We start from the raw sequence: 115343 nt of genomic DNA on the forward strand, positions 1-115343 counted from the left end.
AGGCTGGTGCTCGACGGCCAGTGTTCGGTAATGCGCCGCCATCTCGCGGTAGTGCGCCCGCGAGATCGGATCCTTCGCCTCCTCGGCGCGCCGCTCGAACATTTCCGCTCGTTTCCGCAGTTCCATAGCGTCGGCCATCGATCCTCCGCCATTCCGCTCATTGGACCTGATCAAGATATGGTCGCGACGTGCGGCCAACACCAGAGAGACAAGGATTACAGTCGGTTCACAATTAGCGCGGCTTGCTTGCCTGAGGCTGCGGCGTGCTGCCGCGAGCTGCGTCCGGAACGGCACGGCCCGAGCGATCTGAAGCCGCCGTCACCAGGTGATGCGGAAGCCGCCGGTGCCCTTGTAGCTGTGGTTCTCGCCGGCGTCTTCGAGGCTCGCGCGATAGGTGATTTCGCCGAACACGGCGTAGCGGCCGCTCGCCCAGCTATAAGTGCCGCCGCCGATGCTGCCCCACAGCCGGTCGTTCGCATTGGCGAAGCCTGCGCCGGCGACATCGATCCTGGTGCCCTTGAGGAACTCGCAGTGCAAATTGCCGATCGCGTAGACGTCGGAGCGCACGATGCCCGAGCCGTCGTTCCAGATATTTTGATGATTGAGTAATAGCCCGGCGCGGCCGAGCAGGCTGTCTGCATTGGCGAGCGAGACGAGCGCGCCGAAGCGATCGGCGAAGGCATCGAAGTCGACCTTCTCATTCTCTCCGTGCGGTCCGATTGCGGTCGAACCAGCATAGCCCCAATGCATTCGCGCATCGTCCCTCAGCCCCTACGACGCGCTCTGCCAACGGAAAGGTTGCAGTCCCGCCCGTGTTCGCGGATTGCGAAATGTTATCGACTGTTACGCTAAGTGACTCTCATTTATCCGGCAACAACGCTGCGTGTTGTTCGAAGCGAACAACGCGCGGTGTGCTTTCGATGCAACGTGAGCGCGATGAAAATTAACGGATCGAAAACGAACTGCAGCGCGCAATGCGCATGTGTGCATCACACCCGGATTAGCGACTGGCGACGCGCGATCCGTCAGGCCGCTCTGCGGTCTCCTGCGGCTTGATGCAGCCTTTGCAGATCACGAGCTTGCTGGCGAGCTTACGATCGGCATCTTCGTCAGAAACCTGCTCGCGCTCATCCGCCGCTGGCTCGATCGCCTGAGCCACGCTGGCTGAATGCCTGGGCGCTCGCCGCGGCGCGTTCGGATCCTCGCCCGCCCCATCCCAGGCGAACGTTCTCGGTCCGGTCGAAGCCGTATTCGTCACGCCATATTGCGCGCAGGCACCAAGCGCGAGCGGAAGAAGCAGGATGGCGATCCGGCAGGCCGGGTTCCGAACATGACGCATGGCGATACTCTGATACAACTGATGCTGCGAGCTAAGTGCAGAATGGCTAACAAATCGTTTTAGCTAGATGCCCATTGATCAGAGCGAAAAGATGGCCGAAGCGGCGATCGACATCGCTGAGGGCGATGGAGATCGCTAAAGCGATGGAGATCGCTGAGAAGAAAGAATGCGCAAGCCAGTGAGGAGCAGCGTTTAAGCTCCCTGCTCTTCCTACCGACGGCGCGCGATCTCCGCGGTTGATACGACGAACTCGGTGAGCACACCATCCCGGCTCATCGGCATCAAGCGCGCCTCGACATCGCGCAGCATCGGCTCGACCTTCGCGCCCAAGACGGCCGGCGAGGACGACGAGAAGGTCAACATGCGTTGCGCCAGGTCAGCCACGCTGGTCTCCTTCACGCTCTCGACCCGGATCTCTTCAGTGGCCTGAAATGTGGTGCCTTGCAGCAGCGAGGAAAGCTCGCGATGCACGCGCTGCCCCGAACGCGACTCGGACCATAGTTCTTTGTCCGACCAGTGACGCCGCGCAGCAGTGTATTCCTCGAGCCACACATTGCGCCCGTCCCTCACAGAGGAGGACGCGCATATGGCGACGACGCCACCCGGCGCCACCAGCCGTTCGAACAACGGGCCCAAAGTGCTCTCGTCCAGCCAGTGGAGCGCTCGACCGATGGTGACGAGATCGAAGCGCCCGATGCTCTCCGGCAAGTCCTCCGCCCTGCCCTCGACCAGCGTCACGTCCCGTCTGGCCTGCTTGGCCGCCTGCCGCGCGGCCGCCAGCATGTTCGGCTCGGGATCGACGGCGACAATGCGTCCGACATAGTCCGCAAAGCCGAGCGCGAGCAGGCCCGGCCCGGTGCCGATATCGATCAGCGCATGTTGCTTGGTGAGCGCCAGGCGCTGGGCGACCTCACGGAAGAACGCGGGCGGATAAGGCGGCCGGAATTGCTCATAGAGGTCAACCGTCGTTGCAAAACGTCCCATTCCGCGGGCCCAATCATCGAGGTCATCGAACGGCGTACAGCGAAACTAACCCGCTGCAGCGGCGCGTCACCTTAAATTTGGATTACATTTCCACGCACCCCCCGCTTCTGACCGAAGCGCTCTGGCGTGGCTGCACACGTGCGATCTTTGAGCAATCGGCTGATCAGCCGCAATTCCAGACAGGCCCGATCGGCGTCCGCGTCCAGCAAGGGCCGAAGCTGCCGCCATTGTAGCGGCCGCCGTAGAATCCGGGCCGACCGAAATAGTGCCACTCGCCATCCCACCCATAATAGCGTGGCACCGGATCGATGTACCAATGGCGCCGGTCACGGCGCGCCATGCGCGAAGCCAAAGCTTTCTGCTTGAAAAGCGGAAGGCTGTTGTTCGGTGGCTGCTGATAGCCCGGAAGGAAACCGTAGCCGTGCCAGCGTGGCGGCGTTCGTTTATGAACCGGCGCAGCCGGCGCTACGACCGGCAGCAGCGACAGGACGATGGCAATCGACAGACACATCAGGCGCGACATGAGCGTAACATAGACGTCCGGCTGCTCGGAAGCGACTCAAATCCGAGTGCATGGTTGCTCCCGACTTTCTCGCATCGATTCGATACGGTAAATCGACCCGTCATGTTGTCAGGGCTTCAAATTCCGAGGACCGGTGAGCCATGGGAATACCAGCAGATAGATTACCAACTGGCGGCTTTGCTCGCCTCGTCCCGGAGCTGGACGTGCTTGACCTGGAACAGAGCAAGACATTTTGGTGCAAGATACTCGGTTTCCAGATTGCGTATCAGCGCCTCGAAAATCGCTTCATGTATCTTGAGCTGCAAGGCGCTCAGGTGATGCTGAAGCAACAAAATGGTAACTGGAAGACTGGAGCTCTCGAACGACCGCTGGGACGCGGGATCAACTTTCAGATCTTCGTCGATTCCGTGGCCCCTCTTCTCGATGCACTGAAGCGAGAGAAATGGCCTCTCTTCAGAGAGTGTCATGACGCCTGGTATCGGGTCGCAGGAGAAGAGCGCGGCAACAGGCAATTCCTGGTGCAAGACCCTGACGGCTACCTCCTGCGTTTCGCACAGGATTTGGGAAGCAGGTAATCACCTCTCGAACGGCACCAGTTGGACCGGCCATGTTGAAGGAATTCGATCGCGAGATCTGGACTGCAGATGGACCCGACGTATCCGTAGCCGGATTTCATTATCCCACCCGGATGGCTGTCATCAGACTGTCAGACGGAGGTCTCTTCATCTGGTCGCCGATAGAGCTCAGCGATAGCCTGCGGGCGGATGTCGATGCCATCGGTCAGGTGCGGCACATCGTTGCTCCCAATTCACTTCATCACCTGTTTCTTCCAGAGTGGAAGCGCGCCTACCCTGACGCCAAGGTCTACGCCCCGCCAGGATTGCGAAAGAAGCGCGAGGACATCGTCTTTGATGCTGACCTCGAAAGTGTGCCGAGCCCGGATTGGATCGAGGAGATCGACCAGGTCCTGATGCACGGCAACCTGATCACGACGGAGGTGGTGTTTTTTCACATCAAGAGCGGGACCGTGCTGTTTACCGATCTGCTCCAGCAGATTCCGGCCGACCGCAATTCCGGCTGGCGGGCCATGGTCGCGAAGCTGGACCTCATGGTGGGGCCCGAGCCGTCGGTGCCGCGCAAGTTTCGTGTCGCCTTTACCAACCGCCGCGCTGCGCGAAAGTCTCTGGATTACATTCTGGCATGGCCAGCCGAAAAGGTGCTGATGGCCCACGGGACACCGGTGGAAAAGGACGCGAGAGCGTACCTGCGCCGTGCGTTTGGGTGGCTGACGGCGTGATTTGCAGTGTCGGAGCCACGAAGACGTTCACGTTCAAATTCAGAAAGGTTCGCAAATTCAGAAAGGTTCGCAAATTCAGGAAGGTTCGCGTGTTAGCTGCGCGATAGGTCGCGTCTGACGACCCCTGCAACACGATTCAAAACAGAAGAAAGGTCCCGATCAGGATGCCTGCAGCAAAGGACCAAAGTCCCAAGGTGCAGGCTGAAACAACGCGGACTAGGTTGCGGAGCTGCTCCTCGTGCTCCTCCTCTGCTGTCTTGGGGAGATGAGCCGTCATTGGCGCTGTCTTGCCCATGCTTTGCCCGGCATTCCCGGGATTTACGCCCCCAAATCATGGTGAAGGCGGGGCAATTGCGCGCCGCTGCGATGCCGTTTTTGTGATCAGGCGTGGGGCCGAGCCGCAGCGGAAGCGGCGGCGAAGTCTTGCTTCAGCGGACCAAGAAGGTCCGCTTGGGGTCGTGGTAACCGCCCAATAGATCGTCCGGCACGTTGCCGAACGCGCGCAGCACGGTCGTCGTCGATTCCGGATAGCCGACGCGGACGAACGCGACGGCTCCGGCATGGCCCAGGATCTGCCAAAACCCTTTCGCGCGCTCGATCGCCGCCGCAGGGCTCGCGCATTTGAAAGGCTCGCCGGCGACGAGACCATCGTCGGTCAGGTCGAATGGCATGGCGACAAAGAGAGTGATCTCGCCCATGGCCGCCTCCCCGATTATTTCGCTGCCCGTCTGATGGGGCTGATCGCGCATTGAAAGCAAGTTTTGGTCTTCCTGGCTTGCGCCAAATCAAAATGGCCTCGCCACTCCGTCATTTATGCCGTTTGGTCCGCGCAGACCAGAGGTCGGCCCTATCGCCTGTCCGACGGGAGACACGCCCCCGGCAGCGCCGGCTTTCCCTGGCGCGCGGCGTATGCGAGCCTGCGTGGAAAGAAACCATCAACGGGTGCATCCGCCATGCCCGATCCAGACCTGCCCGTCGACGGCGCGCGCGTTCTTGCCGATCTCAATGCGCTCCGCGCCATCGGCGCCTACAAGACCGGCGTGCACAAGCCGACCTTTTCGGAGCCGCATATGCGCTCGATCGCGTGGCTTGCCGCAAAGCTCCCGGAAGCCGGCCTCGCTCCCACGATCGACGGCATCGGCAACGTTCTCGGCACCAGCGCAAAACCTGGCTTGAGGCTCCTGGCCGGCTCGCATCTCGAAAGTCAGAATTTCGCCGGCTGGCTCGATGGACCGCTCGGCGTCGTCTATGCGCTCGAAGCCGCCCGCGTCCTCAATCCCGACGCGAGCCTCCAAGGTGCCGTCGAGGTTGCCGCCTGGTGCGACGAGGAAGGACATTTCGGCCATTTCCTCGGCAGCCGCTCCTATGTTGGCGCCGTCACGGACGCCGAGATCGACGCCGCCTGCGACCGCAGCAATGGCCGTCCCATGCGTGATGCGCTGGCGAACGTCGGGCTTGGCGGGCGCCCGCGCGTCACCGCCGAGCGCGGACGGCACGTCGGATATCTCGAAGCCCATATCGAGCAAGGCAGGACACTCGAAGACAGCGGCCTCAAGATCGGCGTCGTCACCTCCATCGTCGGCATCTGGCAATATCGCATCACCTTCACCGGCGAGCAGAACCATGCCGGCACCACGCGGATGTCGATCCGCCGCGATGCTGGCCTTGCGCTCGCCAAGTTCTGCGTCGCGATCGACGATAGCTTCCCTGCCCTGTGCGGACGGCGCACGGTATGGACCACCGGCCGCATCACGCTCGATCCCGGCGCGCCCAGCATCATTCCCGGCCGCGCCGAAATGCTGTTCCAGATGCGCGACGACGATCCGAGCATGATCGAACGTCTGGAAGCGCATTTGCGCCGCATGGCCGCCGAGGTCACGGCGGCAGGCCGCTGCAGCGTCGAGGTCGAGCGCATCCGCACCGGCGCGCCGGCGACGATGGATGCCGCGTTCCAGGACGCGATCGAAGCCGCGAGCGCACGCTTTGCCGATGGCAAGTCGATCCGGATGCCGAGCGGCGCCGGCCATGACGCCCAGGTCCTCGCCACCATCATGCCATCAGCCATGCTGTTCGTGCCCTCGATCGGCGGCATCAGCCATCACTGGAGCGAGAACACCGACGACGCCGACATCGTCACGGGGGCAAAGGTGTTTGTCGATGCGTGCCGGCGCTTGCTCGTGCGGTGAGCGCGCGCCACAGGCTTCCCACTCTCCGTGATTCCGGGGCGCGCGCAGCGCGAACTATGATGTGCAATTGCACATCAGAGAATCCATTCGTCCATTTGCGCAAGCAGCAAAATGGATTCCGGGCTCGATGCTTCGCATCGCCCCCGAATGACAGCCCCAGCCATTGCGAGCAGAGCGAAGCAATCCATGCTTCTGCTTGCGGTGCTATGGATTGCTGCGCTCCGCTCGCAATGACGATGTGGTTGGCTTGAGTGCGACATAACAACCCGACGGGCAAATCACCGAAAGTCTGTCCAGCCCTCGCGGAAAAAACATTCCGCTTCCGTCGTCGGGCAAATCAGTGATTTAACTCCGCGCGTCTCACGGCCAATGAGGGGCGGCTCGCGATCGTCACGAACGTTGCGGTGAGATGCGGTGGACGTGAAGTGTGTGACTGACGAGCACGCGCAGCACGGACGGCGAAGTCGTGTGGTCCTGGCGCCCCGACGCTGGCGCTAAGTGCGCGAGCAGCAAGAGCTGCCGCGGACGACGGTGGCAAGAAAGCCCGGTCACCGAGGAGAGCACGAAGGAAACCGTAACACCATCGCGCAGGGAAAGCCGGAATGCTTCGGTTGAACCTGTGGTCCTACCCCCGTGCTTTTTGTTGCACGGGACCCACGGGTGCAGCCGGCACCCGGCTTTCCCTGCGCCCTCTGTGTTTCGAGGAGGGTGGAAAGTAAAGCAAAGCTCGGACGCATGGCGCCGCGAGAATGCGAACTCACATCCTCTCACCAAACTCTACCGTCATGCCCCGCCACCGGGTCTCGCCTTTGGCGAGCCCGATGACAGGCTCCGGCGGGGCATCCAGTATCCGGCGTCCTGTCAACCGCTCTACCCATCCTACGGACTGCCGGATCCCGGGCTCGACACCGGAAACGACCGACCGTGCCATGCGACAAAAAGCCGTGAATGTGGCGCGCCGAACCCATCGCAAAGCGGTTACGTTGCCTTGCCAAGCGCTGGCTTTGTGGCCATTTTCCTTACTCGTACCCGGTTTTGATTACCCGCAGATGCTATTGCTCGAGTCTCTCCCAACCGTCATCGGTGCCGCCGCTATTGCGCCGGCGCTTCTGATGCTCTGGCTCGTCATCGCCGCCGACGAGCGCCCGGGCCCGCCGGGACAGGTCTGGCTCGCTTTCGTGCTCGGCGCGGCCAGCATCTCGCTGCTTGGGCTGGTGCGGGCGCCATTCAACGCATTGCTGGCGATACCGGAAAACCCCTGGATGACGTTGGTGGTGCGCTCGCTGTTCGGCGTCGCCCTCCCTGAAGAGATCGTGAAGATCGCGGTGATCATCGCCGTGTCGTCCCGGCGGCGGCGCGCCTCCGCCGACCCGATGGACCCGGTGGTCTACGGCGCCGCCGTAGGGCTCGGTTTCGCCGCCTATGAGAACCTCGCCTACCTCGTCCAGCACGCCGAGATGTGGCGCGCACTCGCCGTGCTGCGCAGCGTGCTCACGGTGCCGTTTCACGGCGCGCTCGGCATCATCGCCGGCGCCTATGTCGCGATCGCACGCTCCGGCACCGCGCTCGGCGCGCACCGCAAGAATCGCGCCTGGGCGCGCTTGTCGAGCTGGGGCATGGTGCTGCTCGCCCCGGTCTTGCTGCATGCCGCGTTCGACTTCCCGCTCCTGACCCTGCAGCGGGGCGGCGATCTCGGCTCCACGCTGCGGATGGTCCTGGGCTCGGCGAGCGTCCTGATCGGGTTCAGCTCGATCGGCTTCGCCATCCGCCTGATCTACCGGGTCGGCCGCCATCATGCCCCGCGCACCGCGCTCGCGCGTGAACGGCTGAGCCAGTTGCGGCGGATGTGGGCCGTGCTCGTCCTCGGCAGCGGCGCCGGCTTTCTCGGGCTGGCCTTCGTGCTGACGTCGATCCGTCGCTGGCTGATCAATCCCGAGCACAATGCGGCGGCGATCCTGGTCCCGGTCGCGGCGATCTCCATTGTGATCGGTATAGCGCTGCTGATCGCGACCACCGCGATTTACATCTTCGGGCGAAATCGAATTCGCACGACATCGGAGGGCTTTTCGTCGGCGCCGGGGCCGGGCTAATCTGATATAATCAGAACCGGACACGCTCTAGGATCGCGTGCAATCAGGCACCCGCCGGGAGAGCTGCGATGACCCTTCCAGATAACCTCGACAAGCTGCAGTCCGAAGTGAACGCCACGGTGAAGGCGCATTGGAAGGCCTTCCTGTTCGAAGGCATCCTGCTCGTGGTTCTTGGCCTCGCCGCGTTGATCGTGCCGGCCTTCGCGAGCCTCGCCGTGACCATCTTCCTCGGCTGGCTGTTCCTGATCTCCGGGATCGGCGGATTGATCGTCACCTACTGGGCGCGCGAGATGCCGGGCTTCTGGTGGTCGCTGATCTCGGCGGCGCTCGCCGTGCTCGCCGGCCTGATCCTGCTGGCGCGGCCGATGCAGGGCGTGCTGACGCTGACCATCGTGGTCGGAGCCTATTTCGTCGCCGAGGGCGTCGCCACCATCATGTATGCGCTGGAGCACCGGCGCGAATTGACCGGGCGCTGGTCGTGGCTCCTGATCGCAGGGCTGATGGACATCCTGATCGCCTTCATCATCGTCGCCGGCCTGCCCGGCTCGGCGGAATGGGCGCTTGGGCTCCTGGTCGGCCTCAATCTGTTATTCGGCGGCGCCAGCCTGATCGGCATGGCGCTCGCCGCCCACAGCACCGACCCGTGATTTAGAGCGTTTTCGAGCGAAGTGGATACCGGTTCGCGTGAAGAAAACGCGTCAAAATAAGAAACTGAAGATCGGTTCTGATTGAATCAGAACCGATCTTTGGAGGTGACAAGGCGGAATCCTTCCGCTATAGACCCAGCCATGATCAACGCCGCCACCAGCTATTTTTGGTACTTTAGCTACGACAGCTCGCTGGCGGCGGGAGGATCGCGCTCAATTTAGTGAAATTGCAGCAAGACGTCCGAACAGCCGCCAGACCTGGCGGCTTTTTTGTTGGCCGGCAGGTTCAAAAAATCAAAAGGAGCCCGCCGTGTTGAGTACCACTGACGATCTTCGCATTAGAGAACTGAAAGAGCTGAGTACGCCCGAAGAGGTGATGCGCGAGATCCCGCGCACCTTGACGGCGACGCGGGTGGTGATGGCGGCGCGCAACGCCATCCACGCCATCCTGAACGGCAAGGACGACCGCCTCCTGGTTGTCGTCGGCCCCTGCTCCGTCCACGATCCCGAAGCGGCCATCGACTACGCCGAGCGCCTCGCCACCTTGCGCGAGACGCTGTCTGACCGGCTCGAGATCGTGATGCGGGTCTATTTCGAGAAGCCGCGCACGATTGTCGGATGGAAGGGGCTGATCAACGATCCCAACCTCGACGGCAGTTTCGACATCAACAAAGGCCTGCGGCTCGCCCGCAGCGTGCTCTCCGCCGTCAACAATCTCGGCCTGCCCGCCGGCGCCGAATTCCTTGACATGACGACGCCGCAATATATCGCCGATCTCGTGAGCTGGGCCGCGATCGGCGCGCGCACCACCGAGAGCCAGATCCATCGCGAGCTTGCCTCCGGGCTCTCCTGCCCCGTCGGCTTCAAGAACGGTACCGACGGCAATGTGCGCATCGCCGCCGACGCCGTGAAATCGGCCTCCCACCCGCACCATTTCATGGCGGTGACGAAGGGCGGACGCTCGGCGATCGCAGCGACCAGCGGCAATGAGGACTGCCACATCATCCTGCGCGGTGGCCGCGCGCCGAACTATGATGCGGCAAGCGTCGATGCCGCAGCAACCGAGCTGGCACGCTCAGGCGTCAACCAGCGCATGATGATCGACGCCAGCCACGCCAACAGCAGCAAGAAGCCGGAGAACCAGCCGCTGGTCGTTGCCGACATAGCCAGTCAGGTTTCCGGCGGCGAGACGCGCATCATGGGCGCGATGATCGAAAGCAACCTGGTCGCCGGGCGACAGGACGTGGTGCCGGGGATCGCGCTCACCTACGGCCAGAGCATCACCGACGGCTGCATCGATTGGGAGACGACGGTTTCCTCGCTCAACGTGCTTGCCGATGCGGTCGAGGCACGCCGCAAGGCAGAGCGCCGCGATGTCCGGGAACGGTTGGCCTAGACGCTTGTGGCTACGGGCCGCTGGGCGACGCAACGCCCGGCGGCTCGCCTCAGCAACCCCTGCAGATGCTCTTGATCTTGCGATCAAGGGCAGCATCTTCCTTGTTCACCGGATTGTTCGGGTCGTTGATATTGCTCTCGCCCGGCACATCGCCGCGGCGCGGCTGACGGTGGCCGACCGGCGCTTCCGGAATCGGCCTGGTCTCGGGAGTGCTTTTCGGCACTGTCGTGGTTCCACCCTGCGCAAAGGCAGGCGCACCGATCAGGGTCACAAGTGCCATCGACAAGATTGTTTTCCGCATCCTGATTCTCCTGCCTCTCGACACACTTTATCGCGCCCGTTCAGGCGCGTCGATATTACTGCATCTGCGCTCACACCTTAGGTGGATAGAGATGCACGTCACCGCAATAATCGACGACACGGTAGCGTGTTTCATTAACTCCTTCACGCTGCGAGAGATTGTCCTGCGTCAAATAGCCCGGCCCGATCGGCGCTTTGCCGTGGCCGCCGGGAATGTCGAGCACGTAGTCGGGCTGGCACAGGCCCGAGACGCGGCCCCGCAACGATCGCATCAGTTCCTGCCCCTCCTCGATGGTCGTACGCAGATGCGCGGTGCCGGGCGCGAGATCGCCGTGGTGCAGGTAGTAGGGCTTGATCCGGCATTCGACGAAGGCCCGCATCAAGCCTTCCAATGTGGCGGCATCATCGTTGACGCCCTTGAGCAGCACGGTCTGGCTCACCAGGGGAATGCCGGCATCCGCCAGCCGCGCGCAGGCGGCGCGCGCCTCGGGCGTCAGTTCGCGCGGATGATTGGCGTGGATCGCAACCCAGGTCGTCGCGCCCTCCACACGCAGCGCGCGGACCATCTCTGGATTGAGACGGGCCGGATCAGCCACCGGCACGCGCGTGTGCAGGCGGATGATCTTGACGTGATCGATGGCAGCGAGATCGGCCATGATCTCCGCGAGCCGCCGCGGCGACAGCATCAACGGATCGCCGCCGGTCAGGATCACCTCCCAGATCTCCGGCTGCGAGCGGATGTAGGAGAGCGCATCGCGGTAGGCGTCCTCCGACAGCGCCGTCGCCTTCCCCGGCCCGACCATCTCGCGGCGGAAGCAGAACCGGCAATAGACCGCGCAGACGTGCACGAGCTTGAATAACACCCGGTCCGGATAACGGTGCACGATGCCGGGAACAGGCGCATGCGCATCATCGCCGATCGGATCGGCGTTCTCGCCGGGATGCGTCACGAGTTCATCCGCGGCGGGGATGAATTGCCGCGCGATCGGATCGTTCGTATCATTCGGGTCGATCAGCGCCGCAATGTCAGGCGTCACCGCGATCGCGTAGCGCGCGGCGACCTGCTCCAGATCGGCAAGCGCCTCCTGCCGCGCAAGGCCGCGCTCGATCAGTTCGGCGGGCTGGCGCAGGGTTGCGGCCAGCTTTCGGTCGATCCGGTTCATGTCTCTCCTGCCGGCGGCGTCCACACCACCTGGTCGATCCTTAGCGCGCCGCTTGCCAGCATCACCAGCCGGTCGAAGCCGAGCGCGACGCCGCTCGCCTCAGGCATCTCGCCGACGGCGGCAATAAAATCCTCATCCAGCGGATAACGCTCGCCGTAGCGACGCTCTTTCTCGTCCATGGCCGCAGCGAAGCGGCGGCGCTGCTCGGCGGCATCGGTCAGTTCGCCAAACCCGTTGGCGAGTTCGACGCCGCAGGCATAGACCTCGAAGCGCTCGGCGACGCGCGGATCGGACGGTTCCGCGCGCGCCAGCGCAGCTTCTGGAATCGGATAGTCGGACAGCACGGTCAGACGCCCCTGGCCGAGATGCGGCTCGACGTGTTCGACCAGGACCTTGCTGAAAATATCCGACCAAGTGTCATCCTCGGCAATCCGTACCCGTTCCCGCGCCGCATCCGCTAGCGCCGCGCGGTCACCCTCGCCGTCAACGACGGTCGCCAGGAGATCGATCCCGGCAAAGCACTCGAAGGCGGACGAGACCGTCAGCAGTTCAGGCACCCCGCCGATCTCTGCGGTCTTGCCACGAAACGAGAATTGTTTGATGCCCGTCGCGTGCGCGGCCTCGGCGATGATCAAGAGGGTGTCGGTCACCACGGCGTCGATATCATCATTGGCGCGGTACCATTCCAGCATGGTGAACTCGGGCAAATGGAGGTCACCGCGTTCACGGTCGCGGAACACGCGCGCGAACTCGAAGATCTTTGTTTCACCCGCCGCGAGTAGCTTCTTGCAGGCGAATTCGGGTGACGTGCGCAAGTAGCGGGGCACGCGGCTGCAATCGGCCCGCGTCAACTCCGTGCGCGGCGCATGCAGATGGGTCTCGTTGCCAGGCGAAATCTGCAGGATGCCGGTCTCGACTTCCAAGAATCCCCGCCCCTCAAACCAAGCCCGCACCGCCTTCGTCACAGCGCTCCGCGCCTCGAGAAACGGTTTTCTGTCGGCGTGCCGGGCTGGATTCCACCAGGGGGACGGGCGGTCGACGCCGCTCATGGCTGCGCTCCTGCCAAAGGACGCTTCACGCGATGCGTCGGGTTATCCATTAATAAGTTGAGAAAATCGGTAAATCTCATTGAAATCGCTCGATTTCCTCGACGTCCGGCGACCCCTTGATGCCTGACGGTGAATGTGTTGTCCATAGAGCGGGGCGGCACCACGTTCCGGCCCGCCGTTCGCGCGGTTGACACCTCGTAGAGGACGCCACACCTGTCAGCAACCTGCCGAAACCGGCCGCAAAAGGCTGGCATCTCGGGGGCAAATCAGTATGTTGCAGCCCGAAACTGCCGCCAGGCCGCCGAGCGCATCAGCCGAGCCGAGCCGGCGGCCGAACCATTCAGGAAAACCACTTTGAGAGTCATCGCCAGTTCCATCCGCAAGGGCAACATCATCGAGCAGGATGGCAAGCTTTACGTTGTCCTTTCCGCCGAAAACATCCATCCCGGTAAGGGAACCCCGGTCAGTCAGATCGAAATGCGTCGCATCGGCGACGGCGTGAAAGTCTCCGAACGCTACAAGACCACCGACCAGGTGGAGAAGGCGACCGTCGAGGATCGCAACTTCAACTACCTCTATGAGGACGCCGACGGCTTCCATTTCATGAATGGCGAGACCTACGACCAGGTCCAGGTGTCGAAGGACATCGTCGGGTCATCCGCGCCGTATCTGCAGGAAAACATGACCGTGAAGCTCTCGATGCATGAGGGCAATCCGGTCGCGATCCAATTGCCGCAGCGCGCCACCCTGGAGGTCGTCGAGACCGAGCCGGTGACGAAGGGCCAGACCGCCTCCTCCTCCTACAAGCCGGCCGTGCTGTCGAACGGCATTCGCACCGCTGTGCCGCCGCATATCTCGACCGGCACGCGCATTGTGGTGATGACCGAAGACGGCTCATACGTCGAACGCGCGAAGGATTAGCCGATCGAGCTAAGGGGGGACCGCGCCGGGGGACGACGCGTTGAAAGTGAAAGCTGTCTGCTTTGTGGCACCTTGGCTGGCAGCTTTCGCGTCGCTTCTCGCCAACCCCCTCGCCGCTTCTGCCGACGAATTCCGTACCCCTTCGATCTCGGCCGTGCGCGTCGAATGGCGCGCGGTGCTCGATCAGCTCCGCGCCGAGATCAATAGCCAGCCTTCGATCGCTGCGAACTTCACATTTGCGAGCCAGCGCCGCGTACCTTCATACGATCCGCGCGCACGGCCCGCGCTGGTGCAATTGAACGCGATCACCTCGCAGCTATTCCCCGGCATCGGCCGCAGCCCGATCCCGGTGCTCTTGCCGTTCGATACCGCAACCTATCTCGAAGCGCGGCGGAGCGGCACGCCGGATAGCTTGTCGATGTCGCGCTATCAGGCGGACTTCCGTCCGGTGGATCTCTTCACTGCAGGAGCCGCCGGTTATGATGCGATGTTCGCACTCGAGCCGGGCGCAGGCAACGGAATGCCGGAGCGGACTTACGCAAGACCGATCGAGGTGCATATCACCGGTTCGCTGCTGCTCTATGATCTCAACGATCGGCCCGGCGGCAAAGGCGAACCGGTCAAATCGCTTTCGGCACAATATCCTGATATCCGACGCTTCATCCGCGAAGGCTATGTGCGCTATGCCTTCACCCGCTTCGGCGTACCCTATGTGGTTTCGATCCACTGCCTCGATAGCACGCCGCGGCTGCGACGGCTGGCCTGCCGCGAGGCCTATCCGGTCGCCGAACGCTTCCTGAAGGCGCTGCGCATCGCCGGCGGCCAACCCTCGCGGCTGCGGCGGGACATCGCCTCCGTCAGCGCCGAGCGGCCGGCCGCCATTTCACCTGAGTTCACCTATCGCACAAGCGGCGACATCGTCGCCAACAGCGGTTACCACAAGCAGGGTGGCCGCACCGACCTGACCGTCTATTCGCAGATCCGCTTCCCATTGGCGAAAGCGCCGGCCTTCATCCATTCGCAATCGTTCGGCAGGCGCGCCGACCAATATCCCTGGCAGGACAGCTTTTGCGAGGCGCGCAGTTTCGAAGTCGGCCAGTGCGCCAACGGCTTTGGCCACCAGGGGCAGGATATCCGCCCGGGCCCCTGCCCGCGCGACAACGAAAGCGGAGAACCCTGCGATCCCAAGCGACAGGCGATCGTTGCCGTGCGCGATGGTGTCGTGATCCGTTCACGGGGCCAACAGGGGGCGACGCTGCAGGTCAACACCCAGACCGAGCATATTCGCTTCCGATATATGCATATGACCCCGTCGGCGATGGATGCGGACAGCCTTCTCAACGGACGCCGCGTCATGGAAGGCGAAAAGATCGGCGCGGTCTCGAATTATCTCGATCATCCCAACGGCACCACGCGCCACCTGCATTTCGACGTGCAGGTGTTCACGCGCGACGGTTGGCTCTGGGTCAATCCCTACACCACGCTGGTCTCAGCCTATGAACGCCTGATCCGCGGCCGCGGCCGTGAGATCGGCCCAGAACCGCCGGCAGCGGCCGCGGTGGCGCATGCGCAGCCGGAAGACGTGATCCAACGTCTCGATCCGCAGGAAGGCGGCGGCAACTAGACTCGAATCGTAGGCGGACAAGGGCGCTGGAAGATTTCGCGTGCGGGGCACGCTCTTTCCACGTCATTGCGAGCGAAGCGAAGCAATCCATTTCGCCACTTGTGGAGGCGTGGATTGCTTCGCTTCGCTCGCAATGACGGCGTTAGGCCTCCGTTACTCAATGAGTGTCGTAAGCTGCGCGCCCTCGTCGGCTACGAATACGGCAATCAACTCCGCCGGCTCCGTGTTGCTTGCATTGGCTGAGACCAGGTGCGTCGAACCCGGCGGCTCGAAGAAGGACTGGCCGACCTTGAACGTCTCAAGCGGTCCGCCGCCGAGCTGCGAGCGGATTTCGCCCTTTGTGATATAGGCCGTCACCGAGCCGGCATGCCGATGCGGGCGCGTGAAACCGCCGGGGCCGTAGAACACGCGCACGATGGTGACACGCTTGCCCGGCACGTTTGGCAGCGCGTACGAGCCGATTGGCTCAACCTTGTCGAGCGGCGATCCCTCGGCGGCGTTCGCGCAAAGCGGCGCGATGGCGCCGGATACCGTGTCCATCATCGCCGGCAATGTCCTTGCGGTGACCAAGGCGCAGGCAAGACCCGCAATAACCGCGAGCGAAATGGGCCGTGTCGATGCGAAAGGAGTTGTCGCGAGCATCGATGCCATGTTGTTCTCCTTTGGAGAAAGACGTTATTCGCCCCTTTGCCTTCTCTATTCACGACGCGGCTGCGCCGACCGAGGACGGCTTTCGCGCCGGCGGCGTCCAGCGATGGGCGACGCCATACCTGTTCCAGACGTTGATCGCCGCGATCGCCGAGGTGAGATAGCTCAGTTCCGGCTCGGAGAATTCCGCGCGCGCTTCAGCATAAACCTCGTCGCTCACGCCGTCGCCGAGTTTCGTCAGCGCTTCGGTCCATGCCAGCGCAGCGCGTTCTCGCGCGGAAAATTGCGGGGCCTCGCGCCAGACCACGACGAGGTTGAGCTTGTCGGCCGATATGCCGAGGCTCTCGGCCTGCAGGATATGAAACTGCACGCAGAAGGCACAGCCGTTGATCTGCGAGGCGCGCAGCTTGACCAGTTCGAGCAACTGCTTGTCGAGCCCTGCCTTGGCCGCCATCTGACCCAGCGCCCGCACCGCATCGTAGACATCGGGTGCAAGCTTCTGAAAGTCAGCGTATTCGGCTCTCGCGTGTGACATCAGTTTCGCCTCATGTTATCAGTATGCTGATAGATTATAAGAGCACTGATATGGCGCGCAAGACTGCACGGTCCACCGGCACGGTTCGTAAGACATCAAAAATCGAAAAATCGAAAAATCCCACTCGGAGCCGGAAAGCGCCCGCCGAGACAGATCCGGCACTTGCAATCATCCGCCCACCACGACCCGGCCAGGGCAAGCGCGGCGAGCAAGGCTATCTCGCTTATCTCCTGCGGCAGGCCCAGGCGGCGACGCGGCTGACGATGGAGCGGGCGCTGGGAAAGCTCGGCGTTACCCCGCCACAGTTCGTCGTGCTGACGATGCTGCGCGCCTATCCCGGGCTGTCCGGCGCCGATCTCGCGCGGGTGGCGTTGCTGACGCCGCAGACCGTCGGCGTCATCATCCGCAATCTCGAGCGCGACGGCGCGATCCGGAAGACACCGCATCCGGTTCACGGCCGCGTCCTGCAATGGACGCTGACCAGGCGCGGAACCGCGCTCCTGGAAAAATGCCGGCGTCACGCCCATGCCGTGGACCGGCGGCTGGCCAAGGGGCTCAACCCCAGGGCAGAACTGATCGTGCGGCGCTGGCTGTCCAAAATCGCCACAGAGCTGCAGGATAGCTAGGTTCCCGCGGCGATGTGACTTTTTGTGTCCTTGGATGGCGCCGCTAGATTGGCAGCATGAAGCAACTTGATTCTTTGAAATCCCCCGCCCGCCGAGCTTTCCTGCAAGGCAGCATCGCGGCCGGCACCCTACTTGCCGGCCCGTTCACTGCGCTTGCCGCGCCACCCGGCTTTGACCAATGGCGCGACAATTTCCGCGCGCGCGCGCTCGCCAAGGGAATCTCGGCGGCGACCTGGACCCGCGTGATGGGCCGCATCGAGCCTGACATGAGCGTGTTCCGGCAGATGCAGAAGCAGCCGGAATTCAACGAACAAATCTGGCAATACATCAACCGTCGCGTCTCCGACTGGCGCATCATCAATGGCCGTGAGGCGCTCAAGAAGAACGAGGCGCTGTTCGCGCGAATCGAGAAGGATTTTGGCGTCGAGCGCGGCACGCTGTTGGCACTGTGGGGCGTTGAATCCGCTTACGGCGATCCGCTGGTGCAGCAGAACCACATGAAGCCGGTATTCCCTGCACTTGCCGCGCTCGCCTGGAACGAACCGCGTCGCAAGGCCTATTGGGAGACCGAGTTGATCAACGCGCTCAGGATCGTGGACCGCGGCTGGAGCACGCCCGAGGAGATGCGCGGCTCCTGGGCCGGCGCCATGGGGCATTCGCAATGGATGCCGGAAGTGTGGCTCAATGTCGGCTTCGACTATGACGGCGATGGCAAGGTCTCGCCATTCGGCCGGCCGGACGATGCACTCGGATCAACCGCGAAATACCTCGTCAACCGCGGCAAATATCACCGCGGGCAACATTGGGGCTATGAAGTGCGGGCCAATGGCAACATGAGCGGCAGCCGCACCTACGCGGCCTGGGCCAGCGCCGGCGTGACCCGGGCCGACGGCCAGCCGTTCCCGCAGCCGAATGCATCGGCGCAGCTATGGATTCCGGTCGTGGGCGGCCCCGCCTTCCTGCTGGGTCCGAATTTCTATGCCGTGCGCAGCTACAACCCCTCGATGAACTATGCGCTGGCGATCTGCCATCTCGGCGACCGCATCCTCGGCGCGCCGCCCTTCATCCATCCCTTCCCTGGCTCCGAGCGCGCGCTGACGCTGGCCGAGGTGCAGGAAATGCAGACCCGGCTCAGCAAGGCCGGCTTCGACACCGGCGGCACCGACGGCCGGGTCGGCAACGACACGATGAAGGCGATCCGGGATTATCAGACCAAGATGAGCCTGTTGCCGGCCGACGGTTATGGCGGGCTGAAGGTGCTGGCGCGGTTGCGGCAGGGGAATTAGCGCAACCGTTATTGCGAGCACAGCGAAGCAATCCACGTCGCCGCGAGTTGAGAGATGGATTGCTTCGCTGCGCTCGCAATGACGCAGGTGTCATGGTCGCCGTACAACAGCACCCGCGTTCATGCCGCCGTCGATGACAAGCTCAGTCCCGGTCACGTAGCGCGACGCATCGGAGGCCAGATACAGCACGCCGCTGGCGATCTCCGCCGCCTGACCGGCGCGGCCGAGCGGGGTTGCAATCTTCGCACGTTCTTCGGGATCGATCGGCGCGTTCGCACGGTTCCCCGTCGCCTCCGTCGGGATCTTGCTCCAGATCGGAGTGTCGATGATGCCGGGATGGACCGAGTTGACGCGGATGCCGTCTTCCGCAGCGGCGCATTCCATCGCGACAGACTTCGCAAGCAGCCGCACGCCGCCTTTGGTCGCGGAGTATCCGGCAAGGCCCGCCGCGCCGCGCAGGCCCGCGAGCGAGGACATCATGATGACGGATCCGCCACCGCTCCTGCGCATCAGCGGCAGAGAATATTTCACCGAGAGGAAAACGCCGTCGAGATTGATCGCGGTCTGCCGGCGCCAGTCGGCGAGCGTCATGTCGGTGATCGACGGCACGGAGATGCCGATACCCGCATTGGAGACCAGCACATCGAGCCGGCCAAACCGTTTCTCGATCTCCGAGATAATCTCCGCCCAGCGTGCCTCGCTGGTGACGTCCTGTTGCAGAAACACCGCTTTGCCGCCGGCCTTGTTGACGCCGGTAACGAGCTCCGGTCCCCTGAGCTCGTCGATATCGGTCGCTACGACCGTGGCGCCCTCCTGCGCCAGCAATTCCGCGACCGCCGCGCCAATGCCCGAGGCGCCGCCGGTGACCAGCGCCACCTTGCCTTCCACCTGTCCTGCCATGTGCTCTCCCCGACTGTTTTCTTATCTGATCACCGCGGGCCCCTGATCGGGGACCGCGACGTCGAGCACACGCAATTGCACACGTTCGCTGCCTTGCCAACGGTCGATCGCAAGGGAGCCCGCGACATGGAGCGGCTGGCCGCGATTTTGAATCAGCGCATTGCCGAGCTTTTGGCCGACGGAACGGAACGCCATGCCGTTCACGATCGCGCCGTCGCCCGATTTGAAGCGCAGTCGCAGATGCGCCTGTCCGACTTCATCGGCATAGACGAGCTGGTGCGACGGCAGCGCGATCACCGGCTCTGGATTGCCGCTGCCGAACGGGCCGGCGCGGTTCAGCATCGCGGCAAATTCCACCGCTACGGCGCGAGCGCTCACCGCGCCGTCGATGAACAATTCATTCTCGTGACGCGAATTGGCGACGTCGGCGGCGAGCACGCTTTCCAGATAGGCGCGGAACTCGGCGAGCTTCTCCTTTCGCAGCGTTACGCCTGCAGCCATCGCATGGCCGCCGCCCTTGAGCAGCAGGCCGTCCGCCACCGCCTGCCGCACCGCCTTGCCGAGATCGACGCCGCCGATCGAGCGACCCGAGCCGGTGCCGATGCCGCCCGGCTCGAGCGCGATGGCGAAGGCCGGCCTGCCAAATTTCTCCTTCAGGCGCGAGGCCACGAGGCCGACGACGCCGGGATGCCAGCCCTCGGCGGCCGTGACGATGACAGCGCCCTTGTCCTCCAATCCGAGCGAGGCCAGCGCCTCCGCCTCGGCCTGCGCTTCGGCCGCCTGCTCAATGACGCGCCGCTCGCTGTTGAGGCGGTCGAGTTCGGCCGCGATCCGTGCCGCCTCCGAGGGGTCGGATTCCAGAAGTAGCCGCACGCCGAGGTCGGCGCGCCCGATCCGCCCGCCCGCATTGATGCGCGGTCCCAGCATGAAGCCGAGGTGCCAGGCCTCCGGCGGGCCGTTGAGCCGGGCCACATCCATCAGCGCGGTGTGCCCGACATGGTCGCGCCGGCGCAGCGCGATCAGCCCCTTGGCGACCAGAGCGCGGTTGAGCCCAATCAGCGGCGCGACGTCAGCCACCGTTCCAAGCGCGACGTGATGCAGCATGCCCAAGAGATCCGGCTCCGGCATTTCCGAAGTCCAGAAATCGCGCTGGCGCAATTCCCGGTTCACCGCGACCAGCGTTACCAGCACGAGGCCGACGGCCGCGAGATGACCAAGGCCGGACAGATCGTCGAGCCGGTTGGGATTCACCAGTGCGTCCACCTCGGGCAGCACCTCGCCGCATTGATGGTGATCGATCACGACCACGGACATGCCGAGCCGCCGCGCCTCCGCCAGCGGCTCCAGGCTCGTGGTGCCGCAATCGACGGTGACCAGCAACGTCGCGCCCTTGGCGGCGAGCGCGCGCACGGCCTCCGTGTTCGGGCCGTAGCCCTCGAACAGGCGGTCGGGAATGTGGATCAGCGGATCGAGCCCGCAATGCCGCAAGTGCCAGGTGAGCAGCGCCGCCGAGGTTGCTCCGTCGACGTCGTAGTCGCCGAAGACCGCGACCTTCTCATTACGCATCGCCGCATCCGCGATCCGCCTTGCCGCGGCCTCCATCTCGGTCACGGTGAAGGGATCCGGCATCAATTTGCGGATGGTGGGATCGAGGAAATCCGGCACATCATCGATCGCGACGTCGCGACCCGCGAGCACCCGCGCCAGCATTTCCGGCAATTGGTGGCGCTGCGCGATCGCGAGCGCGCGCGCCGCTCCCCGCGCGTCCAAACGGTCGCGCCAGAATTTGCCCGTGAGCGAGCGCGCCACGCCGAGAAAGGCCGGCGGCATCTCCACGGGCAGGATGGCGGTGTGCAGCGTCATAACGATCCCGACGACGAGTGGCGCTCGCATGAGAGCGAATCAGAGCTGCCATCCTCGACCCTGAGCGGGCGATCGCGAAGCGCTGCCAGGCGGTTTTGCCCGCTTTTCGCAGGAGACGGACGTTGCGGAATTGGCTTGCGGGGGTGTCGAGGCCTTCGTCGGGCGGTGTCAGGAGAGGGATTCACAACGGGAAACGGCGGAGTGCCCAAATAAAGTGCAGTCCCACATAGGTGGCAATTTCGGAAAATTAAGCCGATGTTAGCCGAAATCGCCGAAAAAGGACGCGTGTTTGATGTGCGATTTTTTGGTTCCGTTCCGTCCGCAGGAAGCGGTCAAAGGCTTAATGCAAGGGAAGTCCGGCTATGTCCATCGCGCTCCCGCGCGCGAAATCAATCGCGAGCGAATCGGCGGTCTCGCCTGACATCGACGATGAATCCGACATTTCGGCGCTGATCGCGCGGCTGACCGCGGAGGTCAATCAGATCGCCTGCGAGAAGACCAGGTCGATCCAGAAGATCACCAACCAGATGAAGATGCTGGCGCTGAATGCGCTGATCGAAAGCTCGCGCGCCGGCGCGCAAGGCGCGGGCTTTGCCGTGGTGGCGCAGGAAGTGCGCGGCGTCGGCCAGCAGGTCGAGACCATCGCGCGCGAGCTCGAGACGCAACTAACGCGGCGCACCGGCAGTCTCATGAGCTCGATCGAGCGCATGACCGACCGCTCGCGCGGCGAGCGCATGGTGGACCTGTCGCTGAACGCGATCGAGCTGATCGACCGCAACCTCTATGAACGCACCTGCGATGTGCGCTGGTGGGCGACCGATTCTGCCGTCGTCGACTGCGCTGCGTCACCGCAACCGGCGGTGGTCGCGCACACGTCCGAGCGGCTGGGCGTGATCCTTTCCGCGTACACCGTCTACCTCGATCTCTGGCTTTGCGATCTCGAAGGCAACGTGCTCGCCAACGGGCGCGCCGATCGCTTCAAGGTGATCGGCCAGAACGTCGCGGCCACAAAATGGTTTCGCCAGGCGCGCGACCTGCGCTCGGGCGACGACTATGTCGCTGGCGACGTCGAGTGCCAGCCGCTGCTCGGCAACGCGCAAGTCGCGACCTATTGCGCCAGCGTCCGCGAAGGCGGCAAGGCCCATGGCAAGCCGACCGGCGTGCTCGCGATCCATTTCGACTGGGAGCCGCAGGCACGCGCCATCGTGCAGGGCGTGCGCGTCGGCGCCGCCGATAAAGCGCGCGTGCTGCTGGTCGATTCCCATTTCCGGGTGATCGCGGCATCCGACGGCAAGGGCCTTCTGACCGAGCACGTCTCGCTGTCACTCGGCGGCCAGCGCAGCGGCTTCTACCACGACCGCTCCGGCGCGTTGGTCGCCTTCCACGCCACGCCGGGCTACGAGACCTACAAGGGTCTCGGCTGGTACGGCGTCATTCTCTGCGGGGCGGCTTCCTAGGCCTAGATCGGTGTGGTGTCCCCTCATGGTGAGGAGCGCCAGCGCGTCTCGAACCATGAGGCCCCGATCTCGCCCGCGGCCCATCCCTCGAGAGGGCCGCTGCGCGGCCTCCTCAGGCTGAGGGCTTTCTGCGTGGCGCTCTTCTTGGCTTTTCGCGACGAGCTGCTCAGCTAGCAACCCATCCGATCGGCGATCGCGCCGAAATCCTTGGCGACGATATCCCAGTCGCCGGTTGCTTCGAAGTCGACCTTCTGCAGCGGGCCGTATTCGGTCGGACGCGCCACAAAGGCGGTCTTCAGGCCGTTCTGCTGCGCATGCTTGAGATCGCCGTTGTGCGCGGCCACCATCATCACCTGCTCCGGCGGCAGGCACAGCAATTTCGCGGCGCCAAGATATGTCTCGGGATCAGGCTTGTAGTGCTCGAACAGTTCGGCCGACATAACGAGGTCCCAGGGCAGCCCTGCGAACTTCGCCATGTTGGTCAGCAGTGCGACATTGCCGTTCGAGAGCGGCGAGATGATGTATTTCGCCTTCAGCCGCGCCAGCCCCGCTACGCTATCGGGCCAGGGATGCAGGCGGTGCCATCCCGTGGTGAGGTAATGCAGGTCGACGTCCGTCAATCCCTTGATGCCCTGCTGCTCGACCAGCTTCTCCAGTGAGCGGCGGTGCAGCATGTCGAGGATGACATAGCCGCGTTCGGGATGTTTGCGCACCTCGTCCATCGAGGCGGCATAGACCGCGCGCCAGCCGTCAACGAGGGCGGTCCAGTCGGCTTCGATGCCGCGCGTCTTCGACCATTTCGTGAAGTCGTTGATCAGGCTGGTGCGCCAGTCGACGACGGTGCCGAACACGTCGAACACCAGCGCCTTCACCGCCGAAAGATCGGCCATGCTCGCCTCCCGTTTGTTTCTGACGCCGTCATTCCGGGTCCGATGCTTCGCATCGCCCCGGAATGACGAAGGAGTATCCTCAATCGAGATGGAACTTCTCGAGCTGGCGGTGCTCCGCCTTGATGTAGCGCACGGTGCCGGTGACCGAGCGCATCACCACCGTCTCGGTCTCGATCGTGTCCTTCTTGAACTTGACGCCCGTCAGCAGCGAGCCCGTGGTGACGCCGGTGGCGGCGAACAAGCAGTCGCCGCGCGCCATGTCCTCGATGCCGTAAATCATCTTCGGATCGGTGATGCCCATCTTGTGCGCGCGCTCGCGCTTCTCCTCGCTGTCGAGGATCAGGCGGCACTGCATCTGGCCGCCGATGCAGCGCAGCGCTGCCGCGGCCAGCACGCCCTCGGGCGCACCGCCGGTGCCCATATAGATGTCAACGCCGGTCTCGTCCGGGTTGGTGGTGTGGATCACGCCGGCCACGTCGCCGTCGGTGATCAGGCGCACGGCGGCGCCAGTCGAGCGGATGCTCGTGATGATGTCGGCATGGCGCGGACGGTCGAGCACCAGCGCTGTGATCGCCGATGCCGGCACGCCCTTGGCCCTGGCGAGCCGCTGGATGTTATCAGCCGGCGACGCGTCGAGCTCGATCACGTTCTTGTCGTAGCCCGGACCAATCGCGATCTTCTCCATGTAGACGTCGGGCGCGTGCAGCAGCGTGCCGCCATCGGCCATCGCCATCGTGGCGATCGCGCCCGGCATGTTCTTCGCGCAGAGCGTGGTGCCTTCCAGCGGATCGACGGCGATATCGACCTTCGGCCCGGCATTGAGCCCGACCTTTTCTCCGATGAACAGCATCGGCGCCTCATCGCGCTCGCCCTCGCCGATCACGATGGTGCCCTCGATCGGCAACTTGTTGAGTTCGCGGCGCATCGCGTCGACCGCGGCCTGGTCGGCCGCCTTCTCCTGGCCGTGGCCGCGCAGCCGCGCGGCCGACACCGCCGCCCGCTCCGTCACCCGCACGATTTCGAGCGTGAGAATGCGCTCGAGCAAAAGTTGCGGCGGGACGGAAATATGGGTCGACATCTCTGCACTCCTTCAGCCTTCGGGCCCCTCGCCCGCATTCAATCATCTAACGTAGAAGGCGTTCGCTATCGCACACTAATTTTTCTCAATTCGGATCACCTGCGGGCGACCGCTGATGACCCTGTCGCGCTGCACGGCCTTGAGCGCCCGGTGAACCGCATCTTCACTGGTCGCATAGGTAATCAGAATGACAGGAACCGGTGAAGCTTTTTTGGCCGAACCGTTAACATCACCGTCATTGCGGTGGCGCTGCACGATCGATTCCAGCGAAATCTTCTGTTCCGCAAGCCGCGTTGCGATGGTCGCGGCGGTGCCGGCGTGGTCGCGGGCCAGAAGACGGATATAATACCCGCCCTCATGGCGCTCCATCGGCGCCTTTGTCGTCGCGCGCAGGCTGTCGACCGGCCGGCCAAACGGCGTTGCGCGGATGCCGCGCGCGACGTCGGCGATATCGGCAACGACGGCGGACGCGGTCGCCGCCCCGCCAGCGCCCGGCCCGACCAGTGTGATCGGCGGAATGCCCTCACCGTCGATCGTCACCGCATTGGTGACGCCCATCACTTGGGCAATCGACGAAGATTTCGGCACCATGGTGGGATGCACGCGCTGCTCGATGCCCTTTGCAGTTCGCACCGCAACGCCGAGCAGCTTGACGCGATATCCGAGTTCCTCCGCCGCACGCAGGTCTTCGGGCGTGATCGAGGAAATGCCTTCGACATAGACAGCGGTTTGCGCGACCTTGGTCCCGAAGGCGAGGCTCGCCAGGATCGCGAGCTTTTGCGCGGTGTCGTGTCCGTCGACGTCGAAGGACGGATTGGCTTCGGCATAACCGAGCCGCTGCGCGTCCTTCAAACATTCCTCAAACGACAGTCCCTCATGCTCCATCCGCGTCAGGATGTAATTGCAGGTGCCGTTGAGAATGCCGTAGACGCGATTGACGCTGGTGCCGGAGAGCCCCTCGCGCAGCGTCTTGATCACGGGAATGGCCGCGCCGACGGCAGCTTCGTAATTCAGTGCGCCACCATTCTGCTCGGCGGCCTTGGCAAGCTTCAGCCCGTGCTTGGCGATCAGCGCCTTATTGGCTGTCACCACCGACTTGCCGGCCCTCAGCGCAGTCTCGATGGCCGAGAAGGCGGGATCATCGGCGCCCCCCATCAATTCGACGAAGCAATCGACATTGGAATCCTCGGCCAGCGCCTGCGGGCTTTCGGCCCAGTCGATGCCGCGCAAATCGAGGCCGCGCTTCTTCTTCGAACGCGCGGTGACCGCGACGACGCGCACGCCGCGGCCGCTGCGCGCCGCCAAGGCGGCACCCTGCTGCTCAATAAGGCGGACGACTTCGGCGCCAACGGTGCCGAGCCCCGCTATGCCCACTTTCAGCGGTGCGACCATTGCAAACAGACCTGCCGGAGGAGATTAACGCCGGTTGGCGAGAGGAACCACGTTGTGCAACGTTTCGATGCCGCTTTCAAGGAAGCGGCGCACACCGCGCGCGGCCTGGCGAATACGTTGCTCGTTTTCCACCATCGCGATGCGGACAAAGCCCTCGCCGTGCTCGCCGAAGGCAACGCCGGGCGACACCACCACGCCGGATTTTTCCACAAGCAGGGTCGCGAACTGCATGCTGCCGACATCCTCGAACGCTTTCGGCAGCGGCGCCCAGGCGAACATCGAGGCTTGCGGCGGCGGGATGTCCCAGCCGGCGCGGCCGAAGGCTTCCACCAGCGTGTCGCGTCGCCGGCGATAGGTCTCGCGCATCTCGCGGATGCAGTCGTCCGGCCCGTTCAGCGCCGCAGTCGCGGCCACCTGGATCGGCGTGAAGGCGCCGTAATCGAGATAGGATTTCACCCGCGCCAGAGCCGCGATGATGCGCTCGTTGCCGACCGCAAAGCCCATGCGCCAGCCGGCCATCGAATAGGTCTTCGACATCGAGGTGAATTCGACGGTGACATCCATCGCGCCCGGCACCTGCAGCACCGAAGGCGGCGGATTGTTGTCGTCGAAATAAACTTCGGCGTAAGCGAGATCCGACAGGATGAAGATCTCGTGCTTCTTCGCAAAGGCGACGAGGTCTTTGTAGAAGTCGAGATCGGCGACATAGGCCGTCGGGTTGGAGGGATAGCAGACCACGAGCGCGAGCGGTTTCGGGATCGAATGGATGATCGCGCGCTCCACCGCCTCGAAGAATTGCGGCGTCGGCTCCGACGGCACCGAGCGGATCACCCCGCCCGCCATCAGGAAGCCGAAGGCATGGATCGGATAGCTCGGATTCGGGCACAGGATGACGTCGCCGGGCGCGGTGATCGCCTGCGCCACATTGGCAAAGCCCTCCTTCGAGCCTAGCGTCGCCACCACCTGGGTGTCCGGATTGAGCTTCACGCCGAATCGCCGCGCGTAATACGCAGCCTGCGCCTTGCGAAGGCCGTTGATGCCCCGCGAGGCCGAATAGCGGTCGGTCCGCGGCTTGCCGAGGGTTTCCTTCAACTTCTCGAGCACATGGGGCGGCGTCGACAGGTCCGGGTTGCCCATGCCCATGTCGATGATGTCGGCCCCGGCATTACGCGCCGCTGCCTTGGCCTGGTTGACCTTCTCGAACACGTAAGGCGGCAGACGGCGAATGCGATAGAACTCTTCCATGGGACCTTTGCTCCGACGACCGGCACGGCAGAATCGCGCGCCTTTACGCGGTTTGCCGAGACCAAGCCCGGTTTGGCCCGGAAATTACGCCCAATCAATGACTTAGAGCGTTTCCAGACGCAAAATCTGGGCTCGGCGACCGGATATGCGGTTGAATTGAGGTTCTTTTAGCATGTAGCGGTGGCAGCGCCAGCGATTAGCTTGCTGCCGCTTCACTTGCCGGCGTTTTGTGCGGCCGTGGCTTGGCGGTCGCGCGCGGCCTTCAGCTCGGCCTCGATCTTGGCCTGCTCCGCCGGCTTCATCGGCGCCTCCTCACGATCCGGCGGCATATCGTGCACCGGAAGATAGCCGCTGGCCTCCTTCGGACGCGCCGGGGCATCGGCTGGCACCCCGACGCCGGGAAGATCCGCGATCGACGTGGAGCAGCCGCCAAGCGCAACCGCGCACCCGAGCAGCGCGCCGACCGCGAGCAGCCTTTTCATTCGATCGATACGCATACGTCCGGAAGTCCCCACTTGCCGGTAACCAATCACTGGTACGAGCTTTGCAGCGACAAATCGTCTAATCGCTTCGGCTCTGCCCTAACCGTTCAAACCATTGTCGCCCGAAACGATTAAGTCGTGAACAACAAATCCGATTGATGCGGCTTCAATGTGTCGGAACTGGGAGGAATTTGTCGCAGTGCAACAATGCGAAAACCTAGAGAAATCCTACATCTTGCTTGCCGCACCGCGCGATGACGCGGCTCAATTGAAGCGATAGTGTCCACTGCATGAGCGACGTTACCCTCGAAACCCAGGCCACAAAGAAGTTCGACGGCGAAGCCTTCGCAATGAACATTGCGCGTGCGCTGGAGAGCTCCGGCCAAGCGCTTGCGGCCTATCTGAAGCCGCGCGAAAACGCTGACATCAAGGACAAGGCGGGAGGCGAGTTTGCGGAGGTGATCAAGACCTTCACCGCGGTCGCCGAATACTGGCTCTCGGACCAGGATCGGGCCGCTGACCTGCAGACCAAGCTCGGCAAGGCCTATCTCGACCTGTTCGGCTCAGCCGCCCGCCGCCTGGCCGGCCAGGAAGCCAAGGCCGCGATTGACCCCGCACCGCGCGACAAGCGCTTCGCCGACCCGGAATGGCGATCGAACCAGTTCTTCGACTTCATCCTGCAGCTCTATCTGCTCACCACGCAATGGGCGCAGGAGCTGGTGCGCAACGCCGAGGGCATCGACCCACACACCCGCAAAAAGGCCGAGTTCTACGTCCAGCAGATCACCAACGCGCTGGCGCCGTCGAATTTCGTTTTGACCAATCCGGAAGTGCTGCGCACCACGATGGAGACCAACGGCGACAACCTCGTTCGCGGCATGAAGATGCTGGCGGAGGACATCGAGGCCGGCCACGGCACGCTGCGGATCCGCCAGTCCGACCCGACCAACCTCGCGGTCGGCGTCAACATGGCGACCACGCCGGGCAAGGTGATCTATCAAAACGAGTTGATGCAGTTGATCCAGTACTCGCCGACCACGGAGGCGGTGCTGCGCACGCCGCTCCTGATCGTGCCGCCATGGATCAACAAGTACTACATCCTCGATCTCAGGCCCGAGAAGTCCTTCATCAAATGGTGCGTCGACCAGGGACTGACCGTGTTCGTGATCTCCTGGGTCAATCCCGATCGCGATCTCGGCAAGAAGACCTTTTCCGACTACATGACCGAAGGACCGCTGACCGCGATGGACGTCATCGAGAAGGTGACTGGCGAGATGAAGGTTCACACCGTCGGCTATTGCGTCGGCGGCACCCTCCTTGCCGCGACGCTCGCCTGGCTCGCCGAGAAGCGCCGGGTGCGCGTCACCTCGGCCACGTTCTTCGCCTCGCAGGTCGACTTCACCCATGCCGGCGACCTCCTGGTGTTCGTCGACGAGGACCAGATTTCCGCGCTCGAGCGCGACATGGAGCAGCGTGGCGTGCTCGAGGGCAGCAAGATGGCGATGGCCTTCAACATGCTGCGCTCGAACGACCTGATCTGGAATTATGTCGTCAGCAACTACCTGAAGGGGCAGCCGCCCTCCTCGTTCGACCTGCTGCACTGGAACTCCGACGCGACGCGGATGCCGGCGGCGAACCATTCCTATTACCTGCGCAACTGCTATCTGGAGAACCGGCTTTCCTCCGGCACCATGGTGCTGGACAACACGCTGCTCGATCTCTCCAAGGTGAAGGTGCCGGTCTACAACCTCGCGACCCGCGAGGATCACATCGCGCCGGCCGAGTCGGTGCTGTACGGATCGCAATTCTTCGGCGGGCCGGTGAAATATGTGCTGTCCGGCTCCGGCCATATCGCCGGCGTGGTCAACCCGCCTGCGGCCAACAAGTACCAGTACTGGACCAACGACAACATCAAGGACGCCAAGCTTTCCGACTGGCTGAAGAGCGCCAAGGAGCACAAGGGATCGTGGTGGCCCGATTGGCGCGAATGGCTGGAAAGCATCGATGCCGAGACAGTGCCTGCGCGCGCGGTCGGCTCGGAGGCACTGCCACCGATCGAAGAAGCTCCCGGCAGCTATGTCCGGGTTCGCGCATAGCGCGAGGCGCGCCGCTTCGGTATAATCAAGCGTCCATCGGAGCAGAAAAACCATCACGCTCCAGACGGGACGCAGCTCAACCGAGGGGAAACCAATGACGCGCGAACTGTTCTGGCTGACGCTGACGGTAATTCTGACCGGAATATTGTGGATTCCCTACGCCATCAACCGCTGCCAGGTCCGCGGCCTCGCCGGCGCGATGGCCAATCCGTCGCGCAACGACAAGCCTCACGCCGACTGGGCGAACCGGCTGATGTTCGCGCATGACAACGCGGTCGAGAACCTCATCATTTTCGCGCCGCTGGTCTTGATCCTCAACGCAATCGACTACTCGACCAAATGGACCGTGCTCGCTTGCGCCGTCTATTTCTGGTCCCGCGTCGCGCACCTGATCGTCTATACGCTCGGCCTGCCGGTGTTCCGCACCCTCGCCTTCGTCGTCGGCTTCCTGGCGCAGGCCGTACTCGCGGTGGCGATCTTCAGGGTGTTCTGATTACAGTGCTTCACGGCTGTGGCCTGGCCTCGGGCTTCACGCCCAAATCCATGGATGCCGTCAGCTTGGCGCGAATGTAGTCGCCAGCCAACACGGGCTCGTACAGCGCGGGATGCTCCGCATCGACGCAAGTCGGGAGGCAGGCGACTTCGGCCGACTCGTTCGGTCCCGTGAAGGCCACCATGGAGAGGCGCGCGGTCGAGCCTGTGAGGCTGCGATCGGGGTTGGATACCCGATGCAGCGTCGAGCGCCAGCGGCCATTGGTCCATCGCGACATCAGATCGCCGACATTGATCACGAAGGAATTCGGGACGACGCCAACCTCGCTCCATGTCCCGTCGCGATCACAGACCTCGAGACCGCCCGGCGCCTCGTCCTGCCGCAGGATGGTCAGGCCACCGTAGTCATGATGGGCGCCATAGCGCAATTGACCCGGCGCAGGCGGTTGCGGCTGATCGGGATAATGCACAAAGCGCAGCGTGATCGATGGATCGGCATACGAAGACGCGAAATAGTCTTCTGGCAGATCGAGGGCCAACGCCGAAAGACGCGTGAGATGGGCGGCGAGCGTCATAATCTCGGCCGACCAGGCTTCAACCAAGTCTCGAAGCCCGACCGGACTGGCGGGCCATATATTCGGCCGGCCGCTGTGGGCTTCCCGGTGCGGAGCCGCAAACACCAGGGCCTCGCACAGGTCAGGCGGCGTTTCGCCCGACAGGGTCTTGGCGACACTCTCGATTCCGATCGGCAGATAGCCGCGCCCCTTGGTCTTCTCGGGTGCCGCATTCTGCAGCTTCGTCGCCATGGACTGCGCGAAATAATCCTTCACAGCGCCATAGGTGTCGCTCGCGAGCTGTTCCGGCACCCCGTGCCCGACCACAACGGCGAAACCGATACTTTCGAACGCATGACCAAACGCCAGTCCGACCTTCTGGCGGGCCGCACCGTCACCTTGGACGAAGGGGGCTATATCGACGATGGGAAGGGTCATCTGAGGCATCGAAATCTCTCGGCAAACACATCAGGTGGTCGAGCGGTCATTTGATGTTGCTGAATCGCAGCGTGTAGGCGGATCTCACGTCGAGCGTTCTCGGATAGACTCCTGCCGTGGCGAGCGTGTCGAAGAAGCGGGTCCAGCGTTCGTCGGTCATGGCGCCAATCCCCAGCCTGTCGGCATCGCCCCCAAGGACAAGCTCGCGCTTGCGCATCTGATCGAGCTTGAAGCGGAACAGTTCCTCTCCCCCGGTTGGATTGACGGCGAGGATAGCTTTCATGGCCGGTGTGGCGTCACCCGTCATACATTCTTCGAACCCCTTTCGGGTTGCATCGACGAAGGCCTGAACGGTGTTGGAATGACCTTCAATATAGGCGTCAGTGGCGAAGATCGTGGTCGCATAATTGTCGTAGCCATAGTCGGCAAGCAGGATCGATACGGGCGGTGCAGGCAAGGCCTTGCCGAGCAGCAAGGCGTCTTCGGTGATATAGCCTTGCTGCACGGCCTTGGGATCGGCAAGAAACGGCGCAGCCGAATAGCTGTAGGCCGCCAGTTGATCATCCGAGAAGCCGAACTTGGCTTTCAGGAATTGCCAGAATTCGTTTCGTGAGAACTGGCCGATCATGATCCGCCGGTCCTTCACGTCCTGCAGGGTGGAAACGCCCTGGCCCGCATGAGCCACCAGCGTCTGCGGGTCCTTCTGGAAAAATGCCGCGACCGTACGGGCCTTAACGCCCCGATTGACCAGATTGAGCGTTGTGAAACTCGACCCCATGCCCATGTCGATTTCGCCGGCAGCGACCATGAGGGGCATATTGACGTTTGGATTGCCGGGACGAAGTTCGACGTCGAGGCCTGCGTCCTTGTAGTAGCCCTTGGCCTGGGCCTGGAAGAACCCGCAGTGCTCCCCTTGTGGCACCCAGTTTAGGCCGTAAACAACCTTATCGAGCGCCTGGGCTGGCGAACCCATGACCGACAAGGCCATCGCACAGATAGCAAGGCACTGTTTCATGAGTGTAGCGGTCCGCATGCCTGCCCCTTTGGACTGGAAATGATTCAGCCGACCGTCGGGTAGCCATCGTCGTCACCACAACGGCAAGCTGAGCCTGCGAGCCAGCTTCATCTCCGTGTTTGCGGAGCGCTCGCGACCACTGGATTGCAAGGCAATAGGAAGTCTTGCACTGCAAAGCGTTGCGTACGAGCATCATTTTTTGCGCATTGTGTTCGCAAAAAGCGTACGCAGACAGGATGCGCCCTGTGCGCGCCAGCCATCGGATCGCGGGCGCGCGCCCTCATCTGCGGCAACTGACCTCATCCAGTTTTCTGGTGAGCCTTTGAGCGCGTCCCTATTGTGCCGATCGTCCAATGTCGCTCCGGCAGAATCGTGACCGCATCGCTGTGCGCAACGCAGTCACGCTGACGGGAACAGTGTCGCCCACTTCAGGCTTAGGCCTCAGCGAGCCCCAGCATCAGCCGCATGTTCTGCACCGCCGCGCCCGAGGCACCTTTGCCCAGGTTGTCGAGCCGCGCGACCAGCACCGCCTGATGGTGCTTGTCGCTGGCAAAGACATACAGTTCGAGCCTATTGGTCTCATTCAGCGCCTCGGGCTCGATCCGCCCGCTCTTGGCAGCCTCATTCTCAAGCGGTATGACCGAGACATAGCGGCTTCCGGCGTAGCGTCTCGCCAGCGCGTCGTGAAGGTCGGCCGCGCCGGGGTTGCCCGGCAGCGTCTCGAGCTGCAACGGCACTGACACCAGCATACCCTGCCGGTAGTTGCCCACCGACGGCACAAAGATCGGCCGGCGCGTCAGCCGCGAGTAGAGCTGCATCTCCGGCACGTGCTTGTGCTCGAAGCCGAGACCATAAAGTTCGAAGGCTGGCGCGGTGCCATCCTCGAAGCTTGCGATCATCGACTTTCCGCCGCCGGAATAGCCGCTGACGGCGTTGACGGTGATCGGATAGTCCGCCGGCAGGACGCCAGCATCCACCAGCGGGCGGAGCAGCGCGATCGCGCCAGTCGGATAGCAGCCGGGGTTGGAGACCTTCCGGGCGGTGCGGATCTTGTCCGCCTGATCCGGGGCGAGCTCCGGAAAGCCGTACGCCCAGTCGCTGGCGACGCGGAACGCCGTCGACGCGTCGAGCACGCGGGGGGCCGCTGTGCCCATACTGTCGATCAGCGCTACGGTCTCCTTCGCGGCATCGTCCGGCAGGCAGAGGATCACCAGATCCACCTCCTCCATCAGCGCGCGCTTGGCACCTGCGTCCTTGCGCTTTTCTTCGGCAATGCTCTTCACCACCACGTCGTTCTGCAGCCGAAGCCGCTCATTGATGCCGAGGCCCGTTGTTCCGCTGGCACCGTCGACGAAGACGGCGGCCTTTGCGGAGCTGCCGACGGTCGGGGATGGCTTGACGTCAGAGAGGCTCATGGCTCGCTCCTTTCGAGCGTGTTCGGTTCATTTGCAAAGGCTTGCGGCCGCGCTTCCCGCATCAGATGCGCAATCTGCTGCGCGCCGGCATCGGTCTGCGAGGCGAGCGCGCCCGCCACCGCCGCGTAGTCGGTTTCGGATTTGTGCTGGTTGAGCTTGAAGCTGCCCTCGACCTCTTCAACCGTCATCTCAAGGCCCACGATTGCCTTCTTCATCGCCTCCAGCCGCGCGGCGGTCATCTTCGCCGACGTCCACGGCTTCTTCGGCAACAGCCTGTTCTCGAACTTGGCGTTGAGCGTATCGATCTGCACCGCAAGCTCATCATCCGATAGCGGCCGCACCGGACCGCTCAGGTGCACAGCCTGATAGAGCCAGGTCGGCACCTGATCCCGCGAGACGTACCAATCCGCCGACACATAGGCATCCGATCCAGTGACGGCCAGCAGCCAGGACGAAGTCCCCGCAAGCTTTATCAGCGGATTGTGACGGGCAAGATGAAACACCGCGCGCGGCGTCCCGTCGGCAGCATAGGACAGATAGAACGGCAGCGGCGAAGCGATCGGCTTGGCGCCGTCCCAGGCGCAGACAAGGCAGAACCCGCGCGCTTCCGCAAAGGCGAGACTTGCGGCGCGGTCGGGCTTGAACGGCGGTGGCGTATACATGTCGAACTCCGGAGGTGGCTAGGAGCCGCCAGATCGACCGCGTTGCTTTTCTTGGGAAAGATGCCGCGGGAGATGATCCGGCGGCAGAGGCGATGATCTTAAACGCAGACGACCGCCCATACCGCGCAAGCGCGGCGGCGACGGGCGATGGAATTGGTCGCAACGTGGATCATGCGTGAGCCTATAGGGGTGCGGAGCCTGATCGTCAAGGCGCAACGCCGTCATTCCGGGGCGACGCGGTAGCGTCCAACCCGGAATCGCGCGCCACAACCTCCAGCTTCCAGGTTCGCGCGCTAAAGGCGCGCGCCCCGGAATGACGAGCGTGGGACCAATTCAGATCACCGGATTCCACGGCGCCGGGATCACCCGGTAGCCATTGCCGTCCTTCTCGATATTGGCGAGGCCGGGGAACGGATAGTGGAAGCCCTGCAATTGCAGCTTCTCGGCGGCCACCATGTCGTAGACCCGGCGACGGGTCTTCTCGGCCATGTCGGCGTCCTGATCGAAGAAGGCGTGCCAGCCCGGATTGGTCGCGAACGGATTCGGATTGTTGGTGACGTCGGACTGGATGAACACCTTCCCCGAGCCGGACGACAACACGTAGGAGGTGTGGCCCGGAGTGTGGCCAGCTGTCGACCGCGAGCAGTCCCGGCGCGACCTCCTTGCCCCATTCGTAGGGCGTCACCTTCTTCTGAAGGCTCGCCTCGAAGGTGCTGCGGTTGTTCTTGAAAAGACCCTGCATGCGACCGGCCGGAGCGCGGCTCATCTCGCCATCGTCCATCCAGAACTTCCATTCCACCGCAGGCACCAGCACCTCGGCGTTCGGAAACGCCGGCGTGCCGTCCGCCGTCAAGAGGCCATTCACATGATCGCCGTGGAAGTGGGAGATCACGACCATATCCACCGCCTTGGGATCGAATCCCGCAGCCGTCATGTTGTCGATGAACAATCCGTTGGCGCCCTTGCTGTTGACCTTGGCAGTGGGGCCGTTGCCGGTGTCGAGAACGATGAGCTTGCCGCCGCTGTTGATCACGAGCGGGGCGAAATGGATCGTGAAGACGTCACGCGGCAGGAACGCCTTCTCCAGCGCCGCGTTCACTTCCTCCTTCTTCGCATTGGTGATGAAGGAGTCTTCCAGCTTGAAGACGTTCTTGCCGTCGGACACCACGGTGATCTGGATGTCACCGACCTTGTAGCGGTAGAAGCTCGGCGCCTGTTTGTCCGCGAGCGGCGCCGCGGCCTGTGCGGAAACGTTCGGCAACAGTGGCGCAGCAGCAATAGCGGCTGCGCCCGCGAGGGCATGACGACGTGTGATTTCCATGATGCTCTCCCACTGAAACGATGATCGCGGTATTTCCGCGTTGGCTTCCTGCAAGGACCCAATCTACCGGAAAATGGAGCGCCCAGTATCGACGGAGCTAACCCCCGCCTGAGGCGCTTATTCCACGTCTCACACCGTTCGCCACAACCACTCGGCGATGCGCGCCATCACGTCCCCGAACAGCAGCAGCACCGCCGACCACACCAGCGCGGAGATGAAATTGGCGATCTGGAATGGCCAATATGACATCTCGAAGATACCGGCCGCGAGCGGAACCGAGGCACGCAAGGGTCCAAAGAAGCGGCCAATGAAGATGCTGGGCACGCCCCATTTGCGTACGAAGGCTTCGCCGCGCGGCAGGATCTCCGGGTAGCGCGATAGCGGCCACATCTGCGCGACCTTTTCCTTGTAGCGGTAGCCGAACCAATAGGAGACCCAGTCGCCGAGCGCCGCGCCGATGCCGCCGGCGATCCAGACCGGCCAGAAACTAATACCGCTCACCCCGATCAGCGCACCGATCGCGACAAGCGCACCCCAGGCTGGGATCAGCAACGAAACAAAGGCGAGCGACTCGCCGAACGCCAGCACGAGCACGATTGGCGCGGCCCAAGCCTGGTGGTCGCGCACGAAATCGGCCACGGCACGCGCAAATTCTTCCATATAATGAACGCCTTCCCCGCCCCGCTCAGGTGGCTTGAACCTTTCTGCGGGCTCATAGCCTAAGGACAGGTAAGCCAGCCCCTTGCGTGACAATCAAGTCACAAAGCCGAAGGAAGGGGCGTGATTTCAGTTCCCGGCCCCATGGCCGCGGCGTTTTCCCACAAGATGAGGTTTTTGATGATTGGATCGTTGATGATGTGCGTGAGTGCTGTCGTTCTGCTGCTCGGAATGCTGGGCGGCATCGCTATGGGTATCCAGCAAAACTTCACTTTGGCGCCGGCGCATGCCCATCTCAATCTCGTCGGCGGCGTGCTTTTGTTCCTGTTTGGGCTCTATTACCACCTGATTCCGGCCGCGGGGGCGACGATGCTGGCCCGGATCCAGGGCTGGATGCACATTCTCGGCGCGATCCTGTTCCCCGCGGGCGTGGCCATCGTGCTCCTTAAGGGATCCTCTTTCGAGATCGCTCCGGTCGTGGGCTCATTGCTGGTGGTCGGCTCCATGGCCCTGTTTGCCCTGATCGTGTTCCGCACCTCGCGCGCCTGATCGAGAGTCCCTATCTATTCTGTGACCGCCGGGCGAGGCATCGATTGCCGCTGCCCGGCGGTCACTTTTTAAGCCTATCCGTGTCATAGTCAGAGTGACTGATTCGCTGCGCGCTGTTTGCGCAATCTATGAAGAGCCATGTCCAAATCACTGAAACCCGCCGCAAAAACCAAATCCAATGACGACCTGTTCGCCGGTGCCGAACCCAACAAGGGCCGGGCGCAGCTGAAGGTCGCTGCGCGGTCGGGTTCCGCTGAGGCTGACTATACCGCCGCTGATATCGAGGTGCTCGAAGGGCTGGAACCGGTCCGCCGGCGGCCCGGCATGTATATCGGCGGCACCGACGAAAAGGCGCTCCACCATCTGTTCGCCGAAATCATCGACAACTCCATGGACGAGGCGCTGGCGGGGCACGCCACCTTCATCGAGGTGGAGTTGACCGCGGACGGTTTCCTGACAGTCACCGACAACGGCCGCGGCATTCCGGTCGATCCGCACCCGAAATTCCCGAAGAAATCCGCGCTCGAAGTCATCATGTGCACGCTGCATTCGGGCGGCAAGTTCGACTCCAAGGTCTACGAGACCTCGGGCGGCCTGCACGGCGTCGGCGTTTCCGTGGTCAACGCCCTCTCCTCGCGGCTTGAGGTCGAGGTGGCGCGCGGCCAGAAGCTCCACCGCATGACGTTTGAGCGCGGCCATCCGAAGGGCAAACTCGAAGACCTCGGCAAGGTCAGCAACCGCCGCGGCACGCGCATCCGCTTCAAGCCCGATACCGACATCTTTGGCGCCAAGGCCACATTCAAACCGCAGCGCCTGTTCAAGATGACGCGCTCCAAAGCGTATCTGTTCGGCGGCGTCGAGATCCGTTGGCATTGCGACCAGGAACTCCTGAAGGGCGTCGAGGATGTGCCGGCGGAGGCAACCTTCCACTTCCCCGGCGGCCTGAAGGATTACCTCGCCGCCGCGATCCATGCCGACACGCTGGTGCATCCGGACATCTTCTCCGGCAAATCGGGCCGCAACGGCGCCCACGGCGCCTGCGAATGGGCGGTGGCCTGGACGGCGGACGCCGACGGCTTCCTGTCCTCCTACTGCAACACCGTTCCGACCCCCGATGGCGGCACCCATGAATCCGGCATGCGGAGCGCGCTGCTGCGCGGCCTGAAGGATCACGCCGAGCGCGTCGGCCAGGGCAAGCGGGCTGCATCGGTCACCTCGGAAGACGTCATGGTCGGCGCCGCGGTGATGCTCAGCGTGTTCGTGCGCGAGCCGGAGTTCCAGGGCCAGACCAAGGACCGGCTGGCCACGGCGGAGGCCCAGCGCATCGTTGAGCAGGCCATCAAGGATCCGTTCGATCACTGGCTGTCGGGCAATCCGGTGCAGGCCAACAGGCTGCTCGATTTCGTGGTCGAACGCGCCGAGGAACGGCTGCGCCGCCGCCAGGAGAAAGAGGTTGCACGCAAGACCGCCGGCAAAAAGGCTCGCCTGCCCGGCAAGCTCGCCGATTGTACCGACGCCGGACTTGCAGGTTCCGAACTCTTCATCGTCGAGGGCGACTCAGCCGGCGGCAGCGCCAAGCAGGCGCGCGATCGCAAGACGCAGGCCGTGCTGCCGCTGCGCGGCAAGATCCTCAACGTCGCTTCTGCCGGCAAGGACAAGCTGATGGGCAATGTCCAGCTCAGCGACCTTGTGCAGGCGATCGGCTGTGGCACCGGTGCGCATTATCGCGAAGAGGACCTGCGGTATCAGCGCATCGTCATCATGACCGACGCCGACGTCGACGGCGCCCATATCGCGTCGCTGCTGATCACCTTCTTTTACCGCCAGATGCCGCGGCTGATCGACGAAGGGCACCTCTATCTGGCGGTACCGCCGCTCTACAAGCTCACTCACGGCTCCAAATCGGTCTATGCCCGCGATGACGCGCACAAGGATGCGCTGATCAAGAGCGAGTTCAATGCCAACGCCAAGGTCGAGGTCAACCGCTTCAAAGGCCTGGGCGAGATGATGCCGGCGCAGCTCAAGGAAACCACGATGGACCCGGCCAAGCGCACCCTGCTGCGGGTCGTTCTGCTTGCCGATGACCGCGAGGGCACCGCCGATTCGGTTGAGCGATTGATGGGCACCAAGGCCGAGGCGCGGTTCGCCTTCATTTCGGACAAGGCTGAATTTGCCAGCGACGACCTGCTTGACGTCTAACCATCGCTTTCCAGAATAACCCTCTGTACGCGCGGTAGATTTTTAACCTGCCGCGGCACGCCCACCGCTCCGGGCCGAAGACGAACCGAAGCGTTTTCAGGCAAGTGTGCCTGTCCCGCAACAGCATTCCTGGTTGAAATAGCTATAGTTTGTGCAGCTACGGAATGGAATCGACGCAGCCGTCAGGCGCTCGTCTTGCAAGTTGGGGATTTGAACATGAAGAAATTGGCACTCGCTGTGGCGGCGGTTGCAGCACTGACGGGGTCGGCCTCGGCGGCTGATCTTGGCGCTCGGCCGTATACGAAGGCGCCGCCGCCGGTGGCGCCCGTCTATAACTGGACCGGCTTCTATGTCTTCGGCGGTGGCGGCGGCGGTCTGTGGGATGCTGACAGCAACGTTCAAACCACCGTTGGCGCGATTCCGCTGTCGCGCGACACGCGGCTCGGCGGCGACGGCTGGTTCGGTACCGTTGGTATCGGCTACGATTGGCAGTTCAACGGCCGGTGGGTTGCCGGCGTGTTCGCCGACGGCCAGTTCGGCAGCCTTCGTGGTTCGTTGACCGACCCGATCGACCAGGTCGAGGGGCGTGTGAAGCTTCGGACTAGCTATGCGGCCGGTGTGCGCCTCGGCTATCTGGTTGCGCCGAATGTCTACTCCTATGTCAACGGCGGCTATTCGGGTTCGGAATGGTCGGGCACGACCCTTTCCGATCTCGCCGGAAACCCGGTCGGTGCGACCACTCCTTCGTTCCGTCGTGACGGCTGGTTCGTCGGTGGCGGCGTTGAGAACAACCTCGATATCTTCGGCATCAGCGCACCTGGTTGGTTCATGAAGACCGAATATCGCTCCGCGTTCTACGACCGCATCTCTCTGCCCTCATCGTTCCTTGATGGCACACCGACGGGAATTTCGACGACCTTCAAGCCTTGGGTGCAGACGATCAGCACCTCGATCGTCTACCGTTTCAACTGGGGTACCCCGGTCGTCGGCAGGTACTGATCTCTGCTGAACTGGCAGGCAGAAGCCCCGGCATCGCCCGGGGCTTTTTTTGCGTTTGCGCCTGGGGTTCGTTGCAAGACTGGCACGTCTGCGACATCCGGGGCTGGCAAAGCCTCGCCCCAGTCGGCATCTTCCCTCAATCTCGACAACAGAAGCGGAAAACAACAATGGGAACGCCCCTCTTCGACCTTACTGGCAAGGTTGCGATCGTCACCGGCGGCAATGGTGGAATCGGGCTTGGGATGGCGCGCGGGCTGGCGGATGCCGGCGCTGCGATTGCCGTCGTCGGCCGCAACGAAGAGAAGTCGGCGGCCGCGGTCGCCGAACTTAAGCAGCGCGGCGGCAAGGCCGTTGCGATCGCCGCCGATGTCACCGACAGCAAAGCCGTCGCCGACATGGTGGCGCGCGTCAAAGCCGAGTTCGGGCGAATCGATATCCTCGTCAACAACGCCGGCATCAATATCCGCAAGCCGCCGCATGAGCTCGATATCGGCGAATGGGACAGCGTGATCGCGACCAACCTCACCAGCGCCTTCCTATGCTCGCAGGCGGTCCATCCGGCGATGAAAGAAGCCGGCGGCGGCAAGATCATCAATATTGGCTCGATGATGTCGATCTTCGGCGCCAGCTTCACGCCGGCCTATGCCGCGAGCAAAGGCGGCATCGTGCAGTTCACGCGCTCCTGTGCCTGCGCCTGGGCGGCCGATAACATCCAGATCAACGCGATCCTGCCCGGCTGGATCGACACCGACCTGACCCGGCGCGGCCGCAGCGAGATCGCCGGGCTGCATGAGCGGGTGCTGGCGCGCACGCCGGCGGCGCGCTGGGGCGATATCGACGATCTCTCGGGGATCGCGGTGTTCCTCGCGTCGCCGGCTTCCGATTTCATCACCGGCAGCGCCATCCCCGTCGACGGCGGCTATTCGATCATGGGCTGATTCAGGAGAGCGCGGGCGACTGCACATGTTCGGGACGCACGCCGATCCCGACGAAGCGCGCGGTGATGCCCTGCAACCAGGGCATCGCCGTGACCAGCCGCACCGCCAGCGGAACCTTGACTGGCTGATTGGCGGGTCCGAGCGCCGTGCTGATGATCCTGTTCTGCACGATGGTCTGCATCGTCTGCGTCATCTTCATCGGAAATTCGCGCCGCTTGCGTACCGCGTCGAGTTCATCCTCGGTCGGGCAGCCGCCCGCAAGCTTTGCCGCCAGCAGATTGGCGGTCGCGACCGCATCCTGCACCGCCAGGTTGACGCCGACGCCGCCGACCGGCGACATCGCATGCGCGGCGTCGCCGATGCACAGCAGCCCCGGCAGTGTCCAGCGCTTTAGCCTGTTAATCGCAACCGTCAGGAGCTTCACGTCGTCCCAGCTTTTGACATCGGAAATGCCGGACTTCAGGACCGGCGCCAGCCGCACCACGTCATCCAGCAGCGCCGGAAGTCCCCTCGCCTTCACCGCGTCGTATTGTCCCTTGGCGATCACATAGGCGCATTGCCAGTAATCGCCTCGGTTGAACGTGACCATCATCTTGCCGGGCTCGACCCGCGCGAACAGGTTCTCGTTTTCGTCCGGCCGCCGCCCGACGCGAAACCACAACACGTCCATGGGCGCGCCGATCTCCTCGACCGCAAGTCCGGCGCGCTCGCGCACAGTCGAGTGACGGCCGTCGCAAGCAATCGTCAGATCGGCCTCGATGTCGAGCGCGCCCTCCGGCGTCTTGGCCCTCACGCCGGCAAGCGCTTCGCCATTGCGGATCAGATCGGTCGCCTCCGTGCTCATCAGCACTTGCAGTGAAGCGAAACGCTTGCCGCTCTCGCGCAGGAAGTTGAGAAAGTCCCATTGCGGCATGAAAGCAATGAACGGGTATTTTGCGTCCGTGCGGGAGAGATCGGCGATCCGGACCTTGGTGCCGCCGAACATCCCTTCGAGCTTCTGCAATTCCTGGTGCGGTAGCTTGAGGAAGCCGTCGATCAGCCCGAGTTCGTCCATCACCTGCAAGGTCGAGGGATGCACGGTGTCGCCGCGAAAGTCGCGAAAGAAGTCAGCATGCTTCTCCAGCACCACCACATCGACGCCGGCGCGGCCCAGGAGGTAGCCAAGCATCATGCCCGCCGGCCCGCCGCCGACGATGCAGCAGCGCACTTTCATCCTGCGCACCGACGGATGCTGCGATACGCTTGCGCTCATGATGCCCTCGTCGAGACCCGGCTTGAACTATAGCGCCAATCAGACGACTAGCGTCGGAACATCTTGATCTCCGATACGCTGCCGTCGCGATAGGTCAGCTCCACCGAGACCGACTTGGTCTGCGGCGCAAGCTTCAGATAGGGCTGCGCCTCGTGCGGGATCACGCTGGGGTCGCGCGGATCGCAGGGCGGCATCTTCAGCACCTTGTCCGGCACTGCGCTGTCGATACCGATACGCGCCTCGCGGATCGCGCAGCGGTAGGACATCAGATGGGTGTAATAGACCAGGAGCCCGTTGAACTCGCGGAACGACAGCCAGCTCGTCGCAGTCATGTCGAGGATCTTGCGCTGGTCGCGGATCAATGCCGCTTCGGGGTCGAACCGGATCGGAAATGGCCCTTGCATCTCCCCGGCCGCATCGACATAGCGGACCTGGATGGTGCCGGCCGGCGCATCGGCTGCCAGTTCGATCGACGGATTGGGCATCCGTTTGCGCGTGCGCGGATCAAGCGCGTCGATGAATCCGGTCTCGCGGAAATCGCCGCCGTCGCCCATCCGCCAGGAGATTCCGAGCGCAGGGTCCGCGATCGAGAACACCACCGTCCAGCCGCCATTATGGCGGGAGAAACTTGCGATCGGCGCGTTGACGGAATCGTCCTTCGGAATACGCGGCACCGAGACCGGCGGCAATGCTGCAAGCTTCTGCGGTGCCTCGGCAGCTCCCGCCACATCCTGCGCTTTCGTCATGCCGTTCAGGAACACGTCATCCACCATCTGGTCGAAATAAACAGGGATCTGCTTGTGCCTGATGGTCTCGGCCGCCTCGCTGACCAGGCGCCGTGTCTGCTGGGCGACCTGGACCAGATTCTTTCCGGGCTGCAGCAACTGCTTGGCGAAGGTACGGGTGAACACCGAATTGGGATTGGTATCGTCGTTCGACAGCCGATCGAGGGCGGTCTGGCGCGGGCCGGCCGAGAACACCGAGAATACGCCCTCCGGCAACTGCGTCAGCGGCGCCAGCCCGCCACCGCCGGCGACCGCGCGCGTTCCCGGCCGCTCGAACGGATTGTTGCGGCAAGCATCGAACACCAGGATCGAGGTGCGCGCCTTCTTGTTCTGCAGGCGCTCGACGATGCGGTCGGCGAGAACAGATGCGTCGCGCACCAATTCTTCCTGGCCCTCGGTCGCCGCCGGCACGTCGGTCGGCAGCAGGAAGTTCTGGCCGGCGATCTCGAAGCCATGGCCGGCGTAAAAGAAGAACGCGGTGTCGCCAGGCTCGATCGCCTTGTCGAAGGCGAGCAGCGTCTCGGAGAATTGCTGCCGGTTCTGATTCTCGGCGATCATGACGGAGAAGCCGAGTTGCTTCAGCGTGTCCGCCATGGTGCGGGCGTCATTCACCGCCTTCTGCAACTTGGGGACGTTCTTGTACTCGTTGTTGCCGACGACCAGCGCAACGCGCTTTTCAGCCAGCGCGGGCGCGGCGAGAGTTGCCGATGCCAGGGCAATGCCCGCGACCATCAGAACTCTCGAAAGAAAGCCAGCCATTCTCTGCCCCGTCTCACCAAGCGCCCCGTAACGCGCGACCGTCGATGCCATAGTCGGTACACCGCCCCAACGGGTTCAGTGTACGAGCTTTCGCGTTCGGCCAGTACCGCCCCGCCATTTGACGGCCAAATGACAGCTCGCCCCTTATTTGTGCGAAAACATTAAGCTTTTTCGAGCATTTGGGCAGTTCCCAGATTGACTTTGGCGATTTCGAACCTATGTTCCGGACAACGCGGCCTTGGATCGAAACGCGATTCCCTGAGTTTGCCGCCTGTCAGCGTCAGTCAGAGCCCCCGAGCTTTTTTGAGAAGCAACGCCGTTTCGGGGCGAAACGCGACCAGCCTTTTTACCCTCGATTCCGAACGGCGGTGTCGACAAGAGGCTCAATGTCTTTTTCCAATCTCGGCCTTTCCGACAAGGTCTTGGCCGCCGTAGCGGCCACCGGATACACCAATCCCACGCCCATCCAGGAACAGGCGATTCCCCACGTTCTCGCCCGCCGCGATGTCCTCGGCATCGCCCAGACCGGCACCGGCAAGACCGCCGCCTTCGTGCTTCCGATGCTCACCATCCTCGAGAAAGGCCGGGCCCGGGCACGAATGCCACGGACCCTGATCCTCGAGCCGACACGCGAGCTCGCCGCCCAGGTGAAGGAAAACTTCGACCGCTATGGGGCCGGACAGAAACTCAACGTGGCGCTCCTGATCGGCGGCGTCTCGTTCGGCGACCAGGACAGCAAATTGACCCGTGGCGTCGACGTCCTGATCGCGACCCCCGGCCGGTTGCTCGACCATACCGAGCGCGGCGGACTATTGCTCACCGGCGTCGAGCTGCTCGTGATCGATGAAGCGGACCGCATGCTGGACATGGGCTTCATCCCCGATATCGAGCGCATCTGCAAACTGGTGCCCTTCACCCGTCAGACGCTGTTCTTCACCGCCACCATGCCGCCGGAAATCCGGCGCATCACCGAGGCTTTCCTCCACAACCCCGTGAAGGTCGAAGTCTCCAAGCCCGCCACTACCGCTGTCACCGTCACGCAATCGCAGGTGCCCTCCGGACGCGAGCCGCACCAGAAGCGTGAAATCCTCCGCCGCCTGCTGCGCGGGGCCAAAGATCTCAACAACGCGATTATCTTCTGCAATCGCAAGCGCGAAGTCGCCGTTCTTCACAAGTCGCTGCAGAAGCACGGCTTCAGTGTCGGCGCACTGCACGGCGACATGGACCAGTCCGCCCGTACGGCCGCGCTCGATCAGTTCCGCAAGGGCGAGCTGCCGCTGCTGGTCGCTTCCGACGTCGCGGCGCGTGGCCTCGACATTCCCGCGGTCAGCCACGTCTTCAACTTCGATGTCCCCCATCACCCCGACGATTACGTTCACCGCATCGGCCGCACCGGCCGCGCGGGCCGCACCGGTACCGCAATCTCGATCGTCACGCCGCTCGACACCAAGTCGGTCGCTGCAATCGAGAAGCTGATCGGCCAGCCGATCCCGCGCGCTGAAGGCGACTTCTCGGTTCAATCGGATGAGAACGAGACCGACGAGCAGCCGCGCGAGGCGCGGCGGCGCGACGGGTCGCGCGAGCGCAGCGGCCGCAACTCGCGGCGCGAACGTGAGCCGCGAGTTGGTCACGGCCGCGATAGCCGCAATGCCAATTCGCAGCCGCCGGCCGCCACCAGCCCGCGCGTGCCTTCGATCGGCCGCCCGGAGCCGCGACGCACACAGCGCGACGTCGACTCAGAACCAGCCGATCACTCGCATCTCCCCGCGTTTCTGCTGCGCCCCGTGCGGGCCCGCGTCTAGCGCTTTGCGCAGCGTCGGCCCGGATCAGGCCGACGCCCTAATCTCTTGGCTTGGTTCGTTTTTTTCGTGCCGCCGATTCTTCCATCAGAATCGTCGGCGCGCGGCGTGCGATTCCCCTATTTACGGGGCGTTCATTATCCTCCATTAGCGTGGCAACGATACTTTTATTCATTGCGGCTGAGCGGCGCGGCTCGGTATTGGGGACTTAGTCAGTGGTCAAGCTGCTGGACGAACACGAACGCACGATGGCTTTTGCCGAGGTTGCGCTTGGGCAGATCAGGTCGCTTCGTCAGCCCGCCGTCCCCCGCAACTACGAAATCTGGTATGTCTACGCGACCGGATACAATGCTCCCCTCAACAAGATCATCAACGAGACTCTGGCGCGCAACGGCAAGCTGAGCGAAGCCGATCTCGAGCAGATCTACGAGACCTATCTCTCTCACATCAAGACATCTGATCGCATCGACAAGGTCGGCGCGCGCGTCATCGGCGAGATCGACGATGTCGTAACGCTGATCTCGGACGCGCTCGGCATGTCCGCGAGCTACGATGCAAGCCTGAGCGGCGCCAGCGAAAGGCTCGCGAGCGTGAAGAATCGCGACCAGCTCAAGCCGATCATCGAGCAGCTTGTGAAGTCGACGCATGAGATGCGCGAAACCAACAAGGCACTCGAGAATCGCCTGGCGCTGTCAAAGACCGAGATCAGCAATCTCCAGCACAGCCTGGAGGCGATCCGCGCCGAGAGCCTGACCGATCCGCTGACCGGGCTTGGCAACCGCAAATATTTCGACCGCTCGATCGAGATGGCCGTGCAGACCGCGATCGCCAATGACCAGCCGCTGTCGCTCCTGATGTTCGACATCGACCATTTCAAATCGTTCAACGATTCCTACGGCCATCTCACCGGCGATCAGGTGCTGCGGCTGGTCGGCATGTCCTTGAAGCAGACCATCAAGGGCCAGGATATCACCGCGCGCTACGGTGGCGAGGAATTCGCGGTTGTGCTGCCCAACACCAGCCTGCGCCAGGCGCTGACGGTGGCCGACCATATCCGCCGCGCCGTGATGGCGAAGGAATTGAAGAAGAAATCCACCGGCGAGATCCTTGGCCGCGTCACCATCTCGGTCGGCGTCTCCCTGCTGAAGCCGGGCGACGACACGGATGCGCTGATCGAGCGCGCCGATGCCTGCCTCTATGCCGCCAAGCGCGCCGGCCGCAACCGCGTGGTCTGCGAAGTCGACCCCGAATACACCGCCGAAATCCGCAGCCGCGTTGCGTGATGATTTCGTAGGCGAACGTTCTGTCACGCTCTCTCCCCCGTCATTGCGAGCGCAAGCGAAGCAATGCATCTCACCGCTTGTGGAGGCATGGATTGCTTTGTCGCTGCGCTCCTCGCAATGACGGGCTGTAGCTTCGTAGGGTGCGTAAAGGCGCACTTGCGCCGTGCCCACCATCGCACGCGCTATCTGGAACGGTGGGCACGCTTCGCTTTGCTCACCCTACGATTTGGCGTCTTCTTGGCTTTCTTTGCCGAGGCCTTCTTCGCCGCCTTCCTTGCTTTCGGCCGCTTGCGCAATGCGGCGCGTTGCGCGGCGGCGAGCGCGGCCCTTGCCCATTGCGCCAGCTCTTCCGAATCGTCGAACAGCCGCGCCGGCAACTGCCAGTAGGAGTTCACCGTGACGGTCCGGGTGCTCGTTTGATATTGGAACGGCTTCGAGCCTTCCGCTTCAAACCGCGGAATGGTCTCTTCGTCGGCGCGGAAATAGAGCCCAGCACGCAGCGATAACGCGAAGTTGGTGCCGTCGGCAGAGATGCCGTAGCCGGAGAACATGCGGCGGATGGTGACCGGGCCGAAATCGGCAAACAGGTCGATCAGGAATTCGCGGTCCATCATGGCCCCAGCCCCGCTCTCACCCCTCATGGTGAGGAGGCGCGCAGCGCCGTCTCGAACCATGAGGCCCCGATCTCACCCGCGGCCATCCTTCGAGACGGCCGCTGCGCGGCCTCCTCGGATGAGGTCCCGTGTGCTTGGCGAGCGGTCTACACCTTCGCCGGTGTCAGCTGAACCGACTCGCCGCAGCCGCAGGCGGAAACCTGGTTCGGGTTGTTGAAGATGAACTGCGCCTGCATCTTATCGGCCTTGTAGTCCATCTCGGTGCCGAGCAGGAACAGGACTGCCTTGGGATCGACCAGGATCTTCACGCCCTTGTCCTCGACCACCTCATCGGTCGGCCGGATCTCGTGGGCGTATTCGACCGTATAGGACTGTCCCGCGCAGCCGCCATTCTTGATGCCGACGCGAAGGCCGACGATCTCGGAATCGGCCCGGTTGGTCAGTTCCATGATCCGCGCTGCCGCGGCGTCCGTCAGCTTCATGACCTGCGGGCGGGGCCGCGGCTTCGGCTTGGCAACTGGTGCGATGGTATCCATTGCAGCGGCTCTCTCTCCCTACGATGCAGAGCGGCAAAGTCTGTCATCTCAAAAATAACAACGAAATTCCGGCTGTGAAGGTCTCATGTTCGCAATTGGCTAGAACTTCTCCGAACGACACACACCTAGTAGATCGCCCATACTCCCGGTGTGACCAGTTCCAGCAAATGATTGTCCGGATCGCGGAAGTAGATGCTCTTGCCGCCGCGCGGCCAATCGGTCCTGCCTTCGATCGCGACATCGTGCTCGCCAAGCCGCTTTTCCCAGGCTGGCAATTCATCTGCGGCGATGGCAAAGGCCGCATGGATCGGGCCGCTGCCGTCGTGCGGCGGAATGGTGCCGCCGGGCAGATGGACCGTCTCAAGCGTAGCCCCGCGACGAAACAGCAGCAGCACATTCCGGCCTCCTATGTCGAAGGCCATAAACCGCGAGTCGCTCGTCAGAGGCTCAAGACCGAGCACATCGGTGTAGAACGCGCGGGCGCGGTCGAGGTCATCGACATAGAGTGCAGTCTCGATGACACCGGATAGCTTCGGCAACGAACCTCACCACATGTTGAGCACGAGGCGGGCCTCGTCGCTCATCCGATCCGGCGTCCACGCCGGCTCCCAGACCAGGTTGACATTGACGACGCCTACGCCGGGAACGCTGGCCAGCGCGTTCTCCACCATGGTGGGCAATTCACCGGCCGCCGGGCAGTTCGGCGTGGTCAGCGTCATCTCGACGTCGACGCTGCGGTCGTCCTTGAGATCGACCTTGTAGATCAATCCGAGCTCATAGATGTCGGCCGGGATTTCCGGGTCGAACACCGTCTTCAACGCCGCCACGATCTCCTGACTGAGACGCTCGGTCTCTTCCGGCGGCAAGGCGGAGCTTGTCTCCACATGGGCGGTTTTGACGTCGTCGGCAGTCTCGGTCATGCGAACAATTCCCCAGCCTTGATCAAGGCTTGCGCCAGATGGTCGACCTCTTCCCTCGTATTATACATGCCGAACGAGGCCCGGCATGTGGCTGTGACATTGAACCGGTCTAAGAGCGGCATCACGCAATGGGTGCCGGCCCGCACCGCAATCCCCTGGCGGTCGATTACGGTCGCGACATCGTGGGGATGGGCGCCCTTCATCTCGAAAGAGATTACCGGCCCCTTCTCCCGGGCGGTGCCGATCAGCCGCAGCGAATTGATCTCGCGCAGGCGCTCCTGGGCGTAGGTCAGCAGGCTGTGCTCATGGGCGGCGATGCGCTCCTTGCCGATCGAATTGACGTAGTCGATCGCAGCGCCCAGCCCGATCGCCTGGACGATCGGCGGGGTTCCGGCCTCGAATTTGTGCGGCGGGTCGCCATAGGTGACCCAGTCCTTTGCGACCTCGCGGATCATCTCGCCGCCGCCGTTATACGGCCGCATCGCGACCAGGTGCTCATGCTTGGCATAGAGCACGCCAATGCCGGTCGGGCCGTAAACCTTGTGGCCGGTGAAGGCGTAGAAATCGCAGTCGAGGTCCTGGACGTCGACCGGCAGATGCACGGCGCCCTGCGCGCCGTCGACCAGCACCGGAACGCCGCGATCGTGCGCGATCCTGACGACCTCCTTGACCGGAACCAGCGTGCCGAGCGCATTCGACATCTGCGTGATCGCAACCAGCTTGGTGCGCGGCGAGAGCAGCTTCTCGAACTCCTCGATCAGGAAATTGCCGTCGTCGTCGACCGGCGCCCATTTGATGACGGCGCCATGCCGCTCCCGCAGGAAATGCCAGGGCACGATGTTGGAATGGTGCTCCATGATCGAGAGCACGATCTCATCGCCCTGCCCGATATTGGGCTCGCCCCATGACGAAGCGACCAGATTGATCGCCTCGGTGACGTTGCGAGTGAAGATGATCTCTTCGCTGCGCTGCGCGTTGACGAACTGCGCCACTTTGGTGCGGGCGCCTTCGTAAGCCTCGGTCGCGGCATTGGCGAGGTAATGCAGGCCGCGATGCACATTGGCGTATTCGGTCTTGTAGGCTTCGGCCATGCGGTCGAGCACCGCGTTCGGTTTCTGCGCGGAGGCCGCGTTGTCGAGATAGACCAGCGGCTTGCCGTAGATCTGCAGCGCCAGCGCCGGAAAATCCTCGCGCACCCGCGCGACATCATAGGCGCCGTTGGCGACCGCCGGATGCGTGCTCATGCGCGTGCCTCCAGCCAGCGCTGTGCCGCCGCGATCACATGCTCTCGCAGCGAGTCGTTCGCGATCGATTCGATGGCCTCGCCGACGAAGGCCTGGATCAGGAGCGCCTGCGCTTCCTTCTCGGGAAGGCCGCGCGCGCGCAGATAGAACAACAGGCTTTCGTCCAGCGCACCGGTGGTCGCGCCATGGCCGCAGGTGACGTCGTCGGCAAAAATCTCGAGCTCAGGCTTGTTGTCGGCCTCGGCCTCATCGGAGAGCAGGAGCGCCCGCGTCATCATCTTGGCATCGGTCTTCTGCGCGTCCGGACGGACGACGATGCGGCCCTGGAACACCGAATGGGCGCGGTCGTCGATCACGGCGCGGAACACTTCGCGACTGGCGCAGTGCGGCACCGCGTGATCCATGAACAGCGTGGTGTCGGCATGCTGCCGGCCCTTGATCAGGTTGACACCGTTGGTGTCGACCCGCGCGCCCTCGCCTGCAAAGATGATGGTCGGCTGATAGCGGCTGACGCTCGCGCCCGACACCATGCCAAAGGTGTTGAGCTGCGCATGCGCGCCGAGCGTCACCGCGGCGGAAGCAATGTTGAAGGCTTCCAACCCGTCCTCAACCAGACGGAGATGATCGAGCCGCGCATTGTCGCCGAGCGAAACGATCAGGGAGTCGTAGGTCTGATACGCCTTTGCACCTTCGGTGGCGACAAAGCTTTCCACCAGCGTCGCGCTCGCGTCGCGGCCCAGGCGGAGCAGCGAACGGGTGTACATCGCAGCCGGCGTGCCCGTGCTCGCGACATGGACCACGTGCAGCGGTTGCTCCAGCACAGTGCCGTTGGCAATTTCGATCACGACGCCGTCGGTCGCCATCGCCGTGTTCAGCGCGATCATGGGATTGGAGTTATCGGAGGCCAGCAACTCGCCGTCCCCCGCCTCCAGCACCTCACGCAGCGTGCGGACGGAAAGGCCCTTTTCGCCCTTGCCGAGATCAGAAAGCTTTGCCGCGAATACGCCGTCGACCAGCACCAGCCGCCGCGTGCCTTCGATCGCATGCAGCTTGAGCGCGGCTTCCGCGCGCGACAGCGCCGCCGTATCGGGTGCAGCCGCCAGCGGCAGCACTTCGCGCATCAGGACGCGCAGGTCGGTGTATTTCCAGTCCTCGATCCGGCGATGCGGGAGGCCCGCGCGCTCAAAGGCTTCAAAGGCCTGCTGCCTTTGCTCGGCGACCTTGCCCGAGCCAGGCAACCGCTCACGCGCGAGCGCAAAGCTGGTGCTCACTGCGCGCCCAGAATCGGTTTTTGCCAACACGACGTTCATCACGAATTCCGTTCAGGCTTAGGCGTCTTCGAACTGCGCATAGCCGGATTCTTCCAGCTGCAGCGCCAGTTCCTTGCCGCCAGTCTTCACCACCGAGCCCTTGGCCATCACGTGCACGTAGTCCGGCACGATGTAGTTGAGCAGCCGCTGGTAGTGGGTGATCACGACCATGGCGCGCTCGGGCGAGCGCAGCGCGTTGACACCGTCGGCCGCGATCCTCAGCGCGTCGATGTCGAGACCCGAGTCCATTTCATCGAGGATGCAGAGGCTCGGCTCGAACAGCGCCATCTGCAGGATCTCGTTGCGCTTCTTTTCTCCGCCGGAGAAGCCGACATTGACGCCGCGCTTGAGCATGTCCTGCGGAATGTTGAGCGACTTGGAGACTTCGCGGACCTTCTTCAGGAAGTCCGGTGTCGAATATTCGCTCTCGCCGCGCGCCTTGCGCTGCGCATTCAGCGCGGTGCGCAGGAAGTTCATGGTGGCGACGCCGGGGATTTCGACCGGGTACTGGAACGCCAGGAACACGCCCTTGGCGGCGCGCTCGTCCGGCGCCATCTCCAAAAGGTCTTCGCCGCGGAACAGGATTTGTCCGCCGGTGACCTCATAGCCGGGCTTGCCGGCGATGACGTGCGAGAGCGTCGATTTGCCGGAGCCGTTCGGCCCCATGATCGCGTGGACCTCGCCGGGATTAACAGTCAGCGACAGCCCGTGGAGGATTTCGCGATCCTCGACACGGACTTGCAGGTCTTTCACTTCGAGTAGTGCAGTCATTTTCTTTCCTTCTGGCCTAGGCCGACCGCAAGGCGATCAAAAAAAAGAGCCAGCCAAAAAATCCCATAGCTCCGAACCCAGCAGCGACCTTGCCGAATTCCATTACGTCATGCGAGCTCGCAAAAGCGCCAATCAAGGCAATGAACGCTCCGGCGATCGCCACGAACCCAGTGATCGCGAATGGCCAAACCTGAACGCCAACGAGGATGTTCCGAATGGTTTGGATCATTGGCTTATCCGACGCTGCCCTCCAAGGAGATCGAGATCAGCTTCTGCGCCTCGACCGCGAACTCCATCGGGAGCTGCTGCAGCACGTCCTTGACGAAGCCGTTGACGACGAGGCCGACCGCCTCCTCTTGGCTCAGCCCGCGCTGCACGCAGTAGAACAGGACATCCTCGGAGATCTTCGAGGTCGTCGCCTCGTGCTCGAACGTCGCCGACGAGTTCTTCGCCTCGACGTAAGGCACGGTGTGCGCGCCGCATTTGTCGCCGATCAAAAGCGAGTCGCAGGCGGTGTAGTTGCGCGCGCCGGTGGCTTTGCGGTGCGCGGTCACGAGGCCGCGATAGGTGTTCTGCGACTTGCCGGCAGCGATGCCCTTGGAGATGATCCGGCTCGAGGTGTTCTTGCCGAGATGGATCATCTTGGTGCCGCTGTCGACCTGCTGGTAACCGTTCGAGATCGCGATCGAGTAGAACTCGCCGCGCGAATTGTCGCCGCGCAGGATGCAGCTCGGATATTTCCAGGTGATGGCGGAGCCGGTCTCGACCTGGGTCCAGGAAATCTTCGAGTGGTCGCCACGGCAATCGCCACGCTTGGTGACGAAGTTGTAGATGCCGCCCTTGCCTTCCGAGTTGCCGGGATACCAGTTCTGCACCGTCGAATATTTGATCTCGGCGTCATCGAGCGCGACCAGTTCGACCACGGCAGCGTGCAATTGATTCTCGTCGCGCTGCGGCGCGGTGCAGCCTTCGAGGTAGCTCACATACGAGCCCTTGTCGGCGATGATCAGCGTGCGCTCGAACTGGCCGGTGTTGCGCTCGTTGATGCGGAAATAGGTCGACAATTCCATCGGACAGCGCACGCCCGGCGGCACATAGACGAACGAGCCGTCGGAGAACACGGCCGAGTTCAGGGTGGCGAAGAAGTTATCCGACGTCGGCACCACGCTGCCGAGATACTTCCGCACCAGCTCAGGGTGCTCGCGGATCGCTTCCGAGATCGGCATGAAGATCACGCCGGCCTTCTTCAATTCCTTCTGGAAGGTGGTCGCAACCGACACCGAATCGAACACGGCGTCGACAGCGATCTTCCGCTGCTCCGACGGCTCTCCGCCCGGAGGCGGCTCGACGCCCTCGAGGATCGCGACCTCCCTTAAGGGAATGCCGAGCTTCTCGTAGGTCTTGAGAATCTCCGGATCGATCTCGTCGATCGACGACAGCGTCTTCTTCGGCTTCGGCGCCGCGTAATAGTAGAGGTCCTGGTAGTCGATCTTGGGATAGTTGACGCGCGCCCAGGTCGGCTCGGTCATGGTCAGCCAGCGGCGATACGCCTCCAGGCGCCATTCCAGCATCCAGGCCGGCTCGTTCTTTTTCTCTGAGATGAAACGGACGATATCTTCCGAGAGCCCCTTGGGGGCCTTTTCGGATTCGATCAGCGTCTCGAACCCATATCGATACTGATCGACGTCGATCCGTCGGACACGGTCGACCGTCTCCTGTACAGCAGGCATTCAATCCTCCGCTCGCGGTTTCAAGGACCGCGGTGGATCAGTTCTAAAGAGTGGTACGGTTGCTTAGTGGACGAAAAACCCGCTTAGAACCGTTCAAGCTGTGTTTCGTCCCACTCTAAGTAAGGTATCGGCGAGCTTTAGCCAAGCCTTTACGGCCAAATCTATGTCTGTGGTGGATGTAGACCAGCCAAGACTAAGTCGCACTGCTCCCTGGGCGAGGTCCGGCCGGAACCCCATCGCGCCCAGCACATGTGACGGCTGGACCTTTCCCGAGGAACAGGCGGAACCTGAGGATACTGCAATTCCGGCGAGATCGAAGCCGATCACGGCGGTTTCCGCCTTCAAACCTGGAACGGTGAATAGCGTGGTATTGGGCAGCCTCGGCACGCCGTCCGAGAATACAATAATACCACTTACTTCTCTCAGGCCAGCCTCAAGTCGGTCCCTCAGGGCCCGCAGCCGGACTGTGTCGGTCTCGAGGCCCGCCATCGTGGCCTTGGCAGCCGCGCCAAAGGCCGAGATGCCGGCGACGTTCTCGGTACCGGCGCGGCGCCCGAGTTCCTGGCCGCCGCCGCGCAACAGGGGTTCGAGCCTCTCCACTCCCTCCGCCAGGACCACGGCCCCGACGCCCTTGGGGCCGCCGACTTTGTGCGCGGACAGCGTCACCAGATCCGCCTGCAATGATTCGAGAGCGAAGGGAATTTTCCCGAAGGCCTGGATCGCATCGACGTGGAGCAGTCCGCCGGCCGCATGAACGATCTCGGCCGCCTTTTCGACCGGCTGCAGCGCGCCGGTCTCGTTGTTGGCCAGCATCACCGACACCAATGCGGGCGGGCCATCGGCCAGCTTGCTACGGAGGTTATCGAGGTCCAGCACGCCTGACGATGTCACAGCCACGGTCTCGATCGCTTCAGCCGCAAAGCGCCCGCCTGATAGCACCGAGGCATGCTCGATCGCAGACACCAGGAGCCGCTGGACGGGAGCACTACCGCTACGTCGCACCCCAGGCGTCAATGCCAGCACATTCGCTTCCGTGCCGCCTGAGGCAAACACCACGTCCTGCGCCTTAGCGCCCACCGCCGCGGCGATCGCGCTCCTGGCGTCCTCGACCAGCCGACGTGCCTGTCGCCCCTCGGCATGCACCGAGGACGGATTGCCGCACAGCTCCCATGCCACCGCCATCGCCGCCTTCGCCTCGGGGCGAAGCGGCGTGGTCGCATTCCAGTCGAGATAGACGCGATTCGTCATGGAGTATTATAATACCTCAGAATTTCTTACGAATCCTTGCCTGCAATCTTCGCTCGAATCCCTAGGCCAGTTGGTGATTGCCGCGCCGCCCGCAATCACCAGCTAACGCATTGAACACGCTTGGCGTTGTTCAATATGCTTGCTTTTTGCCCCTCGCCTCATGCTAGAACGCGGGGCTCAAAACCAACCGAGGCGTCGTTCGTTCGCGGGAAGCCGCCTGACGGCGCCGTTCACGGTAAATCCAGCCACTTTATCTGCCGGGGGCCGATGAAGTCAGCACAACTCGGTTGATTGCTCAGCGCCAACCAAGGGTCAAGCGTAGGATCACTCAAGGGATCACTGATGCCTGAAGTTATTTTCAACGGCCCGGCGGGCCGTCTCGAAGGCCGCTACCACCCGGCCAAGCAGAAGAACGCGCCGATCGCCATGATCCTGCATCCGCACCCGCAGTTTCACGGCACGATGAATCACCAGATCGTCTACCAGTGCTACTATGCCTTTGCGCATCGCGGCTTCTCGGTGCTGCGTTTCAACTTCCGTGGGGTCGGCCGCAGCCAGGGCTCGTTCGACCACGGCACCGGCGAATTGTCGGACGCGGCCTCCGCGCTCGACTGGGCGCAGAGCATCAATCCCGAGGCACGTGCCTGCTGGGTCGCGGGCTTTTCGTTCGGCGCCTGGATCGGCATGCAGCTCCTGATGCGCCGGCCCGAGGTCGAGGGATTCATCTCGATCGCGCCGCCGGCCAATCTCTATGACTTCTCGTTCCTGGCGCCCTGCCCGTCCTCCGGGCTGATCGTGCATGGCGACAAGGACGCCGTGGTGCCGCCCAAGGACGTCAACACGCTGGTCGAGAAATTGAAGACACAGAAGGGCATCGTGATCGATCAGCAGATCATCCCCGGCGCCAACCACTTCTTCGACGGCAAGCTCGAGCCGTTGATGGAAACGGTGACCGGCTATCTCGACATGCGCCTCGCCAACGTGCGCTAAGGCAGTGCGGCTCGTAGGATGGGTAGAGCGAAGCGAAACCCATCACTCGGGCCGCGTGTCGTGAAGGCGATGGGTTTCGCTTCGCTCTACCCATCCTACGGCGCTGCGGCGCGTTACGCCGCAAGCTTCAACACATGCGCGTCATGCTGCTTGAGGAAGGCGCGCAGCAATTGCGGATAGTCGGCGCCGACCGCGGCCTTCACGCTCGGACGCTTCGCCAACTCCGCGCGCCACTTCCGCACCTTCGGCATGTCGTTGAACACCGCAAGGTCGATGAATTGGTCGAACACATCGAAATAGCGGAAGATCGGCGCGAAGACCGCATCCACCAGGCTGAATTTCTCGCCCGCAAAGTACGGACCCGCGCCGAGTGCCGCCTCGACGCGGGCGAATTTGGCAGTGACCGCCTCCCGCTTGGCCTCGAAGGTCGCGGCATCCTTGGCAATCTCGAGGCCCCAGAGATCGCTTAAGGTGGCAGAGCCGAATTCCATCCAGGCGCGATGTTCGGCGCGCGCCAGCGGGTCCTGCGGATGCAGCTTGGCGCCGGCTTGCGTCTCCTCGATATATTCGCAGATCACGTTGCTCTCGAACAGCGCCACCTCGCCCTTGTCGGTCGCAACCGTCAGCACCGGCACCTTGCCGAGCGGCGATATCTTCAGGAACCAGTCCGGCTTGTTGGCGAGATCGATATCGATCCGTTCGAAGGCGACGCCCTTCTCGTTAAGCGCGATCACCGCGCGCTGCACATAGGGACAGAGCTTGTGGCTGATCAGTTTCAACGCGGCCATGGCGAACTCCTCGCTGGTTTCAAGCACTCGCATGCACCTAAATGCATTTGCATGAAACAGTCAAGAAAGGATGCAATTGCATCTAACGGCCTAAGGTCGCACGATGATGCCCCCGGTCATAGGAATAGGCACGCCGGTCGTGGCGGGATAGCTGAGCGGCAGGCCCTTCATCCCGCGCACGGCAAGGAAGCCGAAGGCCTGCGCCTCGATCGCGTCCGGCGACCAGCCGAGCGCATCGGCTGCTTCGACGGTCGCGGGCGCAACCCGCTCGCGCAGCATCCGCAGCATGGTCAGATTGCGCGCGCCGCCGCCGGCAACGATCCAGCTCTTCGGCACCTTCGGCAATAGCGGCAGCACGCGGGCGATCGTGGCCGCAGTGAAGGCGGTCAGCGTCGCCGCGCCGTCGGCGGGCGTGACGTCCCCGAGCTTCAATGCGGCGAAATCATTACGGTCCAGCGATTTCGGCGGCGGCAGCGCGAAAAAGGGCAATTCCAGCGCGCGCGCAATCCAGGCCTCATCGGCCCTGCCCTGCGCGGCAAACCGGCCGTCGCAATCGAACGGCTGGCTCATGACGCGGAACATGTAGTCGTCGAGCAGCGCGTTGCCGGGACCGGTGTCGCAGGCGATCAGCGTGTCAGTGCCGTCGATATAGGTGATGTTGGAGACCCCGCCGACATTGACCACCACGGTCGGCCCCTCGCGCTGCACGGATTGCACCAGTGCCCGGTGATAGACCGGCACGAGGGGCGCGCCCTGCCCGCCGGCCTCGACATCGGCGGCGCGAAAATCATGCATCACGGGAATGTGGACCATTTTCGCCAGCGCCGCGGCATCGCCGATCTGCACCGTCAATCGGCGCTCCGGCCGGTGCAGCACGGTCTGACCGTGGAAACCGACAATGTCGATATCTTCCGGCATGATGCGATTCTGCGCGGTGAAGGCGGCGACCGCCTCGGCATGCGCCAGCGTCACGGCACGTTCGGCGTCGGCCAGGATCCCGGGCCGGGCGTCACGGTGCGCTAGATGGACGGCCTCGGTAAGTGCTTGGCGCAGCAGGCTGCGCTCGGCATTGGTGTAGGATCGGTAGCCGGACGGCCCGAACGACTTGACCTGCTTTCCGTCGGTTTCGATCAGTGCGACGTCAACCCCGTCGAGCGAGGTCCCGCTCATCAGACCGAGTGCGGTCAACATCATGCCTGCAGCCTTCGACGCCTCTTGTCCTGCCCTGACGCCCGGCTTGTATCAAACAAGCACATCTTATAATGCCACAGCGCCCCCTGCGGCGGCAGTCCGTTCGGTCGGGGTTCCCCAACTGGATGCAAATACCGTAAAACAAGCATGATCAGAGTCGCCGACAAATGACTACATTTAAATCGGATTTTATGAATGAGCTGCAGTGGCGCGGCTTCATTCATCAGGTGTCGGACGCGGCGGGCATCGACGCGCTCGCCGCCAAGGGAGACATCGTGGCCTATGTCGGCTACGACTGCACGGCCCCATCCCTGCATATCGGCCATTTGTTGTCGGCCATGATGCTGCACTGGCTGCAGGAAACCAAAGGCGGCAAACCGATCACGTTGATGGGCGGCGGCACCACGCGCGTCGGCGACCCCTCGGGCAAGGACGAAACGCGTCAAATTCTCTCCATCGAGCAAATCGACACCAACAAGGAATCCATCAAGCACGTCTTCAAACGCTTCCTGACGTTCGGAGACGGCAAGACCGATGCCGTGATGGCCGACAACGCGGAGTGGCTGACCAAGCTCAATTACATCGAAATGCTGCGGGATATCGGTCGGCACTTTTCCGTGAACCGCATGCTTTCCATGGACTCGGTCAAGCTCCGTCTCGATCGCGACCAGGAAATGAGCTTCATCGAATTCAACTACATGATCCTGCAGTCCTACGACTTCGTGGAACTGGCACGTCGCTACGGTTGCAATCTACAGATGGGCGGCTCCGATCAATGGGGAAACATCGTCACCGGTGTCGACCTTGGCCGCCGCATGGGCACTCATCAGCTCTACGCATTGACGACACCGCTGTTGACCACGGCTTCCGGCGCCAAGATGGGCAAGACCGCCGCCGGCGCGGTCTGGCTGAACGCCGACCAGTTCAGCCCCTACGATTACTGGCAATACTGGCGCAACACGGAAGACGCCGACGTCGGACGCTTCCTGAAACTCTTCACGACGCTTTCAATGAGCGAGATCGGGAAGCTGGAGGCACTGCAGGGCTCCGAGATCAACGAGGCCAAGAAGGTGCTGGCGACGGAGGCGACCGCCCTGCTCCATGGCCGCGATGCCGCGGTTGAGGCCGCCGAAACCGCGCGACGCACCTTCGAGGAAGGCGCACTGGCCGAGACGCTGCCCACGGTCGAAATTCCGCGCGGCGAGCTGGATGCCGGCATCGGCGTGCTGGCTGCCTATGTGAAAGCCGGCCTTGTCGCCTCTAACGGCGAGGCGCGCCGCCAGATCAAGGGCGGCGGATTGCGCGTCAACGATGTCGCCGTCACCGACGAGAAGATGATGCTGACGCCGTCCGACCTCACCGCGGAAGGCGTGATCAAGCTGTCGCTCGGCAAGAAACGGCACGTCCTGTTGAAGGCTGCATAGGCGCATTCGCTTTTTGCGACTTGTGGGGAGCTGCGGAAACGCGCTCCCTCTTCGCATGGACAAGAATACGCCCGGGGAGGAAGTTGCAGCGAAGCCGCCGACGCGCGTCGCGCTCAATGTGCTCGCGCTGTGCTTTGTGCTCGCGCTGATCGGCCGCGGCCTCGGCGAGAGTTTCACCGTCTTCCTGAAACCGATCTCGGAAAGTTTCGGCTGGGATCGCGCGCAGACCGTTTCGGTCTATTCGCTGACCTGGCTTGCCGGCGGCCTGACCGCGCCACTGATCGGTCGCCTGTTCGATCATTCGGGGCCGCGAGCCGTCTATGCGCTGGGACTGCTGCTGCTCGGCGGCTCGTTCCTGGTCGCGGCGTATGCGCAATATCTCTGGCAGTTGCAGTTCAGCATCGGCCTTTGCGTCGGAATCGGGATCGCCTTCATCGGCAATGTGCCGAACTCGATCCTGCTCGGCCGCTGGTTCGGACCTCGCCTGCCGACCGCGATGGCGGTGGTCTATTCCGCGGCCGGCGCCGGCGTGCTCGTGCTGCTCCCGGCCTCGCAGCTTTTGATCGATGGCGTCGGCTGGCGCGGCGCCTACCAGATATTCGGCATCACGGCGTTGTGCCTGCTGGTGCCGCTATTGCTGTTGCCGTGGCGGCGGTTCTCGCGCGGCTCGCCGCATGTAGTGAAGAAGGCCGATCCTGACATCGTCGACCGGGGCTGGACGCTGCTCGGCGCAATGCGTCATCATGCCTTCTGGGCGCTGTTTGCGACCTTCTTCTTCACCGCGATCGGCATGTATGCGATCTCGGCGCAAATCGTTGCCTATCTGATCGACGCGGGCTTTCCACCGCTGCAGGCCGCGACCGCCTGGGGGTTCAGCGGCGTCGTGCTGCTGTTCGGCATGCTCGGCGTGTCCGAACTCGACAGCATCATCGGCCGCCGACCGTCGGTCCTGCTCAGCTATGGAATCTCGATCGTCGGCATCATCCTGCTCTGGCTGCTGCAGTGGTATCCGAACGTCTGGCTGCTCACCGGCTTCGTCGTCACCTTCGGCAGCATGATCGGCTCGCGCGGCCCGCTGATCACGGCCACCGCGATGAAGATCTTCCGCGGCAAGCGGGTCGGCACCATCTATGGCACCATCTCGATCGGCAGCGGGCTCGGCTCCGCGTTCGGGTCCTGGGCCGGCGGCCTGATTCACGACTTCGCCCACAGCTACAACCCGGTGATCGCATTCGCGCTGGTCAGCGTGATCCTCGGAATGATCCCATTCCTGGTCGTGCCGGCACTGCGCCGCTGATCGAGCGCGTCCCAGAGGTATCCCCTTGATGGCGCGCTGTATTCACTATTGGTAAGCCAGTTCCTGTTATGCCTCGGGACACGATTTTCCGCAGAGGCCGCAATGAACATTCTCAGCCGACTGACGATCCGCACCAAACTCGCCAGCATCGTGGCTCTCGCGGCACTGACCGTGTTCGCGATCGTCGCGGGATCGGCCTGGCTCAGCCGAAGCCGCATGCTCGACGATCGCGTCGCACAGATGCGGACGGCGGTCGACCTGCTCTACGGCGTGGCGCAGTCGCTGCAGGACGACGTCGCCGCAGGGAAGATGACGGTCGCCGAAGCGAAGGTGCAGTTTCGCCAGCGCGGCCGGAAAATGACCTTCAACAACGGCCAAGGCTATTCCGTCACTTACAATGCCGACACTTCGATCTTGTTGAACGCCGCCAATCCCCAGCTCGAAGGCAAAATCACCGGTGCAATCGATTCCAATGGCGTCCTGATTGCCGACGCCATTATAGGCGCCGCCCGGCAGAAACTGGAAGGCGGCACCACATCCTATCTTTATCCACGCCCCGGCGGGACCGTGCCGTTGCGGAAAATGATCTTTGCCCGCGGCTTCGAGCCGTGGAACATCGTCATGAGCTACGGGCTCTATGTCGATGATATCGACGCCGATGTGAATGCGCTGCTGCTGGAGCTCGGCGCGGTCGGCGGCGGTCTGATGCTGCTGATGGGGCTGTTGTCGTGGCTGATTGCCCGCGACGTGGTCGGAGCCCTCGATCGCCAGAAGAACCGGATGCAGCGCATTGCCGAAGGCTCGCTCGACGAAGCGGTCGAGGAGACGAGCCGCCGTGACGAGATCGGGCGCATGGCGGAAACGCTCGAGGTGCTGCGGCAGACCGCGATCACCGCACGGGCGCTGGAAGCGGAACAGGATGCAACCAAGGAGCGGAGCGAGAAGGAAAAGCGCGACGCCTTGATCGCGCTCGCCGATCGCTTCGATGCATCGGTCGGCCAGCTCGTCGGACTGATGGCGTCGGGATCCAGCGAGCTTGAAGCCACCGCAAAGTCGATGTCCGCAACCGCCGAGGGCACCAATCATCGGGCCTCGGTGGTCGGCTCGGCGGCAACGGAGGCAAGCTCGCGGGTGCAGACCGTGGCCTCGGCGGCCGAGGAATTGTCCTCCTCGATCTCCGAGATCAGCCGCCAGGTCGCCCAGTCGGCCAATGTCACCGGCCGCGCCGTCGCAAGCGCGCGCCGCACCGATACCATCGTGCGGGCGCTCGCCGATGGCGCCCAGCAGATCGAGCATGTCGCCGAGTTGATCTCCAGCATTGCCGAACAGACCAACCTGCTGGCGCTCAACGCCACCATCGAAGCCGCGCGTGCCGGTGAAGCCGGCCGCGGCTTTGCCGTGGTCGCCTCCGAGGTCAAGAGCCTCGCAAGCCAGACCGCCGAGGCCACCAAGGAGATCGGCACGCGCATCGCGCAGATCCAGGGCGCGACCAAGGAAGCCGTCGAGGCGATCGACGGCATCACCGCCACGATCGAGGAAGTCAGCACCATCGCCACCTCGATCGGCTCCGCGATCGAGCAACAGGGCGCGGCGACGGCCGAAATTGCACGCAGCGTGTCGCAGACGGCGGAAGCGACCAAGGAGGTCACGACCAATATCGGCGGCGTCAGCGCTGCCGCCAACGAGACCGGCAACGCCGCCGGCCTCGTTCTGACCGCAGCCAGCAACCTGTCCAAGCAGGCCGAACAGCTCTCCGGCGAAGTCTCGACCTTCCTCGCCGGCGTTCGCGCCGCGTGAGGCGGCGTCCTGCAGTCTGATGCTGCGAGAAACTGTAGCGTTCTCGAGCGAGCCGGCTACCGGCTCGCTTGAACAACACGCATCAAAAGAAAAAACCTGATTACTGCCTCGGCAGCATGATCGGTTCGCGCGGACCGCTGATTACGGCGACCGCGCTGAAGATATTCAATCGCGTTCGCGCCGATCAATGTGCTGCTCGGAAATGATTCCGTTCGCGGTTGTGCCCGCGCCGCGGAGCTGATCAATGCGACGAGAAGGAGTAGGGAGAACGATCGGCAATCCATCGTCGTGCGCAGCCTAAATTCGCGCCAGATGTTGCACGCTGCCGGTGTGTGCTCCTTTGGAATCGCATTGCTCGATTCACGATTGGTAAGACAGTTGCTGTTATGCCTTTAGGAACCAATTCCTGCCGAGGCTGCAATGAACCTGCTCAGCAAATTGACGATCCGCACCAAACTCACAAGCATGCTGGCTCTTGCCGCACTGACCGTGTTCGCGATCGTCGCCGGATCGGCCTGGCTCAGCAGAAGCCGCATGTTGGACGATCGCGTCGTACAGATGCGGACGGCGGTCGACCTGCTTTACGGCGTGGCGCAGTCGCTGCAGGACGAGGTCGCCGCGGGGAAGATGACCGTCGCCGAGGCCAAGGAGCAGTTTCGCCAGCGCGGCCGGAAGATGACCTTCAACAACGGCCAAGGCTATCCCATCGCCTATAATGCCGATGCTTCGGTGATGGTGAACAGCGCCAATCCCAAGCTCGAAGGCAAGGCCAACGGCCTGAAGGATGCTAATGGCATCGTGATCGTCGACGCCATTATAGGCGCCGCCCGGCAGAAACTGGAAGGCGGCACCACATCCTATCTTTATCCACGCCCCGGGCAGACCGTGGCGCTGCGGAAAATGGTCTTTGCCCGCAGCTTCGAGCCATGGAACGTCTTCTTGAGCTACGGGCTCTATGTCGATGATATCGACGCCGATGTGAATGCGCTGCTGCTGGAGCTCGGCGCGGTCGGCGGCGGTCTGATGCTGCTGATGGGGCTGTTGTCGTGGCTGATTGCCCGCGACGTGGTCGGAGCCCTCGATCGCCAGAAGAACCGGATGCAGCGCATTGCCGAAGGCTCGCTCGACGAAGCGGTCGAGGAGACGAGCCGCCGTGACGAGATCGGGCGCATGGCGGAAACGCTCGAGGTGCTGCGGCAGACCGCGATCACCGCACGGGCGCTGGAAGCGGAACAGGATGCAACCAAGGAGCGGAGCGAGAAGGAAAAGCGCGACGCCTTGATCGCGCTCGCCGATCGCTTCGATGCATCGGTCGGCCAGCTCGTCGGACTGATGGCGTCGGGATCCAGCGAGCTTGAAGCCACCGCAAAGTCGATGTCCGCGACCGCCGAGGGCACCAATCACCGGGCCTCGGTGGTCGGCTCGGCGGCAACGGAGGCAAGCTCCCGCGTGCAGACCGTGGCCTCGGCGGCCGAGGAATTGTCCTCCTCGATCTCCGAGATCAGCCGCCAGGTCGCCCAGTCGGCCAATGTCACCGGCCGCGCCGTCGCAAGCGCGCGCCGCACCGATACCATCGTGCGGGCGCTCGCCGATGGCGCCCAGCAGATCGAGCATGTCGCCGAGTTGATCTCCAGCATTGCCGAACAGACCAACCTGCTGGCGCTCAACGCCACCATCGAAGCCGCGCGTGCCGGCGAGGCCGGCCGCGGCTTTGCCGTGGTCGCCTCCGAGGTCAAGAGCCTCGCAAGCCAGACCGCGGAAGCCACCAAGGAGATCGGCACGCGCATCGCGCAGATCCAGGGCGCGACCACGGAAGCCGTCGAGGCGATCGACGGCATCACCGCCACGATCGAGGAAGTCAGCACGATTGCGACATCGATCGGCTCCGCGATCGAGCAACAGGGCGCGGCAACCGCCGAAATCGCGCGCAGCGTGTCGCAGACGGCGGAAGCGACCAAGGAGGTCACGACCAATATCGGCGGCGTCAGCGCTGCCGCCAACGAGACCGGCAACGCCGCGGGCCTCGTTCTGACCGCAGCCAGCAACCTGTCCAAGCAGGCTGAGCAGCTCTCCGGCGAAGTCTCGACCTTCCTCGCCGGCGTTCGCGCCGCGTGAGCCAGTCTCGTTGCGAGGAGCTAGAGCGAAGTCCAGACATCTAGAATGATGTGACTTCGCCTACTCGCTCGACAAGATGCGCACGCGAGGGTGCAGGGTCAAATCGATCGGCGAAATATTGTGTTTCGTGGGCCACCAGCCCTTCGCGGAATTCCATGATACTCACCGTGTAGGACGGTATGCCGTCATAGGTAAGTACGAATTCTGTGATCCAGAGATCGCCGCTGCCGACAATTCGACGGACCGTAAAACGCTTCTTGTTTGGCTGAAGGAATCGGCTCTCTTGAATGTTGTGCCGTCCGCGGATCCGCTCGCCCGATTGCGGATAATCAAGCACGGCGTCCTCGTGATAGATTTCATGCTCGACCTGGAAATCGCTCGCGTCTGAAGCATCCCAATGGCGCTCCAGCGCCACCCGCATGGTTCGATCATCCATCTCAATCTCCCACCTGCGCGACGCACGTCGAGTTGATCCAGCACACACCTGACCTGGATCTCTGCAGAAACTAGGCCGCTGCCATCTTTCTCGAATGCTCAATTACAGGCGCAACTGAGTTTGTGGGCTCAAGAGCGACCGTCACGGTAAACGCAGCAATATCCAGCCTGCATCAGACATTGTGAAAGCACGAGTGCTGATGTCAGCGCCCCCGCAAGACTTGGTCTCATTTCTCCAGATAGCGACGTCACTCAGCCTTTGACTGGCTTCCTGCGCAGCACAGAGATTGGAACATGTTGCGTGGTGCTGATCACGATCTGGGGTTCACCATCGCATGCGTGGCTTCTCAGCGTCTCCAATACCAGAAAGAACTTCGGCAAGCATAGCGTAAACCTCGCTGACCTTTGTGACGATGCGTCGGTTCCATCGGGAGGACCGGACTGGATTTCGAGGCGAAAAAACCAGCTTGATCTGGCTCACCCAAACGGATGAGCTCCCCGGGGTAGATTGATGTCGTTCTCCTTTTGGATCGCGCCGCGATGTGTTATCGAATCGTCATCCAACCGTCACACAATCGTACATGTCAGAAACTGATACGCCAGAGCCCGCCCGGGAAAGTGCACGCGCCGCCCACGGGCTTGATGGCACCCTTGCCACACAGGACAACAAAAGGCCGAACGACTCTGTTGCCGGCCGGCAACATGGCGTCGCGGAGCTTCGTTCGCAGGAACCGCCGAACGATCCACTTCATCAGGCGCAATATCAGAGGAATGACGCAACGTCAGAAATCCCTGCGCAAAACGGTGCTACGCTTGGCGGCAGCGAGATCGAGCTCAAGCTTCTGGTTGATGCTGATCGCATGGCGGATTTCAACGCCGCTCCGATCATCGCGACGAACGCGCGCAACAAGGGCACACGAAAACACCTCAAGTCCGTCTATTACGATACGCCCGAGCAGACGCTGAGACGAAATGGATTAAGCCTGCGGGTTCGTCAGAACGGCGCACGGTTCGTGCAGACCGTGAAAGCCGAACTCGGAGACGATCCGCTCCGGCACGGCGAGTGGGAGGCAAATATCCCTTCCATTGCTCCCGATGTCGAACTGGCGATCCCCTTCATCCCACCCAAACTTCGCTCGGACCTTAGACGTCATCAGCTCGAGGCAATCTTCACCGCGGATATCCACCGGCACACGCGCATCGTTGAGCTGCCATCCGGAACGATCGAGGTCGCTTTCGACCAGGGAGTGCTGAAGTCGGGCGATCAATCGATGCCTGTGAGCGAAATCGAATTGGAGCTCAAGGCTGGAAGCGCCAGCGCGATTTACGACCTCGCACTTCGGCTCGCGGACCATGGGTCCGTGCGACCGTCAATCCGCAGCAAGTCGGCGCGCGGCTTTGAGCTCGCGGCCAACGCGTCCCCCGCCCTGCGGAAGCCACGAAAGCTTCGCCTCGATCCGTCAATATCGCTCGATGAGGCCTTCGCAAAGATACTGCGCTCCTGCCTCCACCATCTTCTTGGGTCTGTCGCGGCCGCCGAGGACGGTCGCGATCCTGAGGGAGTCCATCAGCTTCGCGTGTCGCTGCGCCGCCTGCGCGCGGCTCTGGACTTGATGCGATCCGTTGGGCCGTTGAGCAACCTCGACTCGTTCCGGTCGGAAGCAAGGTGGCTGGCACGAAACCTTTCCCCTGCACGCGATTGGGATATGTTTCAACGGGGCACGCTGCCGACCATCGCGCAGGCCTGTCCCTCGGTCGCGGGCTTTGATGCCCTGGAACAGCTCGCAGAGAAACGCCGATCTGCCGCCTACCAGAAGGTACGTCTCGCGCTGGCTGACCGCCGCTGCTCAAGTTTCCTGATCGCCCTCGGCGGCTGGATTGAGGCCAGGGGTTGGCGTAGCGACGTCTCACCCGAAGACCTTGGACGACTGGTCGAGCCCGCCATCAACTTTGCCGGACGCATCCTGTCGGAGCAGCATGCGAAAGTGCTCAAGCGCGGCCGCCGCTTCAAATCGCTTCCGGCGGAAAAACTGCACCGGTTGAGGCTCGCTGCGAAGCGACTGCGCTACGTCGCCGACTTCCTGTTACCGCTCTATGGAGAGCGAAAGTCCGTCAGGCGATTCTCTCGCGGGCTGGCCGACCTGCAGGAGGAACTTGGTTCCTTTAACGACATGGCGATCACAGACGGTCTTTTCGCTGAGCTCGGTGACGAGTTCTCCCAAAGCGGCACCGCTGCAGCCGCCATAACCGGCTGGCAGGCACACGCATCGATCGGCGTTGAGGCGCGCCTGCGAAACGCGTGGCAGGATTTCAGGAAAACAAAAGCACCGTGGTTGAGGGCAGCAGAGGCGTGATTGCTTCTCACCTCCGCCCGGGCGTTTAGGCCGCGTCCGTTTCCGGTTGCTGTGGCCTATCTCCGTCATCCAGGCTCGCTCACCTTCTCGAAACCGGCCGAACGGCCACCGGATGCTCCCGTGTCAGCTCCACCTCTTGCTTCTCGTGGCGGATCACGAGGCGTTCACCTTCACGTAACGCGTACTCCACCGTCTCCAGGCCAATTTCGACCTCCAGCAACTGGTCACGGTAGGTTATGGGGAATCGAAGGATTGCGTTTTCCTCGGGCGCACGGCGTGGCCAGAACGATAACGTTCCATCATCGTCCCGCATCCCGCCAAAACCGTAGGTGAGCATCATCCACGTGCCGCCCATAGAGGCGATATGGCAACCATCCTTCACGTTGCCTCCCACATCGGCCAGGTCCATCAGCAGGGCCGCCATGCCGTACCGGATTGCTTTGTCCATGTCGCCGACTTGGGCGGCAATGATTGCCTCGACGCAGGAGGACAGTGACGAGTCGCCTGTCGTCAATGGATCGTAGAAATCGAAGTTGCGCTTCTTGACTTCTGACGAGAAGGCGTCGCCCAACAGGAACATCGCCAGCACCACATCTGCCTGCTTGATCACCTGCTTTCGGTAGATGTTCAGCGGGTGATAAAACAGCAGCAGCGGATAGTGCTCGCGCGGTGTGTTGTGGAAATCCCACGGCTCCCTGTCGAGAAAGTTGTCATCCTGAAGAATAACCTTCAGCGTTTCGTCCGACGGCACATACATGTTCTCCGCCGCTCGCATCCATGCGCTCACCTCGGAGAGATCGAGCGCGGTTTTTCGCGCAAGCTCGTCGTATGCGTCTGGTTCTGCTGCACGTAGAACTTCGACAACCTCGGCGGCGTAACGAAGGTTTTCGCGAGCCATCAAGTTCGTATAGGCGTTGTTGTTTACGACCGCGTTGTATTCATCAGGCCCAGTGACACCGTTGATGCAAAACTGTCCCCCCTTTGCGTCCGAATAGAAGCCGAGGTCCAGCCACAGTCGGGCTGTTTCAACGAGCATTTCGGCTCCATACTTTCGCAAGAACGCGTCGTCACCCGTCGCCTGCACGTACTTGCGCACTGCGTACATAATGTCGGCGTTGATGTGATATTGCGCGGTGCCCGCGGCGTAGTATGCGGATGCTTCCTCTCCGCTGATCGTGCGCCAGGGGTACATCGCCCCTCGATGGCCCAATTCTCTCGCGCGTGCCCGCGCCTGAGGGAGCATTTTGTAACGAAACGCCAGAAGGTTCCTTGCGATCCGGGGGGACGTATAGATCAGAAACGGCAACACGTAGATTTCCGCATCCCAGAAGTAGTGTCCTTCATAAGCCTGTCCGGTAAGTCCTTTCGCCGGCACGCCCGCTCCCTCCGCGCGAGCGGAGGCTTGCAGAATATGAAATAGATTGAAGCGGATCGCTTGCTGGATCTCTACGGTGCTGCGCTTTGCTCGGTGTTCACTGATGTCCTTGATATGAACATCGCTTCGGCGCCAAAAATCGTCCATGTACTGCCCTTGAGAGGCCAGCAGCGGCTGGAATCCCTGGGTCACGACCCGATCCAATGTCCATTCAGCGCGGCCGCAGAGCTCTTCGGCGGATGCCGTCTGGGAGGTGTGATAGACCATGTACTTGGTGAGCTGGATCGGACAGCCGGGCTTGGCATCGACCGTGTAAGCAACCTGGCCGAAGTCAGGGGTGCAGGCGGCCTTATGCGAGTGCGAGCAGCAACTCTCCATCGTGTGGTCCGTCGCACATGCCAACATACAGCGGCTCTTTTCCGTCGCATGGCACAACACGATGCGCTGATCTTTGGAGTAGTTGGTTTGTGGATGAAGTACTCGCCCGGAAAACGCTCTTGCCAGGCGCGGATCATCGCGATTGCCGCCGTCGCTTGGTTTATTGGTAGCCATCTCCGAGGAGATTACGACAAATGCCTGAGCATCGACGAGTGTCACACGATACGAGATAGCGACCACATGCCTGTTCGCGAAGGAGACCAGACGCCGGGACGTGATCGACACCTGCTTGCCGGAGGGTGTCTCCCAGAGCACGGTCCGATCGAGTGTGCCGGCCTTCATGTTGAGACGCCGGTCGTAAGCCAGGAGCTGTGCATTGGGTAACCAGAACGGTTCGTCGTCCACGAAGAGCTTGATGATCTTGCTGTCCGTCACGTTGCAGATCGTCTGGCCAGTTTTGGCGAAGCCAAAAGCGTCTTCTCCGTAGACGATAGGCCAGGTTTCATAAAACCCGTTGATAAATGTGCCGTTCTCGACGTTCGGGCCGCCTTCCTCCGGGCCGCCGCGCAGGCCAACATATCCATTGCCGAGAGCCAGCATCGTTTCGAGCTGGGCCAGAAAATCCGGTCGAAAGGACCTTTCGATAACGTTCCACTCATCGGCCGGATAATCGCGCGATGGGGGCCGGAGCCGTTCATGGTGTAGCATCGGGCTGTTTCTCCCAAGGCAGCATTTGGCATTGATCAATCGGTTAGTTCGGCCAAGTCGCCGACTACCAGATGAGCACCATGATGCTTCAGCTCATCCGCATTTCCCTTGCGAGCGACACCGATCACCAGCCCAAAGTTTCCATTGGATCCGGCTTGGACTCCCGAAATGGCATCCTCGATCACGATCGTCCGTATCGGTTCAACGCCGAGGAGCCTTGCCGCGAGCAGGAATGTGTCCGGAGCCGGCTTTCCGGAGAGACCTTGCTCCAGGATCACGTTGCCGTCGACCCGCACCTCGAAGAACTCGTCCAGCCCAGCCGCCCTCAGGACAGACGCGCAGTTTTGACTCGAGGTGACTACAGCAATCTTGAAGCCATTGCGGCGGAGCTGATGGATGAATTGCAGACTTCCGGCGTAAGGCTCTACGCCAACCTCCACGATCGCGCGGTCCACCAGGTCGTCCTTGCGGTTTCCGAGCCCGTACACTGTCTCGACTTGTGCAGGGTCCCCTGGGTCTCCCTCGGGAAGTTCGATGCCGCGCGATCTCAGGAAATCACGCACGCCATCGTAACGGGGTTTGCCATCCACGTGCAGCCGGTAGTCGGCGTCGATGTCGAACGGACGAAATGCTGTCCCCGTCTGCCTCGCACGCTCCAGCAGATACTCATCGAACATCTGCTTCCAACAGGTCGCGTGGAGATTGGCTGTATCCGTCAATACACCATCGAGGTCAAAAAGGACGGCGTCGTACTGGTCGCGGTTGATGCGTTTGCTCTCGGGTTGCGGCATGGATCACCCTCCTCTTGACCCAAGGACCTACCCGCCGGAACCGCCCGGCGGGTCTTGTGAGACGACATCGCGAACACCTTCACGTTCGTCTCCCGCCGACCGGGTTAGACGTTATCCGCCTCTGTGGAACGAACCGCGGTGGACGCTGCCTCGTTCCCCCATCTCCAGCCCGTGATCTCGGGCATATCGTCCCCATACCGGGCAATGTAGGCCTTGTGATCGATGAGCTTGTCGCGAATGGCCTGCTTGGCATAAGCCGCCCGCGATCCGAGCTTTGGCACACGGTCAATGACGTCAGCCACGAGGTGGAAGCGATCGAGATCGTTGAGCACGCACATGTCGAACGGGGTCGTGGTGGTACCCTCCTCCCTGTAGCCGCGCACATGGAGATTGTGATGGCCGGTGCGCCGGTAGGTCAATCGGTGAATCAGCCAGGGATAACCATGGAAGGCAAAGATGATCGGCTTGTCCGTGGTGAACAACGCATCGAAATCCTGATCCGAGAGACCGTGCGGGTGTTCGCTCGGTGGCTGCAGTTTCATCAGATTGACAATGTTGATGACGCGCACCTTGAGATCGGGCGCATGCCGTCTAAGCAGGTCGACGGCGGCAAGCGTCTCCAGTGTCGGCACGTCACCACAACAAGCCATCACGACATCGGGCTCGCCACCCTTGTCGTTGCTGGCCCACTGCCAGATGCCTAATCCAGCTTCGCAGTGCTTGACCGCCTCGTTCATTGTCAGCCACTGAGGAGCAGGCTGCTTGCCCGCGACGACGACGTTGACGTAGTTCCGGCTGCGCAGGCAATGGTCAGTGACAGAGAGCAGACAATTCGCGTCGGGTGGCAGATACACCCGGATGACTTCAGCTTTCTTGTTCACGACATGATCGATGAACCCGGGGTCTTGATGGCTGAAACCGTTGTGGTCCTGGCGCCAGACATGGCTGGACAAAAGATAGTTCAGGGAACCGATAGGGCGTCGCCAGGGGATGTGGCTGCAGACCTTCAACCACTTGGCGTGCTGGTTGAACATGGAATCGATGATATGGATGAACGCCTCATAGCACGAGAAGAAGCCGTGCCGACCGGTCAGCAGATAGCCCTCGAGCCACCCCTGACACTGGTGCTCGCTGAGCATTTCCATTACGCGCCCATCCGGCGCCAGATGGTCGTCCCACGGATAGGTTTCCGCGACCCAGGCACGGTTGGTGACCTCCAGCACGTCTTGCCATCGGTTGGAGTTGTTCTCATCCGGACTGAAAAGCCGGAAATTCCGATGCTCCATATTGAGCTTCATCACGTCGCGCAGAAACCGCCCCATGATCCGCGTGGACTCTGCGATAGCGGCGCCGGGCTCGCGCACCTCGACTGCATATTCGCGGAAATCCGGCAGTCGCAGTTCACGCAGCAGTAATCCGCCATTGGTGTGCGGATTGGCGCTCATGCGACGCGTTCCTCGAGGACCAAGGTCAGCCAACTCGGGGCGAAGCCGCCCGCCGTCGTCGAAAAGCTCCGCGGGTCGGTAGCTCTTCATCCACTCTTCAAGCAGGCGGACATGGGCGTTGTTCTCGTGCATCGCGCCCATCGGCACTTGATGGGAGCGCCAGTAGCCCTCGGTCCGCTTGCCATCGATTTCCTTCGGACAAGTCCAGCCCTTGGGGGTGCGCAGCACGATCATCGGCCAGCGTGGCCGCTCCCTAAAGCCGCTGCGTCGCGCATCCGCCTTTATCCGCTGAATTTCGTCGGTGATCTTGTCGAGCGTGGAGGCCATCAGTTCGTGCATTTTTTCCGGCTCATCCCCCTCGACGAAATAGGGCGTGTAGCCGTAGCCGCGAAACAACTGATCCAGCTCTTCATGGCTGATGCGGGCGAGAATGCAGGGATTGGCAATCTTGTAGCCGTTCAAATGGAGGATCGGCAAAACCACCCCGTCGGTCGCCGGATTCAAGAACTTGTTGGAATGCCAGCTCGTTGCCAGCGGTCCCGTCTCCGCTTCGCCGTCGCCGACAACGCAGGCAACAATCAGATCTGGATTGTCGAAGGCAGCCCCATAGGCATGCGACAGCGCGTACCCGAGCTCGCCGCCTTCGTGAATTGAACCCGGGGTCTCCGGCGCCACATGACTAGGAATACCGCCAGGGAACGAGAACTGGGTGAACAGCCGCTTCATGCCCTGCTCGTCGGGCGAGATGTTCGGGTAGACCTCGCTGTAGGTTCCCTCGAGATAGGCATGCGCGACCAGACTGGGGCCGCCGTGCCCGGGGCCCGTGATGTAGATCATGTCGAAGTCGTGTTTCTTGATGATGCGATTCAAGTGAACGTAGATGAAGTTCAAACCGGGTGAGGTCCCCCAGTGACCGAGAAGCCGCGGCTTGATGTGTTCCTTCGTGAGCGGCTGCTTAAGCAGCGGGTTGTCGTAGAGATAGATCTGACCGACCGAAAGATAGTTGGACGCTCGCCAATACGCATCCATCATTGCCCGCTCTTTATCAGACAACGTGTTTGCCATCGTTTCCTCCTAACTCCGTCTTATCGAGTGAGCCGATTATCAATCGGCGCGGCAGTCTCGCTGCTGTAGCGCAGCATTGTCGCCCGGCGTTCGCCGCCGCGCGCAAATCCGCAGGGGCGATAGAGAGCCTTCTCGCTGGAAACTAGGTTCTCTTCCCGCCAAGGCGCAGGGCCGGCGCCGGATCCTGAGGGGCTGCCCAAGAGAGAGAACCGCGCGGCATGGCCTTCATTGATCCAGATCAACGCATGTCCGCTTAGGGACATCTGCTCGATGCAGGCATATCCGCCGCACGCCCCGGTTGGGCGTGTGGATTCCGGACATTCTGGCTTAAGCGACGAAACGCGCGGCTTGAGCTCGGCGCGCCAGGAACGGGAGGCCGCAAGCCGCTCAGTTGTTCGGCGGGAATTCTATCTGGTTGTTCTGCTTGCCGGTATTGAATTCCATGATCTTCCGCGTCACGCCGGGAAAGATCGCCGAGATGGGATTGACCCGCAACACCGGTTGCGCCGGTGTGCCCACGACCTCGTAGGTCACGCCGATCAAGCCCTCATTGCTCCCGCCGCCGAGGACCAGGCCGATCACCGGCAACTGGCCGAACATGTTGTTCAGCCCGTACATCGGCACGAAGGTGCCGCTCATGCGCACCTGGTTGGCGTTGTTGTCGATGCTGCCTTCGATGGTCGCGCCGATCGCCGGCCCCTTCACGACGCCGTCGCGGATCGTGAGCAGTCCGCTCTGCCGCGTGAACTCGGCGCGCAAGGCGCTGAACGCGACACCGCTCGTCGTGCCAGGCGCACCGCCGGCTGCAATCCGGTCGAGCTCGGGTTGACCTTTGACGGAGAAGTCACGGATGTTGATCAGTCCTTCCTTGGGGCTCGGCTCCGCCGCCGGCGGCTCCATCGCGAGCGTGAGCTGGCCACCCACGATCTTCGAATAGAAATCGGTGAAGCGGAAGAACGCGCCGGCGTCATTGGTCTGCAGGTAGACCACCTCGCGCCCCTGCTGGCGGCCGCGCAGATCGGCGGTCACGGGCGTATCGCGCCCGATCTTGCCTGTCAGCGCAAAACTCTTGAAGGCGCCGTTGCGCTTGGACACCTTCGCATCGACGCTGCGCAACGCTTCGCCATTGAAGCCGGCAACCGCGCCGAGCTTGAGGTCGATGTCGTAATCGATATTCTTGGTCTTGTTCTTCGGGTCATCGCGGCCCGAAATCGCCGTGCGCAGGAAGCCGCGGCCATCGAACACGTCGCCGCGCATGGAGACCTTCAAGACGCCGTCGGGCCCGCGGTCGGCGCGCAGCGTGGTCTTGTCACCTTCCGAGGGCGAATAGGTCGGGAAGTTGACGTTCATCAGATCGCCGTTCTGGTCGACCTCCACCGATCCCTTGATCGACGCGCCCGCGCCATCGACGACGATGTCCTCAAAGCGCGTCGATTGCGGCTTCTGCACCACGTTGAAGGTGACCTTGCCCGACTTGCCGGGACTCTTCACCCAACCCGGTAGGATGTTGTCGAGCCGGAGCTGGGTCAGATCCGCCTCGACGCCGAGCTTGGTGTCGTGATCGCTGCTGCTCGCAATTTTGCCCACGACCTTCACCGGGATTGCGCCGCTCACCGCGGATCCGAGGTCGAGCCCGAGTCGCGCGCGGCCGGCATCGTCAAGCGTTGACTGCAGCTTGATATCGGCATCGCCCTCGCTCGGCTTGCGGTAATCCAGCGAAGCCGGCTGGCCGTTGATCTTGACGTCGCCCTTGACCTGATAGCCCGCATTGTTGGCAACGACCTTCAGCGCGTTGGCCTCGAGCTTCTGGTTCATCACCAGCCTGTCGATCGCGACGCTGCCGAGATCGGCGGTGACGGCGTAAGTGGTGTCCTCCTTGGTCAGCACGCCCTTGACCGGCAGGCCGAGATTGATCGTGGCCGAGACCGTTCCCTTGCTCGCATTGGGATCGACAAATGTCGTCCCCGAGACATCGCTGAGGCGATCGGAGGCGAGGATTTCAGCGCAAGCCGGCACCGAACAATCGACGCGGAACCGGATCTTCGCCGGCGAGGGTTTCGGCACCATGTCCGGGACTTCGAAAGAGAAGTCGGACAGCGTGATCTTGCGCCCACCCGGCGTGTCGACGATGCCCTGGGCGATATTGACGGTGGCGGTGCGGCCCGTCACCCGCGCCCGCAAATCCGCGTCATGAACCACGGGCATCTCGTCCACCGGACGCACCGCTACACCGCTCGCGACGATGTTGACGGCAAGCCCGTCATCCGGGATCGGAGGCCCCTTGCGCGACAGGTTGCGCACCGGCGAGTTGACGCCGATCTCGATGCGCTGGAGCGTGCCGCGCTCGATCCGCTCGATCACCCATTCGCGCAGTTCCGGCACGACTAGCGCGGGCCAGACTCGCTTCAGCGCGGAGGCCGACATCGGCGTGCCCGCAAAACCGAGCTGCAGCCGCGGTTCGCCGGAATAGTCGATGCTGCCGGTGCCGGCGATGCCGATCTCGCCATTGCTGATATCGGCCTGCGTCAGCAGCACACGCTTCTTGTCGGTGTCGAAACGGAAGCCAACGGCGATGCGGTTGAAGATCAGCGGCGGCTCGTTGTCGATGCCCGCGAGCAGGATGGTGCCGCCGCTCAGGCCAAGCTGCCAGTCGTTGATGTCGTCATTCGGCGGCTCGAGATGAGCGAGCAGCGTGACGCGGTTGGCGCCGGAGACGATCTTGAACGGCGCCAGCAGCACGCGGCGTCCAGCGTCCCATTCGACATTCACGTCGGCCGAATCGATCGCCATCGGATAGTCCGGTGTATCGGTGTCGATCAGGTTGCCGGGGCCGGCGGTGATCTTGCCGCGGAAATAGGTCGGCAGGCCGTCGCGCCCGAGTTCACCCTTCAGGTCGCCGGACAGCGGCAGCTCGGCATCGTAGGTGAGATCCTTCACCCTGAGCGCCAGCAGGATATTGGCGGACGGCAGCTTGTCGGCGCGCAGGTCGACCGCCCGCACGCCATCCCTCAGCGGTCCGACCGCGACGCGCAGCGACCATGGACGGGCGCCCTCTTCGCCGACGCTCAGCGCCACGCCGCCGCCGCTCGGCCGCCGCAGGCTCAGGCTGATATTTTCGAAGGTCCATTTGCCGCCGCGCTGCTGATCGTCGACGACAAGGTTGCCGTTCTTCAGGCCGATCTCGTTGAGGTTCTGGCCGTCGAGACCGGTCAGGCTGAGGCTGTCGAGCCAGTCGAGGCCGGCGAGCAAACCGCTCTGCGCGCTCTCAGACGGCGCCGGGACGCTGACGGACGGCGACGAAGGTGGCGATAACGGCGGCGGTGGGGGCACCGGACGGGGGAATGTCGGAGGCAGGCCCGCCTCATGCTTGGAAGCGACACCGGTCGCGAGCGGCTTGGCGGTATCGCCGGCGGAAACGGTCACATAGCCGTCCGGCGTGATCCGGATCGCGAGTTCGGCATCAACGAGGTTGAGGCTTTCAGCGCGGAGCTGGCCCATCAGCAGCGCGGTGCCGGACAGTTTGACCTCGGCTTTCGGCGCGCTCGCGACGATCGCATGGTCGCGGTCGCGTACGATGATGTCGCGGATGCGCACCGCGATTCGAATTGGACCGGCGCGCTCGATCTGGGTGCCGCCGACCTCAACCGTGTTGCCGTGGCCGATATTGTCCTCGATCGCAGCCGCGAGCCACGGTGTCGCCATATCGAGATTGATCGGCCCTGCCCCCAGCCGCCACCACAGCGCGCCGAAGCAGCTCATGAAAATCGCCGCCAGCACGCCCAGCACCAGGGCGATGCGCTTGACCCAGCGCCCGCCGTGAGTCGATCGCCGCCTGGGGCCGAAGAAGTCACCGATCCGGTGCAGGCCGGAATCTGAGCGCGACAACAGCCGCCGCGCGCGATGGCCGGCAGCCTCGTCATGCTCCTCCCAGCCGACATCGTCGCCCCAGCCGCGATACTGGGCGTCGGCACGCGGATTCGGGCTGTGACCTTGGAGCGATCCTTGGGAGCTCGATCCTTGGGACGACGTATTCTTTGCCATTGCCTCTCGGTGCAGGCGCTGAGGTTGATCGCCGCCCAAGGCACGCCCATCGATCTGTATCGAGCGCTCCTGTGCCGGCATCGCTGCCAATCCTCGCTTAATACTGTTAGTCGCCCTCAGCCCCAAGTGAACATTTGAGCGAACATTCAAAGCAGGTTAGGCGAGCGGACGGATGACGCATCGAAATCCTTGTGACCATACTTCCGCGCCATCACACTTGCCCAGCAGTCGGCAGAAATCCGATCGCCGCCGACAAGCGCCGCACTGATACAATGGTTGAGCTCCGGAAAGCGACGAAAGGAAGGCGTATGTCCAAGAAAACGCGCAAGAAATCCTCCAAGACCACAGCCAAATCGTCTCCGGCCAAATCGTCTCGGGCCACGGCAGTCCGCAGTAAGGCCGTCGCATCGGTCAAGCCGCCCGCGGCAAAGGCCCGCACGGCGGTCGCAAAGAAATCCAGCAAAGCGGCCAAAGCCGCATCCACCAAACCGTCCCACAAGGCTGCATCGAAATCGTTAAAATCCGCGGCGTCGGCTGCGACCAAATCGACCACTCTGCTTGAGGGTGCCAAGGCGCCCGACTTCCGCCTGCCCCGCGACGGAGGAAGTGAGGTCTCACTCACCGACTTCGCCGGCAAGAAGCTGGTGCTGTTCTTCTACCCGCGCGCGGATACGCCCGGCTGCACCAAGGAGGCGATCGATTTCACCCGACTGAAGGATGCGTTTGCCGAGAGCGGCACCGAGATCCTCGGCGTCTCCGGGGACACCGTGAAGGCGCAGGAATCGTTCAGGAACAAGCATCAGCTCGCCATTCCCTTGGGCTCGGATGAGCAGCACGAGATGCTGGAGGCCTATGGGGCCTGGGGCGAGAAATCCATGTATGGCAGGACTTTCCTTGGGATTCTTCGCACCACGGTTCTGCTCGGCGCCGACGGCCGGATCGCCAGGATCTGGCGCAATGTGCGGGTCGACGGCCATGCCGACGAGGTCCTGGCCGCCGCGAGGTCGGTCTGATCCAACAGGCTCCGTTTCCAGAAAATTAACCATGACCGGCTCAAATCGCTCCCGAACTGAGGCCGTACGGAACTTGATCCGACCGGCGCGGGAGTGCCGATGTCCTATCGTTCCGGTCACCATTTCGACCATCACCAGCAGCACCATCATCCACGAGAGCACGGGCGGACCTCCCCTCGCCGCCCTGCCCCCCATGCCGCGGCGTCAGCAGCCGCGCAGCCCGCGAACGACTACACCCTCGTCCATGCCGGCAAGCAGGTCCGCATTGGCCCGGTCCTGTTCTGGGCTGCGGTCGGCTCGGTAGTCCTGCTCGGCATATGGTCGGCCGCAACCGCGACCTATTTTGCGTTTCGCGACGACGTCCTGACCCGGCTGCTCGCCCGCCAGGCCGAGATGCAATTTTCCTATGAGGACCGGATCGCGGAATTGCGCGCCAAGGTCGACCGCACCACCAGCCGGCAGCTGCTGGACCAGGAGCAGTTTGATCAGAAGCTCGAGCAGATCATGCGCCGGCAGACGGCGCTCGAAGCCCGCGCCACCGCGCTGGGCTCGATGCCGGATGTCGCAACAACCGGCTCGATCCGGCCGCCCGCGCGCAATGCCGCGCCGGAAACGACCGCGACGCCAAAGCCCTCGCCGATCAGCGACACCGTGATCTTCGTGGCGCCACCGGATCGTGAGGCGCGGTTGGAATCCCGCGCCCCGATCAAAACGGCGCCGCCGGTAAACCAGTTCGCCAAGCTCCAGGGTTTTGACAATGTCCTGGTCCGCCTCCAGACCTCGCTCGACCAGGTCGAGCGACGCCAGATGGCAGCGCTAAGCTCGGCCGAGGAGACGATGGAATCGCGCGTGCGCCGGATGCGCGGCGTGATCACCGACCTCGGTCTCAACATGTCACAACTCGAAGCCGCCACCCCGCGCTCGGCGATCGGCGGTCCCTTCGTGCCCGTCAAGCTCCCCGCCGACGCCGGTCCGTTCGAGCGACAACTCAACCGCATCAACATCACCCGCGCGCAGATGCAGCGCTTGAACGCCACGCTGACGCTGGTGCCCTACCGCAAGCCCGTGATCGGTGAAGTCGAGTTCACCTCAGGCTTCGGCGTCCGTACCGATCCATTCCTCGGCCGTCCGGCGATGCATACCGGCCTCGATTTCCGCGCCGCGATGGGCGATCCCGTCCGCGCCACCGCCAATGGCAAGGTGGTGTCATCGGGCTGGGCCGGTGGTTACGGCCGCATGGTCGAGGTCGATCACGGCAACGGCCTTTCCACCCGCTACGGCCACCTGTCCGAGATCAACGTCAAGGTCGGCGAAACCGTCAAGATCGGCCAGGTGATCGGCGCCGTCGGCTCGACCGGCCGTTCGACCGGCCCGCATCTCCACTACGAGACACGCATCGACGGTGACGCAGTCGACCCGCAAAAATTCCTGCGCGCCGGCGTGCGCCTGAGTGCGGGCTAGGCAGCCGCTCGCTCCGACCCGCTCGCCATTGCGAAAGCGGCAGAACGGGAAATCTAATCTCTGGCGATACTCCATCGTCATGCCCGGGCTGGCGGGGACTCCAGCGGCGGCATCTCGGTTCAAGCCGCCTCAACGAAACAGCATTGTTGTGCGCTGGCAAGTGTGATTGATGCATCGGCAATCGCACTGACAGAGGCGCTGGACTTGGAACCGACCACGCGAATTGGTCCGCGACATCGCAGGCTCGCCGCCGCAGGCTTTCGCGCCGCGCGGTGGCTGGCGGCGAAGACGATGGGAGCGGCTGGCTTCCATCAGCTCGGCTCCAACTTTGCGAACGCGCGGATCACAGCCGTGCGCGACAAGCTCGCACGCGGTGAGACCGCTTATCTTGCGGGCTTAGGTGCTCCCGGCACGCACAATTCAGGCATCGCGCTCGTCGAAGTGACGCAGCGGGACGGTCCGCGCCTGATCGTCAACAACGAAGAAGAACGGTTTTCCGGCAACAAGCACACTACGGAGTATCCGCAAGAATCGATCGACGCGGTTGTCGCGACGTTACGCAGCACGGGACGCGACGTCGGCGCGATCGACGCCTGGCTGACAAGCTGGGACTATCCGACGCTCGCCGGCACGCTGGCGCGTTCGGTGCTGGAAGAATTGCCGCAAAGCCTGAAACTGCTCCGCACCACGCAGGCCGCCGGTTTCGACAGCCGCCGCCTCGAGCAGATGACGCGGATGCCGAAGATCATCGCGCGCCAGCTCAAGCTTGCCGAGCGCGTGCCTTTGATTTGCCTGCCACACCATGACAACCATGCCTGGTTCTCCTTTGCAGCTTCTCCCTTCAGGGACGACAGCGAGTCGGTCGCCATCGCCGTACTCGACGGCACCGGCGATCTCGGCTCGGTCTCGCTTTATGTCGTCGAGAAAGGCGCGATGCGCCGGCTCTACTGCAACGAGAGCATGTTCGATTCACTCGGCGCGTTCTACAGCGTGATCTCCTCGACCCAGGGCGGCTGGACCTGGCTGTCCAGCGAGGGGCGCTACATGGGCGCAGCCGCCTGGGGCGACATGAGCCGATCGGGCAATCCCTATTATCGGCGGCTCCGCAAGGTGCTGCATCTCAGCGCGGACGGCGAAGTCTGGCTCAATCGCGCGATGGCGAACTGGTACTGCGACCCGTTCGATAATCCCTACAAGGCCGCGTTGACCGAGATTCTTGGCGAACCGCTCAAGCCGGATCAACTCTGGAATCCCGACGCGATGCTGCGCGTCGAGGATATCAAGCACCGTCCCGACACGCAGGATCGCCTCGACAAGGCCGCCGCGACGCAGCTCGTGTTCGAGGACGCAATGATTCATGTCGTGGATCACCTGTTGCGGGTGACCGGTGCCCGTCGGCTGGTGCTGACCGGCGGCGTCGCGCTCAACGCCGTCGGCAACATGCGGCTGATCGAGCATTTCGATGAGAGCTGGTTTGCCAATGCGCAGGGCCGGCGCGCGCAATTGCATCTGTGGGTGCCGCCGGTGCCCGGCGATCCCGGCGTCACCATCGGCGCCGCCTGGCTGTTCGCCCATCTCGCCGGTGCTCCGCGCGGCGCGCCGATGACGCATGCGTTCTACTGCGGCACACCGCCGGCTTCTGACGAGATCATCGCTGCGCTGAAGGCGGACGACATCGCCTCAGAGCGGATCGGCGACATTTCGACTCCCGAGGGACGCGACGCCGTCGCCGACCTGATGGCATCAATGGTGGCGCAGAACGGCGTCATCGCGATCTATCAGGGCGCGGCCGAGACCGGGCCACGCGCGCTCGGCCATCGTTCGATCCTCGCCAATCCCTGCGATCCCGCCACGCGCGAACGCCTGAACGAACGCGTCAAATATCGCGAGGCGATCCGACCCTTGGCGCCGATGGCGACGCTGGAGGCGGCGCAGTACTATTTCGAACTGCTGCCCGGCGCTTCCGACGACGGCTACAACGCCTATAACTATATGGTGCTGACCGCCCGCTCGAAGCCGCACGCGCGCGACAAGATCCCGGCAGTCATCCACGCCGACGGCACCGGGCGCATCCAGATCGTGCGCGAGCAGGACGATCCCCTCACCTACGCCTATCTCAAGGCGCTGGGCCGCCGCATCGGCGTCGAGCTGTCGGTCAACACGTCGTTCAATGTCGCAGGCCCGATCGCGCAGACGCCAAGCCAGGCCATCGAGACGCTGCGCCGCTCCAAGGGACTCGACGCGGTGATCATGGTCGCAGGCGATGGGACCGTGTACGCCGTGTGGCACGGCGGCGAGCGCGACAGCGGCCGGTTCACACAATGGTTCTCGGAATGGAAGAGCGCGCAGCCGGTTGCGTGACCAAGCCGCGCGCTCCTTTAATCGACGTCCTCGATCGCGCCAGCGGTCGTGCCGAATGCCTTTTGCGCCAAGGTGGCCGCCATGAACTCATCGAGGTCACCGTCGAGCACGCCTGCGGTATCGGAGGTCTGCACGCCCGTGCGCAGGTCCTTCACCATCTGGTAGGGTTGCAGCACGTAGGAGCGGATCTGGTGGCCCCAGCCGATATCGGTCTTGGCGGCTTGATCGGCGGCGGCCTGCTCCTCGCGCTTCTTCAATTCGATCTCGTAGAGCCGGGCGCGCAGCATGTCCCACGCCTGCGCGCGGTTCTTGTGCTGGGAGCGGCCGGCCTGGCAGACCACGGCGATCCCGGTCGGGATATGGGTCAGACGCACCGCGGATTCGGTCTTGTTGACGTGCTGGCCGCCGGCGCCGCCGGAGCGCATGGTGTCGGTGCGCACATCCGACTCCTTGATGTCGATCTTGATGCTGTCGTCGACAACCGGAAAGATCGTCACGCTCGAGAACGAGGTATGCCGGCGCGCGTTGGAATCGAATGGCGAGATTCGGACCAGCCGGTGCACGCCGGCCTCCGTCTTCAGCCAGCCATACGCGTTATGGCCGCTGATCTGGATGGTGGCGGACTTGATGCCCGCTTCTTCGCCCTGGGATTCCTCAAGATACTCGACCTTGAAGCCATGGTTCTCCGCCCAGCGCGTGTACATCCGCAGCAGCATCTGCGCCCAGTCCTGGCTCTCGGTGCCGCCGGCGCCGGCATGGACTTCGAGATAGGAGTCGAACTTGTCGGCCTCGCCTGACAGCAGCGCCTCCAGCTCGCGCCGGGCGACTTCCTTCTTGAGGTCCTTGAGCGCCTTCTCGGCTTCCGCGACGACGCCCTCATCGTTCTCGGCCTCGCCGAGCTCGATCATGCCGACATTGTCCTCGAGCTCACGCTCGACCTTGCTGATGCCGGACAGCGCATCCTCCAGCGAGGTGCGCTCCTGCATCAGCTTCTGGGCTTTCTGGGGATCGTTCCAGAGATCGGGATCTTCGGCGAGCTTGTTCAGCTCGGCCAGCCGTGCCGTCGATTTCTCGACGTCAAAGATGCCTCCTCAGCAGCCCGACTGACTGCTTGATCTCTTCAACTAGGCGTTCGACTTCCGCGCGCATGGTCTTTCTGGTCTGAATTATGAATGTCTTGTGAGGGATGTAGCGGCCGAAGCGCGGAAGCGCAATCGGCCGCGGGCCTGTTTCCCGATGATTTGGATCCTCAAGGCGCTAATACAATCCGCCGGGACGCATGATCGCGCCCGCGTCGGGCGCAACGGCCGGCGGCAGCCGGCCCTCGGCATCGGCCACGCCGATGGCGGAGTAGCTATCCGGCGGCGCCGTGCCCGGCTTGAAGGCTTCCAGGATGGTGCGTCCACCCTCGCCCGGGCCAGCGCGCATGCCGCTCTTGGAATCGACGCGCACGAGCTTGATGCCGGCCGGGATCTTGAACGGCGTCGCCGGCTTCTCCGCCAGCGCTAGCTTCAGGAAATCGCGTGCGACCGGCGCGGCCAACGCGCCACCGGTGGCTTTACGACCGAGATTGCGCGGCTTGTCGTAGCCCAGATAGACGCCAACCACGAGATCCGGCGAGAAGCCGATGAACCAGACGTCCTTCTCGTCGTTGGTGGTGCCGGTCTTGCCGGCGATCGGCTTGCCGACCTCCTTCACCGCCGTGGCGGTTCCGTACTGGACCACGCCTTCCATCATCGAGGTGATCTGGTAGGCCGTCATCGGATCGAGCACCTGCTCGCGTCGGTCCACGAGCTGCGGTTCGGGCTGGTTCTTCCAGCCTCCAGGTACGTCACAGCCGCGGCATTCGCGCTGGTCGTGCCGGTAGATGGTGTGCCCGTAACGGTCCTGGATGCGATCGATCAGCGTCGGCTTCACGCGGCGGCCGCCATTGGCGAACATCGAATAGGCGGTGACCATCCGCATCACCGTGGTCTCGCCAGCGCCGAGCGCGTAGGAGAGATAGTTCGGCAATTCGTCATAGACACCGAAACGCTTGGCGTATTCACCGATCAGAGGCATGCCGATGTCCTGCGCCAGCCGCACCGTGACGGTGTTCAGCGAGCGCGCCAGCGCATTGCGCAGCGTGGTCGGACCGTAATACTTGCCGGTCGAATAGTTCTCCGGACGCCAGACACCGGCGCCCTGCCCCTGGTCGATTTCAATCGGCGCATCGACCACCACTGTGGACGGCGTGTAGCCATTATCCAGCGCCGTCGAATACACGATCGGCTTGAACGACGATCCCGGCTGCCGATAGGCCTGGGTGGCGCGGTTGAACTGGCTCTGGTCGAACGAGAAGCCGCCGACCATGGCCAGCACGCGGCCGGTCCAGGGATCCATCGCGACCATGGCACCGGAGATTTCCGGCAATTGCCGCAGCCGGTACTGGCCTTCGATCGCCGTGCCCTCCTTGGTCACCAGGGGATCGGCATAGATGACGTCACCGGGCGCGAGCACCTGCGACACCGCCGTTGGCGACCGCCCGCGCGCCGCGCCGGACGTGGGCCTTGCCCAACGCACGCCATCGAGCGTGATAAGGCCGGTCTGCCGCTGCTTGCTGACGGCGCCGCCGAGTTCGCGGCCGGGCTGGAATCCGATGCGCGCCGACTGGTCACTGGTTTCGAGCACGACCGCCATTCGCCATGGCGAGATGTCCGAGAGCGATTTGACGTCGGCGAGTTTCACGCCCCAGTCGCCGGAAACATCGAGCTTGGTGATCGGGCCCCTCCAGCCCTGCCCTTCGTCGTAGTTGACGAGGCCGGCGGCCATGGTCTTGCGCGCCATCACCTGGATCTTCGGATCGAGCGTGGTGCGCACCGACAAGCCGCCCTCGTAAAGCTTCTTCTCGCCGTAGCGCTCGAAGATGTCGCGGCGGACTTCCTCGGCAAAATATTCGCCAGCGAAGGTATGTGAGCCGTTGCTGCGGTTGGTGACGACCAGTTGCTCCTTGCGCGCCTTGTCGGCGTCGGCTTGCTTGATCCAGCCATTTTCGAGCAGGCGGTCAATCACGTAATTGCGGCGCTCGATCGCGCGGTCGCGGTTGCGCACCGGATGCAGCGCCGCCGGCGCCTTCGGCAGCGAGGCGAGATAGGCGGCTTCGGCGACGGTCAGTTCATTCACCGACTTGTCGAAATAAACCAGCGAAGCGGCGGCGATGCCATAGGCACCAAGGCCGAGATAGATTTCGTTCAGATAGAGCTCGAGGATACGATCCTTGGAGTAAGCGCGCTCGATGCGCATCGCGAGCAGCGCTTCCTTGATCTTGCGCGCGAACGAGACCTCGTTGGTGAGCAGGAAGTTCTTGGCGACCTGCTGGGTGATCGTCGACGCACCCTGCGGCCGGCGGCCCGAGCCATAGTTCTGCGCGTACAGGATCGCCGCGCGCGCCATGCCGGAGAAGTCGATGCCGCCGTGCTCGTAGAAATTCTTGTCTTCAGCCGCGAGGAACGCGTTGATGACCAGCTTGGGCACCGCCTGGATCGGCAGATAGAGCCGCCGCTCCTTCGAATATTCGCCGAGCAGCGAGCCGTCGGACGCATGCACGCGCGTCATTACCGGCGGCTCATAGTCCTGAAGCTGCGAATAATCCGGCAGGTCCTTGGAGAAATGCCAGATCGCGCCCGCGACGCCGGCCACGCCAACCAGGAACACGACGGTCCCCGCGGCGAACAAGAAACCCATGAACCGCACGAGCAAGCGCATTATCGAAGTTCCGTTCCAACCCTATTGCGCCGGACCAGCCGGCGACACTTCCTCGTTGCGAATGCTCCCGGCCCTAACAGCCTGCCGGTGCTTGAGGCGAACAATACAGCGCTCCGCGGACAAAATCGGCCGATTCCACGAGGCCCCCGACAACGTCCTATACCGTTGCCGCTGTGGCCAAACTAGGGCCTCCCGGTTCCGAGCGGCGCCTTTTCTAGTCCCGGCACTGTCACTTGTCCGGCGTGGCCGTCGCGAGTCGCTTGGCAAAAAAGGCGTCAATGGCCTGCAGCATCGATCCCACCGCCTTGTTGCGCCAGTTCTCCGATACCAGGTGTTCGAGGTCGCCCTTGTTGGAGACATAGCCGAGTTCGACCAGGACCGAGGGCACGTCGGGCGCCTTCAGGACCCGAAAGCCCGCCGATTTCAGCGGGTGCTTGTGCATCCGCGCGGTCGTCTTCATCTCGGACACCAACAGCCGTGCAAAACGGTTGGAGAATGTCTTGGTCTCGCGGCGGGCGAGATCAATCAGGATATCGGCGACCTCGGTCGGCTCATCGGACAGGTTCACGCCGGCGATGGCGTCCGCCTTGTTCTCGGCTTCCGCCAGCCGCTCCGCTTCGGCGTCCGAGGCCTTGTCCGACAGCGTATAGATGGTCGCGCCCTGTGCGTCGCCTTCCCGGCGCGGCAGCGCATCCGCATGGATCGAGACGAACAGCGCCGCCGATTGGCTGCGGGCGATTTTGACCCGGTCGTTCAGCGGGATGAACGTGTCATCGGTGCGGGTCATGACGACCCGGTATTTGCCCGACTTCTCGATCCGGTCGCGCAATGCGAGCCCGAAGCCGAGCACGAGGGTCTTTTCCAACTCGCCGTTCGACTGGGTGCCGTTGTCGATGCCGCCATGGCCGGGATCGATCACGATCAGGGCTCGCGAATCCGCCGGCTCGCCTGGCTTTGCATTGGGCGTTCCCTCGGCCGGCATCGCCGCCTTGGCTTCCGCAATGGTCGGCTTCAGCTCCGGCCGGTCGTCCGGCGCAAGCTGCTGGGTGAACGCGTTGCGGTCAACCTGCTCCAGTTCCAGAACCAGGCGCGGCGGCTGGCCGTTGGCCGCGTCCAGCACGTAGGAATTGGCGATCTTCGCTGGCCCCATGAGGTCGAAGACGATTCGCGACCCGCCCGGCATCACCAGCCCGTAGCGGAATGCCTTCACCAGCCCGCGCCCGGAATTTCCGGTTCCGGCGGGGAGCTGGAACGTCACCTGGGGAATATCCACGACCACCCGGTAGGGATCGGCGAGTGTGAAGGCGCGGAACTGAATCTTCTTGTCGAGGTCGACAATGAACCGGGTCTGCTTGGCGTCTCCGGCAAGCCGGGCTTCAGAAACGACAGGAAAATCGCTGCCGGCAGAGGGACTTGGCGGCGTTGCTTCAGCTGCCCTGGAAACAGTAATCGGGCCGCACGCCAACGCTGCGGCGCAAAATAGCCCGCACCCCAGCAAAACCCATCGATTTGCGCGGTCCGCCACGATTCGGCGCCCTCCGAGCCGTCGTCATACCGCATTAGACCCACAGGGTTAACGAGACCCTAATACCGCACGGGCGAAATGGTTCGACTGTTGCCTCGCCGCGACGCTCCCTTGCGTGCAGCGACCAATCCACGTATGTACGGAGTGCTGACGGCTAATACTCCCAGTTGTGTCGCGTTCAGCCTCCCGGTGCAGCGGTGGAACCTTCGAGCCTGAAGGCGCCAGCGTTTTTCCCGGTCCCTCCCCAGCCAGCGCTGCGCGCGGCTGACATGGAGTGGCGGTTTGAGCCCGAGCGGCGTCCAGCCCCAGACACATTCTGTGTGGCATGGGGCGAGACACGGCAGAACTGATTATTCGGCCCCAGAGCATGATCCGGAAAACTGGACACCAGTTTTCCGAAAGGTTCATGGTCAAAGAAGGGGCCCAATATGCGATTGGCCGGCGAGCGCTTTGGCGCCGCGCCGGGCCTTCAGCGAAAGATGCGGCGGTATTGTTTGCCGCCAGAATATGTTCAGACGGGCCAACCGCTTGATGCGCCAGACTGTGTTGCCGACCAACACCCCCGAGACGATCGCGACCACGCGAGGCGAAAGCTCCGCACGTCGGTTTGTTCCGGTCGGGCCGGGCTTCGCACGGCGCTCCGATTTGCGTTTTGGCCTTCCCCTCACCCCCGAATCAGGTGGACCGTCGCGTCACCGGGCGGCGCAATCTGCGCGCGCCATGCTACGCGCCCGCCGCCTTCAAGAGCTCCAGAATGCCCAACAAGATGTTGATCGATGCCACCCACCCGGAAGAGACCCGGGTCGTCGTGGTCCGCGGCAATCGCGTCGAAGAATTTGATTTCGAGACTGCCCAACGCAAGCAACTGCGCGGCAATATTTACCTCGCCAAGGTGACGCGCGTAGAGCCGTCGCTGCAGGCGGCGTTCATCGAGTATGGCGGCAACCGCCATGGCTTCCTTGCGTTCAGCGAAATCCATCCAGACTATTACCAGATCCCGGTCGCCGACCGTCAGGCGCTGATCGAGGCCGAAGAACGCGCCCATCGCGAGGCCGAGGAGGAGAGCGAAAGCCGGCCTCACCGCCGCCGCTCCCGGCACCGCAATGCCCGCCGCCGCGGTCATGGCGAGCGCGTTCAGAGCGAGGTCGTCGAGGGTGCCGAGCCGCTCGATCCGCAGGCCGATGAGGATCACGCGCTTCATGCGGAAGCCGAGCAGCACGAGCTCGGCGCCGATGCGCATGAGCACGAAGCACACGAGCATGCTGACGAGCACGACCGTCATGACGAGCACGATCATGATGGGCACGAGCACGGCGAACACGAACATGCCCGTGACGACCGTCATGCTCATGACGACCATGATCATGCGCCTGCTCTGAGCGAAACCGCTGCAGCGGAAGTGCAAGCCGACCCGGTTGTCGCCGCGGTCGAGGCATCGGCCGCCGCTGCCGCTCCGGATGTCGGGGCCGAGATCGAGGTTAACCACGAGCCCGAGCGCGCCCGTGAGGAGCAGGTCGAGGAAAACGCCGCCCACGCCGAGGATGCGCAACCGACCGCGGAGCCCGGCGCGGAGCATCCAGCGTCCGATGCGCATGCCCCCGCGGAACTCGTCGCGGAGGCTGCGCCGCATGACGAGCATGGCGCCGAGCCGCTCGGCGACGAAGCGCATGACGATGAGGACGACGAGGAAGGCGAAGACGGCGAAGAAGAAGAAGAAGAGGAAGTCGTCGAATCCGTTGGCGGCGACGACGTGCTCGAGGAGGTGCCGGAGCGCCCCTTCCGCCCGCGACGCCAGTACAAGATCCAGGAAGTCATCAAGCGCCGGCAGGTGATGCTGGTGCAGGTCGTCAAGGAAGAACGCGGCAACAAGGGCGCGGCGCTAACCACGTATCTTTCGCTCGCCGGCCGTTATGCGGTGCTGATGCCGAACACCGCGCGCGGCGGAGGCATCAGCCGCAAGATCACCTCGGCCCAGGATCGCTCGCGGCTCAAGGAAGTGGTGCAGGATCTCGACGTGCCCGAGGGTATGGGCATCATCCTGCGCACGGCCGGGGCCTCGCGTTCGAAGCAGGAGATCAAGCGCGATTTCGAATATCTGATCCGCATGTGGGAAACCGTGCGCGACCTGACCCTGAAGTCGCAGGCCCCCACCCTCGTCTACGAGGAAGGCTCGCTGATCAAGCGCTCGCTGCGCGACCTCTACAACAAGGAGATCGACGAGATCATGGTGGCGGGCGAAGCCGGCTACCGCGAAGCGCGCGATTTCATGAAGATGCTGATGCCGGAGAATGTCCGCGCGGTGAAGCAGTACCGCGACGGCCAGCCTTTGTTCTCTCGGATGGGCGTCGAAAGCCAGCTCGACGCGATGTTCTCCCCGACTGTGCAGCTACGCTCTGGCGGCTACATTGTCATCAACCAGACCGAGGCGCTGGTCTCGATCGACGTCAACTCCGGCCGCGCCACGCGCGAGCATCACATCGAGGACACCGCGCTCAAGACCAATCTCGAGGCGGCGGAGGAAGTCGCGCGACAGCTCCGCCTGCGCGACCTCGCGGGCCTGATCGTCATCGACTTCATCGACATGGACGAGAAGCGCAACAACCGCGCGGTCGAGCGCAAGCTCTCCGATTGCTTGCGGCAGGACCGCGCACGCATCCAGGTCGGGCGCATCTCGCATTTCGGCCTGCTCGAGATGTCGCGCCAGCGCATCCGCGCCAGCGTGCTTGAGAGCTCGACCGAGCCCTGCCCGCATTGCGGCGGCTCCGGGCATGTCCGCTCGGTCTCGTCGGTGGCGCTGCAGCTCCTGCGCGGCATCGAGGAAATCCTGATGAAGGGCGCGACTCACAATCTCGTGGTGCGCACCCGCACGGACGTCGCGCTCTACGTCCTCAACCACAAGCGCGGCCATCTGCGCGATCTCGAAACCGCCTTCAAGGTCCAGATCTCGGTGGCGGCGGATGCGACCGTGAGCGGCCAGCAGTCCTACATCATCGACCGCGGCGAGCAGGTGCACACGCTGGAAGCCGCCAAGGCGCTGCTCGCGGCGCAGGCCGCGTCCGCGCCGCCTCAGCTCGAAGAGGCCTATGACGACGAGGAACCGTTCGACATCGAGGCGGAGATCGAGACCGAGGAAACGGAAGGCCTGAGCGACGAAACGAGCGCCGGCGAAGAGGCCGACGGTCCGCGCCGAAGGCGGCGCCGGCGGCGTCGCGGCCGCGGTGGCGGCGGCGAAGTCCGCGAGGGCGGTGTGCCGCGCGAGGATGGCGAGGCGTTGCCGCTAGCGCCCGAGACCGACGACGGCATTGCCGCCGAGGAAGTCGAGACCGACGAGGACGAGAGCGAAGAGCAGTCGGCTCGTGGTGAAGGCCAGAACGGCGAACGCCGTCCGCGCCGGCGTGGACGGCGCGGCGGACGCCGCCGCCGTGGCGGCCATGGTGCGGATGAGGGTCTTGCCGCCTCGATTGCCGACGAGCTCGGCCCGCGCGCGGAGCCGGAAGCCGCGGACGCCGTCGCCGATTTCGACGGCAGCTCGCCCGAGCCTGCACAGACATTGGTTCAGCCCGAACCGGTCGCCGAGCCCGAGTTCGAGCTCGAGCCGGCCAAGAGCCCGCCCCCTCAGCCGGAGCCGGTGAGCGTCGCCGCGCCCGAGGCCGAGGAGCCTGCGCAGGAGAATGATCGCGCGATGCGTCGCCGCTCGACCGTGCGCGAGAAAGTGAGCTTCGCCTCGCAGCCCGAGCCCGTGCCCGTCGTGGTGCAAAGCGAATCCGAGCCGATTCCGCCGGCAGAGCCCGCTCCCGCGCCGGTCGCCGAACCTGCGCCTGCGGCCATCGCGGAACCTGCGCCTGCAGCGGCGACCGAGGCTCCGGCGCCCCGCAAGGCCGGCTGGTGGTCGCGCCGCTTTGGTGGCGGGGGCTAGGGCGTTTTCGAGCGAAGCGTGCCCTCGGACTTGATCCGAGGGTGGACACCGGTTCGCATAGCAATCAAGTTTACGCAGATTGCGTAGACTTATCTGCGCAGAAAACGGGTCAAAATTAGAATCTAGAGTTCGGTTCTGATTCCATCAGAACCGAAAAATGCTCTAGCGAACGCCAGCAACGATCAAGCGCGCTCCCGCATCGGCGAGGCGCTTGCACTGCTCGTCAGATGCGCCGAGATCAGTCACCAGCGTCCAGCGCGGCGGCAGCGGCGCCCAGGCCATTTGTTCGGCGCGGCCGAGCTTGCTGGCGTCGGCGAGAACGATGACTTCTTTCGACTGCTGCATCATCAGCGACTTCAGTGCGACCTGCTCGAGATCCGCTTCGCACAGGCCACGGCCATCCACCACGCCGTCGGCGCTCATGACGGCGCGGTCCGCGGTCATGCGGCGCAGCGCCTCGTTGGCGAGCGGCCCCATGGTGCTCATGCTGGTGGTGCGCAGCGCGCCGCCCAGCACCACAAGCTCTATGGTCGGAGCCTTGGCGAGGAAGGGCAGCAGCGCGAGATTGTTGGTGATGATGCGCAGCCGCCGCTGCTGCAGCAGTCGGCCGAAGGCTGCGACCGTCGAGCCGGCATCGAGAATCAGCGTGTCGCCGTCCTCAATCAGATCGATCGCTGCGTGCGCGATCGCCTGCTTCTGTTTGCCCTGAACCGCAAGGCGCTGCTCGAGCGTCGTCTCGTTGGCGTGGGCGGTGAGAATGGCGCCGCCATAGGTGCGGCGCACGGCATTGTTCTTGGAGAGATGCTGCAGGTCGCGCCGCACGGTGGAGGCGGAGACGTCGAAGCGCCGCGCGAGATCGTCGACATCGATCTCTCCCGCGTTCAGTGCCTCCAACAGACGAGCGTGACGCTCCTTGCTGCGCATCGACATCGAACCTCAGCCCACAGATTCATTGCCGTCAGCCGAGCTCGACCGTATCGGCTCCGCGGCACGGCCGATGGATACCACGATGCATCGGCCGCGCAATACAAGCGCTTAACCCACATCGAGCTCCTCATCCTGAGGAGCCCGCGTACCGGGCGTCTCGAACGATAAGGCCCAGCCCCTCAAGCCGCCTTCTTCGGCGCGAGATCGACCGCCTGCCGCAGCGCCTCGATCAGGCTGCGTTCGTCGGCGATGCCCTTGCCCGCGATGTCGAAGGCGGTCCCGTGATCGACCGAGGTGCGGATCACCGGCAGGCCAACAGTGATGTTCACACCGGCTTCCAGCCCCAGCACCTTGATGGGTCCATGGCCCTGATCGTGATACATCGCGACCACCATGTCGTAGTCGCCGCGGCCGGCCAGGAAGAACAGCGTGTCGGCAGGCAGGGGGCCGCGCACGTCCCAGCCCTTGCGCTGACAGGCTTCCACGGCCGGCGTGATCTTGGCGGCTTCCTCGCCGCGACCGAACAACCCGTTCTCGCCGGCATGCGGATTGATGGCGCAGACGCCGATCTTCGGATTGGCGATGCCGGCGCGCACCAGCACGTCATGTCCGCGTGCGATGACACGCTCGACGAGGCCGGGCTCGATCTTCTCGATCGCATCGAGCAGGCCGATATGCGTGGTCACGTGAATGACGCGGAGTTTCGGCGACACCAGCATCATCGACACTTCCGGCGTGCCGGTCAGATGCGCCAGGAGCTCGGTATGGCCGGGATATTTGTGGCCGGCCGCATGCAGCGCTTCCTTGGAGAGCGGCGCGGTGCAGATGCCCTGAGCGAGCCCTGCCTGCACCACCTGCACGGCTTTCTCGATATAGCGATAAGCCGCCTCACCTGCCGTTGCCGAAACCTTGCCGAACGGCAGATCGTCCGGCACCAGCTTCAGGTCAACGCACTGCACCGCCTTCGACGCAAAATTCGCCTCGTTCGCGTCGCTCAACGCATCGACCTCAAGCGAGAGGCCGACGATCTGACCGGCCTTGCGCAAACGGTTGGCATCGCCGATCACCAGCGCATTGCAGATCGCCTGCACCTCCGGCTGCGCCAGCGCCTTCATGATCACCTCGGGCCCGATACCGGCCGGATCTCCCATGGTGATCGCAATGGTCGGACTGGTCATATGAAACTTCCTCTGGTTCGGACGGCGCGAAGGCGCTCGCTGATGCGGATGAGGCTGTGCTCGTCACCGAACGCGCCCGCTTTGGTGGCGATCGGGACGGATAATCGGCCAAGAGTGAGGCCGAGCGACACGCCCGGCTCGATTTCGTCGGCAAGACGGATGCCGTTGACGCCGAAGCGCGACAGCAGCGCCGCGGCAGTTTCGCCACCCGTCGCAGCAAAGGCGCCGATCGCGGGTGCAACGGCCTCCAGGGCCTCGGCGAGACCGTTGGCGAGCTGTGGGCCGAGCGACATGTCGGGATGATCATCCATCATGATCTCAACCAGTGCATCGCCGCCGCAGGCAAGTCGCTTCATCACGTCCGCGGCGAGCGCCGCCCGGCCGGCACCATCGTTGAGCAGCGTCTCCGGCGCGACCGGGAAATGCGCCACGGTGCCGGTCGCCTCCAGCTCGCGCGCGGCAGTGCGAGACGCGCCGGCGAGCGAGCCCACCACGATCAGGGTGCCGGATGCGCTCGTCGGAATGCGCAGCGGCTCGACGACATGGCTGTCTTCGAGGCCGGCCAGCGCATGCGCGAGGCCGGCGCTGCCGATGAAGAAAGTTGCGGGCGATGCATGCAGGCTCGCCTCCGCTATCAAATGCAGATCGTGTTCGGTCTCGGCGTCGCAGGCCGCGACCACATCGCCCTCCCCGGCCAGTCTCGCGAATGTGGCTTTGAGATCGCCACCGCGCACGGCAGCGAGCTTGACCTTCGCACCGCGAATGCCCGCGGTCGCGAGAACGTCGACAAGATCGGCATTCGTATAGGTGTGGTCGCGCCGCCAGACCTCGGCCTCCTCGAGGGGGCGGCCTTTGACCAGGATGCGCCCGTCGATTGTGGCGCGGCCGGTGGCCGGAAAGGCCGGCGCGAACACGCCGAAGGCCGGACCCGACCGCGACTTGAGATGCGCAAGCGCGGCGGCAGTCTCCGCTGCAGGTTGCCCCCGCAGCGTCGAGTCAATTTTCTTGAAAAGAATACGTCCGGGTTCGCAGAGGCGCGCCAGCACATCGGCATGGCGGGCTGCAGCGGCTCCGCCCGAAAGGCCGCGACTCGCTGCATCGTAGGCCAGGACGGACAGCTGGTAACCCGACGCGTCGGTCACCTCACCCCACGTCACCGCAGCCGCACGCCCCCTTCTGCCGAAGGCGATCGCACAATCCGCGGCACCGGTGAGATCGTCAGCGACGATCAGCCAGCTCTGGCATGGCGCATTTTCTTGACGCGAACCGGTATCCACTTCGCTCGAAAACGCTTTAAGGGCCATCTTCAGTGACCTGCCTCAGTGACAGCCGAGCGCACCGCGGGGGTCATGTTGCCGGCAGAAGCCTGGTCCTTTTCTGCAGGCTCCTCGACGTCGCGACCAACAACGCGGGCCGTCCAGGCCGTAACGATAGGCACGAGGATTGCGGTAACCACGACGCATGCCGCGACGAGAATGGTCGCAGGCCGCGCCGCGTCTGCATAGGCCGGATTGGCCGCGGCGACAATCGCCGGGACTGCCGCCGCATTACCGGCTGTCGAGGCCGCCGCAACACCCGCGACACCATTCCCGCCAGTGATGCGATCGGCCAAGAACAGCGGGACGCCGGTCAGAACCACCACGGCCACTCCCATGCCGAGGCCGAGTAGACCGGCGTGCCAGACCTTCGACAGATCGAGGCCGGCGCCGAGCGCGAAGGCGAAGAACGGGATCATCACAGGCACCGCGCGGCTCAGGAAGTCGCGCATCTCGCGATCGAGATTGCCGATGATCATGCCCACCATCAGAGGCAAGATAGCGCCCACGAGGGTCTGCCATGGAAATGCCGAGAGGCCGGCGACGCCCAAGGTGATCATGGTGAGGAAAGGACCGCTCTCCAGCGACATGATGGTATAGGCGCCGACGTCACGCGGACGTCCATATTGACCCATCAACGCCATATAGAGGCCGCCATTGGTGTCGTTCATGGCGGCGACGATCGCGAGAGTCGACACACCCGCGAACATGCCAGCAGCGACCGGCGCTTCTCCCAAAATGCGGCCGAAGATCAGACCGAGGACAACGGCAACGCCAACCTTCACGATCAGCAGGGTGCCGCCCTTCTTCACAATGTAGGGGGTCGCGCGGAAGTCGATGCCCGCGCCCATGCAAACGTAAAACACGGCGAGAATCGTCAGTGCGCCAGAGAACAGCGCGCCGGTGAAGGAGCCGAAGAACTTCGGAGTATCGGGAAAGAAGGTCGCAATAAGCGCCCCAACCAGCAGCGGGACCACCATCATCCCGCCAGGCACCTTTTCGATCGCCCGCTTAATTGGAACCTGCATTTCTGTTTTCTCCCGCGCAAAGCGCTCATCCGATCATTTTGCGCATTTCCGCCAGAGAAACGAGCAAACGGCCGCCGTATATGCTCACATCACGCGACATTCAAGGCTTATTGCGCATTTCGCGCAAAACGGGCTGTTATGATCTTGGACGCAGTGTCGGCGGGCCTGATCTTCGGGCGCGCCATCTACCGCCAGTCCTAGCTAGCTTCCTTCAGAACGATTTGCTCCATGCGGAACGGGGCGCACCATGGAAATGGTGCGCCCCGCTATCGTTGCGTTTGCCGCGCCGAGAAGCTCGCTGGCAGGTCAGTCCGTGGTGATCGCCGTCTCGACGTCGGACGGATCGATCTGCTTGTTCAGGTTGGCGTGCAGCTTCTTGTGGTCGAGCTCGCCCTCCCACCATGAGACGAACACCGCGGCGACGCCGTTGCCGGTGATGTTGGTCAGTGCGCGCACCTCGCTCATGAACTTGTCGATCGAGAACACGATGGCCATGCCCGGCACCAGCGCCGGATTGACCACGCTCAGCGTCGCCGCGAGCGTGATGAAACCCGCCCCGGTGACGCCGCTCGCCCCCTTCGAGGTCAGCATCGCGACGACCAGGATGGTCAATTGCTGGCCGAAGGAGAGATCGACACCAAGTGCCTGCGCGATGAACAGCGTCGCCAGAGTCATGTAGATGTTGGTGCCGTCGAGATTGAAGGAGTAGCCGGTCGGCACCACCAGCCCCACCACCGGCTTGGAGCAGCCGAGCCGCTCCAGCTTTTCCATCAATTGCGGCAGCGCGCTCTCGGACGAGCTGGTGCCAAGCACGATCAACAGCTCATCCTTGATGTAGGCGATGAACTTGAAGATGCTGAAGCCCATCACCCGAGCGATCAGGCCGAGCACGAGCACCACAAAGAGCGCGGCGGTGCCGTAGAACAGCGCGATCAGGCCGATCAGGTTACCGAGCGCCGCAGGACCGAACTTGCCGATGGTGAAGGCCATCGCGCCGAACGCGCCGACAGGCGCCGCTTTCATGACGATGCTGATCACGCCGAATACCGCATGTGCGCTATCGTCGATGATATCGCGCAGCCGCTCGCCGCGTTTGCCCATCGCCATCAGCGCGAAGCCAAAGAGGATCGCGAACAGCAGCACCTGCAGGATGTCGCCGCGCGCGAACGCGCCGAACACGCTGTCGGGGATGATGTTGAGGACGAAATCGACCGACTTCTGAGCGTGCGCTTGATCCGCGTATTTGGTGGCGTTCGCGACGTCCGCCGCCCCGGGTTTTGCTGCGAGCCCATGGCCGATCTGGAACAGGTTGCCCATGATCAGGCCGAGGATCAGCGCAAAGGTGGAGACGATCTCGAAATAGAGCAGCGCCTTGATGCCGACGCGCCCTACCTTGCTGGCGTCCTGGATATGGGAGATGCCCGAGACCACTGTGCAGAAGATGATCGGAGCGATCACCATCTTGATCAGCTTGATGAAGCCGTCGCCGAGCGCCTTGATCCAGTCATTTGTCGCGAGCGCCGGCCACAACCAGCCGACCACGACGCCGAGCACGATCGCGATCAGCACCTGGACATAGAGGATTCGGTACCACGGTTTTGATGTGCTGGCCTCGGCAGGCTCGCTCGTCGCAATCGTTGCCATGGGTCTCACTCCTACTCGAAGATGCGCAAGGTCGATCGGCCGAGCGATGCGGCGATGACCATCTCGGAAAATCAGATTGGCAGCCGCCTCGCCCGAGGCTCGCTTACAGGCGGCGATCGGCGAGCCGCCGTGCGGCCGGCAGCAGCGCGGCCCCGAGCGCGGTCTTGACGAGCGTGCCCGCGATGAACGGCACGATCCCGACCAGCCATGCCTTCTCGGCCCCCAGGCCGACACCGAAGGCGAGCCAGCTAAAACCGGCCGCGAGGATGATGATGTGGCCGAGCGCCATCGCTGCAAACAGCCGGACGACGCTTCGGTCAAAGCCGCGCTCGGCGAGCCAGCCGGCGACGAACGCCGCGGCCACGAAGCCGAACAGATAGCCGGCCGTCGGCCCCATCAGCGGTGCGAGGCCGCCGACCGGTCCGGCAAACACCGGAAAGCCGATCGCGCCTTCCGCCAGATAGGCGATCACGGTCGCAGTTCCGAGCCATGAGCCGTAGGCAGCGCCGATCATCAGCACCACCAGCGTCTGCAGCGTCATCGGCACATAGGGCAGCGGCAGATTGACCTTGGCCGACAGCGTCAGCAGCGCCGTGCCCAGGAATACCAGGACGATCCCGCGCAACAATCCCGAGAAATCACCCGACCGGTTCGGCCACAGCACCGAAGCAAGAGGAAAATGCCTGGCGGCGGCGGAAACAGATACCGATCTGACGGACAAGGCCAACTCCGGGGTGTGACAAACTGGCGCGCTATTTAAGCCAACCAGCGATCCGCGCAACCGCTTCCTGCATCTCCTCTGCGGACCGCGCATAGGAAAAACGGATGAAGGCGCGGCCATGGATCGGGTCGAAATCGACACCCGGCGTCGCCGCGACATGGGCCTTTTCCAACATCTGGCGGGCGAATTCGAAGCTGTCGGACGTAAAGTCCGACACATCGGCATAAAGGTAGAATGCGCCATCCGCGGGCAGGAACTTGGTCAGCCCCGCTTTCGGCAGCCCCTCGATCAGGATACGCCGGTTCTCCTGATAGCCGCGCTTGATCGCTTCCATCTCCTCGCGGCCATCGAAGGCGGCTTCGGCTGCAATCTGCGACAGCGTCGGCACCGAAATCGAGAGGTTCTGCTGCAGCCGCTCGATCGGGCGCACCAGCGGCTCGGGCACGACCATCCAGCCGACCCGCCAACCGGTCATGCAGAAATATTTCGAGAACGAGTTGATCACGAGGGCGTGTGGGGACAATTCGGCTGCAGTCACCGCCGGAAAGGCGTAGTCGAGCCCGTGATAGATCTCGTCCGAGATAAAGCGGATGCCGGCGCTCTCGGCCGCCGCCATCAGGCTTGCAAGAGCCTCGCGCGACATCATCGTGCCGGTCGGATTGGCGGGGCTGCCCACCAGAACGCCTTTGAGCGGCGCCTTGCGATGCGCGTCGAGCAGGGCCTCGCCGGTCACTTCGTCGTCTCGATCAGCACCGGCTCGCAGCCGAGCGCACTCAGGATATGCCGGTACGGCGGATAGCCGGGCACGGTCACCGCAACGCGATCGCCCGGCTCGAACATTGCGAGAAACGCCAGGATGAAGCCGCCCGACGAGCCCGTCGTGATCACGACGCGCTCGGCATCGACCTCGCATCCATACGTCTCGCGATAATGCCGCGCGATGCGCGCACGCAGCGAGGGAATACCGAGCGCGGAGGTGTAGTCGATGCGTCCATCGTCGAGCGCCGCGTGAGCTGCCGCGATCGCCGCTTTCGGCGCTGGCGCCGCCGGTTGGCCGACCTCCATGTGGATCACATGCCCGCCGGCCGCCTCGATTCGCGCCGCCGCCGCCATCACGTCCATCACCATGAAGGGCGGAACCTCGCTCCTTCCCGAAGCGGTCAAAAGGTGATTCACGCGGTCTCTAAATGTCGCTTCGGGCATGGATATCTGCTATTTGGGCCGGCGTCGCCGGTTTCGGGTTCCGTAACGACCGGTTGCGCCCCAGACTGGCCGCATTCGGCGGTTTGTTAGGGCATATATTGTCCGTGGCCCGCCGCCAATCGCTAAGACCGCTCCATGCTGCTCCGTTTCGCGCTTCGCAAGAAGACCCTGAAATTGACCGCACTCGCGATCGCGCTGGCGGTCGCGCCGACGATGGCGCTGGCGCAGGAGAACAAGGGCCCGCCGATCCTTCGCGACACCGAGTCCGAGCAATTGCTGCGCGACTATACGAGGCCGATCCTGCGCGCTGCGGGACTGGAGAAGCAGAACATCCAGATGGTCATCATCAACGATGGCACGTTCAACGCTTTCGTTGCGGACGGCCGGCGTATCTTCGTCAATTACGGCGCGCTCATGCAGTCGGAGACGCCGAACCAGATCATCGGCGTGCTCGCGCACGAGACAGGACATCTTGCCGGCGGCCATCTCGCAAAGCTCCGCGAGCAACTGGCGCAGGCGCAGACCCAGATGATCATCGCCATGCTGCTCGGCGCCGGCGCGATGGTCGCAGGCGCACGCGGTGGCAGCAGCAACGGCCTCGCCAATGCCGGTGCCGCGGCGGTCGCGGCGCCGCAGGAAGTGATCCGCCGAACGCTACTCTCCTATCAGCGCCAGCAGGAAGAGAACGCCGACCGCGCCGGCGTGAAATTCCTGAACGCGACTGGCCAGTCCGCCAAGGGCATGTACGAAACGTTCAAGCGCTTCACCGACGAAAGCCTGTTCGCAGCTCGCGGCGCCGATCCGTATCTGATGTCGCATCCAATGCCCGCTGATCGCGTGGCCGCGCTGGCGGAGATCGCGCGCTCCAGCCCCTATTGGGACAAGAAGGACGATCCCGCGCTGCAAATGCGCCACGACATGGTGCGCGCCAAGATCTCCGCTTTCATGGAGCGGCAGGACACCGTCTATCGCCGCTATCCTTCGTCCAACAACGGCCTGCCCGCCCGCTATGCGCGGGCGATCTCGACCTATCTGCACGGCGATCTCCGCAGTGCGCTGGCCCAAATCGACGGCCTGATTCAGGCGCAGCCCAACAACGCCTATTTCTACGAATTGCGCGGCCAGGCGCTGCTCGAGGGCGGCAGGCCGGCGGAGGCGATCGCGCCATTGCGAAGGGCGGTGCAGCTCTCGGGCAACGCGCCCCTGATCGAGATGCTGCTGGGCCAGGCGCTGGTCGCGACCAGCAACAACGCCTACACCGATGAAGCCATCAACATCCTGCGCGCCGCGGTGGCGCGCGAGAGCGAGGCGCCGATCGGCTATACCCAGCTTGCCATGGCCTATGGCCGCAAGGGCGATTATGCGCAAGCGGACCTCGCTTCTGCCCAGGCCGCCTATCTGCGCGGCGACAGCAAGACCGCGCGCGAGCTGGCCTCGCGTGCCAAGACGCGCTTTGCCATCGGAACCCCCGGCTGGGTCAAGGCTGACGATATTGTGAGCGCTAAGCCGCTGCCGGGTCAGAAAAACAACTAGCCATCAACGTAAATCGTCTACAACGATTGCCAACCGGCACTAAACCCAAGCCGTACAAGGATTTGCCCATGCGCCCGCTCCGTTTTCTCGCTCCCGCCCTGCTCGCCGCAGCGCTCGCTGGCGCCCCGCTGCCCGCATCCGCGCAGGGCTTCTCCGATACGCAACGCAGCGACATCGAGAGCATCGTGCGCAACTACCTGATCACGCATCCCGAGGTGCTCGAGGAGGCGATGACCGAGCTGACCAAGCGCCAGGCCGCGGCCGAGGCCGAGAAGCATCAGGCGAGCATCGCGAAGAATGCGGATGTGATCTTCAACTCGCCGCGCGGCGTGACGCTCGGCAACAAGGACGGCGACGTCACCTTCGTGGAATTCTTCGACTACAACTGCGGCTACTGCAAACGCGCGATGGTCGACATGATCGACCTCATGAAGGCCGATCCCAAGCTGAAAGTCGTGCTGAAGGAATTTCCGGTGCTGAGCCAGGGCTCGGTGGAAGCGGCGCAAGTCGCCGTCGCCGTGCGCATGCAGGATCCGACGGGCAAGAAATATCTCGACTTCCACCAGAAGCTGCTCGGCGGCCGTGGCGCCGCCGACAAGGCACGCGCGATGGCGGTCGCCAAGGAAGTCGGCCTCGACATGGCCAGGCTCGAGAAGGACATGGCGGGCCCGGAAGCGAAAGCGACCATCGAGGAGAACTTCAAGCTCGCGGAAGCCATGGGCATGAACGGCACGCCAAGCTACGTGATCGGCAAGCAGGTCGTGATCGGCGCAGTCGGGCTGGAGAACCTGAAGGAAAAGATCGGCATCGCCCGTTGCGGCAAGGCGACGTGCTGACATCACTGCGAGACAATCTCGGATGCGCAAAGGCCGGCTTCGTAGCCGGCCTTTTTGTTTGAGCGTTTCTGCACGCTTCCGTTCATCGCGCATTCACAAAACAAACCGCGTGGAACCGCTCTCAGTTCGGAACGCCGCTCTCCTCCTTTCGTTGTTGGCGTGGGCAATGCAGGACTTCTTGAGGAGGAATCGAAATGACGAACCGCTTGTTGATTTCAGTCGCGACTGCGGCCTTGATCGCCGGAACCGGCTTTGCGAACGCGCAGGGCACCGGCATGAGCCGCGAGTCGCCGTCCGGTGGCGGCGCGACGACGCAGCACAGCGCGCCATCCAGTGGCGGCGCGTCTTCAGGCACGATGAACCGTGAACACGGCGGCACCACAGGCATGAATGGCGCCGAGCAGTCCGGCAAGAGCTCGGGCTCTTCCGGCATGAAGTCGGAGTCCGATAGAAGTGGCGCGGCCGACAGGAACGCCCAGGACACCAACGCCCCGGGTCAGAAGTCGAAGAGCATGAACTCGGAGAACGAGAGGACCAAGGGCGAGAAGGACATGAAGGCTGAAGGGCGCGAAGGCCGTGATCGTGACCGCATGAATGCCGAGACTCGCGACAAGAGCGGCGGCACCGCCGCCGAAAGCCGCGACAAGAGCGGCACCATGGAAAAGCAGAAGGGCGCGACCGACACCAGCCGCTCGCAGACCACGACCGGCAACGCCGGGACCTCGGCAACAGCCGCCCCGCCGGCCGAGAAGCGGACCCAGATCGTCTCCGCGATCAAGTCGGAGCGGGTTGAAGAGGTCAAGAACGTGAACTTCAACGTTGCGGTCGGCACCACCGTGCCAACGAGCGTGCGCTTCCATCCGCTTCCATCCCGGATCGTCGAAATCTATCCGGAATGGCGCGGCTATGATTTCATCCTCGTCAACGGCCGCTACGTGATCGTCCAACCCGAGACGCACCAGATCGTCTACATCATTGAGGGCTAACGGCAGCCCTCACGCGAGGGCGGGTCCAACCCGCCCTCGTTTTTATCCCCTTCGCCGTACGCAGGTCACCGCCGAACGGCGGGCGCACCCATGTCGCTTTTCCACAAAAGTTGGTTAATTAGCGTTTTCCGTGGGTTAGCCAGGCAACCTGACGGTCCAAATGAGCCGTTTGAACCGGTTTGCGACAAACCTAAGCTTTCCCTCTGGTCCGTTGTTACCTATAAACCCGCGACTTGGAGCGAGATCCGGAACCCCGTTTCCGAAACGATCCTGCCCAGAACGATTTAGCGCTGTTTCTTGGAACTCCGGATGGCCCAGGCCCCTGCCGCGACGATCTATGTGCTCAACGGCCCGAACCTCAATCTGCTCGGGACCCGTGAACCCGAGACCTATGGCCATGCCACGCTCGCCGACGTCGAGAAGCTCTGCAGGGATACCGCGGCCCAGTTTGGCCTGACCGCGGACTGCCGGCAGTCCAATCGCGAGGGCGAGTTGGTCGACTTCATCCATGAGGCGCGGGCGAAGCAGGCGGTCGGCATCATCATCAATGCGGGGGCCTATTCCCATACCTCGATCGCGCTGCATGACGCGCTGATCGGGGTAAAAATTCCGACCGTCGAAGTGCATATCAGCAACATTTATACCCGCGAGAGCTTCCGGCATCATTCCTTCACTGCTAAAGCCGCCTTTGCGTCGCTTTGCGGCTTCGGTATCGATGGCTATCGCCTCGCGATATCAGGCCTCGCCGCCAGGATCGGCGCCAAGGCGACAGCCTGACGCATTCCCCGTCATCAGACAGAGAGTTTCGGACCAAGATCATGGCGCGCCAGCCAGACGACAAATCCGCCGCAAAGCCCGGCAAAGACAACGACAAGGATGACGCCGCGCTCATCCGCGAACTCGCGCTCCTGCTCGACGAGACCCACTTGACCGAGATCGAGATCGAGCGTGCGGGCGTCCGCCTGCGTGTCGCGCGCAATGTCAGCATTGCCGCGGCCGTGCCGGCGGCCGTCGCGCCGGCCCTGTCGGTGGCTGCACCCGTGGCTGCCGCTGCCGCGACCGACCTCGCCAAACATCCGGGCGTAGTGCCCTCGCCCATGGTCGGCACCGCCTATTGGGCGCCGGAGCCGGGCGCAAAGCCCTTCATCGAGGTCGGCAGCAAGGTATCAGCCGGACAGACGCTGCTGATCATCGAAGCGATGAAGACGATGAACCAGATTCCGTCCCCACGCGCGGGCACCGTGACGCAGATCCTCGTCGAGGACGGCCAGCCCGTCGAATTCGGCGAGCCGCTGGTAATTATCGAATAGCGAATGGCGCGTAGCGGATAGCGAATGGTGAAGAGACAACTCCACTCGCTAGTCGCCATTCGCCGCCCGCGAGCTGGAAGCACATGTTCGACAAGATCCTCATAGCCAACCGCGGTGAAATCGCGCTTCGCGTGCTGCGCGCCTGCAAGGAGCTCGGCATTTCGACGGTGGCCGTGCATTCGACCGCTGACGCGGATGCCATGCATGTGCGGCTTGCGGACGAGAGCGTCTGCATCGGGCCGCCGCCGTCGAAGGACTCCTATCTCAACATTCCCGCCCTGCTCGCGGCCTGCGAGATCACGGGCGCCGAGGCGGTGCACCCCGGCTACGGCTTTCTCTCCGAAAACGCCCGCTTCGCCGAGATCCTGGCCGAGCACAATCTGCATTTCATCGGTCCGAAGGCCGAGCACATCCGCCTGATGGGCGACAAGATCGAGGCCAAGAAGACCGCCAAGCGACTGGGCATTCCCGTCGTTCCCGGCTCCGACGGCGCCGTAAGCTCTGATGACGATGCAATGGCGATCGCCAGGTCGATCGGCTTCCCGGTGCTGGTGAAGGCCGCCGCCGGCGGCGGCGGGCGCGGCATGAAAGTCGCGCACAGCGAAGCCGATCTGGCGCTGGCGCTCTCCACCGCCGCAACCGAAGCGAAATCCGCCTTCGGCGACGCGTCGGTGTATCTGGAGAAATACCTGCAGAAGCCGCGCCACATCGAGATCCAGGTGCTCGGCGACGGCCGCGGTGGCGCCATTCATCTCGGCGAGCGCGACTGCTCGCTGCAGCGGCGCCACCAGAAGGTCTGGGAAGAAGGTCCCTCGCCGGTCCTCTCGGCCGCCCAGCGCGCAAAGATCGGCGAAACCTGCGCGAAGGCGATGCGGGACCTGAAATATCTCGGCGCCGGCACAATCGAATTCCTCTATGAGGACGGCGAGTTCTATTTCATCGAGATGAACACCCGCATCCAGGTCGAGCATCCCGTCACCGAGAGCATCACCGATATCGACCTCGTGCTTGAGCAGATCCGGATTGCCGCCGGCGGCGACCTGCCCGCGAAGCAGGACGAGGTCGCGATCATCGGCCACGCCATCGAATGCCGCATCAATGCGGAGAACCCGCAGACCTTCCGCCCTTCGCCTGGACGCATCTCGCAGTACCACCCGCCCGGCGGCCTGGGCGTCCGGATCGATTCCGCCGTGTACCAGGGCTATGTCATCCCGCCCTATTACGACTCGCTGGTCGGCAAGCTGATTGTGCACGGCAAGACCCGTGGCGAATGCCTGATGCGGCTGCGCCGGGCGCTGGACGAGATGGTCGTCGACGGAATCGAGACCACGCTGCCGCTGTTCCGCGCCCTGGTGCGCGAGCCCTCCATCATCGATGGCGACTATCACATCCACTGGCTGGAGCAGTATCTCGCCGGGCAGCCGACCATCGGCTGACGGCCCAAATCAGACGCCGCAAGTCAGACGGCCCAAGTCAGACATCCTAAGCCAGTTCCATTTCGCATGGAACAAAGCACGGAACCGTGCGTTTGCAGCGACCGGGATTTCCCATCCCCGAGGACCGCTTGCATTCCACTGGATCCATGACACGAGGCACCCGTGACGTCTGACGCCAAGCGCCGGCGCGCATTGGGGCAGATCCTGCTGCTCGCGGCGGGGCTCCTGGTGCTGGTTGCGATCAGCGCCGGGTCGGTCCTGCTGGTGAACAAGGCGCGCCAGGATAGCGCCTGGGTGGTCCACACCGTCGAGGTGGAAAACCAGATCAATGCCGTACTGCTCGAGCTCCGCCGTGCCGAAAGCGCGGCCCGCGCCTATCTCTTGACCCGCTGGCCGGAATTCCTGACCGACCATGAGCAGGCGGTGGCCAACGTCGTCCCCTATGCGGATAAGCTGGCGCAGCTCACGGTCGACAATCCGCTTCAGGTCGAGAACGTGAAGAAGATGCGTGCGGCAATCGACATCCGGCTCGATCAGTTCAGGCGCGAAATGGATTTCATCAAGCGGGACGAACCCGCCAGCGCAGCGGCGCTGGTCCGCGAGGCGGCCGCCGGCAACACCAATGCCATCATCCGCGACGTGACGGACAAGATGCACGCCGAGGAAGAGCGGCTGTTCGATTTGCGGACGGCCAATGCCGACCGCTCGCAGATACTGGCGTCCTCCGTCACCATCGCCGGATCGTGCATCGTGATTGCGCTTGGCGCGATCGCGGCGTTCCAGGTGCGCCGCTCCACGCGCGTCCGCGACGAGGCCGAGACCAAGCTCCGGGACCTCAACGTCACCCTGGAGACCAGCGTGCAGGAGCGCACCGCCGATCTGCGCGAGGCCAATGACGAGATCCAGCGCTTTGCCTATATCGTCAGCCACGACCTGCGCTCGCCGCTCGTCAACATCATGGGCTTTACCGGCGAGCTCGAGGAGCTGCGCGGCGACATCTTCAAGCGGATCGCCGCCCTGAGCCACAGCGCCTCGGAAGCTGCCGCATTGCCGCAGAACGCCACCGACAGCGCCGAGCCTGTGCTCGAGAGCGCCGACAAGCAGCTCTCCGACGATTTTTCCGAGGCGCTCGGCTTCATCAAATCCTCGATCGCCAAGATGGATCGCCTGATCACCGCGATCCTCAATCTCACCCGCGAAGGTCGGCGCGAGTTCAGTCCCGACCGGATCAACACTCGCGAGCTGATCGAGGGCGTCGCCGCGACCGTCGCGCATCAGGCGGCCGAGGCGAATGCGCAAATCCGCATCGAGCCATTGCCTGATATCACCAGCGACCGTCTTGCGCTGGAGCAGATCTTCTCCAATCTCATTGACAATGCGCTCAAATATCTGAGGGACGGTGTTCCCGGCGACATCGCAATCCGCGGACGCACCAAGCTTGGCTTTGCGATCTTCGAAATCAGCGACAATGGCCGCGGTATCGATCCCAAGGATCACCAGCGCATTTTCGAGCTGTTCCGCCGGGCCGGAACTCAGGACAAGCCCGGCCAGGGCATCGGGCTCGCGCATGTGCGGGCGCTGGTGCGGCGTCTTGGGGGAACCATGTCGGTCGCCTCGGAACTTCACAAGGGCAGCACATTCACGATAACACTTCCAGTCAACTGGGCCGCCAAGCGGAAGGCAGATGTATGAGCAATCCAGTCACCATCATCATGATCGAAGACGATGAAGGCCACGCGCGGCTGATTGAGCGGAATATTCGCCGATCCGGTGTCAACAATGAGATCGTGCCGTTCAGGAACGGTACAGATGCGGTCGGCTATCTCTTCGGCCCGGATGGAAGCGGCATCGACCAAAAGGGCCGCGCGCTGCTCATCCTGCTTGATCTCAACCTACCCGACATGACCGGCATCGATATCCTGAAACGGGTCAAGGAGAACAAGCACCTGAAGTCGACCCCGGTGGTGGTGCTGACCACCACGGACGATTCGCAGGAGATCAAGCGATGCTACGAGTACGGCTGCAACGTCTACATCACGAAGCCGGTGAACTACGAGAGCTTCGCCAACGCAATCCGCCAGCTCGGACTGTTCTTCTCGGTCATTCAGGTTCCGCCAGCAGCAGCATGAGCACCACGAGCCCCACCCTGCTCTACATCGACGACGATGAGGCGCTGGCGCGGCTTGTCGACCGCGGCCTGACGCGGCTCGGGCTGAAGGTGGTGCACGCGGCAAGCGGCCAGCAGGGGCTGGATCGCATCGCACAAGGCGGCATCGACGTGGTCGCGCTCGACCAGTACATGCCGGGTCTCGACGGGCTCGAGACGCTCGAGCAGATCCTGAAAATTCCCGACGCGCCACCGGTCGTGTTCGTCACGGCCTCACAGGATTCCGCGATCGCCGTCACCGCGCTGAAGGCCGGCGCGGCGGACTATCTTGTCAAGGACATCCACGGCGAATTCATTCCGCTGCTCCAGGTCGCCGTCAACGGCGCGCTACGTCAGGCGGAATTGCAGCGGGCGCGCGACGAGGCGGAAGCCGAGATCCACGCCTCGCGCGACCGCTTCGCTGCGCTCGCCGCCGAGCGCGAGGTCTTGCTCCGTGAGGTCAATCACCGCGTCGGCAACTCGCTGCAGATCATCGCCTCGCTCCTGCACCTGCAGGCGAGTTCGGCGACACAGGACGACGTCAAGGCGGCGCTCACCAACGCGATGGGCCGCGTCGCTGCCGTCGCCCAGGTCCACCGTCGGCTCTACACCTCGCACGACCTGAAGAGCGTGCTGCTGAACCAATATCTGGAATCCTTGCTCGAAGATCTCCGCCGCTCGGCCGAAGGCAACCGGATGTCGCGGCTGACCTTGAAGGCCGAACCGATCGAGATCGATCCGGATCGTGCTGTCGCGATCGGCATCATCGTCAACGAGTTGGTGATGAATGCGGTGAAGTACGCCTATCCTGACGGCGCCGGCCCGATCCATGTCGAGCTCAAGACCGAGGGCGATGATGTGCTGCTGGCGATTTCCGACGACGGCGTTGGCCTCAACGTCAAGGCCGACCCGCGCTCCACGGGCCTCGGCCAGCGGATCGTCAGCGCCATGGCCTCCAAGCTCGAGGCCAGCGTCGAGCGCGACCCCGACCATAGTGGCACGCGCATCCTGGTACGCTTTCCCCGTGCCAGCACCGCAACGGCGAAATCCGCCAGCGCCGCCGCGAGCTAGCTCGGCCCCTATCGCGCCGCTCTCGCTCGCCTGCTATTCTCCAACCATGACATCGCGCGACTCCGCCGCATCCGAGATCACACCCGACGTGCTGCTGCGCGCCTATGCCTGCGGCATCTTTCCGATGGCCGAGAGCGCCGACGACCCCACGCTGTTCTGGGTCGAGCCGGAAATGCGCGGCGTGATCCCGCTCGACGGCTTTCGCATCACCTCGCGGCTGGCGCGCACGGTGCGTTGCGATGCGTTCACCGTGACGGTCAACACCGCGTTCAAGGCCGTCATCGCCGGCTGCGCCGCTCCGGCGGAAGGACGCGAGGACACCTGGATCAATAACCGCATCCGCGAGCTCTATGTCGGGCTGCATCGGCTCGGCCACTGCCACAGCGTCGAGGCCTGGCAGGACGGCGAACTGGTCGGCGGTCTCTACGGCGTCAGCCTGGGGCGCGCCTTCTTCGGCGAGAGCATGTTCCATACGGCGCGCGACGCCTCGAAGGTCGCCCTGGTCCATCTGGTGGCGCGGCTGATTGCCGGCGGCTTTCAGCTGCTCGACACGCAATATGTCACTGAGCACCTGCGCAGCTTCGGTGCGCTCGAAATCCCGCGCCGCCGCTATCGCGCGCTGCTCGACCAGGCGATCTCGGGTGCGCCCGCTGATTTCCTGAAGTTGCCGACCGATCAACCAGTCAAGGGCGGTGATGCGCTCGCGATCATCGCAGCGCGCACATGAACCCTCGTAGCCCGGAGCGCAACGCAACTCGGGACATCTCTCAAATGGCGCGAACCCGGGATTGCGCTTCGCTCCATCCGGGCTAAGCCATCTCCACTCAGTTCCCGAATATGCTGAAGAGCCCGCCGGGCCGCTGCTGCGGTGGAGGGGGCGGCGGTTGGGGCTGCGCCGGCGGCTGCTGGTATTGCGGCTGCTGCTGCGGCGGCGGACGCGGGGTCGCCTGCTTTTGCGCGGGCGGCCGCTTCTGCGCCGCCGGCGGTGGGGCCGGCTGTTTCGGCAGATCGGGCGCCGCGTTGACGATGGTCTGCTCCGGCCCTTTGCAGTCGGTCAGCCAGATATCATAGATCGGATGCTCGACACCGTGCAGGCCCGGACTTGCAGCGAACATCCAGCCCGAAAAAATCCGCTTCACCTCGCCCTGCAGCGTGATCTCGTCGACCTCGACAAAGGCATCGGTGTTGGCGGCTTCCGTCGAGGGCCGCGTGTAGCAGGCGTCCGTCTTCACACGCAGCGCACCGAACTGCACGGTCTCGCCGATATCCTCCTCGAAATTGATGATGCGCCCGGTGATCTTGTCGAGCCCGGAGAAGGTCGCCTTCTTGTTCGCGATCTTGGTCGACGGCGGCTCGCTCACCACCTCGTCGCCGGGCTGCAGCGTTGCCGGCGTCTGCGGCACGCTCTTGGGCTGACGCTGTCCGGGCGGCAATCCCGGCAACGGATTGGCACCGGGCGGCGCATTGGCGACATTAGGAGGCGCCCCGGGCGATGGCGGCTGCACGGCGACCGCGGGCGGCGCATTCGGAGGAGGCCCCTGGGTGCCCGGCGGCGGCGCCAGAGGCTGCGACTGGAAGCTGCCCGGTGGCGGCACCCCCTGCCCCGGCGGCGGCCGGTTCGGTGTCGGCAACAATCGGCCGCGCGGCAATTCCGGCACTTCCTCTTCATCGTCGGGAGCCGCCTGCTGGCCGCCACGCGGAATCGCGCCCGGCGGGCGCGGGGCGGGATCGGAGAAAATAGTACCGATCTGCGCGCGCGCAGGCTGCGCAAGCGGGAGGGTTGAGGCGGCGATCAGGGCCGCAAAGCCAGTCAGGGCAACGGTTCGGAGCATCTCGCGCGGCTTCAAGGAACGAATCGGGCTTTGAACATACTAATCAATTATTGGCTACATGCCGCTCGCAGGTTCACCGGTTAACACGCCGAATACGGCGGGGAAAGGGCGGGCCTCCGCCACTGGTCAGGCTCCCTGCCCCATGAGATAGTTCCGGCACTCGCCGAGGTCTGCGGATGCCACGCGGAAAACAGCAAAAAATCCGGAAAACCGGACCGGATGATCCAGAGGAAGCCCGTTCAATATGCCTATCGTTCTCGATCCCGATGCCGCCGCCGTCTTCAAGGCCTTTCAGGAGGCTGGCCGCCCCGCTTACGAAACGCTGACCGCCCCGGAAGCGCGTGCGTATTATTCGCAGGCGCGCTTTGTCAGCAATCCTGAGCCGCCGGAGCTGGCACAGGTCGAACCGCTGTCGATCCCCGCGCCCCACGGCACGATCCCGGCGCGGGTCTACAGGCCCAAGAAGCTGCGCCAGAAGGACGGCCTGTCACCGGCGCTGGTGTTCTTCCACGGCGGTGGCTGGGTGATCGGCGATCTCGACACCCATGATGTGGTCTGCCGGAAGCTTGCCGATGAAGGCGAGCTGATCGCGATCTCCGTCGACTACCGTCTTGCGCCAGAGCACAAATTCCCTGCGGCCGTCGACGATGCCATCGCGGCGACGAAATGGGTGGCGGCAAACGCGAAGCAGCTCGGCATCGATGCCGCGCGCCTTTGCGTCGGCGGTGACAGCGCCGGCGGCAATCTCGCCGCGGTCGTGGCGATCGCTGCGCGCGACGGCAATGGTCCTGCGATCGCGGGACAAGCGCTGATCTATCCGGCGGTCGATTTCGCGATGACGCATCCCTCGCACAGCGAGCCGGAGACCAGCATCCTCCTCACCCACTCCGTCATCCGCTGGTTTCGCGATCACTATCTCAGCAGCGCCGCGGACGCGCATGATTGGCGCGCGTCGCCGGCGCGTGCGACGACCCTGATCGGCCTGCCGCCGGCCTATGTGCTGACCGCCGGCGCGGATCCCCTGCGCGATGAAAGCGACGAATATGCCGAACGCCTGAAGGCAGCCGGCGTGCCCGTGACCTACAAGCACTTTCCCGGCCAATTCCACGGCTTTTTCACCATGGGCAAATTGCTCAACCAGGCCAATGTCGCGGCGACCGATATCGGCGCGTGGCTGAAACGACTGAACGCGTAACCGGGCGGGCGACGGTCAAGGCAACTAAGTTCACGCAGGGAAACTGGTCGATGATCATTCTACTTTAATGTTCACCATCAGTCGCAAGCCAACACCTTTGATGACCCGGAACGGCAACTCAATATCCTCGGCCTTGAGCTTGGCGCGGAGCCGAGTGAGGGCGGCGTCCAGGGCACGGCTCTCGGGGTCTGGCTCTATATGTCCAAAGAGTCCGGCGATTTCTTCGCGCGACACCGTGATATTCGGGCGGGTTGCCAAGTAGTCAAGCAGCACCAGCTCTCGGCCGGACAGCCTGACGAATCGTCCCGCTGGATCATGAAGCGTCTGGCGGGCTCGATCGAGACGCAACGTGCTGCTGGAATTCCCAACGGCACGATTGACCTGCTGTCTGCCGCGTCGTGCGAGATTCTCGATGGCCAGCGCCAATTCCTCGCTATCGACGGGCTTGGTGAAGTAGAGATGCGCGCCATCGCCGTATCCGCGCAAGCGGTCCTCTCGGTCGTTGCGCGCGGTCAGCATAATGATGCCCATGTCCTCGCGCGCCGAAAGTTCGGCCGCGAGATCAAATCCACTTGTGTCCGGCAAGTTGATGTCAAGCACGGCGACGTCAAAGCGGGCTTGACGTAACGCTCTGTAAAATTCGATGCCGGACGCCGCCTCGGTCACCCGCATACCGCGAAGCCGCAGATAATCCGCGATACTCTGGCGAAAATCGCTGTGGTCTTCCACAAGCAGGATGCTGATGTTCTGCGAGACGATCGGCCCCTCTGATTCCCGTATGAATGAATTCTCAGTCATCATAAAGAATTAGACCAGGAGTGGTGAAGAAGATTCTACGATGTTTGCAGCAGTGCTCTTGCGATTTGTCCCAGCCAAAACAATAACAATTTTAACGGATGCTGCACGAGAGCGGCGGATGGCTCACGTTCGGCGCGGCACGCCCTATTACCTCTCCCTGTCATTGCTGACGTTTTGCATTCTCTCCGTCAACGCGGAAGCTGCCTCCCACCTTCCATCTATCCGGGGGAACGTGGCCGTGCTCACTGATCCTTCATCGACTCTCACGCTGCAGGACGTCCTGACGCCGGCCCGCCAAACGGCGTTTCGGTCCGCTCCTGGCCAGAACATCAACTTTGGCTACATCACTCATGCCGTATGGCTCCGACTGACCCTACCCGCCCCGGCCAATGCCGAAGGCCTTCTATCCCTCACACCGAACTTTGTTGACACGATCGACATCTATGTGGCCAAGCCAGGTGATGGATCCTCCAAGGAGGACTTTACCCTCCATCAGGCGGGAGACCATCGGCCACTCCCGCACGATAGCTTTTCCGGGCTGGACAATGCGGTACGTCTCGAGTTTGCCGCGGGCGAAAAGACTGTTGTCTATATCCGCCTGCTGAATCTCAATTCGTTCACCCAGATGAATCTGAGACTCGAAACGGTCCAGGGCCATACGCGGTCGGCCGCCGTCATCGGCGGCATCTATGGCGTCTGGTTCGGTGGCATGAGCGTGTTGTTCGTCATTCACCTCGTGTTCTTTTGCTTCGACCGCAAAAGGCAGTATCTGCTCGTGGCCCTCAGCACACTTGGTGTGATGTTGGTCTACGCGGGCAATCTCGGGCTTAGTCATGTGTTATTGTTCCGTGGCACCGGGTGGGCCAACGATCTCTTTCTGGGCTTCAACGCCTGGATGGGGTTGGCATTTAGCGTTCTCGCCTGTTCGAGCCTGCTTGATCTGCGAAAAAAATCGACCTGGCTTCACGGGCTTTACCTCGCTTTCGCCGCCACAGGGATAGTGGGCACGGGCTTCGCGCTCTCGGGAGGTAACGTCGTCTTCGGTCCTATCGGCTCGTCGGTGAGTATGCTGGCCGCAATCGTCAACTTGCTCTTGGGCTTGCGGTACTTGAACGAAGACGGAGCGGTCAGTCGACTTCGAGCTGCCGCATTCGCGGCCGTCGCCATAGGCGTTCTCATCTCACTTGGGGACCGATTGGGCTTCGACCTGTTGCCGGAATGGAGTTATCACGCCTACGGCGTTTCGGGTCTGATCATGACGATTCTGCTCACCGGCTCGCTGGCGGCGTGGCTTCGAAAGGCCGAAGTCCTCTCACTTGCGCAGGCGACCGAGAGGCGCGTCGCGGAGGAAGCCCTGCAAGCTGAAATGCAATCGCAATTGCGGCAGGTCCGCTTTCTGGAAGTCGTATCACACCAATATCGCGCGTCGCTCGCGGCGATCCGCTCCAGCATCGACAGCATCGGCCTTTCACTGGCAAAGAGTGATCAGGCGAACCATGACCGCATCACGCGCATACGACGTTCCGTAGCGCAACTGGTGGAAGTTCTTGAGACCAATCTCGCACGCAGCCGCCTGCAAGGGCCCGCCTTTCGAGTTCGCCTCGCGCCAGCAACTGCCGGGTCCATTGTCGTCGCCGCACATCAACGCAGCCGCGATCTGCTGACAGGTCCGGAGATCAACCTTCGTATTGCGCCCGATGCCGCCGACATCAAACTCGCTGCCGATACGGATATGCTCGAACTCGCGATCCTCAACGTGTTGGAGAATGCCGTCAAATATGCCGCCCTGAAGGGCGCCTCCCCGATCGCGTTATCCCTCGACAAGACAACGGAGGGCATCGCGATAATCGTAACCGATCATGGCATAGGTATTCCGGAGCGTGATCTCCCTCATGTGTTCGAGAATTCCGTGCGCGGCTCGAATGCGAAAGGGGCTGATGGTTCAGGGCTTGGCCTCTTCCTCGTTGCCAAGATTGCGACTGCGCATGGCGGTTCGGCCACCGTACAAAGCCGAGAAGGCGAAGGCACCACGGTACGAATCAATTTGCCCGCTCGCGAGGCCTGAGCAAGATTCACGCATCTCAAACCCGATGCCACCTGACCATTGCGTTGGTCTGAATCTACGCCATCGCGAGTGTTGTGAATTCGCTACGGTTTTCGTTGCGTTCCGTTTCGTTGCGTTATGAACGTTACGATTGGTTTCTAAGGTTTTCCTGGGGCTTCCGCTATTTTCCCCCATGCGGCTCGGGCTTGCGCGTTGCGCACGAGAGCCAGCTCAGGCGTGGGACTTGGGGGCAATGAGTGGGCGCAAAGTATCCGGCAAAATTGCGCGACGATCGCGCGTTGCGGGCAAGGCCTGCTGGGGTTGGTGCGCTCGCATTATTCGTCGCGCTCATTCTTACGGTTTTCGCCATGTGCGGGCAGGCTCATGCACTGTCGGCGGGATGTATCGCTGTTGCAGG

95 protein-coding genes and 2 pseudogenes (1 of these 97 running past the window's edge) are annotated in these 115343 nt (G+C 63.2%); 41 read left to right on the forward strand and 56 right to left on the reverse strand.

Translation table 11 applies throughout. From position 1 onward, the window contains the following. From ACZIRK_RS20555 to ACZIRK_RS20575, 5 genes are all read right to left on the reverse strand, one after another. A protein-coding gene (locus ACZIRK_RS20555) for a hypothetical protein (RefSeq protein ID WP_155255580.1) crosses the window boundary here: on the reverse strand, window positions 1-138 show its 5' portion. The gene continues 30 nt to the left of window position 1, outside the view; 138 of the gene's 168 nt are visible here — the first part of the coding sequence; it begins with the start codon at window positions 136-138; its stop codon lies beyond the left edge, outside the window. A 180-nt stretch (window positions 139-318) separates the two neighbouring features. Beyond that, on the reverse strand, window positions 319-750 hold the full coding sequence (locus ACZIRK_RS20560) for an autotransporter outer membrane beta-barrel domain-containing protein (RefSeq protein ID WP_130225678.1): 432 nt from the start codon (window positions 748-750) through the stop codon (window positions 319-321). Window positions 751-1000: 250 nt separating this feature from the next. Then, window positions 1001-1339, reverse strand: a complete 339-nt coding sequence (locus ACZIRK_RS20565; RefSeq protein ID WP_130225677.1) for a hypothetical protein — start codon at window positions 1337-1339, stop codon at window positions 1001-1003. Window positions 1340-1549: 210 nt separating this feature from the next. Then, complete coding sequence (locus ACZIRK_RS20570) at window positions 1550-2323, reverse strand: class I SAM-dependent methyltransferase (protein ID WP_130225676.1); 774 nt, start codon at window positions 2321-2323, stop codon at window positions 1550-1552. A 163-nt stretch (window positions 2324-2486) separates the two neighbouring features. Next, window positions 2487-2846 carry a hypothetical protein gene (locus ACZIRK_RS20575; protein WP_130225675.1) on the reverse strand — a complete coding sequence of 120 codons (360 nt, stop codon included), beginning with the start codon at window positions 2844-2846 and terminating at the stop codon, window positions 2487-2489. A 203-nt stretch (window positions 2847-3049) separates the two neighbouring features. On the opposite strand from ACZIRK_RS20575, the gene ACZIRK_RS20580 reads away from it, so the two are divergent. After that, window positions 3050-3421 (forward strand): bleomycin resistance protein, encoded by a 372-nt coding sequence (locus tag ACZIRK_RS20580; protein WP_349645067.1) that lies wholly within the window; start codon window positions 3050-3052, stop codon window positions 3419-3421. A gap of 32 nt (window positions 3422-3453) precedes the next feature. Beyond that, the gene (locus tag ACZIRK_RS20585) at window positions 3454-4143 is read left to right on the forward strand and encodes a DUF4336 domain-containing protein (protein ID WP_130225673.1); all 690 of its coding nucleotides are present in this window, start codon (window positions 3454-3456) and stop codon (window positions 4141-4143) included. A gap of 428 nt (window positions 4144-4571) precedes the next feature. Here the strand turns inward: ACZIRK_RS20585 and ACZIRK_RS20590 are convergent, their stop codons facing one another. Beyond that, window positions 4572-4892, reverse strand: coding sequence for a hypothetical protein (locus tag ACZIRK_RS20590; protein WP_349645070.1), 321 nt, complete (start codon window positions 4890-4892; stop codon window positions 4572-4574). Between the two features lie 204 nt (window positions 4893-5096). Here ACZIRK_RS20590 and ACZIRK_RS20595 point away from each other — a divergent pair, with 204 nt between their 5' ends. The 4 genes from ACZIRK_RS20595 (at window position 5097) to ACZIRK_RS20610 (ending at window position 10462) form a co-directional block, all read left to right on the forward strand. Continuing rightward, a complete protein-coding gene (locus tag ACZIRK_RS20595; RefSeq protein ID WP_130225672.1) occupies window positions 5097-6329 on the forward strand; it encodes a Zn-dependent hydrolase in 1233 nt (410 codons plus the stop codon). Between the two features lie 1049 nt (window positions 6330-7378). Then, entirely contained in the window at window positions 7379-8419 is a 1041-nt protein-coding gene (locus ACZIRK_RS20600; RefSeq protein WP_130229830.1) for a PrsW family intramembrane metalloprotease, read from the forward strand. A 68-nt stretch (window positions 8420-8487) separates the two neighbouring features. Continuing rightward, a complete protein-coding gene (locus ACZIRK_RS20605; protein ID WP_028167863.1) occupies window positions 8488-9066 on the forward strand; it encodes an HdeD family acid-resistance protein in 579 nt (192 codons plus the stop codon). Window positions 9067-9376: 310 nt separating this feature from the next. Continuing rightward, window positions 9377-10462 carry a 3-deoxy-7-phosphoheptulonate synthase gene (locus tag ACZIRK_RS20610; RefSeq protein WP_130229829.1) on the forward strand — a complete coding sequence of 362 codons (1086 nt, stop codon included), beginning with the start codon at window positions 9377-9379 and terminating at the stop codon, window positions 10460-10462. A 49-nt stretch (window positions 10463-10511) separates the two neighbouring features. Here the strand turns inward: ACZIRK_RS20610 and ACZIRK_RS20615 are convergent, their stop codons facing one another. From ACZIRK_RS20615 to epmA, 3 genes are all read right to left on the reverse strand, one after another. Next, a complete protein-coding gene (locus ACZIRK_RS20615) occupies window positions 10512-10763 on the reverse strand; it encodes a hypothetical protein (RefSeq protein WP_130229828.1) in 252 nt (83 codons plus the stop codon). A 70-nt stretch (window positions 10764-10833) separates the two neighbouring features. Beyond that, on the reverse strand, window positions 10834-11925 hold the full coding sequence (locus ACZIRK_RS20620; RefSeq protein WP_130229827.1) for a lysine-2,3-aminomutase-like protein: 1092 nt from the start codon (window positions 11923-11925) through the stop codon (window positions 10834-10836). Then, window positions 11922-12974, reverse strand: a complete 1053-nt coding sequence (epmA, locus tag ACZIRK_RS20625; protein WP_130229826.1) for an EF-P lysine aminoacylase EpmA — start codon at window positions 12972-12974, stop codon at window positions 11922-11924. Before epmA ends, ACZIRK_RS20620 begins: the two co-directional genes overlap by 4 nt. Before the next feature lie 354 nt (window positions 12975-13328). Between epmA and efp the strand changes: the two genes are divergently transcribed. Both efp and ACZIRK_RS20635 read left to right on the forward strand, forming a co-directional pair. Further along, on the forward strand, window positions 13329-13895 hold the full coding sequence (gene efp, locus ACZIRK_RS20630) for an elongation factor P (protein ID WP_027578243.1): 567 nt from the start codon (window positions 13329-13331) through the stop codon (window positions 13893-13895). Window positions 13896-13941: 46 nt separating this feature from the next. Beyond that, entirely contained in the window at window positions 13942-15519 is a 1578-nt protein-coding gene (locus ACZIRK_RS20635) for a M23 family metallopeptidase (protein ID WP_463328062.1), read from the forward strand. 153 nt (window positions 15520-15672) lie between these two features. Here the strand turns inward: ACZIRK_RS20635 and ACZIRK_RS20640 are convergent, their stop codons facing one another. Together ACZIRK_RS20640 and ACZIRK_RS20645 are read right to left on the reverse strand one after the other, a co-directional pair. After that, on the reverse strand, window positions 15673-16170 hold the full coding sequence (locus ACZIRK_RS20640) for a cupin domain-containing protein (RefSeq protein WP_130229824.1): 498 nt from the start codon (window positions 16168-16170) through the stop codon (window positions 15673-15675). A 49-nt stretch (window positions 16171-16219) separates the two neighbouring features. Then, window positions 16220-16702 carry a carboxymuconolactone decarboxylase family protein gene (locus ACZIRK_RS20645; protein WP_130229823.1) on the reverse strand — a complete coding sequence of 161 codons (483 nt, stop codon included), beginning with the start codon at window positions 16700-16702 and terminating at the stop codon, window positions 16220-16222. 50 nt (window positions 16703-16752) lie between these two features. Between ACZIRK_RS20645 and ACZIRK_RS20650 the strand changes: the two genes are divergently transcribed. Further along, window positions 16753-17328 carry a MarR family winged helix-turn-helix transcriptional regulator gene (locus ACZIRK_RS20650; RefSeq protein ID WP_130229822.1) on the forward strand — a complete coding sequence of 192 codons (576 nt, stop codon included), beginning with the start codon at window positions 16753-16755 and terminating at the stop codon, window positions 17326-17328. A gap of 56 nt (window positions 17329-17384) precedes the next feature. Then, window positions 17385-18614, forward strand: a complete 1230-nt coding sequence (locus ACZIRK_RS20655; protein ID WP_463328037.1) for a lytic murein transglycosylase — start codon at window positions 17385-17387, stop codon at window positions 18612-18614. Between the two features lie 90 nt (window positions 18615-18704). Here the strand turns inward: ACZIRK_RS20655 and ACZIRK_RS20660 are convergent, their stop codons facing one another. Then, complete coding sequence (locus tag ACZIRK_RS20660; RefSeq protein WP_130229820.1) at window positions 18705-19514, reverse strand: SDR family NAD(P)-dependent oxidoreductase; 810 nt, start codon at window positions 19512-19514, stop codon at window positions 18705-18707. A gap of 21 nt (window positions 19515-19535) precedes the next feature. Then, window positions 19536-21377 carry a single-stranded-DNA-specific exonuclease RecJ gene (gene recJ, locus ACZIRK_RS20665; RefSeq protein ID WP_463328063.1) on the reverse strand — a complete coding sequence of 614 codons (1842 nt, stop codon included), beginning with the start codon at window positions 21375-21377 and terminating at the stop codon, window positions 19536-19538. A gap of 362 nt (window positions 21378-21739) precedes the next feature. Here recJ and ACZIRK_RS20670 point away from each other — a divergent pair, with 362 nt between their 5' ends. Then, complete coding sequence (locus tag ACZIRK_RS20670) at window positions 21740-22834, forward strand: methyl-accepting chemotaxis protein (RefSeq protein WP_028167851.1); 1095 nt, start codon at window positions 21740-21742, stop codon at window positions 22832-22834. Between the two features lie 170 nt (window positions 22835-23004). Here ACZIRK_RS20670 and ACZIRK_RS20675 read toward each other — a convergent pair whose 3' ends face one another. The 5 genes from ACZIRK_RS20675 to ACZIRK_RS20695 all read right to left on the reverse strand — a co-directional run bounded on the left by ACZIRK_RS20675 (window position 23005) and on the right by ACZIRK_RS20695 (window position 27921). Further along, the gene (locus ACZIRK_RS20675; protein WP_130228039.1) at window positions 23005-23724 is read right to left on the reverse strand and encodes a haloacid dehalogenase type II; all 720 of its coding nucleotides are present in this window, start codon (window positions 23722-23724) and stop codon (window positions 23005-23007) included. Between the two features lie 79 nt (window positions 23725-23803). Continuing rightward, window positions 23804-24802: a class II fructose-bisphosphatase gene (glpX, locus tag ACZIRK_RS20680; RefSeq protein WP_130228038.1), complete on the reverse strand. Its 999-nt coding sequence runs from the start codon at window positions 24800-24802 to the stop codon at window positions 23804-23806. 75 nt (window positions 24803-24877) lie between these two features. Continuing rightward, window positions 24878-26194: a homoserine dehydrogenase gene (locus tag ACZIRK_RS20685; RefSeq protein ID WP_130228037.1), complete on the reverse strand. Its 1317-nt coding sequence runs from the start codon at window positions 26192-26194 to the stop codon at window positions 24878-24880. A gap of 24 nt (window positions 26195-26218) precedes the next feature. Further along, window positions 26219-27439 carry an LL-diaminopimelate aminotransferase gene (locus tag ACZIRK_RS20690; RefSeq protein ID WP_130228036.1) on the reverse strand — a complete coding sequence of 407 codons (1221 nt, stop codon included), beginning with the start codon at window positions 27437-27439 and terminating at the stop codon, window positions 26219-26221. Window positions 27440-27651: 212 nt separating this feature from the next. Further along, a complete protein-coding gene (locus ACZIRK_RS20695; RefSeq protein WP_245474895.1) occupies window positions 27652-27921 on the reverse strand; it encodes a hypothetical protein in 270 nt (89 codons plus the stop codon). 290 nt (window positions 27922-28211) lie between these two features. Here ACZIRK_RS20695 and ACZIRK_RS20700 point away from each other — a divergent pair, with 290 nt between their 5' ends. Together ACZIRK_RS20700 and ACZIRK_RS20705 are read left to right on the forward strand one after the other, a co-directional pair. After that, window positions 28212-30017 (forward strand): PHA/PHB synthase family protein, encoded by a 1806-nt coding sequence (locus tag ACZIRK_RS20700; protein ID WP_463328038.1) that lies wholly within the window; start codon window positions 28212-28214, stop codon window positions 30015-30017. Window positions 30018-30111: 94 nt separating this feature from the next. Next, on the forward strand, window positions 30112-30510 hold the full coding sequence (locus ACZIRK_RS20705; RefSeq protein WP_130228034.1) for an MAPEG family protein: 399 nt from the start codon (window positions 30112-30114) through the stop codon (window positions 30508-30510). 10 nt (window positions 30511-30520) lie between these two features. Here ACZIRK_RS20705 and ACZIRK_RS20710 read toward each other — a convergent pair whose 3' ends face one another. The 6 genes and pseudogenes from ACZIRK_RS20710 to ACZIRK_RS20735 all read right to left on the reverse strand — a co-directional run bounded on the left by ACZIRK_RS20710 (window position 30521) and on the right by ACZIRK_RS20735 (window position 36574). Then, window positions 30521-31510 (reverse strand): isopenicillin N synthase family dioxygenase, encoded by a 990-nt coding sequence (locus ACZIRK_RS20710; RefSeq protein WP_130228033.1) that lies wholly within the window; start codon window positions 31508-31510, stop codon window positions 30521-30523. Window positions 31511-31547: 37 nt separating this feature from the next. Then, a complete protein-coding gene (locus ACZIRK_RS20715; protein WP_130228032.1) occupies window positions 31548-32516 on the reverse strand; it encodes an ABC transporter substrate-binding protein in 969 nt (322 codons plus the stop codon). Between the two features lie 434 nt (window positions 32517-32950). Then, the gene (gene argC, locus ACZIRK_RS20720) at window positions 32951-33931 is read right to left on the reverse strand and encodes an N-acetyl-gamma-glutamyl-phosphate reductase (protein WP_130228031.1); all 981 of its coding nucleotides are present in this window, start codon (window positions 33929-33931) and stop codon (window positions 32951-32953) included. Further along, window positions 33928-34593 (reverse strand): FMN-binding negative transcriptional regulator, encoded by a 666-nt coding sequence (locus tag ACZIRK_RS20725; RefSeq protein WP_130228030.1) that lies wholly within the window; start codon window positions 34591-34593, stop codon window positions 33928-33930. The genes argC and ACZIRK_RS20725 overlap by 4 nt, the downstream gene beginning before the upstream one ends. 333 nt (window positions 34594-34926) lie before the next feature. After that, a pseudogene (locus tag ACZIRK_RS20730) lies at window positions 34927-35914 on the reverse strand (MBL fold metallo-hydrolase). A gap of 129 nt (window positions 35915-36043) precedes the next feature. After that, complete coding sequence (locus ACZIRK_RS20735; protein ID WP_130228029.1) at window positions 36044-36574, reverse strand: DedA family protein; 531 nt, start codon at window positions 36572-36574, stop codon at window positions 36044-36046. A gap of 120 nt (window positions 36575-36694) precedes the next feature. Here ACZIRK_RS20735 and ACZIRK_RS20740 point away from each other — a divergent pair, with 120 nt between their 5' ends. The 4 genes from ACZIRK_RS20740 (at window position 36695) to ACZIRK_RS20755 (ending at window position 41256) form a co-directional block, all read left to right on the forward strand. Beyond that, window positions 36695-37120 (forward strand): hypothetical protein, encoded by a 426-nt coding sequence (locus ACZIRK_RS20740; protein WP_245474894.1) that lies wholly within the window; start codon window positions 36695-36697, stop codon window positions 37118-37120. A gap of 138 nt (window positions 37121-37258) precedes the next feature. After that, a complete protein-coding gene (gene parE / locus ACZIRK_RS20745) occupies window positions 37259-39319 on the forward strand; it encodes a DNA topoisomerase IV subunit B (protein WP_463328040.1) in 2061 nt (686 codons plus the stop codon). Window positions 39320-39535: 216 nt separating this feature from the next. Continuing rightward, complete coding sequence (locus ACZIRK_RS20750; protein WP_130228027.1) at window positions 39536-40318, forward strand: outer membrane protein; 783 nt, start codon at window positions 39536-39538, stop codon at window positions 40316-40318. Window positions 40319-40485: 167 nt separating this feature from the next. Continuing rightward, entirely contained in the window at window positions 40486-41256 is a 771-nt protein-coding gene (locus ACZIRK_RS20755) for an SDR family NAD(P)-dependent oxidoreductase (RefSeq protein ID WP_130228026.1), read from the forward strand. A 1-nt stretch (window position 41257) separates the two neighbouring features. On the opposite strand, the gene ACZIRK_RS20760 is transcribed toward ACZIRK_RS20755, so the two are convergent. Then, the gene (locus ACZIRK_RS20760) at window positions 41258-42508 is read right to left on the reverse strand and encodes an FAD-dependent oxidoreductase (RefSeq protein WP_165435389.1); all 1251 of its coding nucleotides are present in this window, start codon (window positions 42506-42508) and stop codon (window positions 41258-41260) included. A 47-nt stretch (window positions 42509-42555) separates the two neighbouring features. Continuing rightward, window positions 42556-44025 (reverse strand): caspase family protein, encoded by a 1470-nt coding sequence (locus ACZIRK_RS20765; protein ID WP_463328064.1) that lies wholly within the window; start codon window positions 44023-44025, stop codon window positions 42556-42558. A 413-nt stretch (window positions 44026-44438) separates the two neighbouring features. On the opposite strand from ACZIRK_RS20765, the gene ACZIRK_RS20770 reads away from it, so the two are divergent. Together ACZIRK_RS20770 and ACZIRK_RS20775 are read left to right on the forward strand one after the other, a co-directional pair. Next, entirely contained in the window at window positions 44439-45854 is a 1416-nt protein-coding gene (locus tag ACZIRK_RS20770) for a DEAD/DEAH box helicase (protein ID WP_130228024.1), read from the forward strand. A 212-nt stretch (window positions 45855-46066) separates the two neighbouring features. Then, window positions 46067-47134 carry a GGDEF domain-containing protein gene (locus ACZIRK_RS20775; RefSeq protein WP_130228023.1) on the forward strand — a complete coding sequence of 356 codons (1068 nt, stop codon included), beginning with the start codon at window positions 46067-46069 and terminating at the stop codon, window positions 47132-47134. Window positions 47135-47316: 182 nt separating this feature from the next. Here ACZIRK_RS20775 and ACZIRK_RS20780 read toward each other — a convergent pair whose 3' ends face one another. From ACZIRK_RS20780 to ACZIRK_RS20825, 10 genes are all read right to left on the reverse strand, one after another. Beyond that, complete coding sequence (locus ACZIRK_RS20780) at window positions 47317-47745, reverse strand: TfoX/Sxy family protein (protein WP_165435390.1); 429 nt, start codon at window positions 47743-47745, stop codon at window positions 47317-47319. Between the two features lie 149 nt (window positions 47746-47894). Continuing rightward, a complete protein-coding gene (locus ACZIRK_RS20785; RefSeq protein ID WP_130228022.1) occupies window positions 47895-48284 on the reverse strand; it encodes a HesB/IscA family protein in 390 nt (129 codons plus the stop codon). Window positions 48285-48409: 125 nt separating this feature from the next. After that, window positions 48410-48823, reverse strand: a complete 414-nt coding sequence (locus ACZIRK_RS20790) for a VOC family protein (RefSeq protein ID WP_463328041.1) — start codon at window positions 48821-48823, stop codon at window positions 48410-48412. Between the two features lie 6 nt (window positions 48824-48829). Continuing rightward, entirely contained in the window at window positions 48830-49204 is a 375-nt protein-coding gene (locus tag ACZIRK_RS20795) for an SUF system Fe-S cluster assembly protein (protein ID WP_028169354.1), read from the reverse strand. Next, the gene (locus ACZIRK_RS20800; protein ID WP_463328042.1) at window positions 49201-50448 is read right to left on the reverse strand and encodes a cysteine desulfurase; all 1248 of its coding nucleotides are present in this window, start codon (window positions 50446-50448) and stop codon (window positions 49201-49203) included. Before ACZIRK_RS20800 ends, ACZIRK_RS20795 begins: the two co-directional genes overlap by 4 nt. Then, window positions 50445-51758 (reverse strand): Fe-S cluster assembly protein SufD, encoded by a 1314-nt coding sequence (gene sufD, locus ACZIRK_RS20805; RefSeq protein ID WP_130228019.1) that lies wholly within the window; start codon window positions 51756-51758, stop codon window positions 50445-50447. The genes ACZIRK_RS20800 and sufD overlap by 4 nt, the downstream gene beginning before the upstream one ends. Before the next feature lie 18 nt (window positions 51759-51776). Beyond that, on the reverse strand, window positions 51777-52529 hold the full coding sequence (gene sufC / locus ACZIRK_RS20810; RefSeq protein WP_463328043.1) for a Fe-S cluster assembly ATPase SufC: 753 nt from the start codon (window positions 52527-52529) through the stop codon (window positions 51777-51779). A 16-nt stretch (window positions 52530-52545) separates the two neighbouring features. Beyond that, window positions 52546-52758 (reverse strand): hypothetical protein, encoded by a 213-nt coding sequence (locus tag ACZIRK_RS20815; RefSeq protein WP_463328044.1) that lies wholly within the window; start codon window positions 52756-52758, stop codon window positions 52546-52548. A 4-nt stretch (window positions 52759-52762) separates the two neighbouring features. Further along, window positions 52763-54259, reverse strand: coding sequence for a Fe-S cluster assembly protein SufB (sufB, locus tag ACZIRK_RS20820; protein ID WP_456641532.1), 1497 nt, complete (start codon window positions 54257-54259; stop codon window positions 52763-52765). A 93-nt stretch (window positions 54260-54352) separates the two neighbouring features. Continuing rightward, window positions 54353-55507 carry a cysteine desulfurase family protein gene (locus ACZIRK_RS20825; RefSeq protein ID WP_130231840.1) on the reverse strand — a complete coding sequence of 385 codons (1155 nt, stop codon included), beginning with the start codon at window positions 55505-55507 and terminating at the stop codon, window positions 54353-54355. Between the two features lie 342 nt (window positions 55508-55849). Between ACZIRK_RS20825 and ACZIRK_RS20830 the strand changes: the two genes are divergently transcribed. Further along, window positions 55850-56497 carry an alpha/beta hydrolase gene (locus ACZIRK_RS20830; protein WP_028169230.1) on the forward strand — a complete coding sequence of 216 codons (648 nt, stop codon included), beginning with the start codon at window positions 55850-55852 and terminating at the stop codon, window positions 56495-56497. Between the two features lie 113 nt (window positions 56498-56610). On the opposite strand, the gene ACZIRK_RS20835 is transcribed toward ACZIRK_RS20830, so the two are convergent. Together ACZIRK_RS20835 and ACZIRK_RS20840 are read right to left on the reverse strand one after the other, a co-directional pair. Continuing rightward, a complete protein-coding gene (locus tag ACZIRK_RS20835) occupies window positions 56611-57285 on the reverse strand; it encodes a glutathione S-transferase family protein (protein ID WP_130227873.1) in 675 nt (224 codons plus the stop codon). Window positions 57286-57375: 90 nt separating this feature from the next. Then, window positions 57376-58479 (reverse strand): anhydro-N-acetylmuramic acid kinase, encoded by a 1104-nt coding sequence (locus ACZIRK_RS20840; RefSeq protein ID WP_130227874.1) that lies wholly within the window; start codon window positions 58477-58479, stop codon window positions 57376-57378. 164 nt (window positions 58480-58643) lie between these two features. On the opposite strand from ACZIRK_RS20840, the gene tyrS reads away from it, so the two are divergent. From tyrS to ACZIRK_RS20860, 4 genes are all read left to right on the forward strand, one after another. After that, window positions 58644-59900, forward strand: a complete 1257-nt coding sequence (gene tyrS / locus ACZIRK_RS20845) for a tyrosine--tRNA ligase (RefSeq protein WP_130227875.1) — start codon at window positions 58644-58646, stop codon at window positions 59898-59900. A 55-nt stretch (window positions 59901-59955) separates the two neighbouring features. Beyond that, entirely contained in the window at window positions 59956-61197 is a 1242-nt protein-coding gene (locus ACZIRK_RS20850) for an MFS transporter (RefSeq protein WP_130227876.1), read from the forward strand. 102 nt (window positions 61198-61299) lie between these two features. Next, on the forward strand, window positions 61300-62994 hold the full coding sequence (locus ACZIRK_RS20855; RefSeq protein ID WP_463328045.1) for a methyl-accepting chemotaxis protein: 1695 nt from the start codon (window positions 61300-61302) through the stop codon (window positions 62992-62994). Window positions 62995-63414: 420 nt separating this feature from the next. After that, window positions 63415-65109 carry a methyl-accepting chemotaxis protein gene (locus ACZIRK_RS20860; RefSeq protein WP_463328046.1) on the forward strand — a complete coding sequence of 565 codons (1695 nt, stop codon included), beginning with the start codon at window positions 63415-63417 and terminating at the stop codon, window positions 65107-65109. 40 nt (window positions 65110-65149) lie between these two features. Here ACZIRK_RS20860 and ACZIRK_RS20865 read toward each other — a convergent pair whose 3' ends face one another. Next, complete coding sequence (locus ACZIRK_RS20865) at window positions 65150-65545, reverse strand: nuclear transport factor 2 family protein (protein ID WP_130227878.1); 396 nt, start codon at window positions 65543-65545, stop codon at window positions 65150-65152. A gap of 580 nt (window positions 65546-66125) precedes the next feature. Here ACZIRK_RS20865 and ACZIRK_RS20870 point away from each other — a divergent pair. Further along, window positions 66126-67898 (forward strand): CYTH and CHAD domain-containing protein, encoded by a 1773-nt coding sequence (locus tag ACZIRK_RS20870; protein ID WP_130227889.1) that lies wholly within the window; start codon window positions 66126-66128, stop codon window positions 67896-67898. A 79-nt stretch (window positions 67899-67977) separates the two neighbouring features. On the opposite strand, the gene ACZIRK_RS20875 is transcribed toward ACZIRK_RS20870, so the two are convergent. The 4 genes from ACZIRK_RS20875 to ACZIRK_RS20890 form a co-directional block, all read right to left on the reverse strand. Further along, window positions 67978-70359 (reverse strand): glycoside hydrolase family 65 protein, encoded by a 2382-nt coding sequence (locus ACZIRK_RS20875; RefSeq protein WP_130227879.1) that lies wholly within the window; start codon window positions 70357-70359, stop codon window positions 67978-67980. Window positions 70360-70394: 35 nt separating this feature from the next. Beyond that, entirely contained in the window at window positions 70395-71150 is a 756-nt protein-coding gene (locus ACZIRK_RS20880; protein ID WP_130227880.1) for an HAD family hydrolase, read from the reverse strand. Between the two features lie 104 nt (window positions 71151-71254). Further along, window positions 71255-73660: a phosphoketolase family protein gene (locus ACZIRK_RS20885; RefSeq protein WP_463328047.1), complete on the reverse strand. Its 2406-nt coding sequence runs from the start codon at window positions 73658-73660 to the stop codon at window positions 71255-71257. Between the two features lie 387 nt (window positions 73661-74047). Then, window positions 74048-77782: a hypothetical protein gene (locus ACZIRK_RS20890; RefSeq protein ID WP_130227882.1), complete on the reverse strand. Its 3735-nt coding sequence runs from the start codon at window positions 77780-77782 to the stop codon at window positions 74048-74050. Window positions 77783-78009: 227 nt separating this feature from the next. On the opposite strand from ACZIRK_RS20890, the gene ACZIRK_RS20895 reads away from it, so the two are divergent. The 3 genes from ACZIRK_RS20895 (at window position 78010) to ACZIRK_RS20905 (ending at window position 82536) form a co-directional block, all read left to right on the forward strand. Further along, window positions 78010-78714 carry a peroxiredoxin gene (locus tag ACZIRK_RS20895; RefSeq protein WP_130227883.1) on the forward strand — a complete coding sequence of 235 codons (705 nt, stop codon included), beginning with the start codon at window positions 78010-78012 and terminating at the stop codon, window positions 78712-78714. 99 nt (window positions 78715-78813) lie between these two features. Beyond that, the gene (locus tag ACZIRK_RS20900; protein ID WP_130227884.1) at window positions 78814-80175 is read left to right on the forward strand and encodes a M23 family metallopeptidase; all 1362 of its coding nucleotides are present in this window, start codon (window positions 78814-78816) and stop codon (window positions 80173-80175) included. A gap of 204 nt (window positions 80176-80379) precedes the next feature. Beyond that, on the forward strand, window positions 80380-82536 hold the full coding sequence (locus ACZIRK_RS20905; RefSeq protein WP_245474885.1) for a carbamoyltransferase C-terminal domain-containing protein: 2157 nt from the start codon (window positions 80380-80382) through the stop codon (window positions 82534-82536). Between the two features lie 17 nt (window positions 82537-82553). On the opposite strand, the gene prfB is transcribed toward ACZIRK_RS20905, so the two are convergent. The 4 genes from prfB to ACZIRK_RS20925 all read right to left on the reverse strand — a co-directional run bounded on the left by prfB (window position 82554) and on the right by ACZIRK_RS20925 (window position 89171). Beyond that, window positions 82554-83685 (reverse strand): peptide chain release factor 2 gene (gene prfB / locus ACZIRK_RS20910; RefSeq protein WP_130227885.1). Its coding sequence is split into 2 segments (ribosomal slippage): window positions 82554-83615 and window positions 83617-83685, totalling 1131 coding nucleotides; the frame shifts between segments, so codons are not numbered across the junction. 108 nt (window positions 83686-83793) lie between these two features. Beyond that, the gene (locus tag ACZIRK_RS20915) at window positions 83794-86280 is read right to left on the reverse strand and encodes a penicillin-binding protein 1A (protein WP_130227886.1); all 2487 of its coding nucleotides are present in this window, start codon (window positions 86278-86280) and stop codon (window positions 83794-83796) included. 229 nt (window positions 86281-86509) lie between these two features. Further along, complete coding sequence (locus tag ACZIRK_RS20920; protein ID WP_463328048.1) at window positions 86510-87805, reverse strand: N-acetylmuramoyl-L-alanine amidase; 1296 nt, start codon at window positions 87803-87805, stop codon at window positions 86510-86512. Window positions 87806-88469: 664 nt separating this feature from the next. Then, entirely contained in the window at window positions 88470-89171 is a 702-nt protein-coding gene (locus ACZIRK_RS20925) for a hypothetical protein (protein WP_283813293.1), read from the reverse strand. A gap of 33 nt (window positions 89172-89204) precedes the next feature. Here ACZIRK_RS20925 and ACZIRK_RS20930 point away from each other — a divergent pair, with 33 nt between their 5' ends. Continuing rightward, the gene (locus tag ACZIRK_RS20930) at window positions 89205-91721 is read left to right on the forward strand and encodes an Rne/Rng family ribonuclease (RefSeq protein ID WP_463328049.1); all 2517 of its coding nucleotides are present in this window, start codon (window positions 89205-89207) and stop codon (window positions 91719-91721) included. A 162-nt stretch (window positions 91722-91883) separates the two neighbouring features. On the opposite strand, the gene ACZIRK_RS20935 is transcribed toward ACZIRK_RS20930, so the two are convergent. From ACZIRK_RS20935 to ACZIRK_RS20965, 7 genes and pseudogenes are all read right to left on the reverse strand, one after another. Further along, window positions 91884-92651: a DeoR/GlpR family DNA-binding transcription regulator gene (locus ACZIRK_RS20935; protein ID WP_130229451.1), complete on the reverse strand. Its 768-nt coding sequence runs from the start codon at window positions 92649-92651 to the stop codon at window positions 91884-91886. Between the two features lie 176 nt (window positions 92652-92827). Further along, a complete protein-coding gene (gene pdxA / locus ACZIRK_RS20940) occupies window positions 92828-93826 on the reverse strand; it encodes a 4-hydroxythreonine-4-phosphate dehydrogenase PdxA (protein ID WP_130229452.1) in 999 nt (332 codons plus the stop codon). Then, window positions 93823-95130 carry a four-carbon acid sugar kinase family protein gene (locus ACZIRK_RS20945; RefSeq protein WP_130229453.1) on the reverse strand — a complete coding sequence of 436 codons (1308 nt, stop codon included), beginning with the start codon at window positions 95128-95130 and terminating at the stop codon, window positions 93823-93825. The genes pdxA and ACZIRK_RS20945 overlap by 4 nt, the downstream gene beginning before the upstream one ends. 2 nt (window positions 95131-95132) lie before the next feature. Beyond that, a complete protein-coding gene (locus ACZIRK_RS20950) occupies window positions 95133-96170 on the reverse strand; it encodes a 2-keto-3-deoxygluconate permease (RefSeq protein WP_130229454.1) in 1038 nt (345 codons plus the stop codon). 306 nt (window positions 96171-96476) lie between these two features. Continuing rightward, window positions 96477-97814, reverse strand: a complete 1338-nt coding sequence (locus tag ACZIRK_RS20955; RefSeq protein WP_130229455.1) for a dicarboxylate/amino acid:cation symporter — start codon at window positions 97812-97814, stop codon at window positions 96477-96479. A gap of 103 nt (window positions 97815-97917) precedes the next feature. After that, a complete protein-coding gene (locus ACZIRK_RS20960; RefSeq protein WP_130229464.1) occupies window positions 97918-98475 on the reverse strand; it encodes a biotin transporter BioY in 558 nt (185 codons plus the stop codon). A gap of 91 nt (window positions 98476-98566) precedes the next feature. After that, window positions 98567-99738: pseudogene (locus ACZIRK_RS20965) on the reverse strand (pyridoxal phosphate-dependent aminotransferase). Window positions 99739-99873: 135 nt separating this feature from the next. Between ACZIRK_RS20965 and ACZIRK_RS20970 the strand changes: the two are divergent. The 10 genes from ACZIRK_RS20970 (at window position 99874) to aat (ending at window position 109783) form a co-directional block, all read left to right on the forward strand. Further along, complete coding sequence (locus ACZIRK_RS20970; protein WP_463328050.1) at window positions 99874-101271, forward strand: M48 family metalloprotease; 1398 nt, start codon at window positions 99874-99876, stop codon at window positions 101269-101271. Between the two features lie 68 nt (window positions 101272-101339). After that, window positions 101340-102107 (forward strand): DsbA family protein, encoded by a 768-nt coding sequence (locus ACZIRK_RS20975; protein ID WP_130229456.1) that lies wholly within the window; start codon window positions 101340-101342, stop codon window positions 102105-102107. A gap of 194 nt (window positions 102108-102301) precedes the next feature. After that, entirely contained in the window at window positions 102302-103093 is a 792-nt protein-coding gene (locus tag ACZIRK_RS20980) for a DUF1236 domain-containing protein (protein WP_130229457.1), read from the forward strand. Window positions 103094-103402: 309 nt separating this feature from the next. Next, window positions 103403-103870 (forward strand): type II 3-dehydroquinate dehydratase, encoded by a 468-nt coding sequence (aroQ, locus tag ACZIRK_RS20985; RefSeq protein WP_130229458.1) that lies wholly within the window; start codon window positions 103403-103405, stop codon window positions 103868-103870. A gap of 41 nt (window positions 103871-103911) precedes the next feature. After that, window positions 103912-104403, forward strand: a complete 492-nt coding sequence (gene accB / locus ACZIRK_RS20990) for an acetyl-CoA carboxylase biotin carboxyl carrier protein (RefSeq protein ID WP_130229459.1) — start codon at window positions 103912-103914, stop codon at window positions 104401-104403. An 83-nt stretch (window positions 104404-104486) separates the two neighbouring features. After that, entirely contained in the window at window positions 104487-105839 is a 1353-nt protein-coding gene (gene accC, locus ACZIRK_RS20995) for an acetyl-CoA carboxylase biotin carboxylase subunit (protein ID WP_028164174.1), read from the forward strand. Between the two features lie 162 nt (window positions 105840-106001). Then, window positions 106002-107531: a sensor histidine kinase gene (locus ACZIRK_RS21000; RefSeq protein ID WP_130229460.1), complete on the forward strand. Its 1530-nt coding sequence runs from the start codon at window positions 106002-106004 to the stop codon at window positions 107529-107531. Next, the gene (locus ACZIRK_RS21005; RefSeq protein WP_130229461.1) at window positions 107528-107968 is read left to right on the forward strand and encodes a response regulator; all 441 of its coding nucleotides are present in this window, start codon (window positions 107528-107530) and stop codon (window positions 107966-107968) included. The genes ACZIRK_RS21000 and ACZIRK_RS21005 overlap by 4 nt, the downstream gene beginning before the upstream one ends. Then, on the forward strand, window positions 107965-109056 hold the full coding sequence (locus tag ACZIRK_RS21010; RefSeq protein ID WP_130229462.1) for a sensor histidine kinase: 1092 nt from the start codon (window positions 107965-107967) through the stop codon (window positions 109054-109056). Before ACZIRK_RS21005 ends, ACZIRK_RS21010 begins: the two co-directional genes overlap by 4 nt. Before the next feature lie 46 nt (window positions 109057-109102). Further along, the gene (gene aat, locus ACZIRK_RS21015; RefSeq protein ID WP_130229463.1) at window positions 109103-109783 is read left to right on the forward strand and encodes a leucyl/phenylalanyl-tRNA--protein transferase; all 681 of its coding nucleotides are present in this window, start codon (window positions 109103-109105) and stop codon (window positions 109781-109783) included. 97 nt (window positions 109784-109880) lie between these two features. Here aat and ACZIRK_RS21020 read toward each other — a convergent pair whose 3' ends face one another. Continuing rightward, window positions 109881-110888: a DUF2155 domain-containing protein gene (locus ACZIRK_RS21020; RefSeq protein WP_456646148.1), complete on the reverse strand. Its 1008-nt coding sequence runs from the start codon at window positions 110886-110888 to the stop codon at window positions 109881-109883. A 244-nt stretch (window positions 110889-111132) separates the two neighbouring features. Here ACZIRK_RS21020 and ACZIRK_RS21025 point away from each other — a divergent pair, with 244 nt between their 5' ends. Continuing rightward, window positions 111133-112083, forward strand: coding sequence for an alpha/beta hydrolase (locus ACZIRK_RS21025; protein ID WP_130231360.1), 951 nt, complete (start codon window positions 111133-111135; stop codon window positions 112081-112083). 54 nt (window positions 112084-112137) lie between these two features. On the opposite strand, the gene ACZIRK_RS21030 is transcribed toward ACZIRK_RS21025, so the two are convergent. Further along, complete coding sequence (locus ACZIRK_RS21030; protein WP_463328051.1) at window positions 112138-112881, reverse strand: response regulator transcription factor; 744 nt, start codon at window positions 112879-112881, stop codon at window positions 112138-112140. Between the two features lie 40 nt (window positions 112882-112921). Here ACZIRK_RS21030 and ACZIRK_RS21035 point away from each other — a divergent pair, with 40 nt between their 5' ends. After that, entirely contained in the window at window positions 112922-114946 is a 2025-nt protein-coding gene (locus ACZIRK_RS21035) for a sensor histidine kinase (RefSeq protein ID WP_463328052.1), read from the forward strand. The last annotated feature ends 397 nt before the right edge of the window (window positions 114947-115343 follow it).

It is taken from the genome of Bradyrhizobium sp. Leo114 (assembly GCF_055229415.2).

Coding starts and splice junctions, on each gene's coding strand:
- ACZIRK_RS20560 (WP_130225678.1), bottom strand. CDS start 750: ATGCATTGGGGCTATGCTGGTTCGACCGCAATCGGACCGCACGGAGAG.
- ACZIRK_RS20565 (WP_130225677.1), bottom strand. CDS start 1,339: ATGCGTCATGTTCGGAACCCGGCCTGCCGGATCGCCATCCTGCTTCTT.
- ACZIRK_RS20570 (WP_130225676.1), bottom strand. CDS start 2,323: ATGGGACGTTTTGCAACGACGGTTGACCTCTATGAGCAATTCCGGCCG.
- ACZIRK_RS20575 (WP_130225675.1), bottom strand. CDS start 2,846: ATGTCGCGCCTGATGTGTCTGTCGATTGCCATCGTCCTGTCGCTGCTG.
- ACZIRK_RS20585 (WP_130225673.1), top strand. CDS start 3,454: ATGTTGAAGGAATTCGATCGCGAGATCTGGACTGCAGATGGACCCGAC.
- ACZIRK_RS20590 (WP_349645070.1), bottom strand. CDS start 4,892: ATGCGCGATCAGCCCCATCAGACGGGCAGCGAAATAATCGGGGAGGCG.
- ACZIRK_RS20595 (WP_130225672.1), top strand. CDS start 5,097: ATGCCCGATCCAGACCTGCCCGTCGACGGCGCGCGCGTTCTTGCCGAT.
- ACZIRK_RS20600 (WP_130229830.1), top strand. CDS start 7,379: ATGCTATTGCTCGAGTCTCTCCCAACCGTCATCGGTGCCGCCGCTATT.
- ACZIRK_RS20605 (WP_028167863.1), top strand. CDS start 8,488: ATGACCCTTCCAGATAACCTCGACAAGCTGCAGTCCGAAGTGAACGCC.
- ACZIRK_RS20615 (WP_130229828.1), bottom strand. CDS start 10,763: ATGCGGAAAACAATCTTGTCGATGGCACTTGTGACCCTGATCGGTGCG.
- ACZIRK_RS20620 (WP_130229827.1), bottom strand. CDS start 11,925: ATGAACCGGATCGACCGAAAGCTGGCCGCAACCCTGCGCCAGCCCGCC.
- epmA (WP_130229826.1), bottom strand. CDS start 12,974: ATGAGCGGCGTCGACCGCCCGTCCCCCTGGTGGAATCCAGCCCGGCAC.
- ACZIRK_RS20640 (WP_130229824.1), bottom strand. CDS start 16,170: ATGGCATCGATGCTCGCGACAACTCCTTTCGCATCGACACGGCCCATT.
- ACZIRK_RS20645 (WP_130229823.1), bottom strand. CDS start 16,702: ATGTCACACGCGAGAGCCGAATACGCTGACTTTCAGAAGCTTGCACCC.
- ACZIRK_RS20650 (WP_130229822.1), top strand. CDS start 16,753: ATGGCGCGCAAGACTGCACGGTCCACCGGCACGGTTCGTAAGACATCA.
- ACZIRK_RS20655 (WP_463328037.1), top strand. CDS start 17,385: ATGAAGCAACTTGATTCTTTGAAATCCCCCGCCCGCCGAGCTTTCCTG.
- ACZIRK_RS20660 (WP_130229820.1), bottom strand. CDS start 19,514: ATGGCAGGACAGGTGGAAGGCAAGGTGGCGCTGGTCACCGGCGGCGCC.
- recJ (WP_463328063.1), bottom strand. CDS start 21,377: ATGACGCTGCACACCGCCATCCTGCCCGTGGAGATGCCGCCGGCCTTT.
- ACZIRK_RS20670 (WP_028167851.1), top strand. CDS start 21,740: ATGTCCATCGCGCTCCCGCGCGCGAAATCAATCGCGAGCGAATCGGCG.
- ACZIRK_RS20675 (WP_130228039.1), bottom strand. CDS start 23,724: ATGGCCGATCTTTCGGCGGTGAAGGCGCTGGTGTTCGACGTGTTCGGC.
- glpX (WP_130228038.1), bottom strand. CDS start 24,802: ATGTCGACCCATATTTCCGTCCCGCCGCAACTTTTGCTCGAGCGCATT.
- ACZIRK_RS20685 (WP_130228037.1), bottom strand. CDS start 26,194: ATGGTCGCACCGCTGAAAGTGGGCATAGCGGGGCTCGGCACCGTTGGC.
- ACZIRK_RS20690 (WP_130228036.1), bottom strand. CDS start 27,439: ATGGAAGAGTTCTATCGCATTCGCCGTCTGCCGCCTTACGTGTTCGAG.
- ACZIRK_RS20695 (WP_245474895.1), bottom strand. CDS start 27,921: ATGAAAAGGCTGCTCGCGGTCGGCGCGCTGCTCGGGTGCGCGGTTGCG.
- ACZIRK_RS20700 (WP_463328038.1), top strand. CDS start 28,212: ATGAGCGACGTTACCCTCGAAACCCAGGCCACAAAGAAGTTCGACGGC.
- ACZIRK_RS20705 (WP_130228034.1), top strand. CDS start 30,112: ATGACGCGCGAACTGTTCTGGCTGACGCTGACGGTAATTCTGACCGGA.
- ACZIRK_RS20710 (WP_130228033.1), bottom strand. CDS start 31,510: ATGCCTCAGATGACCCTTCCCATCGTCGATATAGCCCCCTTCGTCCAA.
- ACZIRK_RS20715 (WP_130228032.1), bottom strand. CDS start 32,516: ATGAAACAGTGCCTTGCTATCTGTGCGATGGCCTTGTCGGTCATGGGT.
- argC (WP_130228031.1), bottom strand. CDS start 33,931: ATGAGCCTCTCTGACGTCAAGCCATCCCCGACCGTCGGCAGCTCCGCA.
- ACZIRK_RS20725 (WP_130228030.1), bottom strand. CDS start 34,593: ATGTATACGCCACCGCCGTTCAAGCCCGACCGCGCCGCAAGTCTCGCC.
- ACZIRK_RS20735 (WP_130228029.1), bottom strand. CDS start 36,574: ATGGAAGAATTTGCGCGTGCCGTGGCCGATTTCGTGCGCGACCACCAG.
- parE (WP_463328040.1), top strand. CDS start 37,259: ATGTCCAAATCACTGAAACCCGCCGCAAAAACCAAATCCAATGACGAC.
- ACZIRK_RS20750 (WP_130228027.1), top strand. CDS start 39,536: ATGAAGAAATTGGCACTCGCTGTGGCGGCGGTTGCAGCACTGACGGGG.
- ACZIRK_RS20755 (WP_130228026.1), top strand. CDS start 40,486: ATGGGAACGCCCCTCTTCGACCTTACTGGCAAGGTTGCGATCGTCACC.
- ACZIRK_RS20760 (WP_165435389.1), bottom strand. CDS start 42,508: ATGAGCGCAAGCGTATCGCAGCATCCGTCGGTGCGCAGGATGAAAGTG.
- ACZIRK_RS20765 (WP_463328064.1), bottom strand. CDS start 44,025: ATGGTCGCGGGCATTGCCCTGGCATCGGCAACTCTCGCCGCGCCCGCG.
- ACZIRK_RS20770 (WP_130228024.1), top strand. CDS start 44,439: ATGTCTTTTTCCAATCTCGGCCTTTCCGACAAGGTCTTGGCCGCCGTA.
- ACZIRK_RS20780 (WP_165435390.1), bottom strand. CDS start 47,745: ATGGACCGCGAATTCCTGATCGACCTGTTTGCCGATTTCGGCCCGGTC.
- ACZIRK_RS20785 (WP_130228022.1), bottom strand. CDS start 48,284: ATGGATACCATCGCACCAGTTGCCAAGCCGAAGCCGCGGCCCCGCCCG.
- ACZIRK_RS20795 (WP_028169354.1), bottom strand. CDS start 49,204: ATGACCGAGACTGCCGACGACGTCAAAACCGCCCATGTGGAGACAAGC.
- ACZIRK_RS20800 (WP_463328042.1), bottom strand. CDS start 50,448: ATGAGCACGCATCCGGCGGTCGCCAACGGCGCCTATGATGTCGCGCGG.
- sufD (WP_130228019.1), bottom strand. CDS start 51,758: ATGAACGTCGTGTTGGCAAAAACCGATTCTGGGCGCGCAGTGAGCACC.
- sufC (WP_463328043.1), bottom strand. CDS start 52,529: ATGACTGCACTACTCGAAGTGAAAGACCTGCAAGTCCGTGTCGAGGAT.
- ACZIRK_RS20815 (WP_463328044.1), bottom strand. CDS start 52,758: ATGATCCAAACCATTCGGAACATCCTCGTTGGCGTTCAGGTTTGGCCA.
- sufB (WP_456641532.1), bottom strand. CDS start 54,259: ATGCCTGCTGTACAGGAGACGGTCGACCGTGTCCGACGGATCGACGTC.
- ACZIRK_RS20825 (WP_130231840.1), bottom strand. CDS start 55,507: ATGACGAATCGCGTCTATCTCGACTGGAATGCGACCACGCCGCTTCGC.
- ACZIRK_RS20830 (WP_028169230.1), top strand. CDS start 55,850: ATGCCTGAAGTTATTTTCAACGGCCCGGCGGGCCGTCTCGAAGGCCGC.
- ACZIRK_RS20835 (WP_130227873.1), bottom strand. CDS start 57,285: ATGGCCGCGTTGAAACTGATCAGCCACAAGCTCTGTCCCTATGTGCAG.
- ACZIRK_RS20840 (WP_130227874.1), bottom strand. CDS start 58,479: ATGATGTTGACCGCACTCGGTCTGATGAGCGGGACCTCGCTCGACGGG.
- tyrS (WP_130227875.1), top strand. CDS start 58,644: ATGACTACATTTAAATCGGATTTTATGAATGAGCTGCAGTGGCGCGGC.
- ACZIRK_RS20850 (WP_130227876.1), top strand. CDS start 59,956: ATGGACAAGAATACGCCCGGGGAGGAAGTTGCAGCGAAGCCGCCGACG.
- ACZIRK_RS20855 (WP_463328045.1), top strand. CDS start 61,300: ATGAACATTCTCAGCCGACTGACGATCCGCACCAAACTCGCCAGCATC.
- ACZIRK_RS20860 (WP_463328046.1), top strand. CDS start 63,415: ATGAACCTGCTCAGCAAATTGACGATCCGCACCAAACTCACAAGCATG.
- ACZIRK_RS20865 (WP_130227878.1), bottom strand. CDS start 65,545: ATGGATGATCGAACCATGCGGGTGGCGCTGGAGCGCCATTGGGATGCT.
- ACZIRK_RS20870 (WP_130227889.1), top strand. CDS start 66,126: ATGTCAGAAACTGATACGCCAGAGCCCGCCCGGGAAAGTGCACGCGCC.
- ACZIRK_RS20875 (WP_130227879.1), bottom strand. CDS start 70,359: ATGCTACACCATGAACGGCTCCGGCCCCCATCGCGCGATTATCCGGCC.
- ACZIRK_RS20880 (WP_130227880.1), bottom strand. CDS start 71,150: ATGCCGCAACCCGAGAGCAAACGCATCAACCGCGACCAGTACGACGCC.
- ACZIRK_RS20885 (WP_463328047.1), bottom strand. CDS start 73,660: ATGGCAAACACGTTGTCTGATAAAGAGCGGGCAATGATGGATGCGTAT.
- ACZIRK_RS20890 (WP_130227882.1), bottom strand. CDS start 77,782: ATGCCGGCACAGGAGCGCTCGATACAGATCGATGGGCGTGCCTTGGGC.
- ACZIRK_RS20895 (WP_130227883.1), top strand. CDS start 78,010: ATGTCCAAGAAAACGCGCAAGAAATCCTCCAAGACCACAGCCAAATCG.
- ACZIRK_RS20900 (WP_130227884.1), top strand. CDS start 78,814: ATGTCCTATCGTTCCGGTCACCATTTCGACCATCACCAGCAGCACCAT.
- ACZIRK_RS20915 (WP_130227886.1), bottom strand. CDS start 86,280: ATGCGCTTGCTCGTGCGGTTCATGGGTTTCTTGTTCGCCGCGGGGACC.
- ACZIRK_RS20925 (WP_283813293.1), bottom strand. CDS start 89,171: ATGATCATGGTCGTCATGAGCATGACGGTCGTCACGGGCATGTTCGTG.
- ACZIRK_RS20935 (WP_130229451.1), bottom strand. CDS start 92,651: ATGTCGATGCGCAGCAAGGAGCGTCACGCTCGTCTGTTGGAGGCACTG.
- pdxA (WP_130229452.1), bottom strand. CDS start 93,826: ATGACCAGTCCGACCATTGCGATCACCATGGGAGATCCGGCCGGTATC.
- ACZIRK_RS20945 (WP_130229453.1), bottom strand. CDS start 95,130: ATGGCCCTTAAAGCGTTTTCGAGCGAAGTGGATACCGGTTCGCGTCAA.
- ACZIRK_RS20950 (WP_130229454.1), bottom strand. CDS start 96,170: ATGCAGGTTCCAATTAAGCGGGCGATCGAAAAGGTGCCTGGCGGGATG.
- ACZIRK_RS20955 (WP_130229455.1), bottom strand. CDS start 97,814: ATGGCAACGATTGCGACGAGCGAGCCTGCCGAGGCCAGCACATCAAAA.
- ACZIRK_RS20970 (WP_463328050.1), top strand. CDS start 99,874: ATGCTGCTCCGTTTCGCGCTTCGCAAGAAGACCCTGAAATTGACCGCA.
- ACZIRK_RS20975 (WP_130229456.1), top strand. CDS start 101,340: ATGCGCCCGCTCCGTTTTCTCGCTCCCGCCCTGCTCGCCGCAGCGCTC.
- ACZIRK_RS20980 (WP_130229457.1), top strand. CDS start 102,302: ATGACGAACCGCTTGTTGATTTCAGTCGCGACTGCGGCCTTGATCGCC.
- aroQ (WP_130229458.1), top strand. CDS start 103,403: ATGGCCCAGGCCCCTGCCGCGACGATCTATGTGCTCAACGGCCCGAAC.
- accB (WP_130229459.1), top strand. CDS start 103,912: ATGGCGCGCCAGCCAGACGACAAATCCGCCGCAAAGCCCGGCAAAGAC.
- accC (WP_028164174.1), top strand. CDS start 104,487: ATGTTCGACAAGATCCTCATAGCCAACCGCGGTGAAATCGCGCTTCGC.
- ACZIRK_RS21005 (WP_130229461.1), top strand. CDS start 107,528: ATGAGCAATCCAGTCACCATCATCATGATCGAAGACGATGAAGGCCAC.
- ACZIRK_RS21010 (WP_130229462.1), top strand. CDS start 107,965: ATGAGCACCACGAGCCCCACCCTGCTCTACATCGACGACGATGAGGCG.
- aat (WP_130229463.1), top strand. CDS start 109,103: ATGACATCGCGCGACTCCGCCGCATCCGAGATCACACCCGACGTGCTG.
- ACZIRK_RS21020 (WP_456646148.1), bottom strand. CDS start 110,888: ATGCTCCGAACCGTTGCCCTGACTGGCTTTGCGGCCCTGATCGCCGCC.
- ACZIRK_RS21025 (WP_130231360.1), top strand. CDS start 111,133: ATGCCTATCGTTCTCGATCCCGATGCCGCCGCCGTCTTCAAGGCCTTT.
- ACZIRK_RS21030 (WP_463328051.1), bottom strand. CDS start 112,881: ATGACTGAGAATTCATTCATACGGGAATCAGAGGGGCCGATCGTCTCG.
- ACZIRK_RS21035 (WP_463328052.1), top strand. CDS start 112,922: ATGTTTGCAGCAGTGCTCTTGCGATTTGTCCCAGCCAAAACAATAACA.